This window comes from Planococcus maritimus (genome assembly GCF_001687625.2).
Classification (GTDB): domain Bacteria; phylum Bacillota; class Bacilli; order Bacillales_A; family Planococcaceae; genus Planococcus; species Planococcus maritimus.
Window position 1 is genome coordinate 1 of sequence record NZ_CP016538.2, and the last position, 90,000, is coordinate 90,000.

The following is a 90,000-nucleotide window of genomic DNA, read 5'->3' on the forward strand; positions in this document are numbered from 1 at the left end:
TTGGAACACTTAGACGAACTTTGGTCGAGTGTCTTAGCCCAAGTCGAGAAAAGAATCTCCAAGCCCAGCTTTGAAACTTGGCTGAAATCCACTAAGCTCTTGTCCTATAAAGAAGATACTGTCACCATTTCAGCCCCAAATTCATTTGCGCGCGACTGGCTTGAAAACCACTACGTTCACTTGATCACCGGCATTTTGACAGATTTGACAGGGGACGAAGCGCTTATTAAATTTGTGGTGCCAAAAGATCAGGATATGGACGATTTCCAGCTTCCCGCTCCCCGTGTCAAACCGGGCCAGGCGGAACAGCAAGAGTTTTTGCCGGGGATGTTAAACCCGAAATACACCTTTGATACATTCGTCATCGGTTCGGGCAACCGCTTTGCACATGCTGCATCGCTCGCCGTTGCCGAAGCACCGGCAAAAGCTTACAACCCACTTTTCATCTACGGAGGCGTAGGACTTGGCAAGACCCACCTTATGCATGCAATCGGACATTACGTCATTGAACACAACCCAGACGCCAAAGTGGTTTATTTGTCGTCTGAAAAATTTACCAATGAGTTCATCAACTCAATCCGTGATAACCAGACCGTCGATTTCCGCAATAAATACCGCAATGTCGATATTTTGCTGATTGATGATATTCAATTTTTAGCCGGAAAAGAACAGACTCAAGAAGAATTCTTCCATACATTCAATACCTTGCACGAAGAATCTAAGCAGATCATCATCTCCAGCGACCGGCCGCCAAAAGAGATTCCAACACTCGAAGACCGCTTAAGATCGCGCTTTGAATGGGGACTGATCACTGATATCACACCGCCAGACCTGGAAACGCGAATTGCCATTTTGCGCAAAAAAGCCAAAGCAGACGGCCTGGACATCCCGAACGATGTCATGACCTATATTGCCAACTCAATCGATTCCAACATTCGTGAGCTTGAAGGTGCTTTGATCCGCGTCGTCGCTTATTCCTCCCTGATCAACCGGGACATGAGCGCAGAACTTGCTGCGGAAGCGTTGAAGGACATTATGCCGAACTCCAAGCCGAAAGTTATCACGATTTTGGACATCCAAAACGCAGTCGGCGAGCAATTCAACGTGAAACTCGATGATTTCAAAACCAAGCGCCGCACGAAAGATATTGCCTATCCACGTCAAATCGCGATGTACTTGTCGCGTGAAATGACTGATTTCTCGTTGCCGAAAATCGGCGAGGAATTCGGAGGCCGCGATCACACAACCGTTATTCATGCGCACGAAAAAATCAACACGATGCTAAAAGAGAATCAGCAGCTTCAGCAAGATATTAAAGAAATTCGATCTGCACTCGGGAAATAGGCTGTGGATAACCCCCGATTTTCTTAAGCAGTTTATGCACAGCTTGTCTACATGTGGATAAACTGCTTTTATTGCTTATTTCGGGCTTATCCACATATTCACAGCCCCTACTACTATTACTGTCTTTAAGTACTAATAACTAAAATATATATATAAGCGAGGTTCGAGAATGAAATTCGAGATAAAACGTGAGCGATTAGTCGAAGGTTTAAACGATGTAATGAAAGCAGTCAGTTCAAAAACAACGATTCCTATTTTGACTGGGATCAAAATGGATGTTTCTTCAGAAGGTATGCGTCTAACAGGAAGTGATTCAGATATCACCATCCAAACCTTCATCCCAACAGAAGAAGATGGAAAACAATTGATCGATGTCACAGAAGGCGGAAGCATCGTCCTCCAGGCAAAAGTATTCGGAGAAATCGTCCGTAAATTGCCGACCAACGAAGTAGAAATCGAAATCAACAGCAATTTCCAGACGCATATCCGTTCAGGGAAATCTGAATTCCACTTGATCGGGCTGGACGCTATGGATTATCCACAATTGCCAGATATTCAAGATGACCGTCTCTTCACGATTCCAGCGGATCTGTTGAAAACAATCAATAGAGAAACCGTATTTGCAGTCTCTAGTTCTGAAACACGCCCAGTACTTACTGGCGTCCATTGGGAAGTTAAAGACGGAGAGCTCGTTTGCGTCGCAACAGACAGCCACCGCCTAGCACGTCGCAAAACGAAACTCGAAACTTTGCCAGAAGGGGAGTACAGCGTCGTCATCCCAGGCAAAAGTTTGAACGAATTGAACAAAATCCTTGATGACACATCGGATCCGGTTGAAATCGTCATGACCAACCAGCAAGTATTGTTCAAGTCGAAGCACATTTTGTTCTTCTCTCGTCTATTAGAAGGCAATTATCCGGACACCTCCCGCTTGATCCCGTCTGAATATAAAACAACGGTGACAGTAAACGGCCGTTCATTGCTTCAAGCGATCGACCGCGCATCACTATTAGCGCGTGAAGAACGCAATAACGTCGTGCGCTTTTCTACAAACGAAGGAAGCGAAGTCGAAGTCTCCTCGAATTCTCCGGAAGTCGGGAAAGTAGAAGAGCAATTGCAAGCACAAAGCGTCGACGGCGAAGAGCTGAAGATTTCTTTCAGTGCGAAGTTCATGATGGATGCCTTAAAAGCAATCGACGGACAAGATGTCGTCATCCAGTTCACTGGAGCGATGCGCCCGTTCATCTTAAAATCGGCCTTGGATGACTCAATTCTGCAATTGATTCTTCCTGTCCGGACATATTAATTAGCATCAAAACCCTCAGGATAGCCCATAAAGGCTATCCTTTTTACTTATGGGGGCAAATAGGGTAAAATAAAGGGATAGACTACGAATCGAAGGATGAGTGCATTTTGAAGGAAATCGGGATTGAAACAGAATATATTACACTTGGACAGCTGCTGAAAATGACGGACACAATCAGTTCAGGCGGAATGGCTAAATGGTTTTTGAGTGAACACGAAGTATTCGTAAACGGAGAAGCGGAAGATCGCAGAGGGCGTAAATTGCGTCCGGAAGATACTGTGAGCATACCGGGGACGGGGGAATTCCGTATCGTTGTCGCCGAAGGCATGAGCTTCGATGCGGATTGACAACCTCGAGTTAGTCAATTACCGGAACTACGAAACGCTTAAGCTCGACTTTTCGCCGGAGATCAACGTCTTTATCGGCGAAAATGCACAAGGCAAAACGAATATCATGGAGTCGCTTTATGTTTTATCAATGGCGAAATCGCACCGGACGAGCAATGACAAAGAATTGATACGCTGGGACGCGGAATATGGTAAAATTAAAGCTGATGTGCTCCGGAAATATGGCAAATTGCCGCTTGAAATCAGCTTTTCCAAAAAAGGCAAAAAAGCGAAAGTGAACCATCTGGAGCAGCGGCGGTTAAGTGATTATATCGGTCAATTAAACGTTGTCATGTTCGCTCCTGAGGACCTGCATCTCGTCAAAGGCAGCCCGCAAGTTAGGCGCCGCTTTATCGATATGGAGATCGGCCAGATTTCACCGGTCTATCTCCACGACCTCGTCAATTACCAAAAGCTGTTGAAACAGCGCAATCATATATTGAAGCAACATTACGGCAAACAAGCCATCAATGACGTTATGTTCGAGGTTTACACAGAGCAATTTATTGAAGCTGCTGTAAAAATTATACAAAAAAGATTCCAGTTCATGGAATTGCTGCAAAAATGGGCAGAGCCGATTCATCATGGCATTTCCCGTGGGCTGGAAAAATTAGAAATACGCTACCAGCCAATTAGTGGTTTGAAGCCTGAATGGACGCCTGCTGAAATGGCGTCCTTTTTAGAGCAAAAGCTTCAGGATGTGAAAAAGCGGGAACTTGACCGTGGCGTAACCCTCGTTGGCCCGCATCGCGATGATTTGCAATTCATCGTCAATGGTTACGATGTCCAGACTTATGGCTCCCAGGGGCAACAGCGCACCACTGCGCTGTCTTTGAAACTGGCGGAAATCGAGTTGATCAAGCAGGAAGTCGGCGAAGCACCGGTTCTCTTGCTTGATGATGTGCTTTCTGAACTGGACGATTACCGCCAGTCGCATTTACTCAATACAATCCGCGGGTCTGTGCAAACTTTTGTCACAACCACCAGCGTTGAAGGCATCCAGCACGACACTATTCAAAACGCACGCCTTTTCGAAGTAACAAAAGGAACGGTCAAGGAGTGAAGACGCATGTATGTCCAGATAGGCGCCGCCCAATTGATTGCCGTAACGGAAATCCTGGCGATCGTCCATTATGAACATTATGCCCACTCTGCTTTTACGCGGCTATTAGTCCCGCCTGAAGCGGTGAAATCCTATGTCGTTACCGATGATTTCGTCTACGGGTCGCCTTATCGGCCTCAGGCGCTTTTGAATAAAATTCAGCAAAACAGGTTATAACCGGTCAATGGAAATAATGAGTTGTCAAGAAAGAGCAGGTGAACGGAATGGCTATGGAAGATACGAATCTTGAGCAATCTTATGGCGCCAATCAGATTCAAGTATTGGAAGGCTTAGAAGCGGTCCGGAAACGGCCGGGTATGTATATCGGTTCAACAGGATCAAGAGGGTTGCACCATTTAGTGTGGGAAATCGTGGATAATAGCATCGATGAAGCCCTTGCCGGCTATTGCGATGAAATTCGCGTCACAATCGAAAAAGACAATTGGATTCGCGTGGAAGATAACGGCCGCGGAATTCCAGTGGACATGCAGGAAAAAATGGGCCGTCCAGCGGTTGAAGTCATCATGACAGTTCTTCACGCTGGCGGTAAATTCGGTGGCGGCGGCTATAAAGTATCCGGCGGCCTTCACGGTGTAGGCGCCTCTGTCGTTAACGCCTTATCGGAAACGACCGAAGTTTATGTACACCGGGACGGCAAGCGCCATTTCATTCAATTTGAGCGCGGCGCAGTCAAAAAAGAACTCGGCGTCATCGGCGAAGCTGACAAGACCGGAACAACGATCCGTTTTAAAGCGGATGCTGAAATTTTCAAAGAAACAACAGTTTACGAATTCGATATTCTCGATCACCGCCTCCGTGAGCTCGCTTATTTGAACCGGGGCTTGAAAATCGTGGCCGCTGATGAGCGCGAAGGCTTGGAACAGGAAAAAAACTACCACTATGAAGGTGGTATCAAATCCTACGTCGAGCATTTAAATAAATCAAAAGATCCTCTTCACGAAGAAGCGATTTTTGTCGAGTCGGAGCGGGATGGCATCAATGTCGAAGTCGCGATGCAATACAATGGGGGATTTGCAGCGAATATCTTTTCATTCGCTAACAATATCAGCACCCATGAAGGCGGAACGCACGAATCCGGCTTTAAAACGGCGTTGACGCGCGTCATCAACGATTACGGCCGCAAAAACGGCATTTTGAAAGATGCGGAAGCGAACTTGACTGGCGAAGATGTTAGAGAAGGGTTGACGGCAATTATTTCCGTCAAGCACCCGGATCCACAGTTTGAAGGCCAGACCAAGACTAAGCTTGGCAATACAGAAGTATCGACGATCGTGAATAACTTATTCTCAAACGGATTCGAACGTTTTCTACTGGAGAACCCTTCGACGGCCAAGAAAATCATTGAAAAAGGCATCATGGCTTCTCATGCGCGGATGGCTGCCAAAAAAGCACGTGAATTCACGCGCCGCAAGTCAGTGCTTGAAGTCTCCAGTTTGCCTGGTAAACTCGCAGACTGTTCTTCACGCGACCCGAAAATCAGTGAGATTTACATCGTAGAGGGAGATTCGGCGGGCGGATCCGCAAAATCTGGCCGAGATCGCCACTTCCAGGCGATTTTGCCCTTGCGCGGGAAGATCCTTAACGTGGAAAAAGCGCGTCTCGACAAGATTCTAGTCAATGCAGAGATTCGCAATATCATCACGGCGCTTGGCACTGGAATCGGCGAAGAGTTCAACCTGGATAAAGCGCGTTACCATAAAGTCGTTATCATGACCGATGCCGATGTCGATGGTGCCCATATCCGTACTTTGTTGCTAACGTTCCTATTCCGCTATATGCGCCCACTGATCGAAGCAGGCTATATTTACATCGCACAGCCGCCATTGTTCCAGATCAAACAAGGCAAGCATGTCGATTATGTTTATTCAGATGCACAGCTGAAAGAAGCATTGGCTAAACTTCCAGCATCGCCAAAACCGCACGTCCAGCGCTATAAAGGGCTCGGTGAGATGAATGCTACTCAACTATGGGACACAACGATGGACCCGGATTTCCGGACATTGCTACAAGTCACACTTGAAGACGCGATGACAGCGGATGAGACCTTCCACATGCTAATGGGAGACGATGTCGAACCGCGCCGTAACTTTATTGAAGAAAACGCCAGTTATGTGAAAAATTTGGATGTATAACGCGACAAGAGTTGAGAGGAGGCTGCGGATATGGCGGAACGGCCAGGCAGCGGAGTAGAAGAAATAAATATTAGCACGGAGATGCGTACATCATTCCTTGACTATGCGATGAGTGTTATCGTGTCTCGTGCGTTGCCGGATGTCCGGGACGGCTTAAAGCCGGTGCATCGGCGTATTTTATATGCCATGCACGACCTCGGAATCACAGCGGATAAAGGCTATAAAAAGTCAGCACGTATCGTCGGTGACGTAATCGGTAAATATCATCCCCACGGTGATAGCGCAGTTTATGAAACGATGGTACGCATGGCTCAGGATTTCAGCTATCGCTACATGCTCGTCGACGGACACGGAAACTTCGGTTCAGTAGATGGTGACGCAGCAGCAGCGATGCGTTACACAGAATCCAAGATGTCGAAAATCTCCATGGAACTTTTACGCGATTTAAATAAAAACACAGTTGATTACAAAGAAAACTATGACGGTCAGGAAAAAGAACCGGTTGTCCTTCCAAGTAGATTCCCGAATTTGCTGGTCAACGGAACTTCCGGAATCGCGGTCGGAATGGCTACCAATATTCCGCCGCATAACCTTGGTGAAACGATCGACGCGGTTTTGGCCTTGGCTGAAAACCCGGCCATCACGACGGAAGAATTGCTCGACTTCCTTCCAGGTCCCGATTTCCCGACCGGAGGCATTATCCTCGGTCGAAGCGGCATTCGCCGTGCTTACGAAACCGGTAAAGGTTCGGTGTTGATCCGCGCAGTCGTTGAAATCGAAACGAAACCGAATGGCAAAGAAGTCATCCTCATTCACGAACTTCCGTACCAGGTTAATAAAGCGCGCCTGATCGAAAAAATTGCTGAACTGGTACGCGATAAAAAAATCGACGGCATCACGGACCTGCGCGACGAATCCGACCGCAACGGTATGCGCGTTGTGATTGAAGTGCGCAGAGACGCGAGCGCTAATGTTCTATTGAACAACTTGTACAAACAGACGGCCATGCAAACAAGCTTCGGCATCAACATGCTCGCACTCGTCGATGGCCAGCCGAAAGTTCTGGGCTTGAAAGATGTTCTATATCATTACCTGGAGCACCAAAAAGTCATCATTCGCCGCCGCACAGAATTCGATCTGCAAAAAGCGGAAGACCGTGCACATATCCTTGAAGGCTTGCGCATCGCACTCGATCACATCGATGCCATCATTGCATTGATCCGTGGTTCGCAGACGACTGAAGAAGCCCGCAACGGTTTGATGAACGATTTCAATTTGTCTGAGCGCCAGTCCCAAGCCATCCTGGACATGCGCCTCCAGCGTTTGACCGGTCTCGAACGGGACAAGATCGAAGAAGAATATCAAGGACTCATCGCACTCATCAACGAGTTGCGTGCAATTCTTGCGGACGAATCGAAGATCCTCGAGATCATCCGTGAAGAAATCCTTGAGATTAAAGAGCGCTTCAATGATCCTCGTAGAACGGAAATCACTGTTGGCGGTTCTGAGATGATCGAAGATGAAGACCTTATCCCACGCGAAGCTTCCGTATTGACGTTCACGCACAATGGCTACATCAAACGTTTGCCTGCCAATACGTATCGCAGCCAGAAACGCGGCGGACGAGGCGTGCAAGGAATGGGTACCAACGATGATGATTTCGTTGAACATCTTCTATATACATCAACACACGACACGATCCTATTCTTCACAAGTGAAGGGAAAGTCTATCGCAAGAAAGGCTATCAGGTTCCTGAATATGGCCGCACTGCCAAAGGCTTGCCATTAGTGAACTTGTTGGAAATCGGCAAAAACGAAAAAGTAACAGCCGTGATCCGTGTTGAAGAGTTCAGAGAAGACGATTTCTTCTTCTTCACTACACGTGGCGGTCTCAGCAAGCGTACACCTGTGAGCAACTACGCTAACATCCGCCAGAATGGATTAATCGCCATCAACTTGCGTGAAGACGACGAATTGATTTCAGTCAAGATGACTGATGGCAATAAAGAAATCGTCATTGGAACACGAGACGGTGCATTGATCCGATTCCCTGAGACGGATATCCGCAGCATGGGGCGTGCAGCCAGCGGTGTGAGGGGTATCCGTCTACGCGAAGGAGATCAAGTCGTCGGCATGGAAACCTTAGAGACAGATGATAAGATTCTGGTCATCACAGAAAATGGTTACGGCAAGCGAACAAAAGAATCCGAGTACCGTGTTCAATCCAGAGGCGGTATGGGAATCAAAACTTGTCATATCACTGAAAAGAACGGTCCTCTAGTAGCTGTACGTGCCGTTAATGGAACAGAAGACATCATGTTGATTACTCAACACGGTGTGTTAATACGGATGGACGTAGAAGATATTTCGACGACTGGTAGAAACACGCAAGGAGTTCGATTGATTCGTCTTGGCGATGAAGAGGTCGTGGCGACCGTTACCAAGGTGAAGAAAGATTTGGATGACGATGAAGCAGCAGAAGTTGATGAAGACGGTGTCGAAGTGCTTGTTGAAGAAAGCGCAGAGGCAGATGTTTACACAGACGACGATGCCATCACAGATGAAACATCTGAAAAGGTTGAAGAAGATACAGAAGAATAGAAGACTATTTAAAGAGCCTGTCGCTGAACCGACAGGCTCTTTTTGTTTCTTAATAGAAAGAGATTTGTAGAAAGGAAAAGTTTTTTCGTAAAAGTGTTGACGTAGGTAGAAGAGCGTGATATATTTATCAAGTCGCCAAAACAAGGCGCACAACATGAACCTTGAAAACTGAACAGCAAAACGTCAATAATACAGTCGCGAGCGATCGCGACACAACTTACTGATCAGCTACGGCAGATCAAGCGAATCGCGCGTCTTTCGAGACGGCGATACGCCAGCAGTATTGAGCAATCAACTACTCTATAATGGAGAGTTTGATCCTGGCTCAGGACGAACGCTGGCGGCGTGCCTAATACATGCAAGTCGAGCGGAACCATTGGAGCTTGCTCCTTTGGTTTAGCGGCGGACGGGTGAGTAACACGTGGGCAACCTGCCCTGCAGATCGGGATAACTCCGGGAAACCGGTGCTAATACCGAATAGTTTGCGGCCTCTCATGAGGCTGTACGGAAAGACGGTTTCGGCTGTCACTGCAGGATGGGCCCGCGGCGCATTAGCTAGTTGGTGGGGTAATGGCCTACCAAGGCGACGATGCGTAGCCGACCTGAGAGGGTGATCGGCCACACTGGGACTGAGACACGGCCCAGACTCCTACGGGAGGCAGCAGTAGGGAATCTTCCGCAATGGACGAAAGTCTGACGGAGCAACGCCGCGTGAGTGAAGAAGGTTTTCGGATCGTAAAACTCTGTTGTGAGGGAAGAACAAGTACCAACTAACTATTGGTACCTTGACGGTACCTCACCAGAAAGCCACGGCTAACTACGTGCCAGCAGCCGCGGTAATACGTAGGTGGCAAGCGTTGTCCGGAATTATTGGGCGTAAAGCGCGCGCAGGCGGTCCTTTAAGTCTGATGTGAAAGCCCACGGCTCAACCGTGGAGGGTCATTGGAAACTGGGGGACTTGAGTGCAGAAGAGGAAAGTGGAATTCCACGTGTAGCGGTGAAATGCGTAGAGATGTGGAGGAACACCAGTGGCGAAGGCGACTTTCTGGTCTGTAACTGACGCTGAGGCGCGAAAGCGTGGGGAGCAAACAGGATTAGATACCCTGGTAGTCCACGCCGTAAACGATGAGTGCTAAGTGTTAGGGGGTTTCCGCCCCTTAGTGCTGCAGCTAACGCATTAAGCACTCCGCCTGGGGAGTACGGCCGCAAGGCTGAAACTCAAAGGAATTGACGGGGGCCCGCACAAGCGGTGGAGCATGTGGTTTAATTCGAAGCAACGCGAAGAACCTTACCAGGTCTTGACATCCCGCTGACCGCCTAGGAGACTAGGCTTTCCCTTCGGGGACAGCGGTGACAGGTGGTGCATGGTTGTCGTCAGCTCGTGTCGTGAGATGTTGGGTTAAGTCCCGCAACGAGCGCAACCCTTGATCTTAGTTGCCAGCATTCAGTTGGGCACTCTAAGGTGACTGCCGGTGACAAACCGGAGGAAGGTGGGGATGACGTCAAATCATCATGCCCCTTATGACCTGGGCTACACACGTGCTACAATGGACGGTACAAAGGGCTGCAAACCCGCGAGGGGGAGCCAATCCCAGAAAACCGTTCTCAGTTCGGATTGTAGGCTGCAACTCGCCTGCATGAAGCCGGAATCGCTAGTAATCGCGGATCAGCATGCCGCGGTGAATACGTTCCCGGGCCTTGTACACACCGCCCGTCACACCACGAGAGTTTGTAACACCCGAAGTCGGTGGGGTAACCCTTACGGGAGCCAGCCGCCGAAGGTGGGACAGATGATTGGGGTGAAGTCGTAACAAGGTAGCCGTATCGGAAGGTGCGGCTGGATCACCTCCTTTCTAAGGATAATATCGGAACCGATTTTTCGGAATCGGGTTGACGTTTTGCGTTCAGTTTTGAAGGTTCACTCCTTACGGAGCACTTTCAAACTTGTTCTTTGAAAACTGGATAGATCGACATTGATTAAGAAACAAGCATCATAGTAGCGTGATCGCGATTGCGATCAACTTATTTTTTTGACCATCAGTGGTTAAGTTAATAAGGGCGCACGGTGGATGCCTTGGCACTAGGAGCCGAAGAAGGACGGCACTAACACCGATATGCCTCGGGGAGCTGTAAGTGAGCTGTGATCCGGGGATTTCCGAATGGGGAAACCCACTGTTCGTAATGGAGCAGTATCCATGTGTGAATTCATAGCACATGAGAAGGCAGACTCAGGGAACTGAAACATCTAAGTACCTGAAGGAAGAGAAAGCAAATGCGATTCCCCAAGTAGCGGCGAGCGAAACGGGATCAGCCCAAACCAGAAGGCTTGCCTTCTGGGGTTGTAGGACACTCTATACGGAGTTACAAAGGAACGGATTAAGCGAAGCGACCTGGAACGGTCCGCGAGACAGGGTAACAGCCCCGTAGCTGAAAGTTCGTTCTCTCCAGAGTGGATCCTGAGTACGGCGGAACACGAGAAATTCCGTCGGAATCCGGGAGGACCATCTCCCAAGGCTAAATACTCCCTAGTGACCGATAGTGAACCAGTACCGTGAGGGAAAGGTGAAAAGCACCCCGGAAGGGGAGTGAAATAGATCCTGAAACCGTGTGCCTACAAGTAGTTAGAGCCCGTTAATGGGTGATAGCGTGCCTTTTGTAGAATGAACCGGCGAGTTACGATTACATGCAAGGTTAAGGCCTATAAGCCGGAGCCGCAGCGAAAGCGAGTCTGAATAGGGCGAATGAGTATGTAGTTGTAGACCCGAAACCAGGTGATCTACCCATGTCCAGGGTGAAGGTAAGGTAACACTTACTGGAGGCCCGAACCCACGCACGTTGAAAAGTGCGGGGATGAGGTGTGGGTAGCGGAGAAATTCCAATCGAACCTGGAGATAGCTGGTTCTCTCCGAAATAGCTTTAGGGCTAGCCTCAAGAAGAGAATCCTGGAGGTAGAGCACTGTTTGGACTAGGGGCCCATCCCGGGTTACCGAATTCAGACAAACTCCGAATGCCAGTGATTTATACTTGGGAGTCAGACTGCGAGTGATAAGATCCGTAGTCAAGAGGGAAACAGCCCAGACCACCAGCTAAGGTCCCCAAATATCCGTTAAGTGGAAAAGGATGTGGCGTTGCTTAGACAACCAGGATGTTGGCTTAGAAGCAGCCATCATTTAAAGAGTGCGTAATAGCTCACTGGTCGAGTGACACTGCGCCGAAAATGTACCGGGGCTAAACGGATTACCGAAGCTGTGGATGGACATCGTAGATGTCCGTGGTAGGAGAGCGTTCTAAGGGCGTTGAAGTCAGACCGGAAGGACTGGTGGAGCGCTTAGAAGTGAGAATGCCGGTATGAGTAACGAAAGACGGGTGAGAATCCCGTCCACCGAATGCCTAAGGTTTCCTGAGGAAGGCTCGTCCGCTCAGGGTTAGTCGGGACCTAAGTCGAGGCCGATAGGCGTAGACGATGGACAACAGGTTGATATTCCTGTACCACCTCCCCGCCGTTTGAGTAATGGGGGGACGCAGAAGGATAGGGTGAGCGTGCCGTTGGTTGCGCACGTCCAAGTTGTGAGATGAGAAACGAGGCAAATCCCGTTTCTATATACATCAAGCAGTGATGGCAAGAGGTTTACCTCAGAGTCCCTGATTTCACACTGCCAAGAAAAGCCTCTAGCGAGGCGGGAGGTGCCCGTACCGCAAACCGACACAGGTAGGCGAGAAGAGAATTCTAAGGTGAGCGAGTGAACTCTCGTTAAGGAACTCGGCAAAATGACCCCGTAACTTCGGGAGAAGGGGTGCTCTGGTAGGGTGTTAAAGCCCGAGAGAGCCGCAGTGAATAGGCCCAGGCGACTGTTTAGCAAAAACACAGGTCTCTGCAAAACCGTAAGGTGACGTATAGGGGCTGACGCCTGCCCGGTGCTGGAAGGTTAAGGGGAGTGCTTAGCGCAAGCGAAGGTGCGAACCGAAGCCCCAGTAAACGGCGGCCGTAACTATAACGGTCCTAAGGTAGCGAAATTCCTTGTCGGGTAAGTTCCGACCCGCACGAAAGGCGTAACGATCTGGGCACTGTCTCAACGAGAGACTCGGTGAAATTATAGTACCTGTGAAGATGCAGGTTACCCGCGACAGGACGGAAAGACCCCGTGGAGCTTTACTGTAGCCTGATATTGAATTTTGGTGCAACTTGTACAGGATAGGTAGGAGCCAGAGAACCCGGAGCGCCAGCTTCGGGGGAGGCGTCGGTGGGATACTACCCTGGTTGTATTGAACTTCTAACCCACAAGCCTTAGCGGCTTGGGAGACAGTGTCAGGCGGGCAGTTTGACTGGGGCGGTCGCCTCCTAAAGAGTAACGGAGGCGCTCAAAGGTTCCCTCAGAATGGTTGGAAATCATTCGCAGAGTGTAAAGGCACAAGGGAGCTTGACTGCGAGACGGACAGGTCGAGCAGGGTCGAAAGACGGACTTAGTGATCCGGTGGTTCCGCATGGAAGGGCCATCGCTCAACGGATAAAAGCTACCCCGGGGATAACAGGCTTATCTCCCCCAAGAGTCCACATCGACGGGGAGGTTTGGCACCTCGATGTCGGCTCATCGCATCCTGGGGCTGTAGTCGGTCCCAAGGGTTGGGCTGTTCGCCCATTAAAGCGGTACGCGAGCTGGGTTCAGAACGTCGTGAGACAGTTCGGTCCCTATCCGTCGCGGGCGCAGGAAATTTGAGAGGAGCTGTCCTTAGTACGAGAGGACCGGGATGGACACACCGCTGGTGTACCAGTTGTTCTGCCAAGAGCATCGCTGGGTAGCTATGTGTGGCCGGGATAAGTGCTGAAAGCATCTAAGCACGAAGCCCCCCTCAAGATGAGATTTCCCATTGCGCAAGCAAGTAAGATCCCTCAGAGACGATGAGGTAGATAGGTTCGGGGTGGAAGCGTGGCGACACGTGCAGCTGACGAATACTAATCGATCGAGGACTTAACCAATAACTGAAATGCGTTTCCATAATTCAATGTCGATTTATCCAGTTTTGAGCGAACAAGCTCAAAAGTCCAGTGATGATGGCAAAGAGGCCACACCCGTTCCCATCCCGAACACGGAAGTTAAGCTCTTTTGCGCCGATGGTAGTTGGGGGTTTCCCCCTGTGAGAGTAGGACGTCGCTGGGCATCTAATAGAAAGGCCGTTACCGGAAAACACCTGGTAACGGCCTTTTTTGTATAGAAATTCTCTTACTTCTTGTGAAGCTTATTTTAAAAAGGTAGGCTAAAAAAAGAAAGGTGGAATAAAGATGACTACAATATATGGTTATGAGGTAAAACGGGCAAATGGAGACTTGGAATCGCTAGAGCATTACGAAGGAAAGCCTTTAATTATTGTGAACACAGCAAGTAAATGCGGATTAACTCCACAGTTTGAGGGCTTACAACGTTTGTATGAGAAATATCAAAATCTTGGATTAGAAATCCTCGGTTTTCCGAGCGGGCAATTCAACGACCAAGAGTTCAAAACACAGCAAGAAACAATGGAATTCTGTCAAAAAAATTATGGAGTGAGTTTTCCCATGTTTTCAAAAGTAGACGTGAACGGCGAATTTGCCGAACCTCTTTATGATTATTTAACGTCTTGGGATGAAAACGGCACGGGCGGAGATATCAAATGGAATTTTACTAAATTCCTTATCGATCGTGAAGGGAACATCGTTCATCGCTATGAACCGGAGATTGAACCGGAACAAATAGAGAAAGATATTCAAAAAATCCTTTAATCCATTAGTCCGAATAGTTTTACTTTTATCAGTTTCTTGACACCCCCTAAAACCGCTGATAACCTTACAATAATATTTAAAAGGAAGTAGGAGGCGTGTCAATTATGTGGGAATCGAAATTTCTTAAAGAAGGGTTAACCTTCGACGATGTATTGCTAGTGCCAGCTCATTCAGAAGTGTTGCCGAAGGATATTGATTTGTCAGTAGAGCTGACGCCGAAAATCAAGTTGAATATCCCGGTCATCAGTGCAGGGATGGATACCGTTACGGAAGCGAAAATGGCTATCTCCATGGCACGCCAAGGCGGTCTTGGAGTCATCCATAAGAACATGAGCATCGAAGATCAAGCCGAACAAGTAGTCACTGTAAAACGCTCGGAAAATGGTGTTATTACAGATCCTTTCTATCTGACTCCTCAACACCAAGTTTACGATGCTGAGCATTTGATGGGGAAATACCGTATTTCGGGTGTGCCCATCGTTCAAAGTGAAGATGATCTGACTTTGGTAGGGATCATTACAAACCGCGACCTCCGCTTTATCCAGGACTACTCTTTAGAAATTAAAGACGTGATGACCAAAGAAAAATTGGTGACAGCTCCGGTTGGAACTACTTTAGAAGATGCTGAAAAAATCCTTCAGCAGTACAAAATCGAGAAGTTGCCTATCGTCGATCAAAACGGCATGTTAAAAGGGCTTATCACGATTAAAGATATCGAAAAAGTAATCGAGTTCCCGAATGCTGCAAAAGATGAGCAGGGACGTCTATTAGCAGGAGCTGCCGTTGGTGTTACTTCGGATACGATGAAGCGCGTGGAACAATTGGTAAAAGCTCATGTAGACGTTATCGTTATCGATACGGCTCATGGCCACTCAGCTGGCGTGTTGAATATGGTGAGCCAAATCCGTGACACCTACCCTGAACTAACAATTGTAGCGGGCAATGTGGCCACACCAAGCGGTACAAAAGCATTGATCGAAGCAGGTGCTGATATCGTAAAAGTTGGTATCGGACCAGGTTCTATTTGTACCACACGCGTTGTGGCTGGCGTAGGAGTTCCTCAAATCACGGCAGTTTACGATTGTGCTACAGAAGCTCGTAAACATGGCAAAGCCATTATCGCTGATGGGGGCATCAAGTTCTCCGGCGATATCATCAAAGCACTCGCTGCAGGCGGCCATGTGGTTATGCTAGGCAGCTTGCTTGCAGGCACTACAGAAAGCCCTGGGGATACAGAAATTTTCCAAGGCCGCCGCTTTAAGACTTACCGTGGCATGGGATCAATTGCTTCGATGGAAAAAGGATCGAAAGACCGCTATTTCCAAGATGAAGCGAAAAAACTCGTACCCGAAGGAATTGAAGGACGTTTGCCATACAAAGGACCTCTTACAGATACGATTCACCAATTGTTGGGTGGAATTCGTGCTGGAATGGGCTACTGCGGAGCGAAAGATTTGGCAACGCTGCGTGAAGAAGCACAGTTTATCCGTATGACGGGTGCAGGCTTGATTGAAAGCCACCCGCATGACGTGCAAATTACTAAAGAATCACCAAATTACTCCATGTAAAATAAACGCCTTCCCAGAAGTTCCTGGGAAGGCGTTTTTTCGTTTTGCTTCTTAAAAATATGATAAAATAGCGAAAGATATGAAACGATGGAGGACAAGCGAGTGAAAAGTGTATTGAAATGGATGCAAGTTTTGATGGTGTCTGCCATCGCTCTGATGATCGTGGTGCCAACGAAGGTTCAAGCTGAAGAAGCGATTCCTGTATTGGCGGATGCAGCCATCGTGGTCGATGCAGAAACAGGACAGATTTTATACGGTCAGAATGATGAGGCTGTTTTAGGCATCGCCTCCATGAGCAAAATGATGAGTGAATACCTGTTGTTTGAAGCAATTGAAGAAGGGCTTGTCAGCTGGGATGAAGAATATGAGGTGACTGATTACAGCCATCGGATCTCCCAGGATTTGCGCTTGAGCAATGTTCCGCTTCGTCAGGATGGTTCGTATACGATGAAGGAATTATATGAAGCGATGGCGATTTATTCGGCGAATGCGGCGACCATCGGCATTGCAGAAACGATTGCGGGTACGGAGAAAGAATTTGTGCAGATGATGAATGACAAAGCAGTGGAGATGGGGATTGAGGATGCACATTTCGTCAACTCAACTGGACTCAACAACTCATTTCTTCTCGGCATGCACCCTGAGGGAACGGGGGAAGACGAAGAGAATACCATGTCTGCCCGATCGGTTGCCATACTGACGAAAGCCTTGCTGGATGATTATCCAGAAATTCTCGAGACGGCCAAAATTCCAGAATTGATGTTTCGGGAAGGGACCGCGGATCAGATCCGTATGGTCAATTGGAATACGATGCTTCCGGGAATGGAGTATGAATACGAAGGCATGGATGGGTTAAAGACAGGGACGACTGATTTTGCGGGACATTCGTTTGCTGGGACTGCTAAGCGTGATGGGGTTCGGTTAATCGCAGTGGTCATGAAAGCGGTGGATGCGGAAGGGGAAGGCTCTTACAAAGCCCGTTTTGATGCAACACGTGCATTATTGGACCATGGATTTGCATTTCAGGAAGTTGAGCTGATGAAAGCTGGGCAACAGTTTATGGGACAAGAATCTCTTCCTGTCACAAAAGGAGAACAAGAGCAAGTAGCGATCGCTTTGAAAGAACCGGTCCGCTTGATGGCTCCGGCTGCTCAGCAAGAAGCTTACCGGACCGAGCTTGAATTGACAGAAGATACAATTGAAGCAGCTGTCGAGGAAGGGCAAGTTGTTGGCCAAGTGAAGGTTTTGGATGCTATGGGCAATGAAATACAATATCTTCATGAAAAGCCAGCTGCGGACGTAGCAGCAACAGAGACAGTGGAGCGTTCCAATTGGTTTGCGCTGTCTATGAAAAGCGCCGTGGATTTCATTAAAGGATTGTTTTAAGAAAAACCAGCTCATCACTTAGCGGATGAGCTGGTTTTTGCTATGTTCCAGCCATTCATCAAACGATCGATGCCTTGCTGGATTTCGCTTTCATCAAGCCCTCCAAAACCGAGGACGATTTTGGGGAACCCGTTCTTTTCCTTGAGCAGGTCGTAATTTTGCATCGCAAATACCCGAATGCCTGCCTCGCTTGCCTGGTCGACTAAGCTTTGTTCTGAGTGCTCCGAATTTATGGTCAACACAATGTGCATGCCCGCTTGTTCCCCGGATACGGCAACGGTTGGCTGATAAGGTGCAAGTGCTTGTGTCAGGCATTCGAGCTTTTTCCGATAGAGTTTACGCATGCGGTTTAAATGCCTCGAGAAATGCCCTTTTTGCATGAACAAGGCGACGATTTGTTGGTCGATGCGCGGCACGGTGGACGTGTAATGCAAAAAGGTCTTGCGGTAAGCATTCAATAAACTTGGCGGCAGCACGAGATAGGCAATGCGCAAGGACGGCATAATCGATTTGGAAAAAGTACTGATGTAGATGACACGCCCGCCGACATCCATGCTTTGCAGGGCGGGGATCGGCTGGCTAGTATAGCGAAATTCGCTGTCGTAATCGTCTTCGATGATAAAGCGCTCCGGTTTCGCTGCTGCCCAGTTCAAAAGCTGTGCACGGCGTGTGGCACTTAAAATGGACCCTGTCGGAAACTGGTGGGACGGTGTGACATAGGCGATGTCGACGTCGGTTTTGTCCAGTTCCTGCACATTGATGCCGTCTTCATCTACCTCGATTGGGAATGCTTGTCTGTCATCGTGTTCGAAAATGCTATGGGTGAGGGCGTATCCTGGATTTTCAAAGCCAAAACTTAAGCTTTTATCGAACAGCCGGATCAATAATGGCATCAATTGTTCAGTTCCGGACCCGACGATGATTTGTTCTGGTTCGCAGACCACACCACGGGATTGGTATAAATAACGAGCGATTTCAACGCGCAGCGATTCGTCGCCCTGCGGATGGCCAGCAAGAAGGAGTTCGTGATTTTCTTCATCGATTACTTCGCGTGCTGTTTTGCGCCATGTGGGGAATGGGAACGAACGGGTATCGATGCGCGCCGGGTTGAAGTCATAGCCATAGGTGGGTTTGGGTACATCGCGGATAGCCGTTTCTTCTTGTGGCAGATCCAAATAAGCGAGTTCTTCCACGGGCATGGTGAAAAATCCTCTGCGAGGGCGCGGCTCGATAAATCCTTCTGCGACTAACTGCGAATAAGCCAGTTCGACGGTCGTTTGGCTGATTTGCAAGTACTCCGCCAATTTACGTTTGCTTGGTAGTTTCGTGTCGACAGCAATTGTGCCGGCAGTGATGGCGCTGCGGATTTCCCGATACAGCTGCTTATAAAGCGGTGTGGCAGATTGTTTCTGTAATTGAAACATCAGCATATCCATATGAATGCCTCCATCTGACCTTTTAAATTAATGCAAACTGAGTCTTTTTATATGGTCACAGTTTATTATACTGGAAACAACCAATAAAAGGGAGGCATTTTCAGATGAGTCAAAAAGGGACAGATCGAGTTAAACGAGGTATGGCAGAAATGCAAAAAGGCGGCGTCATTATGGATGTGGTCAATGCAGAGCAGGCAAAAATTGCCGAAGCGGCAGGAGCGACGGCCGTCATGGCGCTCGAGCGCGTCCCATCCGATATCCGTAAAGAAGGCGGCGTTGCCCGCATGGCGGACCCGCGCATCACGGAAGAAGTAATGAATGCGGTGTCGATTCCGGTCATGGCAAAAGCGCGCATCGGCCACATTACAGAAGCGCGCGTGCTCGAAGCGATGGGCGTCGATTATATCGACGAAAGCGAAGTGCTGACACCGGCGGATGAAGAATTTCACTTATTGAAAAATGATTATACAGTGCCGTTTGTCTGCGGCTGCCGCAATATCGGGGAAGCGGCACGGCGCATTGGTGAAGGGGCATCGATGCTGCGTACCAAAGGAGAACCAGGTACAGGGAATATCGTTGAAGCAGTGCGTCATTTACGCCAAGTGAATGGCGAAGTACGCAAAATTGTCGCGATGGGTGAAGACGAATTGATGACGGCGGCAAGAGATCTAGGTGCGTCTTACGAGTTTTTGAAGGAAGTGAAATTGCTTGGCCGTTTGCCGGTTGTTAATTTTGCAGCAGGCGGCATCGCGACGCCAGCAGATGCAGCGCTCATGATGGAACTTGGGGCAGATGGGGTCTTTGTCGGATCCGGCATTTTCAAATCGGACCAGCCGGAACGGTTTGCGCGTGCTATTGTGGAAGCGACCGCTCATTATCAGGATTACGAATTAATCGCGAAATTGTCGAAAGATCTTGGCCCGGCCATGAAAGGCTTGGAAATGTCGACAATCGGCGCGGCAGACCGTATGCAGGAAAGAAGCTGGTAAAGATGAAGATTGGTGTATTAGCATTGCAAGGAGCGGTGCGTGAACATGTAGAGGCGATTCAAGCAGGTGGCGCTGAGGCGGTGGTGGTGAAAAAGGCTATCCAGTTGGCAGAACTCGATGGCTTGGTGTTGCCGGGCGGTGAAAGTACGGCGATGCGCAGGTTGATTGACCGCGCGGAGTTGCTGGAGCCGTTAAGACAGTTTGCGGAAGCCGGAAAGCCGATATTCGGAACGTGTGCCGGGCTGGTACTGCTGGCCAAGGAAATCGAAGGGCAAGAATCGGCGCATCTTGGGGTCATGGACATCATGGTCGCGCGCAACTCTTTTGGAAGGCAAGTGGACAGCTTTGAAGCGGATCTGGCTATTGCAGGAATCGATGAGCCGTTTCCAGCGGTCTTTATCCGCGCGCCGCATATCGTGCGTGCGGGTGAGGATGTGGAAGTCTTGTGTGAATACGGGGGACGCATTGTACTGGCGAAGAGTGGACCGTTTCTCGGCTGTTCGTTCCATCCCGAGTTGACGGGCGACCACCGGCTGATGCAGTTGTTTTTGGACATGGTGGAAAACAGGGAACTCTTGCCAACAACAGCGCACTATAGTAAAATATGAATAATTTCAAAGAAGAAACGTTGATGGGAATAGTACAGCGCAGTTTTTCTGTAAGAGAGCCGGTGGTTGGTGCGAACCGGTGTCAAACGCGTTGGAATCCACCCCGGAGTTGCATGGCGATGAGCCAGTGCCGGTTTTAATGCCGTTATGTGATGAAGAGGATTGGCTTTTTGCCGATCAATCAGGGTGGCAACGCGGGTAGCTCTCGTCCCTTTACCAAGGGATGAGGGCTATTTTTGCGTTGTTTTTTCTTTTTTGACGAAGACTTAAGGAGGAATTTCTATGTTGGATATCCGTTTTGTACGGGAAAATTTTGAACAAGTGAAGACGAAGCTCGGTAAACGCGGGGAAGATATTTCGGTATTAGACGATTTTCAAGCGCTCGACCAGAAGCGCCGCGAACTCATTGTCCAGACTGAGCAACTGAAGGCAGAACGCAACGAGGCGTCTCAACAGATTGCCGTCATGAAGCGCAACAAGGAAAATGCTGACGAGGCGATCGCGAAAACACGCGAAGTCGGCGACCAGATCAAAGTGATTGATGACGAATTGCATGAAGTGGAGGAAAAACTCGACTATATCATGATGCGCGTGCCGAACATCCCGCACGATAGCGTACCGTTTGGCGATTCTGAAGACGATAATGAAGAAATCCGTACCTGGGGTGAGCAGCCGCAGTTCGATTTTGAAGCAAAGCCGCATTGGGACATCGCGACGGAGTTGAACATTGTCGATTTCGAACGCGCTGCTAAAGTAACGGGCAGCCGCTTCGTGTTTTACCGCGGCCTTGGGGCACGCTTAGAACGTGCGCTGATTAACTTTATGATGGACCTTCATCAGGAGCAGCATGGCTATGAGGAAATGCTGCCACCGTACATGGTCAACCGTGAGAGCTTGACGGGTACAGGGCAATTGCCGAAGTTTGAAGAAGATGCGTTCTTGATCGAAAAGGAAGATTACTTCCTCATCCCGACCTCTGAAGTACCGGTGACGAACTTCTACCGCGACGATATCTTGACTGCAGACATGCTGCCACAAGCCTTTGCTTCTTATAGCGCGAATTTCCGTTCTGAAGCGGGTTCTGCCGGACGCGATACGCGTGGGTTGATTCGCCAGCATCAATTCAATAAAGTTGAACTTGTGCGCTTTGTGAAACCGGAAGATTCTTATGACGAGCTCGAGAAGCTAACGAGCCATGCAGAGAAAGTACTGCAATTGCTAGGGCTGCCTTACCGTGTCTTGAAGATGTGCACGGCTGACCTTGGCTTTACGGCAGCGAAGAAATACGATATTGAAGTATGGATTCCGAGCCAGGAAACGTACCGTGAGATTTCTTCTTGTTCAAACTTTGAGGATTTCCAGGCGCGCCGTGCGAACATCAAATTCCGCCGCGAAGCAAAAGGCAAGCCAGAGTTCGTCCACACCTTAAACGGCAGTGGGTTGGCTGTCGGCCGTACTGTCGCCGCCTTACTTGAGAATTTCCAGCAGGAAGACGGTTCTGTGGCTATTCCTGAAGTCTTGCAGCCTTATATGGGCGGCAAAACGACGATCCGTTAAATCACAAGACCCGAATGCATTTCGGGTCTTTTTTTCGTGGAGAAAGGGTAGACAATTAGAAACAGGGAAAGGGAGCGGTGGATATGAACGAAGTGGAATTTCAGTTTGTAGAAACGAATGGCATCCGGCTTCATACAGCTGTAGCCGGTCCGGAGCAGGGAGAACTTGTTGTATTGCTGCACGGCTTTCCGGAATTCTCTTATGGGTTTCACCATCAAATGGAGGCACTCGCTGCCCGGGGCTACCGTGTAGTAGCACCCGATCAGCGCGGCTATCATTTGAGCGATAAGCCTGAGCGCATTGAAGCGTATACGATCGATCAATTGCGCGATGATATCACCGGATTGATTGAAGCATTCGGGGAAACTTCAGCAGTGATCGTCGGCCATGACTGGGGAGGGGCTGTAGCTTGGCATTTGGCAGCGACGCGGCCTGAGTATGTCAAAAAACTCATCGCTATTAATATTCCGCATCCTGCAGCGATGCCAAGAGTCTTCATGAAAAATCCCATGCAATGGGTGAAAAGCTCGTATATGGTGTTTTTCCAACTGCCGGATGTACCGGAACGGCTAATGGCTGCAAACGATTTCGAATGGATGACACAAGCGATGAAAGGGACTGCAAGACGAGGGGCATTTACAGAACAGGAACTGGAACGATACCGGGAAGCGTGGGGGCAAAAAGGGGCCTTGAGCGGCATGCTCAATTGGTACCGCGCATTGCGAAAAGGCAGTCTTAACCAAATTCCGATCAGGCCAGTAGAGGTACCGACCCTAATCCTGTGGGGTGTGGGCGACCCGTTTTTGTCGCCGATGCTGGCCAAAGAAAGTTTGAAGTTTTGCGCGGATGCCGAACTGGTCTGGATCGGTGAGGCGACTCACTGGGTGCAACATGAACAACCAGCCATTGTGAATCGCTTGATCCGAGAATTTATCGCATGAAAAAACGGAAAACCCTAGGCCTGGGTTTTCCGTTTTTCTTTATTGCGTTTACGCAAGTCCCGGAAGAATTGGGTAAGCAACCCGCCGCACTCATCCGCTAGCACATTTTCCGTTACTTCGCATTGATGGTTAAAGCGCTCATCATTTAGCAAGCGGTACAGTGAATCGACGCAGCCTGCCTTAATATCACGCGCTCCGTAGACGACATGGGGAATGCGCGACTGCAAAATAGCGCCGGCGCACATTGGGCAAGGCTCTAACGTTACGTAAAGCTTGGTGTCTTCAAGACGCCAATTATCGAGTGTTTCGCACGCTTGCTGAATGGCCAGCAATTCGGCGTGTGTCACCGCATTGCGCGTCGTTTCCCGCAAATTATGCGCCCTTGCGATCACGCGGTCGCCTTGGACAATGACCGCACCGATCGGCACTTCGCCTTTTGCCGCTGCTTTTTGGGCCTCTTCAATGGCCAGCCCCATGAAATAATGATCTTTTTCCATTCCGTTCATGATGCATCGCTCCTCAGGTTTCAGTGTATCATTTTTTCATCCGGATAAAGAACTACAAATTGTGTAGACGTTTGAACACCATTTGGCTCTACTTTTCATTTGACGGTTATGGTAAAATAAATGGCATTGCATTTCACTTGAATCGAAGAAGGGGGACTTCTTGTGCCGGTGCCATTTATCACCGTGGAAGGTCCGATCGGAGTGGGGAAAACTTCACTGACGAAAGCACTTTCAGAGCAACACCAATTTCAATTGCTAAAGGAAATCGTGGATGAAAATCCGTTTTTGAATAAATTTTATGAAGATATCGAGGAATGGAGCTTCCAAACGGAAATGTTCTTCCTATGCAATCGCTATAAGCAATTGAGCGATATCCAAAAGAAATTCATCTCCAACCAGGAGCCGGTCGTTGCGGATTATCATATTTTTAAAAATTTGATCTTTGCCAAACGGACGTTGCCTGAAGAAGAATACGCCAAATATGAAGCCATCTATAAAATCTTGACGGCCGATATGCCAAAGCCGAATATGGTCATTTACTTGCATGCGAGCCTGGATACTTTGATGAAGCGCATCAAATTGCGCGGCCGTGAATTCGAACAGATGATCACGCCTGATTACATGGAGCAATTGTCTGCAGACTACCATGAATTCATCGAACGTTTCGAGCGCGAGCATCCGGAAATTCCAGTTTTACGCTTTAACGGAGACGAACTTGATTTTGTGCAAAACCGTTCCGACCTTGAAGTGATTCTCACTCATGTAGAAGGAACACTTGAAAAAAGGAGCTTATCGATATGAATGAAAATTTGAGAGACAAGTATGGCATCCCGAAAGATGCTGTCATTACTATCGCAGGAACTGTAGGTGTCGGCAAATCGACGATGACCAAAGCACTTGCGGACTCGTTGCAATTCCGCACGTCTTTTGAAAACGTAGACGGCAATCCATACCTTGATTTGTTTTACGAGGATTTCGAGAAATGGAGTTTTCATTTGCAAGTTTACTTCCTAGCAGAGCGCTTCAAGGAGCAAAAGCGCATGTTCGAGTACGGCGGGGGGTTTATCCAAGACCGCTCGATTTATGAAGACACTGGGATTTTCGCGAAAATGCATCAGGAAAAAGGCACGATGAATGCCGTGGATTACGAAACGTATACGAATTTGTTCGATGCCATGGTTATGACGCCGTATTTCCCGCATCCGGATTTGTTGATTTACTTGGAAGGTTCGATCGAAGACATCCTTGGGCGCATTCAAGAACGCGGCCGCGCGATGGAGCAACAAACACCTGTTGAATATTGGCTCGAAATGCACGAACGCTATGAACGCTGGATCGATTCGTTCAATGCCTGCCCTGTGCTGCGCCTGAACATCAACGATTACGACTTGATGAACGATCCGGAGTGTTCGGAACAGATCGTCGAACGCATTGGCAAGTTCATGCAGCAAACAGCTGTATTGAAACGATAAAAAACCGGAGGCATGTGCCTCCGGTTTTTCTATTTCCCAGGAAATAAACGAAAAAAACTCACAGAACAGATCTGTGAGTTTTTTATAATATTCAGACACATGCTTGTTAAGAAAAAATTCGTTGCTTGCACAACGAATCTATCTCTATCTACATGCGCGTAGTTATTCAAAAAATGGAGGAGGAAGAGGGATTCGAACCCCCGCGGGATTTGACTCCCCTGTCGGTTTTCAAGACCGATCCCTTCAGCCAAACTTGGGTATTCCTCCGTGTTGGACAAGATATAATTTATCACGGTTTTAAAAAGGAGTCAACAGTTTTGAAAGAAAAACTCCTATTTTTTACGTAAATCTTTTTAAAAGGGAATAGAAAGAGAGAGATGACGCCTGTTTCCCCTTTAATTAACTTTATGTTTGATTTTTCCTCCAGCACTCCGTATACTAGTAAATGCCGTGCTAGGTGGGAAGGTAGCGGTGTCCTGTAACCTGCAATCCGCTCTAGCAGGACTGAATTCCTTTCTGAGGCTGTTTGTATGCAAGGTCTGCCTCATGCACGTAGTGTTGACATCTGGGTCCTGCGCAATGGAAACCCATGAACCATGTCAGGTCCGGAAGGAAGCAGCATTAAGTGGTACTTTCTATGTGCCGCGGGGTTGCCTAGATCGAGCCAACGACATGAGTAACGCTTGTGTACAGCAGTCGAAGAAAGGTGCACGGCTTAACTTAAACGATCCAAACCTGTCCGCAGTTTGCGGGCAGGTTTTTTTCTGTCCATACCGTGCAATGCCTGGTGAAATGATTCGGGAACATGCCCGTTTTATGGTACAATCAGAGGATAGAACAAAGACTTTTTAAAAGGGGAGAACCAGGTGGCGTATCAAGCTTTTTACCGTGTGTACAGACCGCGGACTTTCTCGGAAATGACCGGCCAGACGCATGTCAAACAAACCCTTCAAAATGCTCTCCTTTATGATAAAACGACTCACGCGTATCTATTTTCCGGCCCACGGGGTACTGGGAAGACGAGTGCGGCGAAGATTTTTGCCAAGGCACTGAATTGCGAGCAAGCTCCAGCAGCAGAACCGTGCAACGAATGTTTTTCTTGCCGGAGCATCGATGAAGGCTCGAATACAGACGTCATCGAATTCGATGCGGCGTCCAATTCACGAGTTGAGGAAATGCGGGAGATCATTGAGAAAGTGCGTTTTTCTCCAGCTAATTCGCGTTTTAAAGTATACATTATCGACGAAGTGCATATGTTATCGAATAGTGCGTTCAACGCGTTGTTGAAAACATTGGAAGAACCACCGGAACACGTCGTCTTCATTCTCGCGACAACCGAGCCGCATAAATTGCCGCTGACAATCATTTCCCGCTGTCAACGTTTCGATTTTAAATCGCACACGCAAGCAGACATTGTGGCACGGATGATCACGGTCCTAGAAGACGCAAAGATTCCTTACAATGAACAAGTGTTGAAAATCATCGCCCAGGCAGCAGCGGGCGGTATGCGTGATGCCTTGAGTCTGCTTGATCAAGTCGTGTCATTCAGTGGAGATGAAATGACGCTAGAAGACGCGCTTTTGGTGACGGGCTCAATTAGCCAGGACATGTTTTATGGCATTGCCGAAGCGCTTTTGAATAAAGACATAGGCCAAGCGTTGACTTTGCTTGAGCAATTGGTGCGTGACGGCAAAGACCCAGTGCGTTTAGTAGAAGATTTCATTACTTTCTTCCGTGATCTCTTACTGATCCAAACGGCACCGGGGCTAAGCGATATGTTGGAACTTGCTGCATTTGAACCGCGTTTTGAAGAACTCGCAAAACAGTTTGAAGCGACAACGCTGTATAACTGGATTGATATTTTGACGAAGACCCAGCAAGAGATGCGCTTCTCGAACCATACGAAAATCTATATGGAAACCGCGCTCTTGAAAATGGTGCAAGCAGACGCGCCGGTCCAAAGCATCGGGGTGGGGGCGCCATCTCCTGAACTCGAAGCGAAAGTCACGAGCCTCGAGCAAATGGTGCGCGAATTGCAGCAACAATTGAAAGATGGCGGCGGGGCAGCGAGCGCAGCGCCTCAAGCGGAACAGAAAAAGCGCCAGCGTTCGCAAAGTGCCTTCAAAATCCCGACCGGCCGCATCCAGGAAGTGCTGAAGAATGCGACGAAACCAGATATCCAGGCGATCAAAACCAATTGGGCGACCGTGATGGGGCAATTGCAGCGCTCGCATTCGGCATTGCTCAACGATGCCGAGCCGGTAGCGGCGTCCCCGGATGCTTTTGTGTTAAAATTCAAGTATGATATTCATTGCCAGATGGCTTCTGAAAATCAGACTTTTGCGGCAGCGTTCAGCCAATTGCTCGAGCAGTATACGGGCAAGGCTTACACACCGGTTTACGTCCCGGATGCCAATTGGCTGAAGATCCGTGAAGAGTTCATCCGCAACGGCGGCTTGAAAAATGAAGGCGAAGCGCAGGAGCCGGAAGGACAGGAAGAAAATCCGTTTTCCGGTGACGGCGCAAGCCCTGAAGAAGATCCATTCGTCTCTGAGGCGGAGCGGCTCTTCGGCAAGGATTTCGTCGAAGTCCATGATGATTAACGAATACAAAATTTGAGGAGGAACCAATTATGCGTGGTGGAGGAAATATGCAAGGCATGATGAAGCAAATGCAAAAAATGCAAAAACAAATGGCGGAGGCTCAAGAAGAGCTCGGCACATTGAAATTCGAAGGAACAGCAGGCGGCGGAATGGTCAAAGTAACCGTTTCCGGCCATAAAGAAGTTCTTGATATCGAATTGGATCCGGCAGTCGTAGACCCGGAAGATGTGGAAATGCTGCAAGATACATTGATCGTCGCAACAAACGAGGCGTTTAAAAAAGCGGATGAACATGCGAATTCTACAATGGGGAAATTCACGAAAGGCTTGAATATCCCCGGCATGTTCTAGGAGGTAAGCGACAATGCACTACCCGGAACCTATTTCCAAACTGATGGAAAGTTTCATGAAGTTGCCAGGGATCGGGCCTAAAACAGCAGCCCGGTTGGCATTTTTCGTCCTTGGCATGAAAGAAGACACTGTGCTCGATTTTGCAAAAGCATTGGTGGATGCCAAGCGTAATTTGAGTTTTTGTTCGGTATGTGGCCATATTACAGATGTCGACCCATGCCAGATTTGCCAAGACACGAGCCGTGACCGGTCGATGATCTGTGTGGTCCAAGACCCTAAGGATGTTATTGCAATGGAAAAGATGCGTGATTACACGGGTCTTTACCACGTTTTACAAGGCGCTATCTCACCAATGGATGGAATCGGGCCAGAAGACATCAACGTTCCATCATTATTGACCCGTCTTCAAGACGAAGAAGTAAAAGAACTGATCTTGGCTACAAATCCGACGATTGAAGGGGAAGCGACAGCAATGTATATTTCCCGTCTAGTAAGACCATCAGGTATTCGAACGACACGCATCGCCCATGGGCTTCCGGTTGGAGGCGACTTGGAGTATGCGGATGAAGTGACTTTATCCAAAGCACTTGAAGGACGGCGCGAGCTTTCCTGAGCTTCGAATAAATGGAAAATATTCTGACAAATAATGATGTTTGTATAGTTATTTTGATTGAGTTAAATGAAGGTTATATAGAAGGAAGTCATTTATCCCCTTTGTTTTAAAGGGGATAAATGACTTCTTTTTCTTTGAGGAATAGTGATGAAAATGAAGAAAGGTTTTTAAATATAATTTAATTTACCAAAAGTGTTGACTTTCTAAAGCTTGTGCTTTAGTATATTAAGAGTCGTCAGGAACGACAGCAAACATGAACCTTGAAAACTGAACAGCAAAACGTCAACAATAAACGTCATGAGCGCCTTGGTGCGAGAACGGCTTTTGCGATGGTCGCCCTTGGGCGATCGGAGCACAGCTTTCTGAACTTCGGTGTTCGTGACACAACTTACTGATCAGCTTTGGCAGATCAAGCGAATCGTGCGTCTTTCGAGACGGCGATACGCCAGCAGTATTGAGCAATCAACTACTCTATAATGGAGAGTTTGATCCTGGCTCAGGACGAACGCTGGCGGCGTGCCTAATACATGCAAGTCGAGCGGAACCATTGGAGCTTGCTCCTTTGGTTTAGCGGCGGACGGGTGAGTAACACGTGGGCAACCTGCCCTGCAGATCGGGATAACTCCGGGAAACCGGTGCTAATACCGAATAGTTTGCGGCCTCTCATGAGGCTGTACGGAAAGACGGTTTCGGCTGTCACTGCAGGATGGGCCCGCGGCGCATTAGCTAGTTGGTGGGGTAATGGCCTACCAAGGCGACGATGCGTAGCCGACCTGAGAGGGTGATCGGCCACACTGGGACTGAGACACGGCCCAGACTCCTACGGGAGGCAGCAGTAGGGAATCTTCCGCAATGGACGAAAGTCTGACGGAGCAACGCCGCGTGAGTGAAGAAGGTTTTCGGATCGTAAAACTCTGTTGTGAGGGAAGAACAAGTACCAACTAACTATTGGTACCTTGACGGTACCTCACCAGAAAGCCACGGCTAACTACGTGCCAGCAGCCGCGGTAATACGTAGGTGGCAAGCGTTGTCCGGAATTATTGGGCGTAAAGCGCGCGCAGGCGGTCCTTTAAGTCTGATGTGAAAGCCCACGGCTCAACCGTGGAGGGTCATTGGAAACTGGGGGACTTGAGTGCAGAAGAGGAAAGTGGAATTCCACGTGTAGCGGTGAAATGCGTAGAGATGTGGAGGAACACCAGTGGCGAAGGCGACTTTCTGGTCTGTAACTGACGCTGAGGCGCGAAAGCGTGGGGAGCAAACAGGATTAGATACCCTGGTAGTCCACGCCGTAAACGATGAGTGCTAAGTGTTAGGGGGTTTCCGCCCCTTAGTGCTGCAGCTAACGCATTAAGCACTCCGCCTGGGGAGTACGGCCGCAAGGCTGAAACTCAAAGGAATTGACGGGGGCCCGCACAAGCGGTGGAGCATGTGGTTTAATTCGAAGCAACGCGAAGAACCTTACCAGGTCTTGACATCCCGCTGACCGCCTAGGAGACTAGGCTTTCCCTTCGGGGACAGCGGTGACAGGTGGTGCATGGTTGTCGTCAGCTCGTGTCGTGAGATGTTGGGTTAAGTCCCGCAACGAGCGCAACCCTTGATCTTAGTTGCCAGCATTCAGTTGGGCACTCTAAGGTGACTGCCGGTGACAAACCGGAGGAAGGTGGGGATGACGTCAAATCATCATGCCCCTTATGACCTGGGCTACACACGTGCTACAATGGACGGTACAAAGGGCTGCAAACCCGCGAGGGGGAGCCAATCCCAGAAAACCGTTCTCAGTTCGGATTGTAGGCTGCAACTCGCCTGCATGAAGCCGGAATCGCTAGTAATCGCGGATCAGCATGCCGCGGTGAATACGTTCCCGGGCCTTGTACACACCGCCCGTCACACCACGAGAGTTTGTAACACCCGAAGTCGGTGGGGTAACCCTTACGGGAGCCAGCCGCCGAAGGTGGGACAGATGATTGGGGTGAAGTCGTAACAAGGTAGCCGTATCGGAAGGTGCGGCTGGATCACCTCCTTTCTAAGGATAATATCGGAACCGATTTTTCGGAATCGGGTTGACGTTTTGCGTTCAGTTTTGAAGGTTCACTCCTTACGGAGCACTTTCAACCTTGTTCTTTGAAAACTGGATAGATCGACATTGATTAAGAAACAAGCATCATAGTAGCGTGATCGCGATTGCGATCAACTTATTTTTTTTGACCATCAGTGGTTAAGTTAATAAGGGCGCACGGTGGATGCCTTGGCACTAGGAGCCGAAGAAGGACGGCACTAACACCGATATGCCTCGGGGAGCTGTAAGTGAGCTGTGATCCGGGGATTTCCGAATGGGGAAACCCACTGTTCGTAATGGAGCAGTATCCATGTGTGAATTCATAGCACATGAGAAGGCAGACTCAGGGAACTGAAACATCTAAGTACCTGAAGGAAGAGAAAGCAAATGCGATTCCCCAAGTAGCGGCGAGCGAAACGGGATCAGCCCAAACCAGAAGGCTTGCCTTCTGGGGTTGTAGGACACTCTATACGGAGTTACAAAGGAACGGATTAAGCGAAGCGACCTGGAACGGTCCGCGAGACAGGGTAACAGCCCCGTAGCTGAAAGTTCGTTCTCTCCAGAGTGGATCCTGAGTACGGCGGAACACGAGAAATTCCGTCGGAATCCGGGAGGACCATCTCCCAAGGCTAAATACTCCCTAGTGACCGATAGTGAACCAGTACCGTGAGGGAAAGGTGAAAAGCACCCCGGAAGGGGAGTGAAATAGATCCTGAAACCGTGTGCCTACAAGTAGTTAGAGCCCGTTAATGGGTGATAGCGTGCCTTTTGTAGAATGAACCGGCGAGTTACGATTACATGCAAGGTTAAGGCCTATAAGCCGGAGCCGCAGCGAAAGCGAGTCTGAATAGGGCGAATGAGTATGTAGTTGTAGACCCGAAACCAGGTGATCTACCCATGTCCAGGGTGAAGGTAAGGTAACACTTACTGGAGGCCCGAACCCACGCACGTTGAAAAGTGCGGGGATGAGGTGTGGGTAGCGGAGAAATTCCAATCGAACCTGGAGATAGCTGGTTCTCTCCGAAATAGCTTTAGGGCTAGCCTCAAGAAGAGAATCCTGGAGGTAGAGCACTGTTTGGACTAGGGGCCCATCCCGGGTTACCGAATTCAGACAAACTCCGAATGCCAGTGATTTATACTTGGGAGTCAGACTGCGAGTGATAAGATCCGTAGTCAAGAGGGAAACAGCCCAGACCACCAGCTAAGGTCCCCAAATATCCGTTAAGTGGAAAAGGATGTGGCGTTGCTTAGACAACCAGGATGTTGGCTTAGAAGCAGCCATCATTTAAAGAGTGCGTAATAGCTCACTGGTCGAGTGACACTGCGCCGAAAATGTACCGGGGCTAAACGGATTACCGAAGCTGTGGATGGACATCGTAGATGTCCGTGGTAGGAGAGCGTTCTAAGGGCGTTGAAGTCAGACCGGAAGGACTGGTGGAGCGCTTAGAAGTGAGAATGCCGGTATGAGTAACGAAAGACGGGTGAGAATCCCGTCCACCGAATGCCTAAGGTTTCCTGAGGAAGGCTCGTCCGCTCAGGGTTAGTCGGGACCTAAGTCGAGGCCGATAGGCGTAGACGATGGACAACAGGTTGATATTCCTGTACCACCTCCCCGCCGTTTGAGTAATGGGGGGACGCAGAAGGATAGGGTGAGCGTGCCGTTGGTTGTGCACGTCCAAGTTGTGAGATGAGAAACGAGGCAAATCCCGTTTCTATATACATCAAGCAGTGATGGCAAGAGGTTTACCTCAGAGTCCCTGATTTCACACTGCCAAGAAAAGCCTCTAGCGAGGCGGGAGGTGCCCGTACCGCAAACCGACACAGGTAGGCGAGAAGAGAATTCTAAGGTGAGCGAGTGAACTCTCGTTAAGGAACTCGGCAAAATGACCCCGTAACTTCGGGAGAAGGGGTGCTCTGGTAGGGTGTTAAAGCCCGAGAGAGCCGCAGTGAATAGGCCCAGGCGACTGTTTAGCAAAAACACAGGTCTCTGCAAAACCGTAAGGTGACGTATAGGGGCTGACGCCTGCCCGGTGCTGGAAGGTTAAGGGGAGTGCTTAGCGCAAGCGAAGGTGCGAACCGAAGCCCCAGTAAACGGCGGCCGTAACTATAACGGTCCTAAGGTAGCGAAATTCCTTGTCGGGTAAGTTCCGACCCGCACGAAAGGCGTAACGATCTGGGCACTGTCTCAACGAGAGACTCGGTGAAATTATAGTACCTGTGAAGATGCAGGTTACCCGCGACAGGACGGAAAGACCCCGTGGAGCTTTACTGTAGCCTGATATTGAATTTTGGTGCAACTTGTACAGGATAGGTAGGAGCCAGAGAACCCGGAGCGCCAGCTTCGGGGGAGGCGTCGGTGGGATACTACCCTGGTTGTATTGAACTTCTAACCCACAAGCCTTAGCGGCTTGGGAGACAGTGTCAGGCGGGCAGTTTGACTGGGGCGGTCGCCTCCTAAAGAGTAACGGAGGCGCTCAAAGGTTCCCTCAGAATGGTTGGAAATCATTCGCAGAGTGTAAAGGCACAAGGGAGCTTGACTGCGAGACGGACAGGTCGAGCAGGGTCGAAAGACGGACTTAGTGATCCGGTGGTTCCGCATGGAAGGGCCATCGCTCAACGGATAAAAGCTACCCCGGGGATAACAGGCTTATCTCCCCCAAGAGTCCACATCGACGGGGAGGTTTGGCACCTCGATGTCGGCTCATCGCATCCTGGGGCTGTAGTCGGTCCCAAGGGTTGGGCTGTTCGCCCATTAAAGCGGTACGCGAGCTGGGTTCAGAACGTCGTGAGACAGTTCGGTCCCTATCCGTCGCGGGCGCAGGAAATTTGAGAGGAGCTGTCCTTAGTACGAGAGGACCGGGATGGACACACCGCTGGTGTACCAGTTGTTCTGCCAAGAGCATCGCTGGGTAGCTATGTGTGGCCGGGATAAGTGCTGAAAGCATCTAAGCACGAAGCCCCCTCAAGATGAGATTTCCCATTGCGCAAGCAAGTAAGATCCCTCAGAGACGATGAGGTAGATAGGTTCGGGGTGGAAGCGTGGCGACACGTGCAGCTGACGAATACTAATCGATCGAGGACTTAACCAATAACTGAAATGCGTTTCCATAATCCAATGTCGATTTATCCAGTTTTGAGCGAACAAGCTCAAAAGTCCAGTGATGATGGCAAAGAGGCCACACCCGTTCCCATCCCGAACACGGAAGTTAAGCTCTTTCGCGCCGATGGTAGTTGGGGGTTTCCCCCTGTGAGAGTAGGACGTCGCTGGGCATCTAATAGAAAGGCCGTTACCGGAAAACCTGGTAACGGCCTTTTTTGTATTGTTTTTGTAAAAACACAACGCGGCTTTTCGAAAAGGTGCAGCGTTCGGTATAATGGAATAAACAATGAATGAAAACGTGAGGATGTAAAGATTATGACTCAAAGACGTCCAGTGGTGGATGCATTATTAGAATTTCAAAGAAGACGGCCGATTTCGTTTCATGTTCCCGGTCATAAAAACGGCCTGCTATCGGGTTTGCCGAAAGAATTAAAAGCGGCACTTGTCTATGATATGACAGAGTTGGAGGGCCTTGATGATTTGCACGCCCCCAGTTCGGCAATTAAGGAAGCGGAAGATTTGCTAGCCACGGCATACGGTGCGAAAAAAAGCTATTTTCTAGTGAATGGCTCAACTGCAGGGAATTTGGCGATGGTTCATGCGATTTGTGGAGAAGGAGATCATGTGATTGTGCAGCGCAACTCACACAAGTCTATCTTTCATGCGCTTGAACTTGCCCATGTAAAACCTGTTTATGTAGCGCCTGAATGGGATGAAGTCTCTAAAAGTGCAGGAGCTGTTGCCTTATCTACGATCGTGACCGCCATTGATGAGTATCCGCAAGCGACAGCGGTTGTTTTGACGTATCCGAGTTATTACGGCGTTGCTTCTACTGAGTTGGAAGCTATTATTGATTATTGTCATGAACGTAATATTCCGGTGCTGATCGATGAAGCACACGGGGCACATCTGGCAGCAGGGGAGCCGTTCCCTGTGAGTGCGCTGGCTTATGGAGCTGATGTGGTCGTGCAGTCTGCCCATAAAACTTTACCTGCGATGACTATGGGCTCTTACCTTCACGTAGCTGGAGGGTTGGTGAATGAAAGGATGATCAGCAAGTATTTACGGATTTTTCAATCGAGCAGCCCTTCTTACCCCATCATGGCTTCGCTTGACGATGCCAGGGCGTATATCCAGAATTATTCGGTTCACGATAAGCGGGATTTTCTAGAAAAACGCCTTTATTTCATTTCCAGTATTAGACGGATTCCTTCTCTAGAAGTAGTAGAGACGGACGATCCGCTGAAGTTACTGCTGCGTGTCGAAAGCAGAGGGGGCTTTCAATTGAAAGCGGCATTGGAACAAGCCGGTATTTTTGTAGAATTGGCGGATCCTTTTCAAGTCTTGCTGATTTTGCCCTTATCCAAGCCGTGGCATGCCTATCCGTATGCAGATATACGCAGTCGGATTAAAGAAGCTGTGCAAGGTGTGCGGCTATTAGAGAAGGGTGCGCCAAGCTTCCGTCCCAACGATCCTCCACGGGTGACAGTGCCGGAGTTGTCGTTTGAGGAAGTGGATTTATCGGTACAGGAATGGGTGCCTTATGAGAGAGCGATCGGCCGGATCTCAGCAGCTATGGTGACACCTTACCCACCTGGTATCCCGCTCGTCACGGCAGGAGAAAAATGGACGGTCGAAAAAGTGGAGGAGCTGTCGGATTATCTAGGCGCCGGTGCGGAGATACAAGGGGAGCATCGCTTAGCAGAAAAGCTGGTTTCTGTCATTCCGTGGTGAGTAGAACGAACGCTTGGGTGGTATACACTAGCATATGCGATAGCGAATATGGGGGTAATAGTATGGAACAGGAAAAGTACGCAATTATCGATATTGGCTCGAATACCATCCGCTTGGTTATTTATACGCGAGATAAAAGTGGGCGTTTCTCAGAAAGCGAGAACGTTAAGGCGGTCGCCCGCCTGCGCAATTATTTAACGGACGATTTGACGCTTTCTGAGGAAGGCATAGCGGTATTGATCGATACCTTGAAGAGTTTTCAGGAAGTAACGCGCCACCATCAGCTCGAAGCGATTAAATGCGTAGCGACGGCTGCTGTACGGCAGGCGAAAAACCAAGAATCCATCATCCAGCGGGTTGGGGAAGAGACGGATTTTACGATGCGTATCTTATCGGAATACGAGGAAGCGCATTATGGTTATTTGGCGGTCGTCAATTCGATGTCGTATAAAAACGGCATCACGGTCGATATCGGCGGTGGCAGTACGGAATTGACCTTATTCGAAGGCCGTGAACTCATCCATTTCCACAGTTTCCCATTCGGTGCTTTATCGTTGAAAAAACAATTTATTGAAGGCGATACACCGAAAAAAAGTGAATTGAAGGCACTGAGGGAATTTATTGAAAGTCAGTTTTTATCGCTCGACTGGATTGAAGGGAAAAAATTGCCGCTGGTTGGCATCGGAGGAAGCGCACGAAACTTGGCGCAGATTCACCAGGAACAAATCGACTATCCACTATCTGGCGTACATCAGTATACGATGAAGCGGAAAGATGTGGAAGAAACGAATAAATGGCTGGGCTCGATGGACTTTGATGAGCTGCAGCGTGTGGAAGGTTTGTCGCGTGACCGTGCGGATATTATCATTCCAGCGGTGGAAGTGTTCAATTGCCTCATGGAATTGATTGATGCGGAACTGTTTGCTTTGAGCCGAAAAGGCTTGCGGGACGGTGTGTTTTACGAAGAAATGACCAAAGACTTTGAAATGCCAGTGTTTCCGAACGTCATTGAAGAAAGTTTCTACGATTTGGCGATCGACTACGATATCAACTTGACGCATGCTATCCACGTGACCAATAGCGCCTTGATGATTGTCCGAGAGTTGGTAGACGAAGGATTTCTTGAATTGTCCGAGAGCGACCATCGCTGGGTCCGCCTCGGCAGCTCCATGTACAACCTCGGTTCGTATATCGACTCCGAATCAAGCAACCAGCATACCTTTTACCTATTGGCCAACCGGACCATCGATGGGCTTTTGCACAAAGAACGCATCATCGTCGCCTTGCTCGCTTCTTATAAAAATAAAAACCTGTTCAAACGCAATGCAGCGCTTTATGAAGACTGGTTTACAGAAGAAGAGCTGGATAAGTTCAATATTATGGGTGCCGTCATTAAATTCGCCTATAGTTTGAATGCGACCAAACGCGATATCGTCAAAGACATCCAAATAGAGTCCAAAAAAGAAGAGCTTGTTTTCTCCATCCAATGTCGGGAAGATTGGAAACCTGAGCAATACCAGGTCGAGAAGCAGAAAAAGCATTTGGAAAAATTATTGAAGAAAACGATTACCGTCGACTTTCATGAATGAATGAAACCTGAAGGGGAGTTGTGTTGTGGGAAAGAAAAAAGAAGATATGGTCCAGTTAAACAGTCCTTCCTATTACAATAACCGCGAACTGAGTTGGTTAGCATTCAATGAACGGGTGTTGCAAGAAGCGCTTGACCCGAGCAACCCGCTTCTTGAAAAGCTTAAGTTTCTGGCGATTTTTAGCTCCAACTTGGATGAGTTTTTCATGGTGCGTGTAGCGGGTCTCCAAGACCAGGTGAAGGTAGGCTTTAATAAGCCAGAGAACAAAGCCGGGATGACGCCCAAGCAGCAATTGCATGAAATCGCTTTGAAAAACCATCAATTGGTGAATTTGCAATACGATACTTTGCGTAAAATCGTCTATCCCAAGCTTCAGAAAGAGCATGTCCATTTCCTGAAAGTAAGGGAATTGAACGATTCGCAGCAAAAGGCTTTGGAGGTTTACTTTGACGAGCATATTTTCCCTGTGCTGACCCCGATGGCGATTGATGCTTACCGCCCGTTTCCGATGCTCTTGAATAAAAGCATCAATTTGGCGGTCGTCTTGGAAGATACGTCGAAAGAGGTAGATTCTGAACAACGAATCCGTACCGCCATCGTCCAATTGCCGGCAATGCTCGAGCGGTTTGTCCAATTGCCGGAAAATGGAGGATTGCGCAAATTATTGCTGCTGGATGATGTCATCGAATTTTTTATCGGCAAACTGTTTCATGGCTATGAAGTCAAGTCGACTACTGTTTTTCGGATTACCCGCAATGCGGACATGACGATCCATGAAGAAGGCGCGCGCGACTTGCTCAAAGAAATCGAAGAAGAGTTGAGAAAACGTAAATGGGGAGCGGCTGTCCGGCTCGAAGTGCAAAAAGATGGTTTGGATCCTGTTATATTGGACTATTTAATGGAAGAGTTGGAAGTGCATCCGAAAGATGTCTATGAAATCGATGGATTTTTAGATTTGACGGTGTTTTTCAGTTTCTATAAGAAAATGGCTCCGATATGGGAGCATTTGGTCTACGAAGGAAAAATTTCGCAACTGCCAGTAGGGATGGAAAATGGGAAGGCAATTTATGCGAAAGTCGCAGAAGAAGACGTGTTCTTGCATCATCCGTACGAGTCGTTTGAGCCGGTCGTCGAGTTTATTTCAGAAGCGGCGGATGATCCGGATGTGCTCGCTATCAAGCAAACCTTATACCGTGTCAGCGGCGATTCGCCGGTGATCAATGCCTTGAAACGGGCGGCGGAAAACGGCAAGCAAGTGACGGTGCTAGTTGAGTTGAAGGCGCGTTTTGATGAGGAAAATAATGTGCACTGGGCAAAAGAGTTGGAAAAAGCGGGCTGTCACGTTATTTATGGCATGACCCATTTGAAAACCCATAGCAAAATTACCTTGGTGGTCCGCAAAAAACAAGGGCGCATTGAACGCTTTGTTCACCTCGGGACCGGCAATTATAATGACCAGACGGCCAAAATCTATACGGATATGAGTTTGTTCACTTCGAAAAAAGAAATCGGCATCGATGCCACGAATTTTTTCAATTATTTGAGTGGCTATACGGAAAAACCAGAATTCCACTATCTATCGGTGGCGCCGTTTTCGATCCGGAAAGACATTCTCCATCTGATCGATTCCGAAATTCGTTATGAGAAAAAGTATGGCAATGGCCATATAGTGGCAAAAATGAATTCTTTGACCGATAAAAGTATCATCATCAAGCTGTATGAGGCATCGCGTGCCGGGGTCAAAATCGATTTGATTGTCCGGGGCATCTGTTGCTTGCGTCCAGGAATCCCCGGAGTGAGCGACAACATCCGTGTGCGCAGTATTGTCGGGCGTCTGCTCGAACATAGCCGCGTCTATTATTTCCATCAGAATGGCAAAGAAAAAACCTTTTTGTCCTCTGCAGATATGATGACGAGAAACTTAAACAACCGCATTGAAATCCTTTTTCCGGTGATCGACAAGCGGGTGAGGGGGCAAGTGTGGGACATTCTGGAGCTTGGTCTTAAAGATAATGTCAAAGCGCGTGAACAAGACGAAGAAGGCAATTACGGCTATGTTCGGCGAATCGAAGGGCAAGCGGTGATCGACAGCCAAATGGAGTTGTTTGAGCGTGCTTACCAAGTAGCGGAAGATGAGGAATAAGGTCTAAAGGAAGATGCAAAAAAGGCAGCTATTGCGGTATAGTGGGTAGTGTTTTTAATAGATAAGGAAACAGGTGAAACTATGAGTTATTTTATTACGCTAGAAGGCGGCGAAGGATCGGGCAAAACGACAGCCTTAGCAAAACTGGCAGAACGGCTGGTTGCTGACGGCTTTGAGGTGGTAACAACCCGTGAACCGGGGGGCATTGAAATCGCGGAGAAAATACGCGAAGTCATCCTGGACCGGACGCATACGGCGATGGATGCCCGGACAGAAGCTTTGTTATATGCAGCGGCCAGGCGCCAGCATTTGGTAGAACGGGTGCTGCCGGCGCTTCAGGAAGGGAAAATCGTCTTGTGCGACCGTTTTGTCGACAGCAGCCTTGCTTATCAGGGACATGCGCGCGGGCTTGGATTAGAAAATGTATTGGCAATCAATGAATTCGCCATTGAAGGACATATGCCGGAATTGACTTTGTACTTTGATGTCAATCCGAAAACGGGGCTTGCACGCATCGATCTCGATCAAGGACGTGAATTTAACCGCTTGGATGAGGAATCACTAGCGTTTCATTACAAAGTGAGAGAAGGCTATTTGCTATTGCTTGGCCGTTACCCAGAACGCATGCAGTTGATCAATGCAGAAAACGAGTTGGATGAAGTAGTGTCGGATGCGTACGAAGCTTTGCAACGCTTCTTGGCAGAAAAAAAATAATGAATTACCGGCAGCCCTGTTTGTTAAGGGCTGTTTTTTCATGGATGGAAGGGCTGTATATTGTCACGATTTTTTTGCATCGCTCAGGGAAAGAGGTGACGGCACGTTCGCCGTTCGTGTTATACTAATACATAGAGAAGCAACTAAAAAAGGAGTGAGTGCTGATGAAACTCGTCGTAGCAGTGGTACAGGATCAAGACAGTAACCGCTTATCCAATGCGTTGACGAAAAATGATTTCCGGGCTACCAAGCTTGCCAGTACGGGAGGGTTCTTGCGCTCAGGAAATACCACCTTTTTGATTGGGGTAGATGATAGCCGTGTCCCGAAATTAATGGATTTGATCCGCGACAATTGCCGTGCGCGTGAACAGATGGTGGCGCCGGTTTCCCCGATGGGTGGAAATGCGGATTCTTATATACCGTATCCGGTCGAAGTGGAAGTGGGCGGGGCAACAATTTTCGTCTTGCCGATCGAACAGTTCCAGCAATTTTAAGAAACAGCCTGGCTGTTTTTCGTCCGTACTACCCGTGATCCATCTGGAACACGGGATTTTTTACAAAGTTTGAAGGTGGAATCATGCACAAAACCATAGAAGAATTACAAGATATGCAGCCTGTCGTGCTTAAGCGCTTGCAGGGGGCTTACGCCAACGACCGGCTCGCCCATGCCTATTTGTTGGAAGGGCCTTCGGGGGCTGGGAAAAAAGAATTAACGCATTTTTTCGTCAAATTATTACTATGCGAAACACCAATCGACAATGTTCCATGTGAAACATGCCGAAGCTGCAAACTGTATGAAAACGGCAATCATCCGAATATTTTATTCATCGAACCAGATGGACAGAACATCAAAATCGATCAAATCCGCGACTTGATTTACACAATGAATAAGACGGCGCTGAATGCAGGGCGCAAAGTCTATGTCATCGAGCAGGCCGACCGGATGAACAATTCGTCTGCCAACGCTTTGCTGAAGTTTTTGGAAGAACCAGAAGCGAATGTGACGGCGCTATTGTTGACGGAGCGCTTGAATGCCATCATGAGCACGATTCGCTCGCGCTGCCAGTTGCTGTCATTCCAGCCTTTGTCTCGGCCGAAGTTGATGGAGCGGTTATTGGCAGATGGCATGACCAAATCGATGGCGGCGACGGTGAGCATGTTGACGCAAAGTGAGCAAGAAGCGAAGCGGTTGAGCGAGGAAGAGCAGTTTGCTGATGAGCGGAAACTGGTGTTGAAGCTAGTTGAGACGGTGGGGGGCAATGTCCATGAGGCATTACTTTTGATTCAATCTGATTGGCTGCCCTTGTTCAAAGAGAAAGAAGATGCCGAAAGAGGGCTCGACATGTTATTATTTGCATATCGGGACATCGCGACAGTGAAAGCGGGTCTTGAGACTGCACGCACATATCCGGACATGGAAGAAACTTGGAAGCAGATGGCGCTTCAACGTTCGTTCGATGTATTGTCCAGGCAGTTGCAGGCAGTGTTACAAGCCAAACAGCAATTGCCGCGCAATATGAACCGGACACTGTTGATGGAGCAATTAATGCTGAATCTGCAGGAGGGGTAGACAATTGTATAAAGTAATAGGAGTCCGCTTCAAGAAAGCGGGTAAAATATATTATTTCGATCCAGGCGAAGCCATGATCGAAAAAGACGATTACGTCATTGTGGAAACAGCGCGGGGCATTGAATACGGCAAAGTGGTCGTCCCTGTGAAAGAAGTCGGCGAGAATGATGTCGTCTTGCCGCTGAAGCAAGTCGTTCGCGCCGCAACTGAACGCGATCGCCTGCAAGTGGAAGAAAACCGTTCGGAAGCGGAACGCGCTTTTGAAGTAGGAACGGACAAAATCGAATCGCACCGCTTGGACATGAAGCTGGTCGATGTCGAGTACACTTTCGACCGTAATAAAGTCATTTTCTATTTCACCGCAGAAGGCCGGGTCGATTTCCGTAATCTGGTGAAAGACTTGGCGTCGATTTTCCGGACGCGCATCGAACTGCGCCAAATCGGCGTACGTGACGAGGCGAAAATGCTCGGCGGCATCGGGCCGTGCGGGCGCATGCTATGCTGTTCGACTTTCCTTGGCGATTTCGAGCCGGTGTCGATCAAAATGGCGAAAGACCAGAACTTGTCGTTGAATCCGTCGAAAATCTCAGGGCTGTGCGGGCGTTTGATGTGCTGCTTGAAATACGAGAACGACGAATACGAACAAGCGAAAAAAGAAATGCCCGATATCGGCGCGCGTGTCGAAACGCCAGATGGCAGCGGCCGCGTCGTCAGCTTGAATTTGCTTGAGAGAGTATTGAAAATTCGCCTGGCAGAACAAGACCAGACGCTGGAATATACATTGGATGAAATCATGAACCAAGGGACGAGAGCGTGAGGTGGTGGTATCAGTGAAAGAAAAGAACTTTTTGGATACGGTCATGGATTTTGAACAGCAATTGGAATCGATGCAAGAGCAGTTCCGTGATTTGAAAACAGTGGTAGCGCGGACGATGGAAGAGCATCATGCGCTGCAACTGGAAAATCACCATTTGCGTGCCCGCCTCGATGAACTGAACGAAAAAGTGCCGGAACCGGAGAAAGTCGACCCGGTGAAATTGAAAAAAGCCGTCATGGACATCGGTGAAGGCTACGACAACTTGGCGCGCCTGTACCACGAAGGCTACCACGTCTGCAACGTCCATTTCGGAAGCTCCAGAAAAGGCGACGACTGCCTGTTTTGTCTATCATTTTTAAACAAGCAGAATTAACAAGAAAAGCGAAACCGCCTGTTCAGCTTCGACAGGAATAAGACGTGTACCCGAAGCGGGGCTCTTTGCCGCACAGGGTAAACGGCTTATGACCCGAGAAGCTAGGCGTTTGAGCTAGACATAAAGAAAAGCGAAACCGCCTGTTCAGCTTCGACAGGCATAAGACGTGTACCCGAAGCGGCGCTTTTTGCCGCACAGGGTAAACGGCTTATGACCCGAGAAGCTAGGCGTTTGAGCTAGACAATAAAGAAATAGAACCAACAGGCTTCCGACACTCCGTGTGGCGGCAGCCTTTTATTATGGCAGGAGTGAACGACATGTTAACAGACGACGAACGCTTGGATTATTTATTAGCGGAGAATTTACGCATTATCCAGAGCCCTTCGGTATTTTCCTTTTCTTTAGATGCAGTCTTATTGGCGCGTTTTGCATATGTGCCAAAAAAGCGCGGACGGATTGTCGATCTATGCACCGGCAACGGCGCGATTCCATTGTTTTTGAGCGCTCGTACCGAATCAACAATCACTGGAGTTGAACTGCAGCCTCGCCTCGCTGGGATGGCGCGCCGCAGCATCGCATTCAACGAGCTTGAAGAACAAATTAACATCATCGAAGGCGACGTCAAAGAAATTCCGGCGCAACTCGGATTTGAAAAATTCGATACGGTGACGTGCAATCCGCCCTATTTCCCGGCACATGAGATGAGCGATAAAAACTTGAGTGAGCATATGGCCATCGCGCGGCATGAGCTTCATCTGACATTGGATGAAGCAGTAAAATCGGCAAGCCAGTTATTGAAACAAGGCGGCAAGGCCGCTTTTGTCCACCGGGCGGGCCGCTTGATCGATATCATGGCAGCGATGCGCAATAATCGTTTAGAGCCAAAACGCATCCGGCTCGTTTATCCGAAAGCCGGAAAAGAAGCGAATACTTTATTGATCGAAGGCATCAAGGACGGCAAGCCTGATTTGAAAGTGCTGCCGCCGTTAATCGTTTATGGGGAAGATGGCGAATACACGGAAGAAGTGCGGGGCTTGTTGTATGGAAATGAACAATGAACATTTTTTCTACGTTCTAGAATGTGGAGACGGATCGTATTATGCCGGATATACGAATGACTTAGAGAAGCGCTTGGCGACACATCAAAGCGGAAAAGGGGCAAAATATACGCGTTCGCGCGGCCCGCTGACGCTCATCTACAATGAGTCGTTCAGCACGAAGCCGGAAGCGATGAAAGCGGAGTATGCCTTTAAACAATTGAGCAAGGCGGAAAAAATCGTCTATATTCGGAGCAGAAAGGCGGAACGGACATGAAATCACAGAAAAGTTTTAGCGGTGTGCAGCCAACACTTTATTTGGTAGCGACACCGATCGGCAATTTAGAGGACATGACCGTGCGTGCCCTGCGGCTATTGAAAGAAGTGGACGTTATCGCGGCGGAAGATACGCGCAATACAAAGAAGTTATGTAATTACTTTGCGATTGATACGCCGCTGGTCAGTTATCACGAGCACAACCAGGACAGTGGGGGAGAGAAAATCCTCCGCTATTTAGCGGAAGGCAAGTCGGTGGCGCTCGTCAGCGATGCGGGCATGCCGTGTATTTCCGATCCCGGGGAAGACATTGTGAAAAAAGTGGTGGATGCAGCATATCCGGTTGTGCCGGTGCCTGGAGCGAATGCGGCACTCAGCGCATTGATTGCTTCGGGCATCACGCCGCAACCGTTTTTGTTTTATGGATTTCTATCGCGCAATAAGAAAACACGCTTGGCAGAACTGGAAAAATTGAGCCAAAAAGAAGAAACGCTGCTGTTTTATGAAGCACCGCATCGCTTGAAAGATAGCTTGAAAAGCTTAATGGCCACATTCGGCGGCGAGCGGCGGGTAGTATTGGCACGGGAAGTGACCAAAAAATTCGAGGAATTCCTGCGCGGCACCTTGAGCGAAGCGGTCGCTTGGGCGGAGTCCAGTGAAATCCGCGGGGAATTCTGCCTAGTCGTCGAAGGCAATTCGGCGCCGGATGAGCTGGAAGTGGATGAGTGGTGGAAAGAATTGACGTACGAACAACACGTCACTCAATTAATGGAACAAAAACAAATTTCTTCAAAAGAAGCGATCAAAGAAGTGGCGAAAGCACGAGGCCTTCCGAAGCGGGACGTCTACGAAGCCTTTCATAAAGACTAAGCCCAGCCCATAAAAAAAGCCGGTGTGCATAAGCACGCCGGTTTTTATTTGCTCAAATTCGTTTGGATTTCTTTGACGAGCTGCTCCGCGCCTTCTGGGCTGAGGATCAACTTGCCGCCAACCAATTGCATGTTCTCATCGGAAACTTCTCCAGTTACCGCACATGTCATATTTGGCATATACTTTTTCAAGATAATTTTGTCGTCGTCGACATAGATCTCCAATGCATCTTTCTCTGCGATGCCAAGCGTGCGGCGCAATTCAATCGGAATAACTACGCGGCCTAATTCGTCTACTTTCCGTACAATACCAGTCGATTTCATAATCATTAGCCCCTTTCAATTTTAGCGGCAGAATTCGTCAAAATTCGACATTTACCACTTCTTGTCATAAATCATACCAACTAATGTCAATTAGGTCAATAAAAAACTATGGATTTCATAATAAATTTTGGGTTTTTGAGGCAAATAGCCATTACTTCGTTAACTTTTTGCCAATTATTTTCCGCATTTCCTATTTTGGGGAGAAGTTCCAATTCAGGAATTGGGATTTTGGCTGTAGGATGAAACATTGTACAAAATTCGCGACTTCGTTAAAATAAAGGATATACAAAAAAACTGGAGGAATTTTTCGTGACTGCCAAGAACAAGACGTTTTACCTCACCACTCCCATTTACTATCCGAGCGGAAAATTCCATATCGGTACGGCTTATACGACCGTTGCATCTGACGCAATGGCCCGTTACAAACGCCTGCGCGGCTTTGATGTCCGCTTTTTGACAGGCATGGACGAGCACGGGCAAAAAATTGAAGAAAAAGCCCAAGAAGCCGGCAAAGCACCGCAAGCCTTTGTCGATGACATGGCGGAAGCAGCGAAAAAAGTATGGGATGTCATGGACATCACGTATGACGATTTTATCCGTACGACTGACACGCGCCACAAGGAAGGCGTAGAGAAAATTTTCCAAACCTTCCTCGACAACGGCGATATCTACAAAGGGGAGTACGAAGGCTGGTATTGCACGCCTTGCGAATCCTTCTTTACCGAATCACAGCTAGAAGACGGCAATTGTCCTGATTGTGGGCGCCCGGTCCATAAAGTGAAAGAGGAATCGTATTTCTTCAATATGAAGAAATATGCGGATCGTTTGCTCGAGTATTACGACAAACATGTCGAGTTTATTGAGCCGGAATCGCGCAAGAATGAAATGGTCAATAATTTTATCAAGCCAGGCCTTGAAGACTTGTCAGTTTCGCGTACGTCCTTTGATTGGGGCATCCCGGTTCCTGGAGATCCGAAGCACGTCATTTACGTATGGGTTGATGCTTTGTCGAACTACATCACATCACTTGGCTACGGCTCCGATGATGACAGCAATTTCAATAAATACTGGCCTGCAGATGTCCATGTGGTCGGAAAAGACATCGTGCGTTTCCATACGATCTACTGGCCGATCTTCCTTATGGCGCTGGACTTGCCTTTGCCGAAAAAAGTATTCGCGCACGGCTTTATCATGATGAAAGACGGCAAAATGTCCAAATCGAAAGGCAATGTCGTCTATCCGGAAATGCTTGTTGAGCGTTACGGGCTTGATGCGGCACGTTATTTCCTATTGCGCGAGCTGCCATTCGGATCTGATGGCGTGTTTTCTCCAGAATCTTTCGTCGAACGCACCAATTATGACTTGGCGAACGACCTTGGGAATTTACTGAACCGGACCGTTTCCATGATCAATAAATATTTCGACGGCGAAGTGCCGAAAGTTGATGGCTTGAAAACCGAATTCGACGAGACTTTGCAGACTGTGGCGAAAAATACAGTGGCCGTTTACGAAGAGCATATGGAAAAAATGCAGTTCAGCCTCGTGCTAAGCGAAGTGTGGACATTGATTTCCCGCACCAATAAATACATCGATGAAACGCAGCCATGGGTATTGGCAAAAGACGAAAGCGATCGAGCGCAACTGGCTTCAGTCATGGCGCATCTCGCGGAAAGCCTGCGCATGACAGCGGTCATGCTGCAGCCGTTCTTGCCGAACGCACCGAAGCAGATCATTGAACAGCTTGGACTCTCACCAGAATTTCTTGAATGGCAGACGTTAGAGTCATTCGGCGCGATTCCAGCCGGTACGACCGTCGTGAAAAAAGGCACGCCGATTTTCCCACGCCTTGAAGTGGAGCCGGAAGTGGCGTATATCCGTGACCAAATGCGTGGAGGGGCAGTGTCAACAGAAGAGCAAGCACCTGTAGAAACCGTCCCTGAAAAGCCGGACACTCCTGAAATTACGATTGATGATTTCATGAAAGTGGATTTACGCGTGGCGACGGTTACGGCATGCGAACCGGTGAAGAAAACCGATAAGCTGTTGAAGCTGCAAGTGGATATGGGGTATGAGACGCGCCAAGTCGTTTCGGGCATTGCAGAGCATTACAAGCCGGACGAATTGATCGGCAAAAAGGTCATCATCGTCGCTAACTTGAAACCGGTCAAACTGCGCGGTGAATTGTCGCAAGGCATGATTCTCGCCGGACAGCAAAACGGTTACTTGACGATCGCCTCTGTAGACCAAAAGTTACCGAACGGCACACAAGTTAAGTAAATATTCATGTGACAGCCTGCTCAGTTGAGCGGGCTGTTTTTTTATGTTTAAGGACTTACCGACTACTAAAAACGCTAAAAATGACGAAATGTCTCTAAAACATCATGTTTTGTAATCCAAATGTAATATGGCTGTGAAGAAAGAAATCGCTTCAACCCGTACAATGTAATCTATGTGAAGGAGACTGATGAAGATGTATATCGATACCCATGTTCACTTAAACGCCGATCAGTACGACGAGGATTTACAGGAAGTCATCGATCGCGCGCTAAATAGCAAGGTGGAGAAAATGGTCGTCATCGGTTTTGACCGGAAAACGATCAAACGAGCCATTAGATTGGCTGAGCAGTATGACTTTATCTATGCAGTGGTCGGCTGGCATCCTGTCGATGCGATCGATTGCACGGATGAAGACCTCGAATGGATCGAACAATTGGCCGCACACGAAAAAGTCGTTGGTATCGGCGAAACGGGCCTCGATTACCATTGGGACAAATCACCGAGAGATATCCAACAACAAGTGTTCCGCAAACAGATTCAGCTCGCTAAACGTGTCGACTTGCCGATTATCATCCATAACCGGGAAGCGACGGAAGACGTGTTGACGATCTTGCGCGAAGAAGACGCACAACAAGTCGGAGGCGTCATGCATTGCTTCGGCGGCAGCGTCGAAACAGCATACGAGAGCATCAAGATGAATTTCATGATTTCACTTGGCGGTCCGGTAACATTCAAGAATGCCAAAAAGCCGAAAGAAGTGGCAGCCGAAATCCCGCTGGAACATTTGATGATCGAGACCGATGCCCCTTATCTAGCGCCGCATCCTTACCGAGGCAAGCGCAACGAACCTTCGTACGTAACGCTAGTAGCCGAAGAAATCGCCCGCTTGAAAGAGCTGCCAGTGGAAACGGTAGCTGAAGCCACAACGAAAAATGCGGAACGGTTCTACAAATTGTCATAAATGCTGGTTAATTGAAAAAAACATATGCGTTGACACGGAAGTGGGGCGCGCCTATAATCACTCAGGTGTACAAAGGAGGAATTATTTTTGACAAAAGAGACAAATGATGCCAAAAACAATAAATCATTTACAGGTAAATCGATAGCAGTTAGCATTGCAACGGTTCTATTATTCGCAGCTGTCTTGGCTTTCGCGGTTTTTGAAGGCACGAAGAACACTGTCACAGTGACAGCAAACGGTGAAACGGAAGAAATTCGCACGCATGCTGAAACGGTCGGCGATGTATTGGACGAGCAGGCGATTGAAGTCGGGAAAGACGATTTCCTCAGCCATTCAGCCGATACGAAGATCGAAGACGACACTGCGATTGAATGGGATCAAGCAGAACAATACGCAGTAACGGTTGACGGAGAAACCCGTTCAGCTTGGACGACTGAAAATACGGTAGCCGCTGTTTTGGAAAAAGCGGAAATCGAAGTGACAAAGCATGATAAAGTAAGCCCGGCGCTCGATGAAATTGTCGATGAAGACACCGTGATTGATGTAGAGAAAGCGTACGAAGTAACCATCGTGGATGGCGGAAAAGACAAAAAAGTTTGGTCCACTTCGACTACGGTCGCTGACTTTTTAAAACAGCATAGTATTGAACTAAGTAAACTTGACCGCGTAGAGCAGGAACTGGATGAACTCGTTCTTCCCAACTCAAAAGTCGAAGTCGTGCGTGTAGAAAAAGTCACCGATGTAGTGGAAGATGCTGTGAAATATGCAGTGGAAACGAAAAAAGATTCTTCCCTTTTGAAAGGCAGCGAAAAGCTGGTCCAAAAAGGGCAGGATGGACTGGTTGAGAAAACTTACGAAGTCGTGAAAGAAAATGGCAAAGAAGTAAAACGTGAATTGAAAAAAGAAAAAGTTGTTAAAGAGCCAAAACAGCAAATTTTGGCTGTTGGCACGAAAACGGTTGTCGCGAGTGTATCCCGCGGTACGGCAACCAAACAGACAGCTGCGCCTCAACAGGCAGCTGCTAAAAAAGAAACGGCGCCAGTGACACAAGCGTCAGCGCCAGCGAAGAAAGCTGCTGCTCCCAAAGCGGTCGCAAAAGCTCCCGTAAAAGCCAAAGCGGCACCACAGCCAGCGAAAAAAGAAGCTGCTTCTGAACCGACAGGCGGCAAGGAATTTTATGTATCTGCGACCGCGTACACAGCTAGCTGCACAGGCTGTTCAGGCATCACGGCAACGGGCATCAACTTGAAAGCGAACCCGGGCCTTAAAGTGATCGCAGTAGATCCAAGTGTCATCCCACTCGGCTCAAAAGTTTGGGTAGAGGGCTATGGCAATGCTATTGCTGGCGACACAGGCGGAGCGATCAAAGGCAATAAAATCGATTTGTTCATGCCGAACCGTGCAGATGCACTAGCATTTGGACGCAAGCAAGTGAAAGTAAAAATCCTTAACTAATCGAATACAACATTACTATAGAAGGAAAAGCTTTCCCGGGAGTATCGGGAAAGCTTTTTACATGTTGGCAGAAAGCGCGGTAAACTGAATGAGAGCTGCAGAAACGAGGGATAAGCCATGAAGATACAAGAAGTGATTGTTGTTGAAGGAAAAGATGATACAGTGGCGATCAAGCGGGCAGTCGGTGCCGATACGATTGAAACGAACGGGTCCGCCATTTCGAACGAGACCTTGCGCCGCATCATGCATGCCCATGAGAAGCGCGGCGTCATCGTCTTTACCGACCCCGATTATCCGGGCAGGCGGATTCGTGCTATTATTGAAGAACATGTGCCGATGGCCAAGCATGCCTTTTTGGCGAAAGAAAAAACCATCGCCAAAAATGGCAAAGGACTCGGCATTGAACATGCCAGTGATGAAGACATTCGACAAGCACTCGAAGCGGTTTATACGCCAAGGACTGAAGAACGCCCAGTAGAGATCACCTTAGAGGATTTAATCGATGCCCGGCTGATTGCCCATCCTTCAGCGAAAGCCCGCAGAACGGAGCTTGGAGAAGCGCTCAACATCGGCTATACGAACGGCAAGCAGCTGCACAAGCGTTTGCATGTGTTCGGCATTACCAAACAGCAGTTTATCGACGCAGTGCAAGCGTTAACCCAGGAGGACAGAACATGACCAAAGATATAGCAACACCGATTCGCACGCAAGAAATCATGGCAAAACACGGCTTGACGTTCAAAAAAAGCCTTGGGCAGAACTTTTTGATCGACCCGAATATTTTGCGCAAAATCGTTTCCCAAGCCGGTCTTACGAAAGACTCGGCGGCCATTGAAATCGGCCCGGGAATCGGCGCCTTAACCGAACACTTGGCACGCGACGCTGGGAAAGTGTTGGCGTTTGAAATCGACCAGCGGCTACTACCGGTGCTAGCAGATACTTTGTCGCCTTATGATAACGTCAAAGTGATTCATTCCGATATCTTGAAAGCGGATGTCGAGCAGGAGATAAAAGAAGAGTTAGCCGATTTTGAAGACATCATGGTCGTCGCCAACTTGCCTTATTATGTGACGACGCCAATCATCTTGAAGCTATTGCTCGAGAAACTGCCGATTCGTGGCCTGGTCGTTATGCTACAAAAAGAAGTAGCGGAACGCATCACAGCAAAACCCGGCACGAAGGCGTACGGTTCCTTGTCCATCGCTATTCAGTATTATACGGAAGCCGAATTTGCCATGACCGTGCCGAAGTCTGTGTTTATGCCGCAACCCAATGTCGACTCTGCAGTCATCCGGATGATCAAACGTCCGGAGCCAATCGTCCAAGTCATCGATGAAGACTTTTTCTTCTCGGTGACACGCGGGTCATTTGTCCAGCGCCGCAAGACCATCCTAAATAATTTGCAAAGTGCTATGCCGAATGGGAAAGCGAAAAAAGACCTCATTTTGCAGGCACTCGACGAAGCAGGCATCGACCCGACGCGCCGCGGTGAAACGCTAAGCATCAAGGAGTTCGGGCTATTGTCGGATAAATTGTATCCGCATTTCCACTAAACCTTGAAACTGTAACAGTTTTGGCACAGTTTTTTTCGGAACTAGAATATTTCGGATAAATAACTGTTGCAATTCTTTAAAAGCCTTGGTAAAATTAAAAATTTATTTGACTCCGCGGTCATTTTATGCTAGACTTTAGACTATAGTGAGGTGTAGACAAAATGCCCAAAACTTTGGCGGAGATTAAAAAGTCATTAGACCTGCATTTAGGGAAAAGGTTGCTGTTAAAAGCAAACGGAGGTCGCAAAAAGACGGTAGAACGTGCCGGAATTCTGCGTGAAACCTATCACTCCGTGTTCGTGATTGAATTGGATCAAGATGAACATGCATTTGAACGCGTATCATATAGCTACGCGGACATCTTAACTGAAGCAGTGGAAATCACTGTCTTTGAAGGAACAGAAGACGCACTAGTCGTTAGATAATTGAACTCTATTTATACTTACTTTATAACCCGTTTCGGTGATTTCGCCGAAAGCGGGTTTTTTTCTATTGCTTGGATTCTTCGGAAGCCCAAGTACTGTGTTAAAATAAATGTCATCAGAACAGAAAAGGAGGCAGTGGAATGCTCTATATAAAAGCGCCTGCCAAAATCAATTTGACGCTGGACGTACTATATAAACGTCCGGACAATTACCACGAAATCGAAATGATCATGACCACCGTCGACTTGGCGGACCGCATCGGCCTGCAAGGCACAGCGAAAGGCATACATATTCAGTCGGCAGACCGTTTCGTGCCGAACGACTCGCGCAATCTAGCGTATCAGGCTGCTCAATTGATCAAAGATACTTTCCATATTAAAACAGGCGTTATCATCTCGCTCGACAAGCAGATTCCGGTCGCTGCTGGGCTTGCTGGGGGCAGCAGCGATGCAGCGGCTACTTTGAAAGGGCTCAACCAACTATGGCAATTGAATTTGTCGCTCGATGAGTTGGCAGAGCTCGGTGCGAAAATTGGTTCCGACGTGTCGTTTTGTGTATATGGCGGCACAGCGCTCGCCACAGGACGCGGCGAAGTTATTGAAGAACTGCCGGCGCCTCCTCATTGCTGGGTTATTCTTGCGAAGCCGTCACTCGGCGTCTCGACGGCAGACGTCTACGGCGCGTTCGACCCGGCTAAAGCGGAGCATCCGGACACGCAAGCGATGATTACGGCACTTCGTGAAGGTGATTACGAAGCAATGTGTAACACTTTAGGGAATGCGCTTGAGAGCGTCACGATGAATTTGCATCCGGAAGTCGGACAGATCAAAGAGCAGATGATCAAATTCGGTGCCGATGCCGTGCTTATGAGTGGCAGCGGCCCAACGGTATTTGGCTTAGTCAACCAAGAAGCGCGGATTCCACGCATCTACAATGGCTTGAGGGGCTTTTGTTCCGAAGTTTATGCAGTGCGACTGCTCGGTGACCGAGAGACTCTTGCTTAAATACGTATATTTATGGTAAGTTTTCATTAGAATATTCGTGTTTAGGAGAGGGTAGTAGTGAAATGGAAGCGCAGTGAACGCTTGGTCGACATGACGCATTATCTATTGGAACATCCGCATCAATTGATTCCGTTGACATATTTCTCGGATTTGTATCAGTCAGCAAAGTCTTCGATCAGCGAGGACTTGGGGATCGTCAAGGAAACTTTTGAAGAGAAAGGCATCGGCCTATTGATGACCGTCCCGGGGGCTTCCGGGGGTGTCAAATATGTGCCGAAGCTGAAAGAGGGCGAAATCCGCCAAGTCATGGACGAGTTGATTACCGAATTGAGCCAATCGGACCGACTGCTGCCAGGCGGTTATTTGTACATGACGGATGTGCTCGGCAATCCTCAAATGATGAACCGTGTCGGCAAAGTGTTTGCCAGCGCGTTCGCAGGCGAGAAAATTGATGCCATCATGACGGTCGCAACGAAAGGTATCCCGATTGCCCAGGCAATCGCGCGCCATTTGAATGTGCCAGTTGTTATTGTCCGTCGTGACAGCAAAGTAACGGAAGGTTCTACGGTCAGTATCAATTACGTCTCAGGCTCGACGCGGCGCATCCAGACGATGGTGTTGTCAAAACGCAGCATGAAGAGCGGCCAGCGCGTGCTCATCACCGACGATTTTATGAAAGTTGGCGGCACGATGAACGGCATGAAGAACTTGCTTGAGGAATTCGATTGTACATTAGCTGGCGTAGCTGTGCTCGTTGAAGCGGAGCATGTGGATGAACGCTTGGTCGAGAAATACCTTTCCCTTGTCAAATTGGACGAAGTCAGTGAAAAAGACCGGACGATTACCTTGCGCGGCGGAAACTATTTTGAAGGAGTGGAGTAATATGAAATATGTAGCGACAGATAAAGCAGCAGCGGCAATCGGGCCGTATTCACAAGGCGTCATTTCAGGTGAACTATTTTACAGTTCAGGGCAAATCCCGCTGAAAGCGGACGGAGAGCTTGTCCAAGGCGGCATTTCAGAACAAACGCATCAAGTCTTTGCCAATCTTCAGGCTGTACTGGAAGAAGCGGGATCATCGCTTCAGCAGGTCATCAAGACGACCGTCTTTATCAAAGACATGAACGATTTTGCGGAACTCAATTCCATTTATGCTTCTTATTTTGGCGAGCATAAGCCGGCGCGCTCGACCGTCGAAGTGGCACGCCTGCCAAAAGATGTGAAAGTGGAAATCGAAGTCATTTCAAAAGTTGCACATTAAAACCACCTTTTTAGGTGGTTTTTGTTTATTTCTCGTCTATTAAGTTAATTTTCTAATAAATTCTGTAATTTTTGAAGGAATTTAGTCCTCTCCCCCGAATACCAACAAAAGCGCCAAAAAATTACAGCAAGAGAAGGGGAGATTTGAGAATGGAAGTAACTGATGTAAGGTTGCGCCGTGTCCAAACAGATGGACGTATGCGGGCAATCGCTTCAATCACGCTCGACAATGAATTCGTGGTACATGACATCCGCGTAATCGATGGCAACGATGGCTTGTTTGTCGCGATGCCAAGCAAGCGGACGCCAGACGGGGAGTTCCGCGACATTGCGCACCCGATCAATTCCAGCGCCCGCAATAAATTGCAGGAAGCCGTGTTAGCAGCTTATGCACAAAGTGAAGAGCTGGTTGAACTTGAGAATGCAGGCATCTAATGTGCCAAAGAACCTTCCATTATGAGAGAAGGTTCTTTTTTATGGAGCTAATTTGAAGGGCTTGTAATGCCATTAGCGACATGTGCTAACCTGAATGCAAAAAAGCACGCAATTGCCCTCACTTCGGGCTTTGTCATGGGATTGTCATGTCCTGTAACCTTGAAAATCAAGGGTTTTTCAGCTATAGTCAATAAGGAAACGTGAAAGTGGCATTTTTTTGCCTAGAGTGCTTAGCCCTTTCGCCAGACAATGATTTCTTACTTAATTAGCTTACAATACAGGAAATGGAGGGATTCGACTGATGGACCATACATATGCGGTCATACTCGCGGCCGGACAAGGCACACGCATGAAATCGAAATTGTATAAAGTACTTCACCCGGTGTGTGGCATGCCGATGGTAGAGCATGTAACGGGGAATATCCACCAGCTTGGGGTCGAAAAGATTGTTACGATCGTCGGGCATGGAGCAGAGAAAGTGAAAGACCAGCTAGGAGACATGAGCGAATATGCACTGCAAGAAGAGCAGCTCGGCACTGCCCATGCCGTGCAACAAGCAGCGCCGCTGATTGAAGGAAAAGCAGGAACGACGATCGTCGTATGCGGCGATACGCCATTGATCCGCGCGGAAACGATGCAGTCACTCATCGACCATCATAAAGAAAACAATGCGAAGGCAACGATCTTGACGGCTATCGCAGAAGACCCAACAGGTTACGGCCGCATTATCCGCGGAGCTGAGGGAAGCGTTGAGAAGATTGTCGAGCAAAAAGACGCATCGACAGAAGAGCAAATCGTCAACGAAATCAATACAGGAACCTATTGCTTTGACAACGAAGCCTTGTTCGAAGCCTTGAAAAATGTCTCAAACGATAATGTCCAAGGCGAATATTACTTGCCGGACGTCATTGAGATTCTTCAAAAGCAAGGCGAAATTGTTGCAGCCTATGCAACGGACAGCTTCGAAGAGACACTTGGCGTTAATGACCGTGTGGCGTTAAGCCAAGCGGAAACCTTCTTGCGCCGCCGCATCACTGAGCAGCACATGCGCGCAGGCGTATCGATTATCGACCCGGCAACTGCCTATATCAGTGCACAGGCGAAAATCGGGGCTGATACGGTCATTCACCCGAACGTCACCATTGAAGGCAACACGGTGATCGGGGAAGATTGCGTCATCACATCCAACACACGCATCGTTAGCAGCACTATCGGCGACCGCACAGAAATCCGCAGCTCTGAAGTGTACGACAGCACTATCGGTAACGATACCGCCGTTGGTCCATTCGCCCATATCCGCCCGCAATCCGCACTCGGCAACGAAGTGAAGATCGGCAATTTTGTGGAAGTGAAAAAAGCTGAGCTTGGTACAGGGAGTAAAGTGTCTCATTTGAGCTATATCGGGGATGCGCTCGTTGGCAGCGGCGTCAATATCGGCTGTGGCACCATTACGGTCAATTACGATGGCAAGAACAAGCATTTGACGACGATTGAAGATGATTCATTCATCGGCTGCAACTCGAATTTGATCGCTCCGGTAACGATCGGCAAAGGTTCTTATGTCGCGGCAGGGTCGACCATTTCAAAAAATGTGCCCGATGATGCTTTGGCGATCGGACGTGCTCGCCAAGAAAACAAAGAAGGCTATGCAAGTAAACTAAACCGCAAATAATAGGAGGGTTCCCCCCAATGGGCATTCAAAATACAAACTCTAAGTTGAAAATCTTTTCGTTGAACTCGAACAAAGAACTGGCTGAGCAAATCGCTGAGCAAGTAGGCTTGCCGCTGGGCAAAAGCTCGGTCACGCACTTTAGCGACGGAGAAATCCAAATCAATATCGAAGAAAGCATCCGCGGCTGCGATGTGTTCATTGTTCAATCGACTTCACAGCCGGTCAACGAAAACTTGATGGAGCTATTGATCATGATCGATGCCGTCAAGCGTGCTTCTGCACGGACGGTGAATGTAGTGATTCCTTACTACGGCTATGCACGCCAGGACCGTAAAGCCCGTTCACGTGAGCCGATCACGGCGAAACTAGTGGCCAATTTGCTCGAGACAGCCGGCGCGACGCGTGTCGTGGTATTAGATCTTCACGCTCCGCAAATTCAAGGGTTCTTTGATATTTTGATTGACCATCTGGTCGCTGTGCCACTCCTATCCGATCATTTCCTAAACGATGCCAATATCGATCTCGAGAATGCCATCATCGTGTCACCTGACCACGGCGGCGTTACGCGTGCCCGTAAAATGGCGGACCGCTTAAAAGCACCGATCGCCATCATCGATAAACGCCGTCCGCGTCCGAACGTTGCCGAAGTCATGAACATCGTCGGGAACGTCGAAGGCAAAACTGCGATCATCATTGATGACATCATCGACACGGCGGGCACGATTTCGATTGCGGCAAGTGCCTTGATCGAAAGCGGCGCTAAAGAAGTCTATGCTTGCTGTACGCACCCTGTATTGTCCGGCCCGGCCGTTCAACGCATTCAGGACTCGGTCATTAAAGAATTGGTCGTGACAAACTCAATCGCGCTTGCAGATGAGAAGAAAATCGACAAGATTAAGCAATTGACTGTCGCACCGCTTCTTGCAGAAACAATCATCCGTGTACACGAACAGAAATCAGTCAGTACATTATTTGATTGATTCTGCCTGTCAGAGTATTCCAGGTTTTAGCTTGATATGAACAGGGTAGTTATACACTATGCGTTTAATATAACTGGAGGTTGAAACTATATGGCTACTAAAATGACAGCAGTGAAACGAGAAACAGGAAAACCACAATCGGCATTGACCGATTTACGCGGCGAAGGCAATGTGCCAGGCGTCGTATACGGCTACAAAATGGAAACAACATCGATTGTGATGTCTGAGATCGATTTGATCAAAACTTTGCGTGAATCTGGACGTAATGGCGTCATCAGCTTGGAAATCAACGGCAAGAGCACAAATGTCGTACTGAGCGATTATCAAATGGATTCATTAAAAGGCAATTTCAAACACGTTGACTTCTTAGCGATTAACATGTCCGAAGAAATCGATGTGGATGCAACTGTTCACGTGATCGGCGAATCAGCAGGCGAAAAAGAAGGTGGCGTGGTCACACAGCCGAACCGCGAAGTCCACATTCGCGTTAAGCCGAGCGATATTCCGGATTCTGTCGATATCGATGTCAGCGAACTAGAAATCGGCGATTCTGTTTCGGTTAGCGACATCCGCGACAAGTTCAGCTTTGAAATCTTGAACGACGATGACTTCTTGCTCATCTCTGTTACAGCACCACGTACAGAAGAAGAACTAGAAGAGTTGGAAACAACTGATGAAGGCGAAGAAGAGCCTGAAGTCGTCGGCGACAACGAAGAAGAAGCAGCCGGCGAAGAAAAAGAATAATCCAGGTAATGGTTGAACAGGGACTGCCTTTGGGCAGTCCCTGTTTTTATTGCATCGGCTCAGATTATGGTAAAATAAAAGGCAGTGAAGAACTAAAAGGAGTTTGCTATGAAAATGATTATCGGCCTGGGGAACCCAGGAAAACCATATGAAGAAACCCGCCACAATATCGGCTTTCAAGTAATCGACCGGTTGGCAAGCGACTGGAACGCACCGCTAACGCAGTCCAAATTCAAGGGCATGTATGCCGTTGTTCACCGTCCTGAAGGCAAAGTGATGCTCGTCAAGCCGCTCACGTATATGAATTTGTCCGGCGAATGCATCGGTCCGTTAATGGATTATTACAATGTCGACCTAGAAGACATTGTCGTCATCTATGACGATTTGGATTTGCCGACAGGTCAGCTTCGGTTGCGTCAAAAAGGCAGTGCTGGGGGACATAATGGCATCAAATCGCTCATTCAGCACCTCGGCACCCAGCAGTTCAACCGGATGCGCATTGGCATCAGCCGCCCGCCTCAAGGCATGAAAGTGCCGGATTATGTGCTCGCTAAATTTGGAGGCGAAGAGCAGCCGCTCATGCAAGAAGCGGTTGTGAAGAGTGCGGATGCGTGTAATTACTGGCTGTCGAAACCATTTAACGAAGTCATGAACGAATACAATAAGTAATCGCTTTGGCGCTTTCGGGCGTCCAAGGCTTTTTTCCGTTTCTCCTTATTTTGAAAAGGGTACTATAGCCAGTAAACGGCTTTATTTTAGACAGGAAGGAGGAATCTTCATGAAGCATATTTTGCAGGCATTTTTAGGGGATTCCCATACTCAATCATTTATCAACGAACTGAAGAAAGGCCAGGACCATCAATTGATTTCTGGATTATCTGGCAGCGCCCGGCCTATTTTTTACCAAACGGTCCATGAAGAGCTGGACAAGCCGCTGCTTGTCGTAACGCCGAATTTACTGCATGCCCAAAGAGTCTATGACGATTTGGTCCGGCTGATGGGGGAGCAGCGTGTCCGGTTGTATCCGGCAGAAGAAACGATTGCGGCGGATATTGCCTTTTCAGGTCCGGAACTGCGCGCCCATCGGATCGATACGCTTGATCACATGAAATCGACCGGTACAGGCATCTACGTGACGCCGGTTTCGGGCTTGCGTAAATTGCTGCCATCCCCGGCACAATGGGACGGGGCGACTTTACGTGTAGAAGACGGAGACGAGCTCGATACGGAAAGCTGGCTATTGAAGCTTGTCGCAATGGGCTATTCCCGTACAACCATGGTGACTTCTCCTGGAGAATTCGCCTTGCGCGGCGGCATTTTGGATGTCTACCCGCTGCACTTTGAGCATCCGGTACGCATCGAGCTCTTCGATACAGAAGTGGATTCCATTCGCTTGTTTTCGGCGGAAGATCAGCGCTCACTCGAAAAAATACACTCTTTGTGCATTTTGCCAGCCGTCGAATTGGTTTTGTCGGCAGGGCAGAAGCGAATGCTTGCAGACCGCATCGAAGACCAACTATCGGCGAGTCTGAAGAAACTCAAGGATGACGATACGAAAGAGTTGATGATGCAATACATCCAAAACGATATCGACACGCTCAGAAGCGGCGATGAGCCTGAACAGTTGGCGAAATATGCCGCCTTGGTCGATTCGCAATCCGCTTTTCTCGGCGATTATTTCCCTAATGACGGCGTGGTGTTTTTCGATGAACTTGGACGCATACAGGAAATGACCGAAACGCTAGAACGCGAAGAAGCGGAGTGGACGGTGTCGCTTCTTGAAGAAGGCAAATTTCTCCACGATGTTCAGCTAGCGTACCCATTCCGGGAAGTGTTGGCGAAGCTCCAGCAGCCGGCCAATTTCCTGTCGCTCTTTACGCGGACATTTCCACTCGTCACAATCAAAAAATCGCTTGCCTACTCTTGCAAGCCGATGCAATCGTTCCACGGGCAGATGAATTTATTGCAAGCCGAAATGGAACGCTGGACGCTCGGCAAGTTCCAAGTATTTGTCGTGGCCAGCGGCGAAGAGCGACTGCAAAAAGTACGTTCTGTGCTGGATGATTACGACATGGAAGCGGAAATTATTACGGCCGCTACTGAATTGCAAGATGGCAAAACCTATTTGGTTGATGGGGAGTTGTCCAGTGGCTTTGAGATGCCACTGCAGCGAATGGCTGTCATTACGGATGCAGAACTCTTCAAAAAGCAGCCGAAGAAAAAAACCCGCGCCCAAAAATTGACCAATGCCGAGCGCATCAAGAGCTATTCGGAGATTAAGCCTGGGGATTACATCGTTCACATCCACCACGGCATCGGCCGCTTTATCGGCATTGAAACACTCGAGAGCGGCGGCGTTCATAAAGATTATTTGCACATTGTTTATAAAGGTGACGATAAACTATTTGTGCCCGTCGACAAAATCGACCTCGTCCAGAAATACATCGCTTCGGAAGAAAAAGAGCCGAAGCTCCATAAGATGGGCGGCGTTGAATGGAAGAAGACGCGCACGAAAGTATCGGCCGCTGTCCAGGACATTGCCGATGATTTGATCAAACTGTACGCAGAACGCGAAGCGCTCGAAGGCTTTACGTTCAGTGAAGACCAAGACATGCAGCGCCAATTTGAAACGGAGTTCCCTTACGAGGAAACGCCTGACCAATTGCGCTCGATTGACGAAGTGAAAAAAGACATGGAGAGAAAACGCCCGATGGACCGCTTGATCTGCGGCGATGTTGGCTATGGCAAAACGGAAGTCGCCATTCGTGCGGCATTTAAAGCGGTGCTAGACGGCAAGCAAGTAGCATTCCTTGTGCCGACGACCATTCTCGCCCAGCAGCATTTCGAAACGATGAGCGAGCGTTTCAAGGATTACCCAATTGAAGTGGGCCTCATGAGCCGCTTCCGTTCGAAAAAACAGCAAACCGAAACAGTCAAAGGGCTGAAAAACGGATCGGTCGACATCGTTGTGGGCACGCACCGCATTTTATCAAAAGATGTCGTCTATAAAGATCTTGGCTTATTGATCATCGATGAAGAACAGCGTTTTGGGGTGACCCATAAAGAAAAGATCAAGCAATTAAAATCGACGGTGGACGTCTTGACGTTGACGGCGACGCCGATTCCGCGCACCTTGCATATGTCGATGATCGGTGTACGCGACTTATCCGTTATCGAAACGCCTCCTGCCAACCGATTCCCGGTACAAAGCTACGTCATGGAAAATAACGGCGGGCTCGTGCGCGAAGCGATCGAACGTGAAATGGCGCGCGGCGGACAAGTATTTTATTTGTACAACCGAGTCAGCGATATGAGCCGCAAAGTAGATGAGATCCAGCAGCTTGTGCCGGAAGCTCGCGTCGGCTATGCGCATGGGCAGATGTCTGAGACCGAACTCGAATCGATCATTCTCGGCTTTCTCGACGGCGAGTACGACGTCTTAGTGACGACGACGATTATCGAAACCGGCATCGACATCCCGAACGTCAACACGCTCATCGTCTATGATGCCGATCGCATGGGCTTGTCGCAGCTTTACCAATTGCGTGGGCGCGTCGGGCGCTCGAGCCGCGTGGCCTATGCCTATTTCATGTACCAACGTGACAAAGTGCTGACCGATGTTGCGGAAAAACGCTTGATGGCAATCAAAGAATTTACCGAACTCGGCTCAGGCTTTAAAATCGCCATGCGCGATTTGTCGATCCGCGGGGCGGGCAATTTGCTCGGCTCCCAGCAACACGGCTTTATCGATTCCGTCGGTTTCGATTTGTATTCACAAATGCTCGAAGAAGCAATCGAGGAACGCCGAACCGGCATGAAGAAAGAAGTCGTGCCAGAAGTGGAAATCTCGCTGGCAGAAGATGCCTATATTCCAGACAGCTATATTGCTGATGGCTACCAAAAGATTCAAATGTACAAGCGCGTTAAAAACATGGAAACAGCAGAAGAAATGCGCGATTTGCAGGATGAATTAATCGACCGTTTCGGTGATGTGCCGATGGAAGCCGAACAATTGCTGCGCATTGCCCGTATGAAAGTCTGGGCGCGCGCTGCCGGTGCCGACTCCATTAAACAGCAAGGAGACCGCGTTACGGTTAAATTAAGCGATGCCGGAACAGAAGCAATCGATGGCGGGAAAGTCGTCGAAGCTTCCGGCAGCTACGGGCGTGCCGTCGGCTTTACGATGAGCGGCCAGGCACTCGTATTGACGATAGACGGCAAAAAAACCGGCAAGCATCATCCATTCGATGTGCTTGAGGGCATGATGGAGATTCTGGCGGATTCTGTCAGGGAAGAGGCGTCTGTCGGGTGATGCGGGAGGTCGGCATATGACGGCGCAGCATTCCATGAACAGCTTTTTAAAAGGCGCGGCATTACTGACACTCGCAGGATTTGCTGTGAAACTATTGAGTGCCATTTACCGGGTACCGTTTCAAAACCTGGTCGGTGATGAAGGGTTTTATATTTATCAGCAAATCTACCCGTTTGTTGCGATCTTCGGCATTTGGGCATCCTACGGTTTTGCAGTGTCGATGTCGAAATTATTGGCAGAACATGAAAACGCGGAACACGCCGGCATTTTACGTTCCGCATTTTGGCTTATTGCCGTTATTTCCGCGGCCGCCTTTTCGGCGCTCTATTTTGGTGCAGAGACGCTCGCGGGATGGATGGGTGACCCTTTGCTTGCTAGTTTGCTTCGTGCCGGTGCTTTTGCGGTCGTTTTCATGGCGCCGCTTGCGATCATGAAAGGGCGCTTGCAAGCAGCAGGTGATATGGCACCGGTCGCTACTGCACAAGTTACCGAACAAGCCATACGCGTTGGGGTGATTCTGATTGGCGCTTTTGCCGCAGTCCGTTCCGGCTTATCGCTTTATGCGGCGGGGCAAGTGGCGATCGCAGCTGCTGGTGCTGGCGCCTTGGTGGCGGCCTTATTATTATGGCGTTCTTACCGGAGACAACGCGAGCGCACGAATGCTGTTGTTCGCAGTGCGACGGTAAAAAAACTATTGTGGACGAGCCTCAGTGTTAGCATGAGTTCGCTGTTGCTGGTCTTGTTTCAGCTCGTCGATTCGTTCACGATCTACCGCTTGCTCGAACAGACACTTGGCGCAACAGCGGCGATGGAGCAAAAAGGCATTTACGACCGCGCCCAACCGCTCGTGCAATTCGGCATTTTGCTGGCGACATCTCTAACGCTGTCGCTCGTGCCGCTCATTGCCCGTACGATGCAACAAAAAACTGGCCGCAATCCCGAGCTTTACGCGAGTCTCGCTTTTCGCGTTTCCGTATTGTTTGCGGTCGCAGCTTCAGCCGGTCTGACGCTGGTCATGCCGTATGTCAATGAAGCTTTGTTTAAAACACCGGACGGTTCTTTCGCACTGATCGTCTTTAATTGGCAAATCGTTTCGATGTCGCTCGTACTGGTATTGACGGCGATTCTCTACGGTTTTGGAAAAATCCGTGTGCCGGCATTGCTGCTGGGGACTGGCTTGCTGCTGAAATTGGCCGGAAATTTATGGCTGGTGCCTGGCTACGGCATTACCGGGGCCGCCGTTGCTGGCAATATCGGCTTAGGTTTTATTGCAGCAGCACTCATCTGGTATTTTAAAAAGGTTTGGGCAATGCACTTTGCGCACGCTCGTTTTTACGGTTGGCTCATGGCTGCATCCATCGCAATGGCCGCTGCCGTGTTCGGATACGAAGCCTTCATCGTGCCGCTTTTATCATGGCCAGGCCGCATTGAAGCGATCTTTATGACGCTGACAGCGGTGCCGCTTGGTGCGGTGGTGTTTTTGCTGATTGTAATGAAATCACGGATTATTACTGAGAGGGAATGGTATATCATTCCGTTCGGCCGGCGACTGGCTGCGTTGCAGTTGGCGCTCAACCCACGAAAGAAAAGGAGTTAGACAATGCATACCATTCATATACTCGGCCTTGGCGCTGGGGATCTTCTGCAATTGCCGCTTGGCGTGTACCGCACGCTAAAAGAAGCGGATCCGCTGTATTTGCGGACAGCCGAACATCCTGTCGTCAAAGAGCTAGAAACAGAAGGCTTACGTTACGAGAGTTTTGATGCAATTTACGAAAAACATGACGATTTTGCGCCGGTGTATCAGGAAATCGCCGAGACGCTGATCGCGCTTGCGGAGAATGGACCGGTCTATTACGCAGTACCGGGACATCCGCTCGTCGCGGAACAGACCGTACAGTTTTTAATTGAAGCTGAACAAGCAGGACGCTGTACACTATCGATCGCCGGTGGGCAAAGCTTTCTTGACGCCATATTCGGCGCCTTGCGCATCGATCCGATTGAAGGGTTTCAGCTTGTCGATGGCACTGGTCTTGATAGCAATCGCTTGAATATGACGGATCATTTATTGATTGCGCAAGTCTACGATCAGTTTAGCGCCTCGGAAGTAAAACTATCCTTGATGGAGAAATACCCGGACGATTATCCGGTGACAATCGTCACAGCAGCCGGTGCTGCATCAGAGCACTTGCGCACCGTGCCGCTTCACGCACTCGACCGCTCGGCGGAAATCGATAATTTGACGACTGTCTACGTGCCGCCTGCAACGGAACAGGCACAGCGCATGAACGAATGGCAAACCTTCCGTGACATCATCGCGAAACTGAGAGGTCCGGAAGGCTGCCCGTGGGATCGCGAGCAGACGCATGAATCCTTGCGTCCTTATTTACTCGAAGAGGCGCATGAACTGCTGCAGGCGATTGAGGAGGAAGATGACGAAGCGATCGCGGAAGAACTGGGTGATGTGCTGCTTCAAGTATTCTTGCACGCACAAATTGGCCAGGATAATGGCTATTTCCAGCTCGAAGACGTCCTAGCGACCATCAGCGACAAGATGATCCGACGCCACCCGCATGTCTTTGGAGATGTGGAAGTTTCCTCTGCTGGGGAAGTGGTCGATAATTGGCAAGCCATCAAGCAGCAGGAAAAACCAGAAGGCGAGTCGCTGCTTGATGGCCAAGATCGTTACAGCTCTTCGCTCTTGACCTCATATAATTACCAGAAGAAGGCAGCGAAAGTAGGCTTTACGTGGAAAGACGCAGACGGCGCATGGACGAAGTTCGAAGAAGAATTGCAGGAGTTCAAAGTGGAGCTGGCGAATGGTTCCAAAGACCAGCAGCTCGATGAATTTGGCGACTTGTTGTTCACACTCGTCAACATCGCGCGTTTTTACGGCTTATCGCCGGAACAAGCGATGGTCCAGGCCAACCGCAAATTCCGTACGCGCTTTTCGCACGTGGAACGCCGTGCACAAGAAGACGGCCGCACATTTTCAGATTACACATTAGACCAGCTCGATAGCTTCTGGAACGAAGCGAAAGCTGGACACGGAGAGGGAGAAGATCATGAGACTCGATAAATTCCTGAAAGTATCACGCTTGATCAAACGCCGTACTTTGGCGAAAGAAGTAGCCGACCAAGGCCGCATTCTGGTCAATGGCAATAAAGCGAAGGCGAGCAGCGTCATCAAAGAAGGCGACGAACTGCAAATCCGCTTCGGGCAAAAAGTGGTCACTGCCCGCATCGACCAATTACGCGAAAACGTCCGCAAAGAACAAACCGCGGAAATGTACACCATCCTCAATGAAGAAAAGCTGGACAAAGTAGAACCAGGCTTTGTGGATGACGAAGCATAGAAAATGAAAAAGAACCCAGCCGGGTAGTGGCTGGGTTCTTTTTGTATTGTCGTAAGTTTTGGTGTGTAAGAGTGAGGAGTGGAGATTGCGCTTCGGGCGGACGCTTGCCTAGGGGAATGAAGAAATAAAGTACACTTTTTCTCAGTAGACCAGTTTATTAATTTTGTTTAGCATATGCATTGCCAAATAAGCGACATATTCAAAGGCGGACGAACCATACAGAACCGAAACCACCTGACTCATTCGATTCAATGAAATATCTAAGCCCCTCGCGCAAAAGGGTGAAGCGAAGCCAAGAGACAGGCGTTCTTCCTGGCTCATGGCGGGAGCTCAACCCCGAGCGAGGCGGCGACGGCAAAGCGATGCAAAAAACAATGAACGAACCCTGTCGCACACAAACTGCATGGCCAGAATCTCTTATCCCATTAAGCGACATACCCAAAAGTGGACGACTCACACAAAACCGGAACTGCCTCACTTATCCTCATCAATGAAATATCCAAGCCGCCACGCGCACAAGGGTGAGCCGAAGCAATGAGACAGCGGGTTTCTGGCTCATTGTGAAAGGCCAACCCCAAGCGAGGCGGCAACTACCAAAGCGATGCAAAAAACAATGAACGAACCTTGTCGCAAACAAACTGCATGACCGGACTCTCTCAACCAATTAAGCAACATACCCAAAAGCGGACGAATCAGACAAAACCGAATCCATCTGACTCATCCTCATCAATGAAATATCCAAGCCGCCACGCGCATAAGGGTGAGCCGAAGCAATGAGACAGCGGGTTTCTGGCTCATTGAGAAAGGCCAACCCAAAGCGATGCGGCGGCTAACAAAGCGATGTAAAAAACAATGAACGAACCCTGTCGCACACAAACTGCATGGCCCAACTCGCTTAACCCATTAAGCGACATACCCAAAAGCGGACGACTCACACAAAAACCGGAACTGCCTCACTTATCCTCATCAATGAAATATCCAAGCCGCCACGCGCACAAGGGTGAGCCGAAGCAATGAGACAGGGGGTTTCTGGCTCATTGTGAAAGGCCAACCCCAAGCGAGGCGGCGACTACCAAAGTGAGGCAAAAAAGCAAAACTTCTCCCCACACATTAAAGCTCTCTACCGCCAAAAATCCGAAAACAAAAAAGAGCCTCGCCATTTACAGGCAAGGCTCCCAACGTATATCCGTTCAATCCCCCATCAAAGTCACAAGCACGGCTTTTTGGGCATGCAAGCGGTTTTCGGCCTCCTGGAAAATAACCGAATGCGACCCTTCCAAAACAGCGGTCGTCACTTCTTCCTCGCGATGTGCAGGGAGGCAATGCATAAAAATGTAGTCCGCTTTCGCGTGCTGAACGAGCTCTGCATTTACTTGAAACCCTGTGAAGTCATTCAAGCGCTGGATAGCTTCTGCTTCCTGGCCCATGCTCGCCCAGACATCAGTATAGATGGCGTCGCTTTCTGTGACTGCCAGGATTGGGTCATTCGTCACCGTCACCACAGAACCGGTATCTTTCGCGATGGCTTGTGCGAGTTCGACCATCTCCGCTTGCGGTTCGTAACCTTTCGGAGCGGCGATCGCGATGTCGAGCCCGACTTTCGCCGCACCGATCATCAAGGAATTGGCCATATTATTGCCGTCCCCGATGTATGCCAGCTTGCGGCCTTTAAAATCACCGAAATGCTCCTGAAACGTCATCAAATCAGCAAGCACTTGGCAGGGATGGTAATCATCAGTCAAGCCATTGATGACGGGAATCGAACTAAATTCTGCTAACTCTTCTACCGCGGATTGATGGAAAGTACGGATCATCAACCCGTCCAAATACCCCGACAACACACGTGCCGTATCCGCAATCGTTTCCCCGCGGCCGAGCTGGGTGTCTTGCGAGCTCAAGAACATCGCGTGGCCACCGAGCTGCAGCATGCCAGCTTCGAAAGACACGCGCGTACGGGTCGACGATTTCTCGAAGATCATCCCGAGTATTTTTCCTTTCAATAGCGGCAAGTATTTATTTTCCGGTTTCTTCAATTCAATCGCCAAATTCAGCAAATCGAGAATCTCTTCGGTGCGATAGTCTTTCAAGGACAGAAAATCTTCCTGGGCAATCGTTGGGGCAAGCGGCATGATCATCGTCATTGAGCAAGCACTCCTTTCAAGCGTTCAGATTGGGTTTTGTGGCTTGCGGCATAGGCAGCCGCAGTCTCCGGGCGTGACCAGGCATGCAGGCGATGGATAGCCGCTTGTGCCATGCGGCTGGCATCAGGTGTTTCGGAAAAGTCAATATAGGCGGCGGCATCGGCCGATAACAGCCAGTCGTCAAAAGATAGCTGGTCTTCGGTAATGATCGACAGGCCTTGGGTGCGGAAATCGTCGAGTTGCGCATGGGAGTCGCTGCCTTTCGCTGCGAACAAGGTCGCCTCCGGGTTTAATGTTGCCAGCTGGACAGAAGCACCGGTTAAGGCTTTCTCGAGCGCTTCTTCAAAGGTCTGGGCCGTGCCGATCACTTCGCCGGTCGACATCATTTCAGGCGACAGCACCGGAGATAGGCCAGGCAATTTAATATGGGAGAACACCGGGGCTTTAACGGTGAAGTCCGGCTGTCCGTTATACATCTTTTCAATACCGAGTTCATCGTATGGCAAGCCGAGCAATAGGGCGGTCGCGTGCTGGACGAGCGGCACATCGGTCACTTTCGAGCTGATCGGCGCCGTGCGCGAAGCCCGTGGATTGATTTCCATAACGAATAATTGATCTTCTTCGTAGACGAACTGGATGTTAAATAAGCCGGTGTAATCCAGTTGCCGTGCAATGTGTTCAGCGGTTTCCACCAATTGTTGTTGCTGGTCTTCAGTGAGCGTGACGGGTGGGGTGCTCGCGATGCTGTCGCCGGAATGGACGCCGGTTCCTTCGATGTGCTCAAAAATTGCTGACACCCACACATTGTCGCCGTCCGTTAAAATATCGGCCTCGGCTTCTTTACCGGTAACGAAATGATCAACCAACACAGGGAACCCCTTGTCCGCATCTGCAAGCCAAGCCTCAAGCTCCGCCTGGTCGTGAAGTACAATCATGCCGCGTCCCCCGATAACATAAGATGGGCGAAGCAAGACCGGAAAGCCGAGTTTTTCCGCTGCCGGCAGCACTTGGTCTGGCGCATTCGCTGTCGTCCCGGGGATAGTCGGCAAGCCGATCGATTCGAGAAACGCATAAAAGCGGTCGCGATCTTCCATTTGATCCAATAAATCAACTGCTGAGCCGAGCACCGTGATGCCCGCTTGTTCCAACGCTGTCGCCAAATTAAGAGACGTCTGGCCACCGAATTGGAGGATGACTTGGTGTATGCCCTCGAATTCTAGGACGTTCAAGACATCTTCCGCCGTGATCGGTTCGAAATACAGTGCATCTGCCACTTCGTAATCGGTGCTGACGGTTTCTGGGTTGTTGTTGATCATGATAGCCTCATAGCCAAGCTGCTGTGCGGCCATGACACTGTGCACGCAGCAATAATCAAATTCGATGCCTTGGCCGATGCGGATTGGGCCAGAACCGACGACGGCGACTTTTTTTCCACCATTCGAGCGGTCGACATCTCCTTGATTGTCCCAAGTCGAATAGAAATAATTGGTCGTTGAGCGGAACTCTGCCGCACAGGTGTCGATCATCCGGTAAGCCGGCGAAATTTTATAGCTTCTGCGCTGCCCCCAGATTTCAGCTGCCGGCACATTCCAAATATCGCCCATTTGCTGGTCGCTGAAACCGAGTTTTTTGGCTTGTAGCAAACGCTCAGCGGTGACGTCGTGCCAGCGGATCGAGCAAAGATCTTGCCATTCTGTAACGATATTCGACAACACATACAAAAAATAAGGCGTGATGCCGGTGAGGGCATGCAGTTCTTCGATAGACTTTCCGCGGATAAGCAATTCGAACAACACGAACAAACGGCGGTCATCCGGCTGCATCGCCAGTTCCACTAAATCACTTGTCGGCAACACGGCTAAGGCGGGGAGGCGGAATCCGTCTAGCGGCAATTCAAGCGAGCGCAATGCTTTTTGCATGGCCGCTTCCATCCGCCGTTCAATCGCCATTACTTCTCCGGTCGCTTTCATTTGCGTACCGAGCGTACGGTCTGCTCGAGGAAATTGATCAAATGGCCAACGGGGGATTTTCAAGGCAACGTAATCGAGTGCCGGCTCGAAGCTTGCAAAAGTTGTGCCGGTCACTGGATTTTTTAATTCATCGAGCGTATAGCCAAGCGCCAGTTTAGCGGCAATTTTGGCGATTGGGTAACCGGTCGCCTTGGAAGCAAGCGCGGATGAGCGGCTGACACGCGGATTGACTTCGATCAAAAAATATTCGGAGGTTTCCGGATGAAGGGCGAATTGCACATTGCAGGCGCCGATAATGCCGAGAGCTTCGATGATGTGGATGCAAGAGGTCCGCAGCATGTGATAATCCGGATCGTTCAAGGTTTGGCTTGGAGCGACGACAATCGAATCACCGGTATGAACGCCGACAGGGTCCAAGTTCTCCATATTGCACACTGTGATACATGTGCCGTTTGCATCGCGCATTACTTCGTATTCGATTTCCTTGTAGCCGGCGATGCTCGTCTCGACAAGGCATTGCTTGATTGGGCTTGCTGACAAGCCTTGCGTGACCAGTTTAAGATATGCTGCTTCATCGCTTGCGATGCCGCCGCCAAAACCGCCGAGCGTATAGGCGGGGCGCACGATGACGGGATAGCCCGTGCGCTCTGCAAAAGCGAGCGCGCCGTCGAGCGAGTAAATAATATCGGAATCTGGCACCGGTTCGCCGAGCTGCTTCATCAAGGAGCGGAATTGGTCGCGATCTTCCGCTTTCTTAATGGCAGCCATATCGGTCCCAAGCAATTCGATGCCGTATTGTTCCAAGACGCCGTCATCCGCCAAGGCCATCGCCAAATTCAAGCCAGTCTGGCCGCCGACCGTGGCGAGCAGGCCATCCGGGCGTTCTTTTTTGATGATGTGAATGGCGGACTCGAGTGTCATCGGCTCGAAATAGACTTTGTCCGAGACGCTTTTGTCGGTCATGATCGTCGCCGGATTATTATTGAGGAGCACGACTTCAATGCCTTCTTCTTTTAATGCAAGGCAGGCTTGGGTGCCGGAATAATCGAACTCGGCAGCTTGACCAATGACAATGGCGCCGGATCCGATGACCAGAACTTTTTCAATGGATTCTATTTTAGGCATGTATTTTCACCTTCTTCATATCATTTACAGTTTCTAAAAACTGGTGGAACAAGGCCAGATGATCCGCAGGTCCTGGGGCTGCTTCAGGGTGGAATTGAACGGTTGTGATCGGCAATCGTGGGTGAATTAAACCTTCAATGCTGCCATCGTTAACGTTTTCGTACAACACCTCAAATGGCGTATTCGATAAGCTGTCCGCTTCGACCACATAGCTATGATTTTGGGAGCTCATGCTGACGCGTCCGGTTTGATTATTTTTAACCGGGTGATTGGCGCCGCGATGACCGTAAGCGAGCTTTGTAGTTGTTGCGCCGAAAGCGGCTGCTAGCACTTGGTGGCCGAGGCAAATGCCGAAGGACGGATAGCGTTCTGCCCATGCTCTGTACACCGGCAGCCAGCTGTTCAGTGCTTTAGGGTCTCCCGGTCCGTTTGAAAACAATAGCCCGTCGACTTCCAAGTCCTCAGGCAGCCCGATAGCCGCGTTGTAGGGGATGATGCTGACGCGACAGTTGAGCGCAAGCAACTCTTTTAAGATGGAAGCTTTGTAATGAAAATCAATGAGTCCAATATGCAAGAGGCCTTCGCCAAGCTGTTTGGCTTCAGTCGCGTGTGGGCCCGGGAAAAAGTCAGTCTTGAGCAGTTGCCAAGGCTCTTCAGGTGTAGTGCCGTGAAGCAGCTGCGCCGGCATAGTGCCTGTTTCACGAACCTGTTGGATAACGGAGCGTGTGTCGATACCGCTCAGGAGCGGCACGCCTTGTGCTTTGGCAAATTGTGCGAGCGACAGTGCCTGCTTAGGAAGCGGGCCTTCATACAGTTCGGACACGATGATGCCAGCTGCTTGAATTTGTTCCGATTGTGCATAAAGCGTTTCAATTCCGTATTGGCCGATCAAGGGATAGGAAAAAACAATGATTTGCCCTTTATAAGATGGATCGGTGATGACTTCTTCATAGCCTGTCATGCCAGTGAAAAACACCAGCTCTCCTTGCACAGCTGTTTGTGTGCCGTGCCACGTTCCCGTAAATGATTCCCCAGTTGCTAAGAGTAAGTTTCCTGTCATGCTCCACACTCCTTTTATGAATATATATGCAATATGTTTAATTTTTATAATAAAATGATGTGTCCTGTATTATAGTGTTGCATAAAAATTAAGTCAATAGTATTTTTATTAACTCCTAAAAAATCCGGTAAATTCCGGAACAATGCAGGAAAAAAGGAGAAAGGGCTTACAGAAAATCTTTTTATATGGAATGTTTTTCATGTATAATAATCACAAAATCAATTGGGAAGGGGCGTCCATAAGTGAAGAGAGAGAAAATGCACGAAAATCAGGGAGTGACCCCGCTGCAAAATGAATACACGCGGGCTGTAGAAATCGAAGACGCACGGAAAAAACGGCATCAAGTGGTTTTGTACAGGCGGCTAGCGGTGTTTGGCTTGGTTGTGCTATTGACGAGCATTTGGCTTGGGTCGACCATTTATGCACAATCCCAAACCATTGCCGGCAAAGAACAGCTGCAAGAGGAAAAATTGGCTGAGCTTGAAGAAGTGCAAAAGCAGCAAGCTAAGCTCGAAGAACAGATCCGTTTATTGAACGACGACGATTATGTTTCAAAGCTTGCACGCAAAGATTATTTCTTGTCGGATGAAGGTGAGGTCATATTCACTTTGCCGAATGATGCCGAAAAACCACAAGAAGATAGCGAAGAAAAAGAGTAGTCGGTTGACACTCTTCCTTTCATCGCTATAATTAAAGGTGGGATTAGTCCCGCAAACTGTCAATTTGGCCCGAATCCGGAGTCATCTTAAATTTTAAGGAGGAGCATTTTTTTTATGTCGATTGAAGTAGGCAGCAAGTTAGAAGGAAAAGTCACGGGTATTACAAACTTTGGAGCGTTCGTACAGCTTCCAACCGGTGCAACAGGCCTCGTGCATATTAGTGAAGTCGCCGACAACTATGTGAAAGATATTAACGATCACTTGAAAGTTGGCGAAATGGTAGAAGTGAAAGTGATGAATGTAGAAGCAGACGGGAAAATCGGTTTGTCGATCCGCAAAGCGAAGCCTCAACCAGAAGGCGGTACTAGCCGTCCAAGCCGTCCGCGTCCGAACAATCGTTCTTTTGACCGCGCCCCTAAGGAAACCTTCGAAACGAAGATGGCAAAATTCCTGAAAGACAGCGAAGACAACCTGTCGACGCTTAAGCGTGCCACAGAATCTAAACGTGGCGGTCGTGGTGCGAAAAGAGGCTAACTTGCTAGCTGTTTTAATAGCATAGAGAAAATGCTTCAACTTAGTTGAAATACGAATATGGAACGCTTCTCCGTCTAGGAGGGCGTTTTTTTATCGGCTGAAACACGCAAAGCAGCAGAAGCACAGGCGGGCAATGTTTTTTGAGCATAAAAAAAGCACCTCCCACGGATGGAAGGTGCTACTTTTTAATATGATGGCGGCAGAGGGGATCGAACCCCCGACCTTACGGGTATGAACCGTACGCTCTAGCCAGCTGAGCTACGCCGCCTTGTTCAAACGAACAGTTTATATCATACTACTTGCATTACGGATGTGTCAATTAGCAATTTATGTTTTTACGATATTTATTTTAGTTACAATAGAAAACAGCTAGAACAGGAGGACATGCCGTGGATCATTATGAACAAACCATGCTGAGCTATTTAAACAAATACGAGCTATTCGATAAAGGAAGCCGTCTAGTCATCGGTGTTTCCGGCGGCATCGATTCCATGGTTCTTTTGCATTTTCTATCGCAGCAGCGGCGCCAGCTCGGCATAAGTCTTACAGCGGTACATGTCGACCATATGCTAAGGGGCGAACAATCAGCTGAAGACAGTCGCTTTGTCGAACAGCAATGCAAGCTTTGGGACGTTCCTTATGAACTTTATCAAGTACCGGTCCCTGCGATTTTAGCGGAAAAAGGCGGCAACACACAAAATGTTTGCCGGGAAGAGCGGTACCGCATATTCGAATTCGTGATGAAGAAAACACAATCGGAAGTACTGATTACGGCCCATCACGCAGATGATCAATTGGAGACGCTATTGATGGACGGCATGCGTGGCAGCTTGAAGCATGGCGATTTTGGCATGCGCAATAAACGCCCGATCAGCGGAGGTTCGCTCGTGCGGCCGCAGCTCGCTGTCACTAAAGCGGACATTGCACGGTATGCAGAGCTCAACAACGTGCCGCATCGTGAAGACCCGAGTAATGCGAGCGATGCCTACACGCGCAACCGGATCCGCAAGACCCTCTTGCCGGCAATAGCCTTAGAAAATCCTCGTGCAGCGGTGCACTTTGCAGAGCTTGCTGAACAAGTCAATGAAGACGCTGTATTCCTTATGCAACTTGCAAAACAAGCACTGGAAGAATTACTGACTTCTCGTGAAGAATTGGTGATTTCCGCTGAAAGTTTCAGAAGCCATCCCTCTGCTTTACAAAAAAGGATGGTTCTACTACTATTAAACTATCTATATAATGGCAAGCGAGTGTTAATTACAAGCCATTTGGCAGAGCAAGTGCGTGAGCTTTTGCAAAGTTCCTCAGGCACCGTTTTTGTACATTTGCCGCAAAATTATAGGATGATACGTCAATACGACCGCGTGTTCTTTGAAAAATTGAAAGAACACGCGGAGTTCCAGCGGGCGGATATCGGCCAGTTGTGGTCGCCGTCTGTCCGGGGTTGCCGTTACCGGGTTGTGCCAATCGGCGAAGAGCCGGAAGTAGAAAATGCCGTTTTTTGGTATTTTCACTCTGAAGAAACGGATTTCACGCTTCGTGAAAGGGAACCGGGCGACCGCATCTTGCTTGCGGGGATGAGCCGGGCGAAAAAATTGGCGCGGCTGATGATTGATGAAAAAGTTCCGTCACAACAACGGGGCCACTGGCCAATCATCGTAGCCGGGAAACATCAAGTCTTATTAGTGCCGCGTTTGCGCACGGCATCTTATCTGAGTCGGTCTAAGCGCACGGAAGACAATCGCGTATTAATTGAACAATGCATAGATTATGCAAAATGAGGAAGAAACTAGGAGGCCCACCATGCTACAAAAAGACATTAAAGAAGTATTGATCAGTGAAGAACAACTTCAGGAAAAAGCACGTGAACTCGGCGACACATTAACGCGTGATTATGAAGGGAAATACCCGCTCGCCATCGGTGTACTAAAAGGCGCCATGCCATTCATGGGCGATCTTATGAAGCGCTTTGATGGCTACGTGGAAATGGATTTCATGGACGTTTCGAGCTACGGCAACGCAACGGTTTCTTCAGGGGAAGTCAAAATCGTCAAAGATTTGAACGCCAGTGTTGAAGGCCGTGATTTGCTAATCATCGAAGACATCATCGATAGTGGGCTGACATTGAGTTATTTGGTGGACTTGTTTAAATACCGCAAAGCGAATTCCATTAAAATCGTTACACTGCTCGACAAGCCGACTGGCCGCAAAGTGGATTTAAAAGCGGATTACATCGGATTTGAAGTGCCGGATGCTTTCGTTGTCGGGTATGGTCTCGACTACGCAGAAAAATACCGCAACCTTCCATATATTGGGATACTTAAGCCGGCTATCTACAGCAACGAAGAGGAATAGTCAAAGAACGTTCAAAGAGCCGACGATTTCAAGCATGCCGTAAAGGCTTTTCATTGTATGCATTTTTGTCCCTGTGTTAGTATTTAGGTTAGTTTTGGGAAACTTTGTGAGGAGGCGCGGGATGAATCGAATATTCCGATACACCATATTTTATCTACTGATATTCCTAGTGATCATCGGTATTCTAGGGACTTTCAATAATAGCAACCAACCGACGCAAAATATTAGCTACAACGAATTTCTAGAAGCATTGAACGCAGGCGAGATTGAGAATGTAAAAATCCAACCTGACGCACAAGTGTATGAAGTGACCGGCGAGATGGCCGATTACGAAGAAGGCGAATCGTTTGTTACTAACGTGCCGATCGAAAATGAGGCATTGACGCAACAAATTGATGAAGTCGCAACAGCGCAAGATGTAGAAGTTGAATTCTTGAAAGCACCGCAAACAAGCGGCTGGGTTTCATTCTTCACAGGCATCATTCCATTCATCATCATCTTCATCTTGTTCTTCTTCTTGTTGAACCAATCACAAGGCGGCGGTGGCGGCCGAGTGATGAACTTCGGGAAAAGCAAGGCGAAATTGTACGATGACCAGAAACAAAAAGTCCGCTTCGACGATGTAGCTGGTGCGGATGAAGAAAAGCAAGAGCTTGTTGAAGTAGTGGACTTTTTGAAAGATCCGAAACGCTTTGGTGAGATCGGTGCCCGCATTCCGAAGGGGATCTTGCTTGTCGGGCCTCCAGGTACAGGTAAAACTTTGCTTGCCCGCGCAGTAGCTGGCGAAGCAGGCGTGCCGTTCTTCTCAATCAGTGGTTCAGACTTCGTCGAAATGTTCGTCGGCGTCGGGGCTTCACGTGTTCGTGATTTGTTCGAGAACGCGAAGAAAAATGCACCATGTATCATCTTCATCGATGAAATCGATGCAGTCGGCCGCCAACGTGGCGCCGGCCTTGGCGGCGGGCATGATGAGCGTGAACAAACGCTCAACCAATTGCTCGTTGAAATGGATGGCTTTGGTGCGAACGAAGGCATTATCATCATTGCTGCTACCAACCGTCCGGATATCTTGGACCCGGCACTTCTACGTCCTGGCCGTTTTGACCGCCAGATCACAGTTGGCCGCCCGGATGTTAAAGGACGCGAAGAAGTGTTGAAAGTGCATGCGCGCAACAAGCCGCTTGATGACACGGTCGACATGAAGGCGATCGCTCAGCGGACGCCTGGATTCTCAGGTGCAGACCTCGAAAACTTATTGAACGAAGCAGCACTTGTAGCCGCTCGCCGCAATAAGAAAAAAATCGATATGGCCGATATCGACGAAGCGACCGACCGCGTTATTGCCGGTCCAGCTAAGAAGAATCGCGTCATTTCCAAAAAAGAACGCAATATCGTTGCTTATCACGAGTCTGGCCATACCGTTATCGGTTTGATTCTAGATGATGCGGATATCGTCCATAAAGTAACGATCGTGCCGCGTGGCCAAGCTGGCGGATATGCCGTTATGTTGCCACGTGAAGACCGTTACTTTATGACTAAACCGGAACTGCTCGATAAGATTGCCGGCTTGCTCGGTGGACGCGTCGCTGAGGATATCGTCTTTGGCGAAGTATCCACGGGCGCACACAATGACTTCCAGCGCGCGACAGCGATCGCCCGCAGCATGGTCACAGAGTACGGCATGAGCGACAAGATCGGCCCAATCCAATTCGGCCAGTCTCAAGGCGGCAACGTCTTCCTTGGACGCGACTTCAATTCGGATCAAAACTATTCCGATGCGATCGCATTTGAGATCGACCAAGAAATCCAACGCATCATCAAAGAGCAATATGTCCGGACAAAAGAGATCCTCACGGAAAAACGCGAGCTTCTCGAGCTACTTGCCAACACATTGCTTGAAGTGGAAACACTCGATGCTGCTCAAATCCAGCATTTGAAAGAACACGGTACGTTGCCGGAACGTTCGTATGAAGCCTTGAACGGCAACTACGAAAAAGACGAAGAAAGCGAAACGGAAACAGACGAGGTAAACCCGGACGTAACGGGCGCACCGAATGATCCGTCATCAGGAGATTTGCCGGAAGAAGGCTCATCAACTGATTCGCAAGGACCGATCCGAGAAGACCGTAAATAAACAAAAGCCGGTGCCAGCCCTGAAAAGGGCTTGGCATCGGCTTTTTGCTTTTGCGGAATTATGGTATGATGTGTTGGAAATTCAGCAGATAAATGGGGAGAATTTATGATCTTAGTAATGGATACCGGCAATACCAATATCGTCCTTGGCGTATACGATAACGATACACTCCTGCACCATTGGCGGATGGAAACCGACCGCCACAAAACCGAAGATGAATACGCCATGCAGATCAAAGCATTTTTAAATCATGTTGGGCTCGGCTTTGAGTCAATCGACGGGGTCATCATGTCCTCTGTCGTCCCCCCAATCATGTTTGCGCTCGAGCGCATGGCACAAAAATATTTCCATACCAAAGCGCTAGTCGTCGGGCCTGGCGTCAAGACCGGTCTCAATATTAAATACGAAAACCCGCGTGAAGTGGGTGCAGATCGAATCGTTAATGCCGTCGCCGCGATACAAGAATACGGAGGTCCTTTGATTATTGTCGATTTCGGCACCGCCAACACGTTCTGTTACATTGACGAAAACAACCACTATCAAGGTGGCGCCATCGCACCTGGTATTCAAAGTTCGACTGAAGCGCTCTACACGCGCGCCTCGAAATTGCCGCGCATTGAAATTGCGCGCCCCGATTCGGTTGTTGGCAAAAATACCATCTCAGCGATGCAGGCAGGAATTGTTTACGGATATGTCGGCCAAGCGGAAGGCATCATCACCCGCATGAAACAACAAAGTAAGCGGCACCCGACCGTCATTGCAACAGGCGGCCTTGCCCCATTGATTGCCGAAGAGTCAGATATGATTGACCATGTTGACCCGTTTTTGACATTAAAAGGCTTACACTTTATTTACAAACGTAACCAAGCGTAAGGAGAGGAAGAATCATATGCCAGATTATTTAGTTCGCGGACTCGGTTTTAACGGAAATGTCCGTGCATTTGCAGTCAACACGACACAAACGGTCGGAGAGGCGCAGCGCCGCCACCAGACATGGCCTGCTGCAACAGCAGCTCTCGGCCGCTTGATGACAGGCGGCGTCATGTTCGGCGCCATGTTAAAAGGCGAAGACCGCGTCACCCTGAAAATCGAAGCTGGTGGTCCAGTCGGCCATCTATTAGTCGACAGTGACGCCAAAGGCAATGTGCGCGGCTATGTCGCCCATCCGCAAAGCCATGTTGATAGCAAAGGCGGAAAACTCGATGTTAAAGGTGTTGTCGGCACAAATGGCATGCTGTCTGTCGTCAAAGACCAAGGCATGCGCGATTATTTCACGGGACAAACACCGATTGTATCCGGCGAAATCGCAGAAGACTTGACTTATTATTTCGTCGTCTCCGAACAAGTGCCTTCTTCTGTTGGCCTTGGTGTGCTGGTCGATACCGACAATTCCGTGCTCGCAGCAGGCGGCTTTATCATTCAATTGATGCCTGACATCGACGACGAAACTATCACATTGATCGAACAACGATTGGCGAACATCGAACCGGTTTCCTCCATGATTCAGCGAGGGCTCACGCCTGAAGAGATCTTGGAAGAAGTACTAGGAAAAGACAATGTTCAAATTCTCGAAGAAATGCCCGTGCAGTTTCAATGTACGTGTTCTAAAGAAAAATTCGCAGAAGGCATCATGGGGCTTGGAAAAGAAGAAATCCGCCAAATAATCGAAACAGACGGCGAGGCGGAAACCGAATGTCATTTCTGTCACGAAAAGTACCATTACAACAAAGCAGAATTGGAAGCGTTGCTCAATGAACTCGAATCGAACTAACGCGACACCGCACAAGCAAAAACGTCACTTGAAAACCAAACCGGTGTTGCTGGTGATTGGTATTTTATTGCTGGCGAATGTGTTGTGGTTTATCGCTTGGCTTATCCCCAACGGCAGCAGTGCCACAAATGAAGAAGTCGCAGCGGTGGATGGAGAAGAAATCACGCGTGCTGAATGGTTGGCGGCCATGGAACAACAGCATGGCCGCGCCGCTCTGTTGGAATTGGTCAATGAAAAAGTCATGGCCGCTGCGGCAGATGATTACGGGATCGAAGTATCGGATAAAGAAATCGATCTGGAACTGGCGATGATGCGAACTGCGCAGGACGGGACTGAAGAGTTGTTGTATGCGAGTGACAGCGAACGTCAGCGCGACAAAGTAAAAGCGCAATTGATCTTGGAGAAGGTCTTGACGAAAGATGTCCTCATCGAAGATCAGGCCATCGAAGATTTCTACGAAGACAACCGTGCAATCTACGATGTCAAAGATTCATACCGCACGAGCATGATTGTTTTGAATTCCAAGGCGGAAGCGGAAGAAGCGATCAAAGAGCTCGACAATGGCTCGAGTTTCGAGGCACTTGCACGCGAGCGCTCGATCGATAATGCCACTGGCAACCTAGGCGGTGATATCGGCTTTGTGTCTCCAGGTCAAGCTTCGATCGATCCACAAATCGCGAAAACGGTGGAAAGCATCGAACCGGGCTCTTGGTCCGCTCCGCTCGTACTTGAAGATGGCCGGACTGCGGTTATTACGGTGAAAGAAAAAATCGAAGGCCGCACATTCGGCTTTGATGAAGTGAAAGAGCACATCAGCCGCGAGCTGGCACTTGAGCAATTGCCTCAATCCGTTTCGCCCGAAGCCTTTTGGCAAGAATTCGACGCTGAATGGTTTTATGGCGAAGGGGAATGATTTGGCGATGCGCTCAGGAAATTGACAGTTCTCGGTGCAATTGATACGATGAAGCAAATAATGTCGACAAAAATAGTGGGGATTAGGAGTGGTAAACATGGCACGAGTAGGAAATTCAATTACCGAATTGATTGGGCAAACACCGATTGTTAAATTAAACCGGCTAACAGGACCTGAAGATGCAGAAGTTTACGTCAAATTGGAATACTTCAACCCAGGATCTAGCGTCAAAGACCGTATCGCACTGGCGATGATTGAAGCAGCTGAAAAATCCGGCGACTTAAAAGAAGGCGATACCTTAATCGAACCAACAAGCGGCAACACAGGAATCGGATTGGCCATGATCGCAGCAGCAAAAGGATATCGCAGCGTCCTTGTCATGCCTGAGACGATGAGCATGGAACGCCGCAACTTATTGCGTGCATATGGTGCAGAATTGGTCTTAACGCCAGGTCCAGATGGTATGAATGGTCCCAAAGGTGCCATCAAAACGGCCGAAAAATTGGCTGCCGAAAACGATTGGTTCATGCCACAACAGTTCAACAATCAGGCAAATCCAGAAGTACACCGGTTAACGACGGGTCCTGAAATTGTGGAAGCGATGGATCAATTGGACGGCTTCATTGCAGGCATCGGCACAGGCGGTACCATCACTGGGGCTGGCCAGGTATTGAAAGAGCATTTCCCAAACGTTCATATCGTAGCGGTTGAACCGACCGATTCACCGGTCTTGTCTGGCGGAAAACCCGGTCCTCATAAAATCCAAGGCATCGGCGCAGGTTTTGTTCCGGCGGTATTGAACACCGAAATCTACGACGAGATCATGCAAGTAAGCAATGATCAATCTTATGAATTTGCCCGTAGAACGGCCCGTGAAGAAGGTATTCTCGGAGGTGTTTCATCAGGTGCAGCTATCTACGCCGCGCTTGAACTCGCGAAAAGACTTGGCAAAGGCAAAAAAGTCTTGGCGATCTTGCCATCCAACGGTGAACGCTATCTGAGCACACCACTTTATCAATTTGATGAAAATAACGGATAAGCGGAAGAGCCCTTGAAAAAAGGGCTCTTTTTTGTGCAGAAAAAGCAGATTCACGATAAGATGAAGTCAGTTTATAGAAAAGCATTTCCTGGGAAATACATGTATTTCTTCAATCCTTATATGGACGGTGAATCAGAATGAGCCTAGAGATGAACACGGAAACGGTAGTAATGGGCATTTTGAATGTAACGCCGGATTCATTTTCCGACGGCGGACAGTTCGATAATGTAGAAAAAGCAGTGGCGCGAGCCAAGCAAATGCTCGCGGATGGGGCAGCAATCATTGATGTGGGAGGCGAATCGACACGTCCTGGCCACACGCAGATCTCGGACGAAGAAGAGATCGCCCGCGTTGTCCCGGTGATTCGTGCGCTCCGACAACGAACAGACGCGGTTATTTCCATCGATACATATAAATCTGCAGTGGCGCATGCTGCAGTTGAGGCAGGAGCCACTATCATCAATGATATTTGGGGGGCTAAATACGATTCCGAAATCGCCCGAGTAGCGGCGAGCAAGCAAGTGCCGATTGTTTTGATGCACAACCGGACTGAAGCGGTTTACGATGACTTCTGGCAAGGTGTTAAAGAAGACCTCGAGGCAAGCATTCACATTGCGCGAGATGCGGGAGTGCCTGACGAACATATCTGGCTCGACCCTGGCATTGGGTTCGCTAAGACACTAGCGCAAAACGTCGAGATGATGCAGCGGCTCGATCAACTTGTGGCGATGGGCTACCCGGTACTTCTTGGCACATCCCGAAAATCGTTTATCGGCAAGTTGCTGGGTGTAACGGTCGATGAGCGTTTAGAAGGCTCGCTCGCTACAGTATCGTTCGGCGTCATGAAAGGCTGCCAAATCGTACGAGTGCACGACGTGAAAGAAACGGTGCAAACGGTCCGCATGATAGATGTCTTAACCGGAAAGAAAAGGATGGAGGGATGAACATGGATTATATTCATTTGAACGAGATGGAGTTTTATGGCTATCACGGCGTGTTTCCGGAAGAACGGAAACTTGGACAGCGTTTCCGGGCAACAGTGACACTTGCCATCGATTTAACACGCGCTGGAGAAACCGATGAGCTAGAACATACGGTCCATTACGGCGAAGCGTACGAAACATGTCGCGAAGTCATTGAAGGAACACCCAAAAAATTGGTCGAGGCAGTGGCCGAAACAGTAGCTGCTAAATTGCGACACCGATTCCCGCTGGTTCAAGGAGTGCGGGTCCAGCTAATCAAACCCGACCCGCCGATTCCTGGCCATTACCAATCAGTAGCAATCGATATCACGCGGGGGAACTTCTGATGAACGAGGCTTATCTATCTTTAGGTTCGAATCTTGGAGACCGGAAACGGCAGCTTCAAGAAGCGGTCCGTTTGCTGCGAGCGAATCCAGCAATCTCTAATGTGAAAATATCATCCATTTACGAAACAGCACCTGTGGGCTACCTGGATCAGGGGGCATTCCTGAATCTAGCGGTCCGCCTTGAAACTGATCTTTCACCTTTAGACCTCTTGGCTGTATGCCAAGAGGTTGAGCGCAACTTGCAGCGGGAGCGGCTCGTTCGCTGGGGTCCGCGCACTGTAGACCTCGATATATTGTTGTATGGTCAAGAGCAACTCGCTACAGATGAGCTGACCATTCCGCACCCGAGGATGTATGAACGTGCGTTCGTGCTCGTTCCTTTGCGTGATCTGCTGCCTTCCTTAGTGATGCCAGCAGAGCTAGAAACGCAGGAAGTAGAGTTATGGGAAACATATAGTGACATCGAAGCTTTTCTGAATGATGCAAGTTGATTAACTGAATTCAGAAAAAGCCTACGAAGTAAAATCGAAAGCTAGCGTAAAACAATGGCAGTTTTTCTTATGTAACGGTACGAAAAATTGTGTACAATGGATAAATACACGAAAGCACGTGGTTTTAACAGAAAAAGGAGTGTAGGATATGTCAGAAGAATTGAATGACCAATTAGTGGTGCGCCGCCAGAAAATGCAAAACTTCCGCGAACATGGACTTGATCCATTTGGAAAACGTTTCGAACGCACGCATCTCTCACAAGAAATCGTTGAGCAATATGACCAATTCTCAAAAGAAGAGTTAGAAGAAAAATCCGTTGAAGTCATTATTGCCGGCCGCATCATGACAAAGCGTGGAAAAGGCAAAGCGGGATTTGCGCATCTGCAAGACTTGAAAGGACAGATCCAAATTTACGTCCGGAAAGATGCAATTGGAGAAGATTCTTATGAATTCTTCAACACAGCAGATCTAGGCGACATTATCGGCGTCCGAGGCACCGTTTTCAAAACAAACGTCGGGGAACTTTCCGTCAAGGCACAAGAAGTAGAATACCTAACAAAAGCTCTTCGCCCATTGCCAGAGAAATTTCACGGGTTAAAAGATGTGGAACAACGCTATCGTCAGCGCTATTTGGACTTGATTGTTAGTGAAAACAGCAAAGAGACGTTCATCCTGCGCAGTCGCATCATTCAAGCAATGCGCCGCTACCTGGATGACCAAGGCTTCTTAGAAGTCGAAACACCGATGCTCCACTCAATTGCTGGCGGAGCCACTGCCCGTCCGTTCATTACTCACCACAATGCGCTAGACATGCAATTGTATATTCGTATTGCTATCGAACTTCATTTGAAACGCCTCATTGTAGGTGGATTAGAAAAAGTTTATGAAATTGGGCGCGTCTTCCGTAACGAAGGAATCTCCACCCGCCACAATCCAGAGTTCACGATGCTCGAACTTTATGAAGCATACGCAGATTATAATGATATTATGTCTTTGACAGAGAATTTGATTGCTCACACTGCACAAGAAGTTCTTGGCACAACTACTGTGCGTTATGGAGAAGAAGATATCAATCTGGCACCGGGCTGGAAACGTCTGCATATGGCAGATGCAGTTAAAGAATACACGGGAGTGGATTTCTGGCAGCGTATGTCGAAGGAAGAAGCACAAGCGCTCGCTGTGGAACACAACATTGAAATTAAGCCAACTATGGAAGTAGGGCATATTCTCAATGAATTCTTTGAACAGAAAGTTGAAGAGCAATTGGTTCAGCCTACATTTATTTATGGGCATCCAGTTGAAATTTCTCCACTTGCCAAGAAAAATCCAGAAGATGAGCGTTTTACAGATCGTTTTGAACTTTTCATTGTCCGCAGAGAACACGCAAATGCCTTTACGGAATTAAACGATCCTATAGATCAGCGCGAACGTTTCGAAGCGCAACTCATTGAAAAAGAAGAAGGAAACGATGAAGCTCATGAAATGGATGACGACTTCATAGAAGCTTTGGAATATGGACTTCCGCCAACAGGAGGATTGGGTATCGGGATTGATCGCTTAGTCATGCTGTTAACTAACTCAGCATCGATCCGCGATGTACTATTATTCCCTCAGATGCGCCCAAAAGAATAGTAAGTATGCAGAACCCAGACAAGTCATTTGATTTGTTTGGGTTTTTTTAAAAAACTATTGCGCTTATTTTAATAAGGTGGTAAGATATTTCTTGTCGCGTTTTTAAGTGAAAAGCGTCACAGCAATAAAGAAAAAAACCTTGACTCTTGCGAGAGAGTTTGGTAATATTGAAAAGTCGCTGTCACATTGAGCGCATTAACAATTGAACCTTGAAAACTGAACAGCAAAACGTCAATAATACAGTCGCGAGCGATCGTGACACAACTTACTGATCAGCTTCGGCAGATCAAGCGAATCGCGCGTCTTTCGAGACGGCGATACGCCAGCAGTATTGAGCAATCAACTACTCTATAATGGAGAGTTTGATCCTGGCTCAGGACGAACGCTGGCGGCGTGCCTAATACATGCAAGTCGAGCGGAACCATTGGAGCTTGCTCCTTTGGTTTAGCGGCGGACGGGTGAGTAACACGTGGGCAACCTGCCCTGCAGATCGGGATAACTCCGGGAAACCGGTGCTAATACCGAATAGTTTGCGGCCTCTCATGAGGCTGTACGGAAAGACGGTTTCGGCTGTCACTGCAGGATGGGCCCGCGGCGCATTAGCTAGTTGGTGGGGTAATGGCCTACCAAGGCGACGATGCGTAGCCGACCTGAGAGGGTGATCGGCCACACTGGGACTGAGACACGGCCCAGACTCCTACGGGAGGCAGCAGTAGGGAATCTTCCGCAATGGACGAAAGTCTGACGGAGCAACGCCGCGTGAGTGAAGAAGGTTTTCGGATCGTAAAACTCTGTTGTGAGGGAAGAACAAGTACCAACTAACTATTGGTACCTTGACGGTACCTCACCAGAAAGCCACGGCTAACTACGTGCCAGCAGCCGCGGTAATACGTAGGTGGCAAGCGTTGTCCGGAATTATTGGGCGTAAAGCGCGCGCAGGCGGTCCTTTAAGTCTGATGTGAAAGCCCACGGCTCAACCGTGGAGGGTCATTGGAAACTGGGGGACTTGAGTGCAGAAGAGGAAAGTGGAATTCCACGTGTAGCGGTGAAATGCGTAGAGATGTGGAGGAACACCAGTGGCGAAGGCGACTTTCTGGTCTGTAACTGACGCTGAGGCGCGAAAGCGTGGGGAGCAAACAGGATTAGATACCCTGGTAGTCCACGCCGTAAACGATGAGTGCTAAGTGTTAGGGGGTTTCCGCCCCTTAGTGCTGCAGCTAACGCATTAAGCACTCCGCCTGGGGAGTACGGCCGCAAGGCTGAAACTCAAAGGAATTGACGGGGGCCCGCACAAGCGGTGGAGCATGTGGTTTAATTCGAAGCAACGCGAAGAACCTTACCAGGTCTTGACATCCCGCTGACCGCCTAGGAGACTAGGCTTTCCCTTCGGGGACAGCGGTGACAGGTGGTGCATGGTTGTCGTCAGCTCGTGTCGTGAGATGTTGGGTTAAGTCCCGCAACGAGCGCAACCCTTGATCTTAGTTGCCAGCATTCAGTTGGGCACTCTAAGGTGACTGCCGGTGACAAACCGGAGGAAGGTGGGGATGACGTCAAATCATCATGCCCCTTATGACCTGGGCTACACACGTGCTACAATGGACGGTACAAAGGGCTGCAAACCCGCGAGGGGGAGCCAATCCCAGAAAACCGTTCTCAGTTCGGATTGTAGGCTGCAACTCGCCTGCATGAAGCCGGAATCGCTAGTAATCGCGGATCAGCATGCCGCGGTGAATACGTTCCCGGGCCTTGTACACACCGCCCGTCACACCACGAGAGTTTGTAACACCCGAAGTCGGTGGGGTAACCCTTACGGGAGCCAGCCGCCGAAGGTGGGACAGATGATTGGGGTGAAGTCGTAACAAGGTAGCCGTATCGGAAGGTGCGGCTGGATCACCTCCTTTCTAAGGATAATATCGGAACCGATTTTTCGGAATCGGGTTGACGTTTTGCGTTCAGTTTTGAAGGTTCACTCCTTACGGAGCACTTTCAAACTTGTTCTTTGAAAACTGGATAGATCGACATTGATTAAGAAACAAGCATCATAGTAGCGTGATCGCAATTGCGATCAACTTATTTTTTTTGACCATCAGTGGTTAAGTTAATAAGGGCGCACGGTGGATGCCTTGGCACTAGGAGCCGAAGAAGGACGGCACTAACACCGATATGCCTCGGGGAGCTGTAAGTGAGCTGTGATCCGGGGATTTCCGAATGGGGAAACCCACTGTTCGTAATGGAGCAGTATCCATGTGTGAATTCATAGCACATGAGAAGGCAGACTCAGGGAACTGAAACATCTAAGTACCTGAAGGAAGAGAAAGCAAATGCGATTCCCCAAGTAGCGGCGAGCGAAACGGGATCAGCCCAAACCAGAAGGCTTGCCTTCTGGGGTTGTAGGACACTCTATACGGAGTTACAAAGGAACGGATTAAGCGAAGCGACCTGGAACAGTCCGCGAGACAGGGTAACAGCCCCGTAGCTGAAAGTTCGTTCTCTCCAGAGTGGATCCTGAGTACGGCGGAACACGAGAAATTCCGTCGGAATCCGGGAGGACCATCTCCCAAGGCTAAATACTCCCTAGTGACCGATAGTGAACCAGTACCGTGAGGGAAAGGTGAAAAGCACCCCGGAAGGGGAGTGAAATAGATCCTGAAACCGTGTGCCTACAAGTAGTTAGAGCCCGTTAATGGGTGATAGCGTGCCTTTTGTAGAATGAACCGGCGAGTTACGATTACATGCAAGGTTAAGGCCTATAAGCCGGAGCCGCAGCGAAAGCGAGTCTGAATAGGGCGAATGAGTATGTAGTTGTAGACCCGAAACCAGGTGATCTACCCATGTCCAGGGTGAAGGTAAGGTAACACTTACTGGAGGCCCGAACCCACGCACGTTGAAAAGTGCGGGGATGAGGTGTGGGTAGCGGAGAAATTCCAATCGAACCTGGAGATAGCTGGTTCTCTCCGAAATAGCTTTAGGGCTAGCCTCAAGAAGAGAATCCTGGAGGTAGAGCACTGTTTGGACTAGGGGCCCATCCCGGGTTACCGAATTCAGACAAACTCCGAATGCCAGTGATTTATACTTGGGAGTCAGACTGCGAGTGATAAGATCCGTAGTCAAGAGGGAAACAGCCCAGACCACCAGCTAAGGTCCCCAAATATCCGTTAAGTGGAAAAGGATGTGGCGTTGCTTAGACAACCAGGATGTTGGCTTAGAAGCAGCCATCATTTAAAGAGTGCGTAATAGCTCACTGGTCGAGTGACACTGCGCCGAAAATGTACCGGGGCTAAACGGATTACCGAAGCTGTGGATGGACATCGTAGATGTCCGTGGTAGGAGAGCGTTCTAAGGGCGTTGAAGTCAGACCGGAAGGACTGGTGGAGCGCTTAGAAGTGAGAATGCCGGTATGAGTAACGAAAGACGGGTGAGAATCCCGTCCACCGAATGCCTAAGGTTTCCTGAGGAAGGCTCGTCCGCTCAGGGTTAGTCGGGACCTAAGTCGAGGCCGATAGGCGTAGACGATGGACAACAGGTTGATATTCCTGTACCACCTCCCCGCCGTTTGAGTAATGGGGGGACGCAGAAGGATAGGGTGAGCGTGCCGTTGGTTGTGCACGTCCAAGTTGTGAGATGAGAAACGAGGCAAATCCCGTTTCTATATACATCAAGCAGTGATGGCAAGAGGTTTACCTCAGAGTCCCTGATTTCACACTGCCAAGAAAAGCCTCTAGCGAGGCGGGAGGTGCCCGTACCGCAAACCGACACAGGTAGGCGAGAAGAGAATTCTAAGGTGAGCGAGTGAACTCTCGTTAAGGAACTCGGCAAAATGACCCCGTAACTTCGGGAGAAGGGGTGCTCTGGTAGGGTGTTAAAGCCCGAGAGAGCCGCAGTGAATAGGCCCAGGCGACTGTTTAGCAAAAACACAGGTCTCTGCAAAACCGTAAGGTGACGTATAGGGGCTGACGCCTGCCCGGTGCTGGAAGGTTAAGGGGAGTGCTTAGCGCAAGCGAAGGTGCGAACCGAAGCCCCAGTAAACGGCGGCCGTAACTATAACGGTCCTAAGGTAGCGAAATTCCTTGTCGGGTAAGTTCCGACCCGCACGAAAGGCGTAACGATCTGGGCACTGTCTCAACGAGAGACTCGGTGAAATTATAGTACCTGTGAAGATGCAGGTTACCCGCGACAGGACGGAAAGACCCCGTGGAGCTTTACTGTAGCCTGATATTGAATTTTGGTGCAACTTGTACAGGATAGGTAGGAGCCAGAGAACCCGGAGCGCCAGCTTCGGGGGAGGCGTCGGTGGGATACTACCCTGGTTGTATTGAACTTCTAACCCACAAGCCTTAGCGGCTTGGGAGACAGTGTCAGGCGGGCAGTTTGACTGGGGCGGTCGCCTCCTAAAGAGTAACGGAGGCGCTCAAAGGTTCCCTCAGAATGGTTGGAAATCATTCGCAGAGTGTAAAGGCACAAGGGAGCTTGACTGCGAGACGGACAGGTCGAGCAGGGTCGAAAGACGGACTTAGTGATCCGGTGGTTCCGCATGGAAGGGCCATCGCTCAACGGATAAAAGCTACCCCGGGGATAACAGGCTTATCTCCCCCAAGAGTCCACATCGACGGGGAGGTTTGGCACCTCGATGTCGGCTCATCGCATCCTGGGGCTGTAGTCGGTCCCAAGGGTTGGGCTGTTCGCCCATTAAAGCGGTACGCGAGCTGGGTTCAGAACGTCGTGAGACAGTTCGGTCCCTATCCGTCGCGGGCGCAGGAAATTTGAGAGGAGCTGTCCTTAGTACGAGAGGACCGGGATGGACACACCGCTGGTGTACCAGTTGTTCTGCCAAGAGCATCGCTGGGTAGCTATGTGTGGCCGGGATAAGTGCTGAAAGCATCTAAGCACGAAGCCCCCCTCAAGATGAGATTTCCCATTGCGCAAGCAAGTAAGATCCCTCAGAGACGATGAGGTAGATAGGTTCGGGGTGGAAGCGTGGCGACACGTGCAGCTGACGAATACTAATCGATCGAGGACTTAACCAATAACTGAAATGCGTTTCCATAATTCAATGTCGATTTATCCAGTTTTGAAAGAACAAGAATTTTTGCCTAAAGGCAAAAAAAGACTTGTAAAACTCGCCAGAGTTGGTATAATAAAACTTGTCTTTCAAA

67 protein-coding genes, 2 tRNA genes, 8 rRNA genes, 1 other RNA gene and 1 other annotated feature are annotated in these 90,000 nt (G+C 49.1%); of the genes, 70 read left to right on the plus strand and 8 right to left on the minus strand.

The genetic code is table 11. The annotated features are described in order from the left end of the window. The 13 genes from dnaA (at position 1) to BBI11_RS00065 (ending at position 17,601) form a co-directional block, all read left to right on the plus strand. Entirely contained in the window at positions 1-1,344 is a 1,344-nt protein-coding gene (gene dnaA, locus BBI11_RS00005) for a chromosomal replication initiator protein DnaA (protein ID WP_068459493.1), read from the plus strand. Between the two features lie 169 nt (positions 1,345-1,513). Continuing rightward, complete coding sequence (gene dnaN / locus BBI11_RS00010; RefSeq protein ID WP_068459496.1) at positions 1,514-2,650, plus strand: DNA polymerase III subunit beta; 1,137 nt, start codon at positions 1,514-1,516, stop codon at positions 2,648-2,650. A gap of 107 nt (positions 2,651-2,757) precedes the next feature. Then, positions 2,758-2,997: a S4 domain-containing protein YaaA gene (yaaA, locus tag BBI11_RS00015; protein ID WP_068459498.1), complete on the plus strand. Its 240-nt coding sequence runs from the start codon at positions 2,758-2,760 to the stop codon at positions 2,995-2,997. Beyond that, positions 2,987-4,099, plus strand: a complete 1,113-nt coding sequence (gene recF, locus BBI11_RS00020; RefSeq protein WP_068459501.1) for a DNA replication/repair protein RecF — start codon at positions 2,987-2,989, stop codon at positions 4,097-4,099. The genes yaaA and recF overlap by 11 nt, the downstream gene beginning before the upstream one ends. A gap of 6 nt (positions 4,100-4,105) precedes the next feature. Further along, a complete protein-coding gene (locus BBI11_RS00025) occupies positions 4,106-4,315 on the plus strand; it encodes a hypothetical protein (RefSeq protein ID WP_068459503.1) in 210 nt (69 codons plus the stop codon). Between the two features lie 47 nt (positions 4,316-4,362). Beyond that, the gene (gene gyrB, locus BBI11_RS00030) at positions 4,363-6,291 is read left to right on the plus strand and encodes a DNA topoisomerase (ATP-hydrolyzing) subunit B (RefSeq protein WP_068459505.1); all 1,929 of its coding nucleotides are present in this window, start codon (positions 4,363-4,365) and stop codon (positions 6,289-6,291) included. 30 nt (positions 6,292-6,321) lie between these two features. Further along, complete coding sequence (gene gyrA, locus BBI11_RS00035) at positions 6,322-8,892, plus strand: DNA gyrase subunit A (RefSeq protein WP_068459507.1); 2,571 nt, start codon at positions 6,322-6,324, stop codon at positions 8,890-8,892. A 302-nt stretch (positions 8,893-9,194) separates the two neighbouring features. After that, positions 9,195-10,745, plus strand: a 16S ribosomal RNA gene (locus BBI11_RS00040). Between the two features lie 189 nt (positions 10,746-10,934). After that, positions 10,935-13,867: ribosomal RNA gene (locus BBI11_RS00045) — 23S ribosomal RNA — on the plus strand. A gap of 65 nt (positions 13,868-13,932) precedes the next feature. Continuing rightward, a 5S ribosomal RNA gene (gene rrf / locus BBI11_RS00050) occupies positions 13,933-14,048 on the plus strand. Together the 16S, 23S and 5S rRNA genes form the textbook arrangement of a ribosomal RNA operon. Before the next feature lie 122 nt (positions 14,049-14,170). Beyond that, the gene (locus BBI11_RS00055; RefSeq protein WP_068459509.1) at positions 14,171-14,647 is read left to right on the plus strand and encodes a glutathione peroxidase; all 477 of its coding nucleotides are present in this window, start codon (positions 14,171-14,173) and stop codon (positions 14,645-14,647) included. 104 nt (positions 14,648-14,751) lie between these two features. Continuing rightward, the gene (guaB, locus tag BBI11_RS00060) at positions 14,752-16,215 is read left to right on the plus strand and encodes an IMP dehydrogenase (protein WP_068459511.1); all 1,464 of its coding nucleotides are present in this window, start codon (positions 14,752-14,754) and stop codon (positions 16,213-16,215) included. A 102-nt stretch (positions 16,216-16,317) separates the two neighbouring features. Then, the gene (locus BBI11_RS00065) at positions 16,318-17,601 is read left to right on the plus strand and encodes a D-alanyl-D-alanine carboxypeptidase family protein (RefSeq protein ID WP_237150298.1); all 1,284 of its coding nucleotides are present in this window, start codon (positions 16,318-16,320) and stop codon (positions 17,599-17,601) included. Positions 17,602-17,615: 14 nt separating this feature from the next. Here the strand turns inward: BBI11_RS00065 and pdxR are convergent, their stop codons facing one another. Further along, the gene (gene pdxR / locus BBI11_RS00070; RefSeq protein ID WP_068459513.1) at positions 17,616-19,037 is read right to left on the minus strand and encodes a MocR-like pyridoxine biosynthesis transcription factor PdxR; all 1,422 of its coding nucleotides are present in this window, start codon (positions 19,035-19,037) and stop codon (positions 17,616-17,618) included. A 104-nt stretch (positions 19,038-19,141) separates the two neighbouring features. Between pdxR and pdxS the strand changes: the two genes are divergently transcribed. The 4 genes from pdxS (at position 19,142) to BBI11_RS00090 (ending at position 23,132) form a co-directional block, all read left to right on the plus strand. Further along, positions 19,142-20,026: a pyridoxal 5'-phosphate synthase lyase subunit PdxS gene (gene pdxS, locus BBI11_RS00075; protein WP_068459515.1), complete on the plus strand. Its 885-nt coding sequence runs from the start codon at positions 19,142-19,144 to the stop codon at positions 20,024-20,026. A 2-nt stretch (positions 20,027-20,028) separates the two neighbouring features. Next, positions 20,029-20,634: a pyridoxal 5'-phosphate synthase glutaminase subunit PdxT gene (pdxT, locus tag BBI11_RS00080; RefSeq protein WP_068459517.1), complete on the plus strand. Its 606-nt coding sequence runs from the start codon at positions 20,029-20,031 to the stop codon at positions 20,632-20,634. Positions 20,635-20,645: 11 nt separating this feature from the next. Continuing rightward, positions 20,646-20,850: a binding site (T-box leader), on the plus strand. Positions 20,851-20,916: 66 nt separating this feature from the next. Beyond that, on the plus strand, positions 20,917-22,191 hold the full coding sequence (serS, locus tag BBI11_RS00085) for a serine--tRNA ligase (RefSeq protein WP_068459519.1): 1,275 nt from the start codon (positions 20,917-20,919) through the stop codon (positions 22,189-22,191). An 83-nt stretch (positions 22,192-22,274) separates the two neighbouring features. Further along, positions 22,275-23,132, plus strand: coding sequence for an alpha/beta fold hydrolase (locus BBI11_RS00090; RefSeq protein ID WP_068459521.1), 858 nt, complete (start codon positions 22,275-22,277; stop codon positions 23,130-23,132). A gap of 14 nt (positions 23,133-23,146) precedes the next feature. On the opposite strand, the gene tadA is transcribed toward BBI11_RS00090, so the two are convergent. Continuing rightward, entirely contained in the window at positions 23,147-23,638 is a 492-nt protein-coding gene (gene tadA / locus BBI11_RS00095; RefSeq protein WP_141705846.1) for a tRNA adenosine(34) deaminase TadA, read from the minus strand. A 162-nt stretch (positions 23,639-23,800) separates the two neighbouring features. On the opposite strand from tadA, the gene BBI11_RS00100 reads away from it, so the two are divergent. Together BBI11_RS00100 and BBI11_RS00105 are read left to right on the plus strand one after the other, a co-directional pair. Then, positions 23,801-24,439 carry a deoxynucleoside kinase gene (locus BBI11_RS00100; RefSeq protein ID WP_058382253.1) on the plus strand — a complete coding sequence of 213 codons (639 nt, stop codon included), beginning with the start codon at positions 23,801-23,803 and terminating at the stop codon, positions 24,437-24,439. Further along, entirely contained in the window at positions 24,436-25,110 is a 675-nt protein-coding gene (locus BBI11_RS00105; RefSeq protein WP_068459522.1) for a deoxynucleoside kinase, read from the plus strand. Before BBI11_RS00100 ends, BBI11_RS00105 begins: the two co-directional genes overlap by 4 nt. Before the next feature lie 174 nt (positions 25,111-25,284). Here BBI11_RS00105 and BBI11_RS00110 read toward each other — a convergent pair. Next, positions 25,285-25,377, minus strand: a tRNA-Ser gene (locus BBI11_RS00110). Between the two features lie 181 nt (positions 25,378-25,558). Between BBI11_RS00110 and ffs the strand changes: the two genes are divergently transcribed. The 18 genes from ffs to rsmI all read left to right on the plus strand — a co-directional run bounded on the left by ffs (position 25,559) and on the right by rsmI (position 44,956). Beyond that, an RNA gene (gene ffs, locus BBI11_RS00115) (signal recognition particle sRNA large type) lies at positions 25,559-25,824 on the plus strand. 152 nt (positions 25,825-25,976) lie between these two features. Continuing rightward, positions 25,977-27,713 (plus strand): DNA polymerase III subunit gamma/tau, encoded by a 1,737-nt coding sequence (gene dnaX, locus BBI11_RS00120; RefSeq protein WP_068459524.1) that lies wholly within the window; start codon positions 25,977-25,979, stop codon positions 27,711-27,713. 29 nt (positions 27,714-27,742) lie between these two features. Next, the gene (locus BBI11_RS00125; protein ID WP_068459527.1) at positions 27,743-28,063 is read left to right on the plus strand and encodes a YbaB/EbfC family nucleoid-associated protein; all 321 of its coding nucleotides are present in this window, start codon (positions 27,743-27,745) and stop codon (positions 28,061-28,063) included. Between the two features lie 13 nt (positions 28,064-28,076). Next, the gene (gene recR / locus BBI11_RS00130; protein ID WP_068459528.1) at positions 28,077-28,676 is read left to right on the plus strand and encodes a recombination mediator RecR; all 600 of its coding nucleotides are present in this window, start codon (positions 28,077-28,079) and stop codon (positions 28,674-28,676) included. A 473-nt stretch (positions 28,677-29,149) separates the two neighbouring features. Beyond that, positions 29,150-30,700: ribosomal RNA gene (locus BBI11_RS00135) — 16S ribosomal RNA — on the plus strand. Positions 30,701-30,890: 190 nt separating this feature from the next. Further along, positions 30,891-33,822: ribosomal RNA gene (locus tag BBI11_RS00140) — 23S ribosomal RNA — on the plus strand. 65 nt (positions 33,823-33,887) lie between these two features. Next, positions 33,888-34,003, plus strand: a 5S ribosomal RNA gene (gene rrf / locus BBI11_RS00145). A gap of 145 nt (positions 34,004-34,148) precedes the next feature. After that, the gene (locus BBI11_RS00150; protein ID WP_068459530.1) at positions 34,149-35,567 is read left to right on the plus strand and encodes an aminotransferase class I/II-fold pyridoxal phosphate-dependent enzyme; all 1,419 of its coding nucleotides are present in this window, start codon (positions 34,149-34,151) and stop codon (positions 35,565-35,567) included. A gap of 62 nt (positions 35,568-35,629) precedes the next feature. Then, complete coding sequence (gene ppx / locus BBI11_RS00155) at positions 35,630-37,156, plus strand: exopolyphosphatase (RefSeq protein ID WP_068459532.1); 1,527 nt, start codon at positions 35,630-35,632, stop codon at positions 37,154-37,156. A 25-nt stretch (positions 37,157-37,181) separates the two neighbouring features. Next, positions 37,182-39,299, plus strand: coding sequence for an RNA degradosome polyphosphate kinase (locus BBI11_RS00160; protein WP_257785555.1), 2,118 nt, complete (start codon positions 37,182-37,184; stop codon positions 39,297-39,299). 81 nt (positions 39,300-39,380) lie between these two features. Continuing rightward, the gene (gene tmk, locus BBI11_RS00165; RefSeq protein ID WP_068459535.1) at positions 39,381-40,013 is read left to right on the plus strand and encodes a dTMP kinase; all 633 of its coding nucleotides are present in this window, start codon (positions 39,381-39,383) and stop codon (positions 40,011-40,013) included. Positions 40,014-40,177: 164 nt separating this feature from the next. Beyond that, complete coding sequence (locus BBI11_RS00170) at positions 40,178-40,507, plus strand: cyclic-di-AMP receptor (RefSeq protein WP_058382245.1); 330 nt, start codon at positions 40,178-40,180, stop codon at positions 40,505-40,507. A gap of 83 nt (positions 40,508-40,590) precedes the next feature. Then, complete coding sequence (holB, locus tag BBI11_RS00175) at positions 40,591-41,583, plus strand: DNA polymerase III subunit delta' (protein WP_068459537.1); 993 nt, start codon at positions 40,591-40,593, stop codon at positions 41,581-41,583. 4 nt (positions 41,584-41,587) lie between these two features. Beyond that, complete coding sequence (locus BBI11_RS00180; RefSeq protein WP_068459539.1) at positions 41,588-42,400, plus strand: PSP1 domain-containing protein; 813 nt, start codon at positions 41,588-41,590, stop codon at positions 42,398-42,400. Between the two features lie 13 nt (positions 42,401-42,413). Beyond that, complete coding sequence (yabA, locus tag BBI11_RS00185; RefSeq protein ID WP_058382242.1) at positions 42,414-42,773, plus strand: DNA replication initiation control protein YabA; 360 nt, start codon at positions 42,414-42,416, stop codon at positions 42,771-42,773. 317 nt (positions 42,774-43,090) lie between these two features. Next, on the plus strand, positions 43,091-43,831 hold the full coding sequence (locus BBI11_RS00190) for a tRNA1(Val) (adenine(37)-N6)-methyltransferase (RefSeq protein WP_068459542.1): 741 nt from the start codon (positions 43,091-43,093) through the stop codon (positions 43,829-43,831). Continuing rightward, positions 43,815-44,087 (plus strand): GIY-YIG nuclease family protein, encoded by a 273-nt coding sequence (locus tag BBI11_RS00195; protein WP_068459543.1) that lies wholly within the window; start codon positions 43,815-43,817, stop codon positions 44,085-44,087. Before BBI11_RS00190 ends, BBI11_RS00195 begins: the two co-directional genes overlap by 17 nt. After that, the gene (rsmI, locus tag BBI11_RS00200) at positions 44,084-44,956 is read left to right on the plus strand and encodes a 16S rRNA (cytidine(1402)-2'-O)-methyltransferase (RefSeq protein ID WP_068459545.1); all 873 of its coding nucleotides are present in this window, start codon (positions 44,084-44,086) and stop codon (positions 44,954-44,956) included. The genes BBI11_RS00195 and rsmI overlap by 4 nt, the downstream gene beginning before the upstream one ends. 44 nt (positions 44,957-45,000) lie before the next feature. Here the strand turns inward: rsmI and BBI11_RS00205 are convergent, their stop codons facing one another. After that, positions 45,001-45,279: a transition state genes transcriptional regulator AbrB gene (locus tag BBI11_RS00205; protein WP_068459547.1), complete on the minus strand. Its 279-nt coding sequence runs from the start codon at positions 45,277-45,279 to the stop codon at positions 45,001-45,003. 309 nt (positions 45,280-45,588) lie between these two features. On the opposite strand from BBI11_RS00205, the gene metG reads away from it, so the two are divergent. The 18 genes from metG (at position 45,589) to BBI11_RS00295 (ending at position 65,713) form a co-directional block, all read left to right on the plus strand. After that, positions 45,589-47,556: a methionine--tRNA ligase gene (gene metG / locus BBI11_RS00210; protein WP_068459548.1), complete on the plus strand. Its 1,968-nt coding sequence runs from the start codon at positions 45,589-45,591 to the stop codon at positions 47,554-47,556. Positions 47,557-47,749: 193 nt separating this feature from the next. Continuing rightward, positions 47,750-48,517 (plus strand): TatD family hydrolase, encoded by a 768-nt coding sequence (locus BBI11_RS00215; RefSeq protein WP_068459550.1) that lies wholly within the window; start codon positions 47,750-47,752, stop codon positions 48,515-48,517. Between the two features lie 87 nt (positions 48,518-48,604). Next, positions 48,605-49,972 (plus strand): resuscitation-promoting factor, encoded by a 1,368-nt coding sequence (locus tag BBI11_RS00220; RefSeq protein WP_068459555.1) that lies wholly within the window; start codon positions 48,605-48,607, stop codon positions 49,970-49,972. Positions 49,973-50,089: 117 nt separating this feature from the next. Beyond that, positions 50,090-50,650, plus strand: a complete 561-nt coding sequence (gene rnmV, locus BBI11_RS00225) for a ribonuclease M5 (RefSeq protein ID WP_068459557.1) — start codon at positions 50,090-50,092, stop codon at positions 50,648-50,650. Next, positions 50,647-51,525, plus strand: coding sequence for a 16S rRNA (adenine(1518)-N(6)/adenine(1519)-N(6))-dimethyltransferase RsmA (rsmA, locus tag BBI11_RS00230; protein ID WP_068459559.1), 879 nt, complete (start codon positions 50,647-50,649; stop codon positions 51,523-51,525). The genes rnmV and rsmA overlap by 4 nt, the downstream gene beginning before the upstream one ends. A gap of 161 nt (positions 51,526-51,686) precedes the next feature. Then, complete coding sequence (veg, locus tag BBI11_RS00235; protein WP_068459561.1) at positions 51,687-51,950, plus strand: biofilm formation stimulator Veg; 264 nt, start codon at positions 51,687-51,689, stop codon at positions 51,948-51,950. A gap of 140 nt (positions 51,951-52,090) precedes the next feature. Beyond that, positions 52,091-52,954 carry a 4-(cytidine 5'-diphospho)-2-C-methyl-D-erythritol kinase gene (gene ispE, locus BBI11_RS00240; protein ID WP_068459563.1) on the plus strand — a complete coding sequence of 288 codons (864 nt, stop codon included), beginning with the start codon at positions 52,091-52,093 and terminating at the stop codon, positions 52,952-52,954. Positions 52,955-53,011: 57 nt separating this feature from the next. Then, positions 53,012-53,836, plus strand: a complete 825-nt coding sequence (gene purR / locus BBI11_RS00245; RefSeq protein WP_068459565.1) for a pur operon repressor — start codon at positions 53,012-53,014, stop codon at positions 53,834-53,836. 1 nt (position 53,837) lies between these two features. Beyond that, the gene (locus tag BBI11_RS00250) at positions 53,838-54,215 is read left to right on the plus strand and encodes a RidA family protein (protein WP_068459568.1); all 378 of its coding nucleotides are present in this window, start codon (positions 53,838-53,840) and stop codon (positions 54,213-54,215) included. A 149-nt stretch (positions 54,216-54,364) separates the two neighbouring features. After that, on the plus strand, positions 54,365-54,649 hold the full coding sequence (spoVG, locus tag BBI11_RS00255) for a septation regulator SpoVG (protein WP_068459569.1): 285 nt from the start codon (positions 54,365-54,367) through the stop codon (positions 54,647-54,649). Between the two features lie 301 nt (positions 54,650-54,950). Further along, on the plus strand, positions 54,951-56,321 hold the full coding sequence (gene glmU / locus BBI11_RS00260) for a bifunctional UDP-N-acetylglucosamine diphosphorylase/glucosamine-1-phosphate N-acetyltransferase GlmU (protein WP_068459570.1): 1,371 nt from the start codon (positions 54,951-54,953) through the stop codon (positions 56,319-56,321). A 17-nt stretch (positions 56,322-56,338) separates the two neighbouring features. Beyond that, a complete protein-coding gene (locus BBI11_RS00265; protein WP_068459575.1) occupies positions 56,339-57,301 on the plus strand; it encodes a ribose-phosphate diphosphokinase in 963 nt (320 codons plus the stop codon). Positions 57,302-57,391: 90 nt separating this feature from the next. Then, positions 57,392-58,045, plus strand: coding sequence for a 50S ribosomal protein L25/general stress protein Ctc (locus BBI11_RS00270; protein WP_068459577.1), 654 nt, complete (start codon positions 57,392-57,394; stop codon positions 58,043-58,045). Positions 58,046-58,153: 108 nt separating this feature from the next. Next, complete coding sequence (gene pth, locus BBI11_RS00275; RefSeq protein ID WP_068459579.1) at positions 58,154-58,714, plus strand: aminoacyl-tRNA hydrolase; 561 nt, start codon at positions 58,154-58,156, stop codon at positions 58,712-58,714. Positions 58,715-58,823: 109 nt separating this feature from the next. After that, positions 58,824-62,357 (plus strand): transcription-repair coupling factor, encoded by a 3,534-nt coding sequence (gene mfd / locus BBI11_RS00280; protein WP_068459583.1) that lies wholly within the window; start codon positions 58,824-58,826, stop codon positions 62,355-62,357. A gap of 16 nt (positions 62,358-62,373) precedes the next feature. Then, positions 62,374-63,954, plus strand: a complete 1,581-nt coding sequence (locus tag BBI11_RS00285; protein WP_068459585.1) for a putative polysaccharide biosynthesis protein — start codon at positions 62,374-62,376, stop codon at positions 63,952-63,954. Between the two features lie 3 nt (positions 63,955-63,957). Further along, positions 63,958-65,436 carry a bifunctional methyltransferase/pyrophosphohydrolase YabN gene (yabN, locus tag BBI11_RS00290; protein WP_068459587.1) on the plus strand — a complete coding sequence of 493 codons (1,479 nt, stop codon included), beginning with the start codon at positions 63,958-63,960 and terminating at the stop codon, positions 65,434-65,436. After that, positions 65,423-65,713 carry an RNA-binding S4 domain-containing protein gene (locus BBI11_RS00295; protein WP_068459589.1) on the plus strand — a complete coding sequence of 97 codons (291 nt, stop codon included), beginning with the start codon at positions 65,423-65,425 and terminating at the stop codon, positions 65,711-65,713. Before yabN ends, BBI11_RS00295 begins: the two co-directional genes overlap by 14 nt. 1,190 nt (positions 65,714-66,903) lie before the next feature. On the opposite strand, the gene argF is transcribed toward BBI11_RS00295, so the two are convergent. Genes argF through BBI11_RS00310 form a run of 3 tightly spaced genes read right to left on the minus strand, consistent with a single transcriptional unit; the run spans position 66,904 to position 72,009 of the window. Then, positions 66,904-67,854 carry an ornithine carbamoyltransferase gene (argF, locus tag BBI11_RS00300; protein WP_068459591.1) on the minus strand — a complete coding sequence of 317 codons (951 nt, stop codon included), beginning with the start codon at positions 67,852-67,854 and terminating at the stop codon, positions 66,904-66,906. Further along, positions 67,851-70,949: a carbamoyl-phosphate synthase (glutamine-hydrolyzing) large subunit gene (locus BBI11_RS00305; RefSeq protein ID WP_068459593.1), complete on the minus strand. Its 3,099-nt coding sequence runs from the start codon at positions 70,947-70,949 to the stop codon at positions 67,851-67,853. Before BBI11_RS00305 ends, argF begins: the two co-directional genes overlap by 4 nt. After that, positions 70,942-72,009, minus strand: a complete 1,068-nt coding sequence (locus tag BBI11_RS00310; protein WP_068459594.1) for a carbamoyl phosphate synthase small subunit — start codon at positions 72,007-72,009, stop codon at positions 70,942-70,944. Before BBI11_RS00310 ends, BBI11_RS00305 begins: the two co-directional genes overlap by 8 nt. 242 nt (positions 72,010-72,251) lie before the next feature. Between BBI11_RS00310 and BBI11_RS00315 the strand changes: the two genes are divergently transcribed. Next, entirely contained in the window at positions 72,252-72,668 is a 417-nt protein-coding gene (locus BBI11_RS00315; protein ID WP_237150299.1) for an FtsB family cell division protein, read from the plus strand. Between the two features lie 114 nt (positions 72,669-72,782). After that, entirely contained in the window at positions 72,783-73,202 is a 420-nt protein-coding gene (locus tag BBI11_RS00320; RefSeq protein ID WP_058382215.1) for a S1 domain-containing RNA-binding protein, read from the plus strand. Between the two features lie 194 nt (positions 73,203-73,396). Here BBI11_RS00320 and BBI11_RS00325 read toward each other — a convergent pair. Then, a tRNA-Met gene (locus BBI11_RS00325) sits at positions 73,397-73,470 on the minus strand. A 121-nt stretch (positions 73,471-73,591) separates the two neighbouring features. On the opposite strand from BBI11_RS00325, the gene tilS reads away from it, so the two are divergent. From tilS to BBI11_RS00390, 13 genes are all read left to right on the plus strand, one after another. Next, positions 73,592-74,983 carry a tRNA lysidine(34) synthetase TilS gene (tilS, locus tag BBI11_RS00330; protein WP_156889017.1) on the plus strand — a complete coding sequence of 464 codons (1,392 nt, stop codon included), beginning with the start codon at positions 73,592-73,594 and terminating at the stop codon, positions 74,981-74,983. Between the two features lie 22 nt (positions 74,984-75,005). Continuing rightward, a complete protein-coding gene (gene hpt / locus BBI11_RS00335) occupies positions 75,006-75,557 on the plus strand; it encodes a hypoxanthine phosphoribosyltransferase (protein ID WP_068459598.1) in 552 nt (183 codons plus the stop codon). Positions 75,558-75,678: 121 nt separating this feature from the next. Continuing rightward, on the plus strand, positions 75,679-77,691 hold the full coding sequence (gene ftsH / locus BBI11_RS00340) for an ATP-dependent zinc metalloprotease FtsH (RefSeq protein WP_068459600.1): 2,013 nt from the start codon (positions 75,679-75,681) through the stop codon (positions 77,689-77,691). 105 nt (positions 77,692-77,796) lie between these two features. Further along, positions 77,797-78,564: a type III pantothenate kinase gene (locus BBI11_RS00345; protein ID WP_068459602.1), complete on the plus strand. Its 768-nt coding sequence runs from the start codon at positions 77,797-77,799 to the stop codon at positions 78,562-78,564. Between the two features lie 16 nt (positions 78,565-78,580). Beyond that, the gene (gene hslO / locus BBI11_RS00350) at positions 78,581-79,462 is read left to right on the plus strand and encodes an Hsp33 family molecular chaperone HslO (RefSeq protein WP_068459604.1); all 882 of its coding nucleotides are present in this window, start codon (positions 78,581-78,583) and stop codon (positions 79,460-79,462) included. Beyond that, a complete protein-coding gene (locus BBI11_RS00355; protein ID WP_068459606.1) occupies positions 79,443-80,375 on the plus strand; it encodes a peptidyl-prolyl cis-trans isomerase in 933 nt (310 codons plus the stop codon). Before hslO ends, BBI11_RS00355 begins: the two co-directional genes overlap by 20 nt. A 97-nt stretch (positions 80,376-80,472) precedes the next feature. After that, on the plus strand, positions 80,473-81,414 hold the full coding sequence (gene cysK, locus BBI11_RS00360; protein ID WP_068459608.1) for a cysteine synthase A: 942 nt from the start codon (positions 80,473-80,475) through the stop codon (positions 81,412-81,414). 149 nt (positions 81,415-81,563) lie between these two features. Further along, positions 81,564-82,358: a dihydropteroate synthase gene (gene folP / locus BBI11_RS00365; protein ID WP_237150300.1), complete on the plus strand. Its 795-nt coding sequence runs from the start codon at positions 81,564-81,566 to the stop codon at positions 82,356-82,358. Between the two features lie 2 nt (positions 82,359-82,360). Then, entirely contained in the window at positions 82,361-82,723 is a 363-nt protein-coding gene (gene folB, locus BBI11_RS00370) for a dihydroneopterin aldolase (RefSeq protein WP_068459612.1), read from the plus strand. Further along, entirely contained in the window at positions 82,720-83,214 is a 495-nt protein-coding gene (folK, locus tag BBI11_RS00375) for a 2-amino-4-hydroxy-6-hydroxymethyldihydropteridine diphosphokinase (protein WP_068459614.1), read from the plus strand. Before folB ends, folK begins: the two co-directional genes overlap by 4 nt. Before the next feature lie 148 nt (positions 83,215-83,362). Next, positions 83,363-84,847, plus strand: a complete 1,485-nt coding sequence (lysS, locus tag BBI11_RS00380) for a lysine--tRNA ligase (RefSeq protein ID WP_068459616.1) — start codon at positions 83,363-83,365, stop codon at positions 84,845-84,847. A gap of 350 nt (positions 84,848-85,197) precedes the next feature. Continuing rightward, positions 85,198-86,748: ribosomal RNA gene (locus BBI11_RS00385) — 16S ribosomal RNA — on the plus strand. Positions 86,749-86,938: 190 nt separating this feature from the next. After that, a 23S ribosomal RNA gene (locus BBI11_RS00390) occupies positions 86,939-89,871 on the plus strand. Positions 89,872-90,000 lie beyond the last annotated feature (129 nt).

What these genes read in the sequence shown, in the direction of transcription:
- dnaN (WP_068459496.1), top strand. Translation starts at nt 1,514, where the DNA reads ATGAAATTCGAGATAAAACGTGAGCGATTAGTCGAAGGTTTAAACGAT.
- recF (WP_068459501.1), top strand. Translation starts at nt 2,987, where the DNA reads ATGCGGATTGACAACCTCGAGTTAGTCAATTACCGGAACTACGAAACG.
- BBI11_RS00025 (WP_068459503.1), top strand. Translation starts at nt 4,106, where the DNA reads ATGTATGTCCAGATAGGCGCCGCCCAATTGATTGCCGTAACGGAAATC.
- gyrB (WP_068459505.1), top strand. Translation starts at nt 4,363, where the DNA reads ATGGCTATGGAAGATACGAATCTTGAGCAATCTTATGGCGCCAATCAG.
- gyrA (WP_068459507.1), top strand. Translation starts at nt 6,322, where the DNA reads ATGGCGGAACGGCCAGGCAGCGGAGTAGAAGAAATAAATATTAGCACG.
- BBI11_RS00055 (WP_068459509.1), top strand. Translation starts at nt 14,171, where the DNA reads ATGACTACAATATATGGTTATGAGGTAAAACGGGCAAATGGAGACTTG.
- guaB (WP_068459511.1), top strand. Translation starts at nt 14,752, where the DNA reads ATGTGGGAATCGAAATTTCTTAAAGAAGGGTTAACCTTCGACGATGTA.
- pdxR (WP_068459513.1), bottom strand. Translation starts at nt 19,037, where the DNA reads ATGGATATGCTGATGTTTCAATTACAGAAACAATCTGCCACACCGCTT.
- pdxS (WP_068459515.1), top strand. Translation starts at nt 19,142, where the DNA reads ATGAGTCAAAAAGGGACAGATCGAGTTAAACGAGGTATGGCAGAAATG.
- pdxT (WP_068459517.1), top strand. Translation starts at nt 20,029, where the DNA reads ATGAAGATTGGTGTATTAGCATTGCAAGGAGCGGTGCGTGAACATGTA.
- serS (WP_068459519.1), top strand. Translation starts at nt 20,917, where the DNA reads ATGTTGGATATCCGTTTTGTACGGGAAAATTTTGAACAAGTGAAGACG.
- BBI11_RS00090 (WP_068459521.1), top strand. Translation starts at nt 22,275, where the DNA reads ATGAACGAAGTGGAATTTCAGTTTGTAGAAACGAATGGCATCCGGCTT.
- tadA (WP_141705846.1), bottom strand. Translation starts at nt 23,638, where the DNA reads ATGAACGGAATGGAAAAAGATCATTATTTCATGGGGCTGGCCATTGAA.
- BBI11_RS00105 (WP_068459522.1), top strand. Translation starts at nt 24,436, where the DNA reads ATGAATGAAAATTTGAGAGACAAGTATGGCATCCCGAAAGATGCTGTC.
- BBI11_RS00125 (WP_068459527.1), top strand. Translation starts at nt 27,743, where the DNA reads ATGCGTGGTGGAGGAAATATGCAAGGCATGATGAAGCAAATGCAAAAA.
- recR (WP_068459528.1), top strand. Translation starts at nt 28,077, where the DNA reads ATGCACTACCCGGAACCTATTTCCAAACTGATGGAAAGTTTCATGAAG.
- BBI11_RS00150 (WP_068459530.1), top strand. Translation starts at nt 34,149, where the DNA reads ATGACTCAAAGACGTCCAGTGGTGGATGCATTATTAGAATTTCAAAGA.
- ppx (WP_068459532.1), top strand. Translation starts at nt 35,630, where the DNA reads ATGGAACAGGAAAAGTACGCAATTATCGATATTGGCTCGAATACCATC.
- tmk (WP_068459535.1), top strand. Translation starts at nt 39,381, where the DNA reads ATGAGTTATTTTATTACGCTAGAAGGCGGCGAAGGATCGGGCAAAACG.
- BBI11_RS00170 (WP_058382245.1), top strand. Translation starts at nt 40,178, where the DNA reads ATGAAACTCGTCGTAGCAGTGGTACAGGATCAAGACAGTAACCGCTTA.
- holB (WP_068459537.1), top strand. Translation starts at nt 40,591, where the DNA reads ATGCACAAAACCATAGAAGAATTACAAGATATGCAGCCTGTCGTGCTT.
- BBI11_RS00190 (WP_068459542.1), top strand. Translation starts at nt 43,091, where the DNA reads ATGTTAACAGACGACGAACGCTTGGATTATTTATTAGCGGAGAATTTA.
- BBI11_RS00195 (WP_068459543.1), top strand. Translation starts at nt 43,815, where the DNA reads ATGGAAATGAACAATGAACATTTTTTCTACGTTCTAGAATGTGGAGAC.
- rsmI (WP_068459545.1), top strand. Translation starts at nt 44,084, where the DNA reads ATGAAATCACAGAAAAGTTTTAGCGGTGTGCAGCCAACACTTTATTTG.
- BBI11_RS00205 (WP_068459547.1), bottom strand. Translation starts at nt 45,279, where the DNA reads ATGAAATCGACTGGTATTGTACGGAAAGTAGACGAATTAGGCCGCGTA.
- BBI11_RS00215 (WP_068459550.1), top strand. Translation starts at nt 47,750, where the DNA reads ATGTATATCGATACCCATGTTCACTTAAACGCCGATCAGTACGACGAG.
- rnmV (WP_068459557.1), top strand. Translation starts at nt 50,090, where the DNA reads ATGAAGATACAAGAAGTGATTGTTGTTGAAGGAAAAGATGATACAGTG.
- rsmA (WP_068459559.1), top strand. Translation starts at nt 50,647, where the DNA reads ATGACCAAAGATATAGCAACACCGATTCGCACGCAAGAAATCATGGCA.
- veg (WP_068459561.1), top strand. Translation starts at nt 51,687, where the DNA reads ATGCCCAAAACTTTGGCGGAGATTAAAAAGTCATTAGACCTGCATTTA.
- ispE (WP_068459563.1), top strand. Translation starts at nt 52,091, where the DNA reads ATGCTCTATATAAAAGCGCCTGCCAAAATCAATTTGACGCTGGACGTA.
- BBI11_RS00250 (WP_068459568.1), top strand. Translation starts at nt 53,838, where the DNA reads ATGAAATATGTAGCGACAGATAAAGCAGCAGCGGCAATCGGGCCGTAT.
- spoVG (WP_068459569.1), top strand. Translation starts at nt 54,365, where the DNA reads ATGGAAGTAACTGATGTAAGGTTGCGCCGTGTCCAAACAGATGGACGT.
- glmU (WP_068459570.1), top strand. Translation starts at nt 54,951, where the DNA reads ATGGACCATACATATGCGGTCATACTCGCGGCCGGACAAGGCACACGC.
- BBI11_RS00265 (WP_068459575.1), top strand. Translation starts at nt 56,339, where the DNA reads ATGGGCATTCAAAATACAAACTCTAAGTTGAAAATCTTTTCGTTGAAC.
- BBI11_RS00270 (WP_068459577.1), top strand. Translation starts at nt 57,392, where the DNA reads ATGGCTACTAAAATGACAGCAGTGAAACGAGAAACAGGAAAACCACAA.
- pth (WP_068459579.1), top strand. Translation starts at nt 58,154, where the DNA reads ATGAAAATGATTATCGGCCTGGGGAACCCAGGAAAACCATATGAAGAA.
- mfd (WP_068459583.1), top strand. Translation starts at nt 58,824, where the DNA reads ATGAAGCATATTTTGCAGGCATTTTTAGGGGATTCCCATACTCAATCA.
- BBI11_RS00285 (WP_068459585.1), top strand. Translation starts at nt 62,374, where the DNA reads ATGACGGCGCAGCATTCCATGAACAGCTTTTTAAAAGGCGCGGCATTA.
- yabN (WP_068459587.1), top strand. Translation starts at nt 63,958, where the DNA reads ATGCATACCATTCATATACTCGGCCTTGGCGCTGGGGATCTTCTGCAA.
- BBI11_RS00295 (WP_068459589.1), top strand. Translation starts at nt 65,423, where the DNA reads ATGAGACTCGATAAATTCCTGAAAGTATCACGCTTGATCAAACGCCGT.
- argF (WP_068459591.1), bottom strand. Translation starts at nt 67,854, where the DNA reads ATGACGATGATCATGCCGCTTGCCCCAACGATTGCCCAGGAAGATTTT.
- BBI11_RS00305 (WP_068459593.1), bottom strand. Translation starts at nt 70,949, where the DNA reads ATGCCTAAAATAGAATCCATTGAAAAAGTTCTGGTCATCGGATCCGGC.
- BBI11_RS00310 (WP_068459594.1), bottom strand. Translation starts at nt 72,009, where the DNA reads ATGACAGGAAACTTACTCTTAGCAACTGGGGAATCATTTACGGGAACG.
- BBI11_RS00320 (WP_058382215.1), top strand. Translation starts at nt 72,783, where the DNA reads ATGTCGATTGAAGTAGGCAGCAAGTTAGAAGGAAAAGTCACGGGTATT.
- hpt (WP_068459598.1), top strand. Translation starts at nt 75,006, where the DNA reads ATGCTACAAAAAGACATTAAAGAAGTATTGATCAGTGAAGAACAACTT.
- ftsH (WP_068459600.1), top strand. Translation starts at nt 75,679, where the DNA reads ATGAATCGAATATTCCGATACACCATATTTTATCTACTGATATTCCTA.
- BBI11_RS00345 (WP_068459602.1), top strand. Translation starts at nt 77,797, where the DNA reads ATGATCTTAGTAATGGATACCGGCAATACCAATATCGTCCTTGGCGTA.
- hslO (WP_068459604.1), top strand. Translation starts at nt 78,581, where the DNA reads ATGCCAGATTATTTAGTTCGCGGACTCGGTTTTAACGGAAATGTCCGT.
- BBI11_RS00355 (WP_068459606.1), top strand. Translation starts at nt 79,443, where the DNA reads ATGAACTCGAATCGAACTAACGCGACACCGCACAAGCAAAAACGTCAC.
- cysK (WP_068459608.1), top strand. Translation starts at nt 80,473, where the DNA reads ATGGCACGAGTAGGAAATTCAATTACCGAATTGATTGGGCAAACACCG.
- folP (WP_237150300.1), top strand. Translation starts at nt 81,564, where the DNA reads ATGAACACGGAAACGGTAGTAATGGGCATTTTGAATGTAACGCCGGAT.
- folB (WP_068459612.1), top strand. Translation starts at nt 82,361, where the DNA reads ATGGATTATATTCATTTGAACGAGATGGAGTTTTATGGCTATCACGGC.
- lysS (WP_068459616.1), top strand. Translation starts at nt 83,363, where the DNA reads ATGTCAGAAGAATTGAATGACCAATTAGTGGTGCGCCGCCAGAAAATG.